We start from the raw sequence: 112,480 nt of genomic DNA, 5'->3' as shown, positions 1-112,480 counted from the left end.
GCCGCCACCTCGACATTGTCGAAGTTGAACACCTTGGAGAGGATCTTGAAGGCGAAGCGCGTGGAGAGCCCGTCCATGCCCTCGTCGACCCCGGCGGCGTCGCGGTACTCCTGGATCGACTTGGCCTTGGGATCGGTGTCCTTGAGGTTCTCGCCGTCATAGACGCGCATCTTGGAGTAGATGCTCGAGTTCTCCGGCTCCTTGAGGCGCGAGAGCACCGTGAACTGCGCCAGCATGCGCAGGGTATCCGGCGCACAGGGCGCCTCGTTGAGCGAGGAGTGCTCGAGGAGCTTCCTGTAGATGTGGATCTCCTCGGTGACCCGCAGGCAATACGGCACCTTGACGATATAGACCCGATCGAGGAAGGCCTCGTTGTTGCGGTTGTTGCGGAACGTCTGCCACTCGCTCTCGTTGGAGTGCGCCAGGACGATGCCGTCGAAGGGAATCGCCCCCATGCCCTCGGTGGGGTTGTAGTTGCCCTCCTGGGTGGCGGTCAGCAGCGGATGCAGCACCTTGATCGGTGCCTTGAACATCTCAACGAATTCCATCAGCCCCTGGTTGGCCCGGCACAGGCCGCCGGAGAAGCTGTAGGCGTCGGGATCGTCCTGGGAGTAGAGCTCGAGCTGGCGGATGTCCACCTTGCCGACCAGCGAGGAGATGTCCTGGTTGTTCTCGTCGCCGGGCTCGGTCTTGGAGATGGCGATCTGGTTGAGGCGCGAGGGGTAGAGGCGCACGACGCGGAACTGGGAGATGTCGCCGCCGTACTCCTTGAGCCGCTTGGCGGCCCAGGGCGACATCACGCTCTTCAGGCAGCGCGTGGGGATGCCGTACTCCTTCTCCAGCAACTCGCCGTCGTCTTCCGGCGAGAACAGCCCGAGCGGGGACTCCTGCACCGGCGAGCCCTTGATGGCGTAGAAGGGGATCCGCTCCATCAGCAGCTTCAGGCGCTCGGCCAGCGACGACTTGCCGCCGCCCACCGGCCCCAGCAGGTAGAGGATCTGCTTCCTCTCCTCGAGCCCCTGGGCCGCGTGCCGGAAGTAGGCGACGATCTGCTCGATGGCCTCCTCCATGCCGTAGAACTCGGAAAAGGCCGGATAGCGACGAATCACCTTGTTGGAAAAGATGCGCGACAGCCTGGGATCCTTGGCCGTATCGATGACCTCGGGTTCGCCGATCGCCTCTAGCATGCGCTCTGCCGAGCTGGCATAGGCCGAAGGGTCCTCGCGACAGAGCTCCAGATACTCCTGCAGACTCATTTCCTCCTGCCGGATACGTTCGAAGCGGTTCTGCACATGGTCGAAGATGCTCATCGATGCCTCCTTTAGACCCGGAACTCCGGTCATGCGCCGATCGGTGCGCGTGCCGGGGATCGGTAGCTACAGCGTAGCCAGCATTCGCGAACAAGGGTCCCGCCGGCTTCAACGCATGACGCTACTACTTCCTATGAACCCCGAAGGCGGGAAGCGTTTCGTTGAAACCTGTACAGATTTTCACGCCTCGCCGAGACGCGCCCCTACAGGGCGGCCGCCAGCCGGGTGCCCTGATCGATCGCCCGCTTGGCATCCAGCTCCGCGGGCTCCAGGGCGCCGCCGATGAGGTGCACCGACACGCCGGCCTCGCGCAGCGGTTCCAGCCAGTCGCGGACCGATTCCTGGCCGGCACAGACCACCACGGTGTCGACCTTGAGCAGGCGCGGCACGCCGTCGAGCCGGATATGCAGCCCCGCGTCGTCGATGCCCACGTACTCGCAGCCCGCCAGGGCCTCCACGCCGCGATGACGCAGCGAGGCGCGATGCACCCAGCCCGTGGTGACACCCAGCCCCTCGCCGGGCTTGGAGGACTTGCGCTGCAGCAGGGTGACCCGGCGCGGCACCGGCGGACGCTGCGGCTCGCGCAGCCCGCCCGGCGTGCTCACGGTGAGATCCACGCCCCATTCATCGCACCAGGCCTCGGTGTCGAGGGCCGGGTGGCCCGCATGAGTCAACAGCTCCGCCACGTCGAAGCCGATGCCGCCGGCGCCGATGATGGCCACGCGGGCGCCGATCCGCTCGGGATGCATGATGGCCATAGGATAGGAGAGCACCTTGGGGTGATCGATGCCCGGCAGGTCGAGCCGCCGGGGCCGCACCCCGGTGGCCAGGATCACCTCGTCGAAGGCCTGGAGATCGTGGAGGCTGGGCTCCACCCCCAGGCGCACGGTCACGCCATGCTTGTCGAGCATCACCCGGTAGTAGCGCAGGGTCTCGTCGAACTCCTCCTTGCCGGGAATCCGCCGGGCATAGTTGAACTGCCCGCCGAGCATCGACTGGCGCTCGAACAGGGTGACGGCATGCCCCCGCCCGGCGGCCGTGACCGCGGCGGCGAGCCCCGCCGGCCCGCCCCCGACCACGGCGATGACCCGCGGCTCGGCGGCCGGCGCGATGGTCAGCTCGGTCTCGTGGCAGGCCCGCGGATTGACCAGGCAGGAGGCCGGCTTGCCCTGGAAGGTGTGATCCAGGCAGGCCTGGTTGCAGGCGATGCAGGTGTTGATCTCGGCCACGCGGTCTTCCCGGGCCTTGGCGATCCAGGCCGGGTCGGCGAGGAAGGGACGCGCCATGGAGACCATGTCGGCATGCCCCTCGGCGAGCACCCGCTCCGCCACCTCGGGCATGTTGATGCGGTTGGTGGTGATCAGCGGCAGCTTGAGCTCGGCCTTCATCCGCCGGGTCACCTCGCTGAAGGCCGCCCGCGGCACGCTGGTGACGATGGTCGGCACCCGCGCCTCGTGCCAGCCGATACCGGTGTTGATGGTATCCGCACCGGCGGCCTCGATGGCGCGCCCCAGGGCCACCACCTCCTCGAAGGTGCTGCCCTCCTCCACCAGGTCGATCATCGACAGGCGGAAGATGATCAGGAAGTCCGGGCCCAGCGCCTCGCGGATGCGCCGCACGATCTCCACCGGGAAGCGGATGCGGTTGTCGAAGGCGCCGCCCCAGGCGTCCTGGCGATGGTTGGTCCGTCGACAGACGAACTGGTTGATCAGGTAACCCTCGGAACCCATCACCTCGACGCCGTCGTAGCCGGCCTCCCGGGCCAGGGAGGCGCAGCGCACATAGGCGTCGATCTGCTCCTCGACCTCCGCGGCGCCGAGCGCGTGGGGCTCATGGGGATTGATCGGCGCACGGATCGGCGAGGGGGCGACCAGCGCCGGGGAGTAGGCATAGCGGCCGGCATGCAGGATCTGCAGGCAGATCCTGCCGCCCTCGTCGTGCACGGCGCCGGTGATCCGCCGGTGGTCGCCCACCTGTTCGGCACGCTCCAGGGTCGCCGCCCCCTCGAAGACCGCCCCTTCCGGATTGGGCGCGATCCCTCCCGTGACGATCAGCCCGACCCCTTGCCGGGCACGCTCGGCGTAGAAGACGGCGAGGCGCGCGAAGCCCTCCGGCATCTCCTCGAGGTTGGTGTGCATCGAGCCCATCAACACGCGATTGGGCAGGGTCAGGCGCCCCAGCTCGAGGGGGCGAAACAGGTTGGGAAAGGCGTTCACGATCTGAATCCTCGCTGTCGGGCGACCAGAATTCAAACAACTGTATGATAGCTAGCCGACATGCGCAAAGGGCAACTACCCGCTCGTCGAGGATAGCCGATGGGGGCCCAACGCGAAAAAGCCCCGAGTCATGAGACTCGAGGCTTTCGAATTCGTTTGCAGATGGCGGACCGGACGGGACTCGAACCCGCGACCTCCGGCGTGACAGGCCGGCATTCTAACCAACTGAACTACCGGTCCGCGTGGTGGGCGATACTGGACTCGAACCAGTGACCCCCAGCATGTGAGGCTGGTGCTCTAACCAACTGAGCTAATCGCCCACGCGTTACTGCATCGGTTGTGTGCGTCATCGTGGCGGACCGGACGGGACTCGAACCCGCGACCTCCGGCGTGACAGGCCGGCATTCTAACCAACTGAACTACCGGTCCGCAAGATGATGCGGCGCAAAAACGTTGGCGGACCGGACGGGACTCGAACCCGCGACCTCCGGCGTGACAGGCCGGCATTCTAACCAACTGAACTACCGGTCCGCAGCGTCTCTGCAACATGATCGGGCATTGCCTGGGCAATGGTGGGTGGTACAGGGTTCGAACCTGTGACCCCCAGCTTGTAAGGCTGGTGCTCTCCCAGCTGAGCTAACCACCCCCGGTCACGTGGCGCTGCATTCTACAGGGACCGCGATCATTGTCAACGCGTTTTTTCGCCCGGGGCCACTCCGCCCGTGCCGGGGAATCCACAAGGCTTTCATCCACTTGGGCCCGCCCAGGGGCTCAGCGGTGGCGGCCCATGAAGGCGGCGATGCATTGCGCCCCCTCGCGCAACAGGCCGGCTTGATCGCGCCCCGAGGCGCGGCGGGGTTTCCAGTCGTGATCGCCGTCCTCGAGCCAGTGCACCTCGGCGCAGGACGGCAGGGCATAGCCGTTCACCTGCGCCCGGGTACCGAAGGGGTCGCGACTGCCCTGCACCACCAGGGTCGGACAGGCCAGGGAAGACCAATGGTCGAGACGCAGGGACTCGGGCCGGCGGGGAGGATGGAAGGGATAGCCGCAGAGCACCAGCCCCGCGGCGCCCTCGCGAGCCGCCAGCAGGCTGGCCACCCGGCCGCCCATCGACTTGCCGCCCAGCCAGAGGGGCGAGGGAGCGTGCTGCGACATGCGGTCGCACCAGCGGGCCAGCTCCTCGACCAGGCGATCGACGCGGGGTGGCGGACGCCGCCGCCCCGCCTCGCGCATGCCACGCAGGTAGTCGAACTCGATCGCCAGCGTCTGCACGCCGGCATCGGCCAGCTCCCGACGCAGGGCCACGAGGAAGGCACTGTCCTGTCCGGCGCCGGCGCCATGGGTCAATAGCAGCCGCCCCGCGCGACCATCGCCCTGGACGTCCAGGGCCCCGAGGCCGTCGATGGCCCAGCGAGCCTGGCGGCCATCCAGCAGGGATTCCCCCAGGCTTTCGGGGTCGATGCGGGGCAGAGAATGACAAGAAGAATCAGACACTCGGTGGCTCCTTTCGTTCACGATTCCATCCATTCGCTAGTTCAGCTTGACGCAGGCCTGCGCTAGAATCCGGGGTGGATATTGACCTGCATCATCCTGCGGGCGGTCGACTCGGGGCAGAATGCCGCGGGCTACCCCCAAACCGCGTTCGATGGGAACCTGACATGAGCACAGCACTTGAACACCCGACCTACAATTACAAGGTAGTTCGGCAGTTCGCGATCATGACAGTGGTGTGGGGCATCGTGGGCATGTCCCTCGGTGTCATCATTGCCGCACAGCTGGTATGGCCGGAACTCAACCTGGGACTGCCGTGGACGAGCTTCGGCCGCCTGCGCCCCCTCCACACCAACACCGTGATCTTCGCCTTCGGCGGATCGGCGCTGTTCGCCACCTCCTACTACGTGGTGCAGCGTACCTGCCAGACACGCCTCTTCTCGGACAAGCTCTCCGCCTTCACCTTCTGGGGCTGGCAGGCGGTGATCGTGTCCGCCGTGGTGACGCTGCCGCTGGGGTACACCGAGGTCAAGGAATACGCCGAGCTCGAATGGCCGATCGACATCCTGATCGCCCTGGTGTGGATCAGCTATGCCATCGTCTTCCTGGGGACCATCAAGCTGCGCAGGACCTCCCACATCTATGTCGCCAACTGGTTCTTCGCCGCCTTCATCCTGACCGTGGCGGTGCTGCATATCGTCAACAGTGCGGCCATTCCCGTCTCCGCCATGTACTCCATCTCGATCTACTCCGGTGCGATCGATGCCATGACCCAATGGTGGTATGGCCACAACGCGGTGGGCTTCTTCCTGACCGCCGGCTTCCTGGGGATGATGTACTACTTCGTGCCCAAGCAGGCCGAGCGCCCGGTCTATTCCTATCGCCTGTCCATCGTCCACTTCTGGGCGCTGATCATGGTCTACATGTGGGCCGGCCCCCACCACCTGCACTACACCGCCCTGCCCAACTGGGCCCAGTCGCTGGGCATGATCATGTCGATCATCCTGCTGGCTCCGAGCTGGGGTGGCATGATCAACGGCATGATGACCCTCTCCGGCGCCTGGCATAAGCTGCGCACCGACCCGACCCTGCGCTTCCTGGTGGTGGCCCTGTCCTTCTACGGCATGTCGACCTTCGAGGGGCCGATGATGGCGGTCAAGACGGTCAATGCCCTCTCCCACTACACCGACTGGACCATCGGCCATGTCCACGCCGGTGCCCTTGGCTGGGTGGCGATGATCACCATCGGCTCCCTGTACCACCTGATCCCGCGCCTGTTCGGCCGCACCGAGATGTACTCCGTGGGCCTGGTCGCCGTGCACTTCTGGCTGGCCACCATCGGCACCGTGCTCTACATCGCCGCGATGTGGGTCAACGGCATCCTGCAGGGCCTGATGTGGCGCGCCGTCAACCCCGACGGCACCCTGATGTACACCTTCGTCGAGTCCGTGGAAGCCAGCGGCCCGGGCTATATCGTGCGGATGATCGGGGGGCTGAGCTGGGTGACCGGCATGCTGATCATGGCCTTCAACGTCTTCATGACCGTGCGTCGTCAAGAAGGCCTCCGCCAGCCACTTCCGCAGTCCGCCTGAGCCAACAGGGAACGAAACGCCAATGAGACACGAGATTGTCGAAAAGAACGTCGGCCTGCTCTCCGTACTGGTCCTGGTGGTGATCAGCTTCGGCGGCCTCGCCGAGGTCGTGCCGCTGTTCTTCCAGAAGCAGACGACCGAACCCGTCGAGGGACTCAAGCCGCTCTCCGCCCTGGAGCTGGCCGGCCGCGACATCTACCGCCGGGAAGGCTGCGTCGGCTGCCACTCGCAGATGATCCGTCCCTTCCGCGCCGAGACCGAGCGCTACGGCCACTACAGCGTGGCCGGCGAATCGGTCTACGAGCACAACTTCCTGTGGGGCTCCAAGCGCACCGGCCCCGACCTGGCCCGGGTGGGGGGTCGCTACAGCGACGACTGGCACCGCGCGCACATGTACAACCCGCGCGACGTGGTACCGGAATCGGTGATGCCGGCCTATCCGTGGCTGTTCGAGAACACCCTCGACGGCGAGCATATCGCCGACAAGATGCGTGCCCTGCGCACCCTCGGGGTGCCCTACACCGACGAGCAGATCGCCGGTGCCGGGCAAGCGGTACGCGGCGAGCGTGAGATCACCGCCCTGGTGGCCTATCTGCAGCAGCTCGGCACCGTGCTCAAGGACACGCGCTGACCATGGATATCGGGACCGTCCGCGGCATCATCACCGGCCTGCTGATCATCGCCTTCGCGGGGCTCGTCTGGTGGGCCTACTCGAAGCGCCGCAAGCGGGACTTCGACGAAGCGGCCAACCTGCCCTTCGCCGACGAGGATGAGCAGCCGAACCGTGACACGCATGCCTCCCGTGAGGCCGATTCCCGACACGACAAGGGAGACAGGAACACATGAACAATCTTTGGGGTGACTCCCTTTCCGGCTTCTGGAGTGCCTGGATCATCGTCATCACGCTGGGCACCATCGCCATCAGCGCCTGGCTGCTCTTCGCCAACCGCAAGACCGACAAGACCCCGGATGCCGAAGGCAACGTGGAGACCACCGGTCATGCGGCCGACGAGATCGAGGAATACGACAACCCCCTGCCGCGCTGGTGGTTCCAGCTCTACGTGGGCACCGTGATCTTCGCGCTGGGCTATCTGGTGCTCTATCCCGGCCTCGGCAACTATGCCGGCGTGCTGGGCTGGACCCAGGAAGGCCAGTGGGAGCAGGAGGTGGCCCAGGCCGAGGAGCGCTACGCACCGATCTTCGAGCAGTACCAGCAGGTGCCCATCCCGGAGCTGGCCCAGGACGGCGAGGCGATGCAGGTGGCCGAACGCATCTTCCTCAACAACTGCGCGATCTGCCACGGTTCCAACGCCCAGGGTGGCTACGGCTTCCCCAACCTCACCGACGACGCCTGGCTGTACGGCGGCGCGCCGGAAAACATCGTCCAGACCATCACCAACGGCCGTAACGGCCTGATGCCCTCCTGGCAGCAGCTCGGCGAGGAGAACATCGAGAACGTCACCCAGCATGTGCTCTCGCTGTCCGGCCAGGCCGAGGATGCCGAGCGGGCCGAGCAGGGCGCGGCGGTCTTCGCCTCCGTCTGTGCCGCCTGCCACTCATCCGACGGCACCGGCAACCAGGCCCTGGGCGCGCCCAACCTGACCGACGACGCCTGGCTCTATCGCCAGCCCGGCCAGCCCCTGGACGAGGCCATCCGCCAGACCCTGCGCAACGGCCGCAACGGTCACATGCCGGCCCAGGCCGCCTATATCGGCGAGGACAAGGTCCACCTCGTGGCCGCCTATGTCTACAGCCTGAGCCACCAGGAGTAAGCCCGACCCGCGGGCGCCGAGAAAGGGAGTGACCAGGAGTCGCCCCCTTTCTCGTTGCACGGCCTTCTCGATACAATCGAGACCATGATCCGGGTCCCGGACCCGGCCTTCCTTGCCTGCCGTGAGCCAGCCATGAGCGAGAAGATCCCCACCCGTGACGTCACCCCGGGGCCCGTGCAGCATCACGAGCCCCGGGGCACCGTCACCCAGGAGATGTACGCCAGCCGGCGCCATATCTATGTCCGCGAGATCAAGGGCGTCTTCCAGCGGCTGCGCCGCAGCACCAACTGGGCCCTGATGCTGGCCTTCTTCCTGATCCCCTGGGTCCAGTGGGGCGATCGCCCGGCGGTGTGGTTCGACCTGCCCGGGCGGGAGTTTCATATCTTCGGCGCGACCTTCTACCCGCAGGAGTTCATGCTGCTGTCCTGGCTCTTGATCATCTGCGCCTTCGGCCTGTTCTTCATCACCGTCTTCGCCGGCCGGGTGTGGTGTGGTTATACCTGCCCGCAGAGCGTCTGGACCTTCCTGTTCATCTGGGTCGAGCATCGCGTCGAGGGCCCCCGCAACCGCCGTATCAAGCTCGACAAGCAGGCGATGAATGCCGACAAGGCCCGACGCAAGGCCGCCAAGCATGCCATCTGGCTGGTCATCGCCATCGCCACCGGGGTGACCTTCGTCGGCTACTTCACGCCGATCCGCGAACTGGTGGTGGCGCTGCCCACCCTCGAGGCCCACGGCTGGTCCTACTTCTGGGTGGGCTTCTTCACCGTCTTCACCTACCTCAACGCCGGCTGGCTGCGCGAGCAGGTGTGCATCTACATGTGCCCCTATGCGCGATTCCAGGGCGTGATGTTCGACCGCGACACCCTGATCGTCTCCTACGACGCCGCCCGCGGCGAGCCCCGCGGCCCGCGCAAGAAGCGCCTCAGCCACGCGGAGGCGCGGGCCGCCGGGCACGGCGACTGCATCGACTGCGACCTCTGCGTGCAGGTCTGCCCCACCGGCATCGACATCCGCGAGGGCCTGCAGTACGAGTGCATCACCTGCGCGGCCTGCATCGACGCCTGCGACAGCGTCATGGACAAGATGGGCTACCCCCGCGGGCTCATCCGCTACACCACCGAGAACGCCCTGGAGGGCAAGCCGACGCATATCCTGCGCCCGCGGCTGCTCGGCTACCTGGCGGCCCTGCTGGTGATGATCGGGCTGTTCGCCTGGGCCGTGGCCGACCGCACGGCGGTGGGCTTCGATGTGGAACGCGACCGCAGCCAGCTGTTCCGGGTGACCCGGGACGGGGAGATCAGCAACGTCTACACCCTGATCGTGCGCAACCTCGACCAACAGGACCATGTCTATCGCCTGGAGGCCTCCGGACTGCCCGGCCTGCGCCTGGACACCGACCGGATCAGCGTGCCCGCCGGCGAGTCCCGCCAACTGGTGGTCGAGGCCACGGTCCCGCGTGAGGCCATCGACCGGCCGAGCCACGATATCCTGCTGCGCCTCGAGGCCACCGATGCCGACATCGGCCTCGAACGCGACAGTCGCTTCATAGGAGAGAGCCGCTGATGACCGCGGAACACGATATTCCCCCCTGGTACAAGCAGTTCTGGCCGTGGTTCCTGATCGGCCTGCTGGGGTCGTCGGTGACCTTCAGCATGGTCTATCTGGTGCTGTCGATTCATTACTTCGACGGCACCGTGGCCCAGGACTATTACAAGGAGGGGCTGGCGATCAACGAGCAGATCGCCAAGCAGGAGCATGCCCAGCGACTCGGCCTGGCGGCGACGCTGCGGGCCGACCCGCGCACCGGCGACATCGTCGTCGACCTGGCGGGCGAGCGACGCCCCGAGGAGCTGGTGCTCAAGCTGATCTTCCCCACCGAGAGCGCCCGCGACCGCACCCTGACCCTCGAGCATGTCCACGACGGCCGCTACGTGACCATGGTCGACGAGCCCCTGCGCTACCGCTGGTACCTGCACCTGCAGCCCACCCCGGGCGCGGCGGCCGAATGGCGCCTGACCGGCGAGGCGCACTTCCCCAGCGAGGACGAGATCGCCCTGGTCCCGGGAATCTGACGCGCCGCCATGACCGCGACGACCCTGACGCCCCCGGCCGAGGCCACCGGCTGCTACCACTGCGGCAGCCGGGTGCCCGCCGACGCCCCCTGGTCGATCACCCTGGACGACGGCGTCCACCCGCTGTGCTGCCCCGGCTGCGAGGCCGTGGCCCATGCCATCGTCGGCGGCGGCCTGGCCAGCTACTATCGCTTCCGTACCGCGTTGCCGGAACGCCCGGACGACCGCCAGGCGGCCCGCGCCGAGACCTGGACAGTCTTCGATGACCCCGGCCTGCAGGCCCGCTTCGTGCACCCCGAGGCCGAAGGGGGCGGCGTGCACGCCACCCTGGCGGTGGACGGCATCAGCTGCGCGGCCTGCGCCTGGCTGATCGAGCATCGCCTGAATGCCCTGGCGGGCGTCTCGGCCAGCGCCGTCAACCTCTCCCACCATCGGGTGCGGGTCAGCTGGGACCCGGCGCGCCTCGCCTTCTCGCGGATCCTCGCCGAGATGGCGGCGATCGGCTATCAGGCCCAGCCCTACGAGCCCGACGCCGCCCAGAGCCGGCTGCAGCGCGAGGAGCGCATGAACGTGCGCCGGCTGATCGTCGCCGCGGTGGGGATGATGCAGGTGATGATGTTCTCCATCCCCCTCTACGTGGCGGGCCAGGACGGGATCAGCGCCGACTTCGACGCCCTCTTCCACTGGCTGGCCTTCGCCCTGACCACCCCGGTGGTGCTGTTCTCCGCCCAGCCGTTCTTCGCGGGGGCGATCCGCGACCTGCGCACCCGCACCCTGGGCATGGACGTGCCGGTGTCGCTGGCCATCGGCTCGGCCTACCTGGCCAGCGCCGGGGCGGTGCTCGCCGGCCGCGGCGAGGTCTACTTCGACTCGGTGGCCATGTTCACCTTCTTCCTGCTCTTCGGCCGCTACGTCGAGAGCCGGGCCCGGCGGCGCAGCGGGCGCAGCGGCAATGCCCTGGCCGACGCCCTGCCGGTGTCGGCCATCCGCCTCACCGGGGACGGCGAGGAGCGCATCCTGCCGGCCAGCGAGCTGGCCCGCGACGACCGCATCCTGGTCAAGCCCGGTCACGGCGTGCCCGCCGACGGCGTGATCGAGAGCGGTACCTCCAGCCTCGACGAGTCGATGCTCACCGGCGAGACCCTGCCGGTGACCCGCGGGGTCGGCGATACCGTCACCGGCGGCAGCCAGAACATCGAGAGTCCGCTGACGGTCCGCGTGACCCGGGCCGGCCGCGACGCCCGGGTGGCGAGCCTGATGGACCTCACCGACCGGGCCTTCGCCAGCCGCCCTCGGCTCGCCCGGATGACCGCTCGCCTGGCCCACCATTTCGTGGTGCAGGTGCTGCTGATCGCCCTGGCGGTGGCCGTGACCTGGTGGTTCATCGACCCCGCCCGGGCCTTCTGGGTCACCCTCTCGGTGCTGGTGGTGACCTGCCCCTGTGCCCTGGCGCTGGCCACGCCCACGGCGCTGACCGCCGGCCATGGCCGGCTGCACCGCCGCGGCGTGCTGATCACCCGAGCCGACGCCCTCGAGGCGCTCGCCGGGCTCGACCGCGTGGTGTTCGACAAGACCGGCACCCTGACCGCCGGCGAGATGACCCTGATGGAGACCCGCCCCCTCGCCGGCGACGCCCCCGACCACCTGGCGGCCCTGGCCGCGGCGCTGGAGGCCCACTCCGAGCATCCCATCGCCCGGGCCTTCCGTCCTCACCGGCGCGGCAGGCTGGTCGCTGAGGACGTGCTCAGCCGGCCCGGCCAGGGCCTCGAGGGCCGGCTCGCCGGCCGGCGCTGGCGGCTCGGCCGGCCCGACTTCGCCGCCCCCAACACGGCTCCGACGCCACCCGACGGCGGCCAGTGGCTGCTGCTCGCCGAGGAGGGCCGGCCGCGCGCCTGGTTCGCCCTGCGCGACCGGGTCCGCGAGGACGCCGCCGAGACCGTGGCCGCGCTCGAGGCCCGCGGCCTCGCGGTGGAGCTGCTCTCCGGGGACACCGAGGCGGCCACGGCTGCCATGGCCGAGCACCTGGGCATCGCCACCTGGCGGGCCGCGGCCGACCCGGAGGCCAAGCTGGCCCACCTTCAGGCCCTGCAGGCCCGGGGCGAGAGGGTCGCCATGGTCGGTGACGGCATCAACGACGTGCCGGTGCTGGCTGGCGCCGACCTCGCCTTCGCCATGAACGGCGCCACCGACCTGGCACGCACCCGGGCGGATGCCGTCTTGCTGGGACCGCGCCTGATGCGTATCGTCGAGGCCGTCGAGATCGGCCGTGCCACGTGCCGCATCATCCGCCAGAACCTGGGCTGGGCGCTGGTCTACAACCTGGCCGCCCTGCCGCTGGCCGCCATGGGCCTGGTGCCCCCCTGGCTCGCCGCCCTGGGCATGTCGGCGAGTTCCCTGGTGGTGGTGGGCAACGCCCTGCGCCTGGCCCGGCTCACGCCACCCCCCGGCACCCCCGTCCCGCGCCCGGTGAACGCATGAGTATCCTCTACCTGTTGATCCCGCTGTCGCTGATCCTGCTCGGGCTGGCCGTGTGGGCCTTCTTCTGGGCGGTCAAGCATGATCAGTTCGACGACCTGGAGGGGCCCGCCCACCGCATCCTCTTCGACGAGGACGACAACGCCCCGACCCCGGAGGAGAGGGAGCGACGGCGGGATGCCGCGGAGGGCGAGGCCTCGCGGCCCGCCAGCCGCGACGGGGAGTCGGGCCGCGACGGGGAGTCGGGCCGCGACTGATGGATCCCACCGGACTCGACCTGCCGCCCCTGGCCGCGGCCTTCGTCTTCGGCCTGCTCGGCGGCGCCCACTGCATCGGCATGTGCGGCGGCATCATGAGCGCCCTGACCTTCGCCGTGCCCCCCAGCATGCGCCATCCGGCGCGGCTCGGCGGCCTGCTGCTGGGCTACAACCTGGGACGCATCGCCAGCTACATGGCCACCGGCGCCCTGGTGGCCGGCCTCGGCACCCTGATCGGCGTGGCGCCCGGCGCCCGCCTGGCACTCCAGGTCCTCGCCGCGCTGATGCTGATCCTGATGGCCCTCTACATCGCCGACTGGTGGAAGGGGCTGCTGCGCATCGAGGCCCTCGGCCGGCGCCTGTGGCGCCACCTGGAACCGCTCGGCCGACACCTGATGCCGGTGGTGAAGCTGCCCCAGGCGGTGGCCCTGGGCGCGGTCTGGGGCTGGCTGCCCTGCGGGCTGGTCTACTCGATGCTGGCCTGGAGCCTGGCCATCGCCGAGCCGCTGCGCGGGGCGGCCCTGATGGGGGCCTTCGGCCTCGGCACCCTGCCGGCCCTGCTGGCCACCGGTCTCGCCGCCCGCCAGCTCGGCACCCTGATCCGTCACCCCGCCACCCGCACCCTGGCGGCGCTGGCGATCATCGCCTTCGCCCTCGCGCAGCTGTGGGCCCTGCTGCCCGCCGGCGGGCACCACTGAGGGGGCGGCAACCCCCACCCCCTTGATCCAGCTCAACGCGGCCCGGCCCGGCTGCCGCTAGCATGAGGACATCCCCCTTCCGGAGTGCCCTCATGTCCGCCAGCGCGCCTGCCGACCCTCACGCCCACGCCGACCCGCACGCTCCGGGGCCGACCGGGGGACCGGGCGATGCGGCGCCGGGCCCCGTTCCCCGCGACCATCCCGGCACCGAGGCCCTGTCGCCGGCCTTCACGGCGGCGGACTACCGCCGGGCACTGGAACACGGCAATGCCCGGGGCCGGCCGCTGTCCCTGGCGCTGCGCCTGCCCTTCTGCCAGCATGCCTGCTTCCACTGCATGCACCACCCGGTGGTCACCACCGATCGCCGACGCCCGGACGCCTACCTGGCGCGGCTCGACCGCGAGATGGTGCTGGTCGGCCGCCACCTCGACGCCAGCCGGGAGGTCCGCGGCCTGCACTGGGGCGGCGGGTCGCCGACCTTCCTGACGCTGAACCAGATGGGGGAGCTGATCGATCGCCTGGACGCACGCTTCCGACTGGCCCGGGGGCACGATCGGGACTTCGGCATCGAGATCGCCCCCCATGATGCCGATGTCCTCACCCTGCGCCACCTCGAGGCACTGGGCTTCAACCGGCTCACCCTGAACGTGCTCGACCTGGATGCCCGGGTGCTGCAGGCCATCAACCGTCCGCCGTCCCGGGGGCCCACCGAACAGTTGCTCGACGAGGCGGATCGCCTGGGCTTTCGCTCGCTGGACCTGGAACTGACCATTGGCCTGCCGCGCCAGAGCCGCGAGGGGTTCGCCGCCACCCTCGAGCAGACCCTCGCCATGGCGCCCGCCCGGCTCTCGCTCATTCCGTATGTCCACCGCCCGGCCCGCTTCCCGGCGCAGCGCCATATCCCTGCCGGGGGCCTGCCGGGCGCCGAGGCACAAGGGGCCATGCGTCGCGAGAGCCATGCCCGCCTGGTCGACGCCGGCTATGCCCACCTGGGCTGGGATCGCTATGCCCGGCGGGGCGGCGGCCTGAGGGATGCCCGGGTACAGGGGCGACGCCAGGCCGAGTGCGACCTCCTGGGCCTGGGCGTCGGGGCGGTCTCGCGCCTGGAGGGCGCCCTGGCCCGCAACGCCGTGGACCTGGCGGACTTCGAGGCCGCGCTGGACGACGGCGGCCTGGCGACCGCCAGCGGGCGCTGGCTGTCGCGGGATGACCACCTGCGGGAACGCGCCATCGAGACGTTGATGACCCGGCAGACCCTGGACCTCGCGGCCCTAGGCCAGGCCTTCGCCCTCGATGCCGAGGCCCGCCTGGCCAGCGCCCTGGATCGCCTGCTGGCCGCCGGGCTCGTCGCCCGCCGGGGGCAATGCCTCGACCTGGTCGCCCCCGGCACGCGCTGGACCCGGGAACTGACCCGGGCCTTCGGCGTCCCGGCCCCGTGAGCGCCGGCAGCATACCTCCGAAGGGGTGCTATGCCTGGCGGGCCTTCATCCGCCATAATGTCGGGCAGAGCCACTATCAAGGAGGACAGCATGCCTGATGTCGCAGCCGACAGGCGACGCTCCCTCTTGCAAGAGACCCGCTGTCAGACCTGCAGCCTGAGTTCGCTGTGTCTGCCACTGGCCCTCGAGCTCGAGGGCATGGACCAGTTCGATGCGATCATTCGCCGCCGCGCGCCCTTGAAGAAGGGCGAATCGCTGTTTCGCCAGGGCAGCCCCTTCACCAGTGTCTATGCCGTGCGTTCCGGGAGTCTCAAGCAGGTCACCACCGAGGGCAGCGGTGACGACCAGCTGACCAACTTCTACCTGCCCAGCGAGCTGGTAGGCCTCGACGGCATCGACGAGGAGACCTATCCGGGCTCGGTGGTGGCGCTCGAGACCACCACCGTCTGCGAGATCCCCTTCGACCGGCTCGACGCCCTCTCCGAGCGGCTGCCGGAGCTGCGCGCCCAGCTCTACCGCAGCATGAGCAAGGAGATGCGCGACGACCGACGCATGATGCGCCTGCTGTCGCGCAAGACCGCCGACCAGCGCCTGGCGACCTTCTTCACCAGCCTCTCCGACCGCTTCCGCCGGCGGGGCTACTCGCCCTACAGCTTCCGACTCTCCATGTCCCGGGCGGACATCGGCAACTACCTGGGCCTGGCCGTGGAGACCGTCAGCCGCATCCTCGGCCGCTTCCAGCAGCAGGGCCTGGTGGCCGCCTCCGGTCGCGAGGTCAACATCCTCGACCTGAACGCCCTGATCGAGGTGGCCGAGGAAGAAGGCTGCCGCTAGCACGCTTTCGCGTGAGCTGGAAGCTGGAAGCTGGAAGCTGGAAGCTGGAAGCTGGAAGCTGGAAGCTGGAAGCTGGAAGCTGGAAGCTGGAAGCTGGAAGCTGGAAGCTGGAAGCTGGAAGCTGGAAGGCAGCGTAAAACGAACCACCCCCATGGCCACTGCCTGGGGGTGGTTGTTCTTCCAGCTTCAAGCTTAAGCCCGCGAAGCGGGCGTTCTTCCAGCTTATGGCTCGTTGTGGAGCTCGATCCGATCGGCCTGCATCTTCGCCTGCCTGTCCTCGAGGCCGGCGAAGTCGAACAGCTCACGGTCGGCCAGCTGGGACGGCGCCACGTTGGTCACGGCCTTGAACATGCTCTCGAGCCGCCCCGGGTGCCTGGCCTCCCACTCGGCCAGCATCTCCTTGACCACCTGGCGCTGCAGGTTGGGCTGCGAGCCGCAGAGGTTGCAGGGGATGATCGGGAAGTCCATGCGGCGCGAGAACTCGGCGATATCCGCCTCGCGGCAGTAGGCCAGCGGACGGATGACGATGTTCTTGCCGTCGTCGGAGAGCAGCTTGGGTGGCATCGACTTGAGGCTGCCGCCGAAGAACAGGTTGAGGAACAGCGTCTCGAGGATGTCCTCGCGATGGTGGCCCAGGGCGATCTTGGTGGCGCCGATCTCCTCGGCATAGCCGTACAGGGAGCCGCGCCGCAGCCGCGAGCACAGCGCGCAGGTCGTCTTGCCTTCCGGGGTCTTCTCCTTGACCACCGAGTAGGTGTCGCGCTCGAGGATGTGGTAGTCGACCCCGATGCCGTCCAGGTAGGCCGGCAGGACATGCTCGGGAAAGCCCGGCTGCTTCTGGTCCAGGTTCACCGCCACCAGGGAGAAGTCGACGGGGGCATTGCGCTGCAGGCTGCGCAGGATCTCCAGCATGGTGTAGCTGTCCTTGCCACCGGACAGGCAGACCATCACCTTGTCCCCCTCGCGGATCATGTCGTAGTCGATGATGGCGTTGCCCACCTGGCGCCGCAGCCGCTTCTGCAGCTTGTTGAACTCGCGCCTGGCCTTGGCGGCACGGCGCTCGGCGCCGTCGGCGCTGGGCTCGGAGGTGGTGTCCTCGGCGGGACGAGGGTCGAACATCACGGCATCTTGCATGGTCACGGCGCTGCCAGGGCATCTGCGGGGGGACGGGCGCCTATCCTACCATCCTCCCCGGAGGCTGGCGAAGCGAAGCCCGCCAGCCGGACCCCTCAGGACGTCTGCCGCGGTGGCTGGCCCTCCCGGGCCAGGTGCAGATGCATCAGGGCGGTGGTCACCGCCACCCCCAGGGCGCTATGGCGCCCCATCAGGGGCACGCCGAGGCGTTCGGCGACCTCCTCGAAGCGCGGCCGGGTGTCGAGTTGGGGATGGTGGTGTCGCTGGCGACGCTGGTACACCTGCGCCACATCGATGCCGGCGTTGGGCAGGTCGAAGCCGAAGCGCGGCCGCAGGTAGCGATTGAGCAGGGCCAGCTCGAAATCCAGCCGCCAGCCCACCAGGGGCCGGTTGCCGACGAAGTCCAGCAACTGCGCCAGGACCTCGTCGATGCCCTGGCCATCGTCCAGGTCGATCCCCCGCAGCCCATGCAGGCGGATGGAGCCGCCATCCAGGCTGGCCGGACGCTCCAGGCGGAGGTCGAGGGACTCGCTGGTGAGTACCCGGTCGCCCCGCAGGCGCACGGCGGCGATGGCCACCAGCTCGGCGGTCCGGGCGTTGGTTCCGGTGGTCTGGCAGCCGAGGGCCACCAGCTCGTCGCCGGTATAGGGATGAAAGAGCCAGCCGTAGCGGCCATGGGCGTGTCGCCGGCGGTCGGTCACCCGTCGCCATGTCCTGAGCATGAATGCACTCCTGTGTTGTTGCTCCGGGCCTTACGCGTACTCGAGGTGGAAGTGGTGCGACAGGTGCTGCTTGAAGTCCTTGACGATGTGCAGCGCCTCGCGGAGCAGGTCGCGCTCCAGGGAGGACAGTTCCTGCACCACCACCCGGTCGGGCTCGTCGCCCTGCGTCCCCTCCCCGTCGAGCCGCGCCAGCTGCTGCTTGAGCCGCAGCTCGGTGAACAGCGACAGAGCCTCCCCCAGGTCCTCGGCGAAGCGCGCCTCCAGGCGCCCGTCCGCCACCAGGGCGTCCAGACGGTCCAGGGTCGAGGTCACGGCGATGCGCCGCTCGAGGGCCATGACGCGGACCCCGTGGACGATGGGGAAGATCCCGCCCTTCTTGATGTCGATGCCGTGCTGGGGCTTCTTGAGCGAGCCGAACAGGGTCAAGGGCGTGGCGAAGTGCAGCGCCGGCCGCGCGAAGTAGGACAACAGCAGCTGGTCGCCGGCACACAGGTGAAACAGGGTCTCGCGCAGGCGCTCCAGCAGCGACGGATTGCCGGCCACGGCATGGGCGTCGAGCACGATGGCCAGCTTCATCAGGCTGTCCCCGTCGCGCTGCTCCACCCACCGGGCGATGCGCCGCTTCCACTGGCTCTCGGTGCCCACCCAGTCGGGATTGGAGACCATGATGTTGCCCGGACAGGGCGGATAGCCCAGCTCGATGAGGGTCTCGGTGAGTCGCTGCATCCGTTCGGCACAGTCGGGCCAGTCCAGGGCATCGTCGAGGATCAGGCCATTGTCCTGATCGGTCTTGAGGATCTGCTCGCCGCGCCCCTCGCTGCCCATCACCATCAGGCAGCTGTCGCGGTGGTAACGCGCCTCGATCAGAAAGCCCCAGGCCTTGTTGACGATCCGGCCGTTGAGGGCCGCCAGCAGGCCCATGGCGAAGCGCAGCTTGACGCCCTGGGCCATCAGCGCGCGGACCAGCTCCGGGGTACGCCGGCTGGCGGCGGACAGCGCCGCCAGGCTGTCCGCCTGCTCGACCTGCAGGCTGACCACGTAACTGCGACTGGAGAAGTAGCTGAGCACATCGGTCAGTTCCACCACGCCCACCGCGGCCTGGCCCTCGGTGACCACCACCCGCTCCACCTGGTGCCGGGTCATCAGTACCAGCACCTGGAAGAGGTACTGGTCCGGCGTCACCGTGACCAGCACGAAGTGCGCCACCGACTGCACCGGGCTGTCCTGGGGCAGTCCCTCGAGGACCAGGGCGTTGAGCAGGTCGGTCTTGGTGATCATCCCCGGGCCCTGCTCGCCCTCGACCAGCAGGCTGTCGGCATGGCTGTCGTGCAGGGTAGTCACCGCCTCGGCGATGGTCGCCCGGGGGCCCACGCAGAGCGGCTCGCGCATGCACTCGTCGACCCTGGCGAGCATGAAGCCGGCCATGGTCACCCCGCCGGCGGCGCGCTGCTCGGTCAGCAGGCGGGTCTTGTGGGCCAGGGTCTGGCGGAAGAACTCGGCGAACGCCGGGTAGTCGTCGCAGAGTTTGAGGAACAGCGCCTTGGGCAGCAGGTAGCAGAGGCTCTCCTGCTCGGCCCGGAAGCGATAGCGGCTCGTGCCGTTGAGGATGCTGATGGCCCCGAAGAGGTCGCCGGCGGTGTAGTGGCCGATCCGCTCCCGGGCACCGGGCTGGGTAGTGTCGAGTTCCGCGACCTCGCCCTTGTGGATGAGGAAGACGTACTCGCCGGGCTGGCCGGTCTCGAGGATGATCTCGTCGCGATCGAAGTAGGCGAGGTCAATGCCGCCACGGACCCGCTCCCGCCCCGCCTCGTCGAGAAAGGTGAATGGCGGCTCGGAAAGATCGACATCGACCATAACGAGGTCCTCGTGTCGGGAAACGGGCATCGTCTGCCGGAAACTCCCGACCGCGGGCCAGGGGCACCGAGGGGTGAGCCGTTGCACGACAGGTGACACCGCGGCAGGAACACTGGGATCAGGGTAGCAAAGTCGGGATCGGGGCAAGTATCTAGACCATGGTTCTATGCGGCCCCCGGGCGTTACCATCTCATCTCGACAAGGCGTTATACCTTGGTACCATTCGACCCGCGTTTCGACTAAAGTCCAATTCGATAAGCTCCTAGACAATCGTCCTATGAACTGAAACGATACCGGAAACAAAGACCTCACAATCATCCGCAATGCAATGATTTAAAAGGGATACATAAAAACCTTTTAAATCGTTTTCTCCTCATGATACCAAAGTCTGGGATTTATTTTTCCGCTTTATTGACCAGCATTAGCGATGAGTCGTGCAGGGCAATCGCACGTCGACACCCCACCTCAACCAAAGCGTGAGCGACCCAGGTCCTGTCACAAGGTAAGGGAGGAAACCATGCCCTCATTGCCAACCTGCTCCAGGCCCGCTGCGTCTTCCGGCATCCCGGCCCGGATCACCGCTGGCTGATGGCTGTCCACGCGCGATTGCCCGGCTGAGTCATGTGAACGCTCGGGACAACTTCCCACCCCCCCAACAACAAGTGGAGAGCAACACCATGGCAGATGAGAAATCCAATGCCGAAGCCTACTGGGCGGCCAACCTCCGCCTCATTGCCGGCTGCCTGGTCGTCTGGGCGCTGGTGTCCTACGGCTTCGCCATCCTGCTGCGCCCGCTGCTCGCGAGCATTCCCGTCGGCGGCACCGACCTGGGCTTCTGGTTCGCGCAGCAGGGATCGATCCTGACCTTCATCGGCATCATCTTCTTCTACGCGTGGAAGATGAACCGGCTGGACAAAAAGTTCGGGCTTGGGGAGTAAGCCAGCATGAGTCAATTCGCGATCAACGTCCTCTTCGTGGGCGCTTCCTTCGCCCTCTATATCGGCATCGCCATCTGGGCGAAGGCCGGTTCGACGAAAGACTTCTACGTCGCCGGCGGCGGCGTGCATCCCATCACCAACGGCATGGCCATCGGCGCCGACTGGATGTCGGCGGCGTCCTTCATCTCCATGGCGGGCCTGATCGCCGCCGGCGGCTATGCCAACTCCACCTTCCTCATGGGCTGGACCGGCGGCTACGTCCTGCTGGCCACCCTGCTGGCCCCCTACCTGCGCAAGTTCGGCAAGTTCACGGTGCCTGAGTTCATCGGTGATCGCTTCTACAGCAAGAACGCTCGCCTGGTCGCCGTGATCTGCCTGATCGTCGCCTCGGTGACCTATGTCATCGGCCAGATGGCCGGCGCCGGCGTGGCCTTCTCGCGCTTCCTGGAAGTCGACGCCACCATGGGCCTGATCATCGCCGCCATCGTGGTGTTCTTCTACTCGGTACTGGGGGGCATGAAGGGCATCACCTACACCCAGGTCGCCCAATACTGCGTGCTGATCACCGCCTACACCATCCCGGCCGTGTTCATCTCGCTGGAGCTGACCGGCAACCCGGTGCCACCGCTCGGGCTGTTCTCGGAGCACAGTGACTCCGGCATGCCGCTGCTGGCCAAGCTCAACCAGGTCATCACCGAGCTCGGCTTCAACGAGTACACGGCGGACGTGGACAACAAGCTCAACATGGTGCTGTTCACCCTGTCGCTGATGATCGGTACCGCCGGCCTGCCCCACGTCATCATCCGCTTCTTCACCGTGCCGAAGGTCGCCGATGCACGCTGGTCCGCCGGCTGGGCCCTGGTCTTCATCGCCCTGCTGTACCTGACCGCCCCGGCCGTGGCCTCCATGGCACGCCTGAACCTGATGACCACCATCTACCCCGACGGCCCGACGGCCGAGCCCATCCAGTATGACGAGCGTCCGAACTGGGTGCGCGAGTGGGAGGTCACCGGGCTGATCCAGTACGAGGACAGGAACGACGACGGGCGCATCCAGCTCTACAACGACAGCGAGGCGTTCGCGCCGACCGCCGAGGCGCGTGGCTGGGCCGGCAACGAGCTGGAGGTCAACCGGGACATCCTGGTGCTGGCCAACCCGGAGATCGCCAACCTGCCCGGCTGGGTCATCGGCCTGATCGCCGCGGGGGGCCTGGCGGCGGCGCTGTCGACGGCAGCCGGGCTGTTGCTGGCGATTTCCTCGGCCATCAGTCATGACCTGATCAAGGGCTCGATCAATCCCAACATCTCCGAGAAGGGCGAACTGCTGGCGGCGCGGATCTCGATGTCCGTCGCCATCATCGTCGCCACCTACCTCGGCGCCAATCCCCCGGGCTTCGCGGCCCAGGTGGTGGCCCTGGCCTTCGGCATCGCCGCGGCCTCGCTGTTCCCGGCGCTGATGATGGGGATCTTCTCCAAGCGCGTGAACAACATGGGCGCGATCGCCGGCATGCTGTCGGGGCTGGCCTTCACCCTGGTCTACATCTTCGTCTACAAGGGCTGGCTCTTCATCCCGGGCACCAACAACCTGGAAGACATCCCGGCGAACTGGGTGCTGGGCATCTCGCCGCTGTCCATCGGCGCCGTGGGCGCGATCATCAACTTCGCCGTGGCCTTCTCGGTCTCCAAGGCGACCGCGGCACCGCCGCAGGAGATCCAGGACCTGGTGGAGAGCGTCCGCTATCCCAAGGGTGCTGGCATGGCGGTCGACCACTGAGCCATAATCCCGAACCGGCGCCGCCGCGGCGCCGGCCCCAACCCTTCGTCGGGCTTCCCTCGGGAAGCCCGACTGCTGTCAGGAAGCTGTCCTATGATATGGCACTTGATTGCGGCGGCCTTCGCCGGCCTCGGCGCCGCCGGCATCGGCCTGCTGCTGCGCATGCTCAGCCGCCAGCGCCTGCCTCGCTGGATCGTCCCGGTCTGTGCGGGGCTGGGCATGCTGGGCTACCAGATCAACCACGAGTACGCCTGGTTCGAGCACAAGCGCGCCCAGCTTCCCGCTTCCGCCCGGGTGGTGAGCACCGAGCAGACCCCAGTCTTCTGGCGTCCCTGGACCTACCTGGTGCCGCTGACCTCGGGCTTCACCGTGGTAGATCGGGACAACCTGGTGCGCTCCCGGACCGACGACCAGCGACTGGTCGAGTTCATCCTCTATCGCTTCGAGATGGCCAATGCGGACCGGGTACGGCACCAGGCCTACCTGTTGAACTGCAGCGCCCGGGAGCTGGTACCGCTGGCCGGTGAGCCGCGCCGGCCCCGCACCGAGGAGCTGCGCCACCTCGCAGCCGGTGACCCGCTGCTCCAGACGGTCTGTCGCGACGCCTGACCCACGCCGCCCCTGCCGTCGCCTCCCCTTGCCCCGGACTCGATCTGAAATCTCGGCGCGCGAAGGCTAGCGCTATGTCCGTTCCCGACGGACATTCGCACTTCCACCTCCCTGTGGGTCGCAAGGCAACAGACAGCGACAAATGGGCAGCTTTGCTGCTTGAAAAGCGAGCGACAGGGATGTCGCGAGTCAGAATGCGGAGTTTACGAAGGGGTAAATGAGCATTTCGAGCCGGCTGTTAACGCCGTATAGCCGAGCGTAGACAGATTTCAGACGAGGCTTAGAATGGGCGGGAACCCGAGGGAGAGTACCCATGTTCGCAGGCTGGCTGCTGATCGTCGTTTCGCTGCTCTACGTCGCGGTGCTGTTCGCCATCGCCTGGCGGGGAGACCGTCAGGCCCGCGAGCGAGGCGCCACCCGCCGGCGACCGGTGATCTACAGCCTGGCACTGGCCATCTACTGCACCTCCTGGACCTTCCACGGCGCCGTGGGCCAGGCCGCCACCTCGGGCTGGTCCTTCGCCAGCATCTTCGTCGGTCCCATCCTGACCCTGCTGCTGTTCTGGCCGGTGCTGGCCAAGATGATCCGCGTCGCCAAGCACCAGAACGTCACCTCGATCGCCGACTTCATCGCCTCGCGCTACGGCAAGACGCAGTCGCTGGCCGCCTTCGCCAGCCTGGTCGCGCTGATCGGCACCCTGCCCTACATCGCCTTGCAGCTGAAAGCGGTATCCGCTTCCTTCAGCGTGCTCACCGAGGCCAGCGACATTACCCGCACGCCACTGTTCGGCGATACCGCCTTCTATGTCGCCGCGGTGATGGCGCTGTTCGCGATCCTGTTCGGCACCCGCCATACCGACGCCACCGAGCACCATGAGGGCCTGATCCATGCGGTGGCCTTCGAGTCGCTGGTCAAGCTGCTGGCCTTCCTGATCCTCGGTGCCTATGTCACCTGGGGCATGTTCGACGGCCTCGGCGATCTGCTGGCCTTCGCCGACATCCAGCTGCAGCTGCAGCGCCAGCTCGCCCAGCAGGACTTCGGCCAGAGCTTCTGGGCCCAGACCCTGCTGGCCATGCTGGCCATCCTCTGCCTGCCCCGCCAGTTCCACGTGGCGGTGGTGGAGAACACCCATCGCGACGATGCCGCCAAGGCCCGCTGGCTGTTCCCGCTCTACCTGGTGGCCTTCGCCTTCTTCGTGCTGCCGCTGGCCGCCGCCGGCCTGACGCTGTTCGCCGACGGCAGCGTCGAGCCCGACAGCTATGTGCTGGCCCTGTCCATGGCGGCCGGCAGCGAGTGGCTGGCCCTGCTGACCTTCATCGGCGGCTTCTCGGCGGCCACCGGCATGGTCATCGTCGCCGCCGTGGCGGTGTCGATCATGATCTCCAACGAGATCGTCATCCCGGCGCTGTTCCGCCTGCGCTGGTTCGACACCAAGGCCCGGGACTACGGCCGCCTGGTGCTGCGCGCCCGGCGCATCACCATCGCGGTGATCCTGGCCATGGCCTATGGCTTCTATCAGCTGATCGGCGAGTTCAACTCCCTGGCCGCGACCGGTATGCTCTCCTTCGCCGCCGCGGCGCAGTTCGCCCCGGCGTTGATCGGCGGCCTCTACTGGAAGCGCGGCAACCGCCTGGGGGTCATCGTCGGCATGAACGCCGGCTTCGCCATCTGGGCCTACAGCCTGCTGATGCCGGCGATGATCGGCGCCGGGGTGCTGCCGGCCAGCTGGCTCTCGGGCGGCCCCCTGGGCATCGCCTGGCTGTCGCCCACCTCGCTGTTCGGCCTCAACGTCGGCGACAGCTTCACCCACGGGGTGATGCTGTCGCTGGGCGTGAACCTGGTGGCCTACATCTTCGTCTCCCAGATGACGCCCCAGCGCGTGGTGGAACGCATCCAGGCCTCGCTGTTCGTTGACAGCGTCGAGACGCGCCAGACGTCGGTGAACCGGCCCTGGACCGGGGCCACCACCGTCGGCGACCTCAAGGTGCTGTGCGAGCGCTTCCTGGGGGCCAGCCAGGTCAGCCGCGCCTTCGATGATTACGCCCGCCGCACCGGCAAGCCCCTGGAGGACAACACCCGGGCCTCCATCGACGTGATCCAGTTCACCGAGCGCTTCCTGGCCTCGGTGCTGGGCGCTTCCTCGGCGCGGATCGTCGTCAATTCGGCGCTGCAGGGCCGCGGCATCGGCATCTCCGACGTGATCTCCATCGTCGACGAGGCCTCCCAGGTCCTGGAGTTCAACCGCGCCCTGCTCCAGGCCACCATCGAGAACATCAACCAGGGCATCAGCGTGGTGGATCAGAACCTGCGCCTGGTGGTGTGGAACCAGCGTTACCTGGAGCTGTTCCGCTTCCCGGACCACCTGATCCGGGTCGGCGCCCCGGTCGACCGCATCTTTCGCTACAACGCCCACAACGGCGAGTACGGCCCCGGCGACCCGGAGGAGCACGTCCAGCTGCTGCTCGACAACATCCGCGAGGGCCAGCCCCATCGCTATGTCCGCTACCGTCAGGACGGCAGCGTGCTGGAGGTCCAGGGCAACCCCATGCCCGGCGGCGGCTTCGTCTACACCTACCAGGACATCACCCAGCAGAAGCGCATCGAGGAAGCGCTGATCCGCTCCGAGAACAACATCCGCATCTATACCGACAACGTGCCGGCGCTGATCGCCTACTTCGACAAGGAGTGCCGCTACCTCTTCACCAACCGCGCCTACGAGAAGGCCTTCGGCATCGATCGCAATGCGGTGATCGGCAAGCCGCTGCAGGAGGTGATCCCGGAGGAGCTGGCCCTGGAACGCGAGCCGTGGATCGAGCGCGCCCTGGTCGGCGAGCGGGTCCACTTCGAGGTCTCGCTGACCCTGCCCGAAGGCCTGCGCTACATGCTGGTCACCTACACGCCACACTTCGGCGACAGCGGGGCGATACTGGGCTTCTTCGCGCTCTATCAGGACATCACCGAGCGCCGCCGCGCGGAGATCGCCCTCAAGGAGACCAACGAGACCCTGGAGGAGCGTGTCCGCGAGCGCACCCAGGCGCTCTCCGAGGCCAACGCCGCGCTGCGCCAGGAGAACCGCGTGCGCGCCGAGGCCGAGCAGGCGTTGCGCCAGGCCAAGCAGGTCGCCGAGGACGCCAACGCCTCCAAGACACGCTTCCTGGCCGCCGCCAGCCACGACCTGCTGCAGCCGCTCAACGCCGCCCGGCTGTTCACCTCGGCACTGTCCCAGGAGATGGACGCCGTCGACATGAGGCGCACCATCGGCCATATCGACAACTCCCTGCAGGCCGCCGAGGAGCTGCTCGGCACCCTGCTGGACATCTCCAAGCTCGACGCCGGCGCGCTGACCCCGCGGCGCAGCCATTTCGCCCTCGCCGACATCTTCCGGCCGCTGCGCGCCGAGTTCGAGGTGATGGCCGAGGACCGCGGCCTGGACCTGGTGGTCGTGGCCACCCGCTGCTGGGTCGACAGCGATGCCCAGATGCTCAGGCGCATCGTGCAGAACTTCCTGTCGAACGCCATCCGCTACACCCAGGAAGGACGGGTATTGCTCGGTTGCCGACGCCATGGCGAGCGGCTGTCCATCGAGGTCTGGGACTCGGGCCCCGGCATCCCCGAGGCCAAGCAGGCCGAGATCTTCCAGGAGTTCCGCCGGCTCGACCAGGCCTCGCGGCACAAGGAAAGCGAGAAGGGCCTGGGCCTGGGGCTATCGATCGCCGACCGCATGAGCCGGGTGCTCGACCACCCCATCACCGTGCGTTCCTGGGAAGGCGTGGGCACCGTCTTCGCGGTCAGCGTGCCGGTGGTGGCCGCCCGCCGCCAGGAAGACGTCGAGGTGGCCACCCCGCGGCGCGCCGGCAACAAGCTGGCCGGCAAGCGCATCCTGTGCATCGACAACGAGTCGCTGATCCTCGAGGGCATGAAGGCCATGCTCTCCGGCTGGGGCTGCGAGGTCTTCACGGCCACCTCCATCGGCGGCGCCAAGTCGGTACTGCGTCACCTCGACGACGACCCGGACGCGATCCTGGCCGACTACCACCTGGACAACGAGGTCACCGGCCTGATGGCCATGGAGGCCCTGGGCGAGCGTCTCTATGGCGCCGTCCCCGGCATCGTGATCACCGCCGACCGCACCGAGGAAGTCGCCGAGGAGATCCGCCGCGCCGGCTACCAGTTGCTGCTCAAGCCGGTCCGCCCCGCCGCCCTGCGCGCCTTGCTGACCCGCACCCTGCAGGCCAGCCGGGCGGCCACCAGGCAAGAGGGGTAGCGCGCTGCGCGCGCGAGCTGGAAGCTGGAAGCTGGAAGCTGGAAGCTGGAAGCTGGAAGCTGGAAGCTGGAAGCTGGAAGCTGGAAGCCAGATGGTAGCGGAGACCTGCTGACGCAAGCGGCGCCGGGGACAGGTCGAAGTGGGGGTCCGATGCCATGGGCGAGGCGGAAGGAGAAGAACATCCAGTGAATGTTCTTCCCGCCGAGCGGGTTGGCCAGGATGGCCAACCCCGGCCCTGCAAGCGGAGCAGGATGCGAGAGCGCCGCAGGGCATCGGTAGCGCCCAGGGAGGGGTTCACAGCGCCCCCGCGGAGGCCTGTCGCCGGGAAAGCCGCGAATTCGATCCGGCGGGGTTTCTTCCAGCTTCAGGCTTCCAGGCGCGCAGCGCCGCTCTTCAAGCTACTGACCGGAGGTCAGGACTCGACCTTGGGCGGCTCCACCTCGAGCTTCTGGGCGGCGATCACCGCCTGGGTGCGGGAGTGCACGCCGAGCTTGCGCAGGATGGCGGTGACGTGGGCCTTGATGGTGGCCTCGGAGACGTTGAGCTCGTAGGCGATCTGCTTGTTGAGCAGCCCTTCGGTGAGCATGTTGAGCACCCGGAACTGCTGGGGGGTCAGCGAGGCGATGGCCTCGGCGAAGCGGGTCTCCTCCTCGTCGCCCTCGCCCAGGGCGTCGGCCATCTCCGCCGGCAGCCACACCTCGCCGTCGAGGATCTCGCCCACCGCCTCGGCGATCAGCGCCAGCGAGGACGACTTGGGGATGAACCCGGAGGCTCCGTAGTCGATGGCCCGGCGCACCACATGCAGCTCGTCGCTGCCGGAGACCACCGCCACCGGGATGTCGGGGGTCTGGCCACGCAGCTGGATCAGCCCGGAGAAGCCATGGGCGCCCGGCATGTGCAGGTCCAGCAGGATCAGGTCGGCATCCGGGTGGCGAGTGACCACCTCGGTGGTGGCCTCCATGGTGTCGGACTCGACGATCTCGGCCTGGGGTGCCAGCTGGCGCAGCGCCTGGGTCAAGGCTGCGCGGAACAGCGGATGGTCATCGGCAACGATGAATTTCTGGGCAAAGGCCATGGATTCTCCTCCGGTTCCGGGAGCAGCGGGACGGGCCGGCCGCCGTCTGCGGGACGCTTTCGTCTTTCACGGCATGTTACCCCATGGCCGAGGCGATGCCCAAGCGCTTGGCGGGTATTGTCGACATTTTTCGAGGCGCCATGAAGAAGCCGGCCACACGGGCCGGCTCGGATGACCAACCGATGGGCTGCCCCGGCCAGGCGGGGCGGCCGCTCGCGGTTACTTGATGACGCGATGCTCGATCAACTCCTCGACCACCGAGGGGTCCGCCAGGGTGCTGGTGTCGCCCAGGCCGTCGCACTCGTTGGCGGCGATCTTGCGCAGGATGCGGCGCATGATCTTGCCCGAGCGGGTCTTGGGCAACGCCGGTGCCCACTGGATGACGTCCGGCGAGGCGATCGGCCCGATGTCCTTGCGCACCCACTGGGTCAGTTCCTTCTTGAGCTCGTCGCTGGGCTCGTGTTCATCGTCCAGGGTGACGTAGATGTAGATGCCCTGGCCCTTGATGTCGTGGGGGAAGCCGACCACGGCGGCCTCGGCCACGGCCTCGTGGGCCACCAGGGAGGACTCGATCTCGGCGGTGCCCATGCGGTGGCCGGAGACGTTGAGCACGTCGTCGACCCGGCCGGTGATCCAGTAGTAGCCGTCCTCGTCGCGACGGCAACCGTCACCGGTGAAGTACATTCCCTTGTAGGTGGAGAAATAGGTCTGCAGGAAGCGCTCGTGGTTCTTCCAGATGGAGCGCGCCTGGCCCGGCCAGGAGTCGAGGATCACCAGGTTGCCCTCGGCGGCCCCCTCGAGCAGGTTGCCCTCGTTGTCGACCAGCGCCGGCTGCACGCCGAAGAACGGCAGGGTCGCGGAGCCCGGCTTGAGGTCCATGGCACCGGGCAGCGGGGCGATCATGATGCCGCCGGTCTCGGTCTGCCACCAGGTGTCGACGATGGGGCACTGCTTGTTGCCGATCACCCGGTAGAACCACTCCCAGGCCTCGGGGTTGATCGGCTCGCCCACCGAGCCCAGCAGTCGCAGGCTGTCCCGGGTACTGGAATCCATGACGTTGTCGCCGTGGGCCATCAGGGCGCGGACCGCGGTGGGCGCGGTGTAGAGGATGTTGACCTTGTGCTTGTCGACCACCTCGCCCATGCGGCCGTTGGTCGGGTAGCTGGGCACGCCCTCGAACATCAGCGAGATGGCGCCGTTGGCCAGCGGTCCGTAGACGATGTAGCTGTGGCCCGTGACCCAGCCCACATCGGCGGTGCACCAGTAGATCTCGCCGTCCTGGTAGTCGAAGACGTACTGGTGGGTCATGGCGGCGTGCAGCAGGTAGCCGCCGGTGGTGTGCTTGAGGCCCTTGGGCGCGCCGGTGGAACCGGAGGTGTAGAGGATGAACAGCGGGTCCTCGGCGCCCATCGGCTCGGCGGGGCAGTCGGTGGACTGCTGGTCGACGAGGTCGTGGTACCAGACGTCGCGGCCGTCCTTCCACTCGATCTCGCCGCCGGTGCGCTGGACCACCAGCACCTTCTCGGCCACGTCGGTGCCCTCGCGGGTCAGGGCCGCATCGACGTTGTCCTTGAGGGGCACTTGCTTGCCGCCGCGCACGGACTCGTCGGCGGTGATCACCACCTTGGAGCCGGCGTCCTTGACCCGTTGGGCCAGGGCGTCCGGAGAGAAGCCACCGAACACCACCGAGTGGATGGCGCCGATCCGGGCACAGGCCAGCATGGCCATGGCGGCCTCGGGGATCATCGGCATGTAGAGCGTCACGGTGTCGCCCTTGGCGACGCCCAGCGACTTCAGGGCATTGGCCAGCTGGCAGGTCCGATCAAAGAGCTGGCGATAGGTCAGGGTCTTGGAGTCCTTGGGATCGTCGCCTTCCCAGATGATCGCCGGCTGGTCGCCGCGGGTCTCGAGGTGACGGTCCAGGCAGTTGACGCTGGCGTTGAGGGTGCCGTCCTCGAACCAGCGGATGTCGACGTCGTGGGTATCGAAGACGGTGTGCTTGATCCTGGTCGGTGACGTGAACCAGTCGAGGCGCTTCGCCTGCTCGGCCCAGAAGCCTTCCGGATCATCCAGGGAGCGTTGGTACATGGCCTGGTAGGTCGCCTTGTCGGCCCATGCCTTGGCGGCGAAGTCCTCACGTACCGGATAGACGTGCTGCTGATCACTCATGGAAATGCCTCTGTCCTCGGGGTGGCCCCTTCAGGTTGATGAAGCCGGCGGCATTGTGGCTGGTGCCGCCGACGCCATGAAGGTAGTTCCAGCATAAACCGCCCGCGCCGCCACTTCCCCCTAGACATTGGTATGAACAATTTCCTTTTTTATAACAATAGATTAAGACAGCTTTTCAAACGCCGCCCGACCAACATAGACCAAGGTCTCGGCGCACTGCCGGCAGCGATAGGCACGTCCCGACCGGACCAGTGCATGACGCCGCGCGGTGAAGGCATGTTCCCGGCAGCCACAGCGGTAGCGATGGGGCGCGGGACTGGCGCGGCCGGTATCGAAGCGGTGGGTGACCCGTGGCGCCAGGCCGAATAGCCGGCGCATCACCGCCTGCCACTCATGGCCATGGGGGCGCGCGAGGTGGCCGTCGTCCAGGTGGTGAACCAGCCAGTGGGCCATCTCGTGGGGTACCACCTCGACCAGGAAGGCCTGGCGATTCTCGTCGAAGAGCACCGGATTGAAGCGCAGGCCGCCCCGCCCGAAATGCGCCTGGCCGGCGCCCTTGCCGCGCAGGTCGAGCCACACCTCGGGGCGCGGCAACCCGGGATGCACCTCGCGACACAGCCGCCAGGCGGCCTCGACCCGGTCATGCAGGGCGCGCTGGCTTGCCGCCCGGTCGAGGGCGGCAAGCCATGGGCGGTCGGGTGTCGGCAGGGCGGGCATGGTCATGGGATGCTAGAATGGCGTCCCGTGCCCGCCGCGTAAAGGGAGCCCGGCGCGACGAGTGAGCCAGCACCGCGCCGGGAGCCACCGGCACGCCGATCGCCCCGATCCCCCATGCCCGACGCCCGAGACAGCCGACGAGAGATCCCATGTCCGACACCGACAAGCCCCAGCCCCTGCCCCTGCTCGATGACGAGGCCCTGGACCGGCTCGACGACTTCCTCGAATCCGACCGGGTCGATGCCGATGCCCTGGACCTGATCGGGGCCCACGGTTTCCTGGTCGCCCTGGCGGTGGCCCCCCGCGACGTGCCTGCCGCCACCTGGGTGGCGGAGCTGTTCCACGGCGAGCCGAGCTTCGCCGACGAGGCGGAGCGCGAGGCCATGCTCGGACGGCTCGAGGCGCTACGCCGCAACGCCATCGAGGTGCTGGAGGGCGGCGGCCTGCCCGAGCTGCCCTTCGACCTGGAACTGGGCGGCCTGGCCCCGGAGGAGACGCCCATCGGCGACTGGTGCGCCGGCTTCATGGAAGGGGTCTTCCTCGACGAGACGGCCTGGTTCGCCGAGGACGAGGAGGCCGCCGCCACCCTGCTGCTGCCCTTCATGCTGCTCTCGGGACTGTTCGCCGAGGAGCCGGACATGGCCGAGCTGGCCAACGACGGCGAGCGACTGGAGACCCTGGTGGCCCAACTGCCGGAACTGGTGCTCGACCTCTACCTGCACTACCGGGTGCCGCCCGAGACGCCCAAGCCCCGGCGCAAGGCGCCGGCCGGACGGGGCAAGCGCAAGAAGTAAGAGGGAAGATAACCTGATGCCCCATCCCCCTGATTCAAGGGTGTTCTTCCTTCTTCCAGGCGCGAAGCGCCGCTCTTCCGGCCTCAAGCTTGGACCGGCGAAGCCGGGTCATCTCAGCCGGGTCAGCAGACCGTCCAGGGTGCCGAACAGCCACTCCTTGAGGCGCTGCCAGCGGGGACGGCGCAGCCACATCGCGTGGTGGATCTCGTGGCTGGCGGCGAAGTTGCGCCGGAACAGCGCGGCCACCTCCTCGGCGAAGCGGGCATCCTCCACCTCCTGGTTGGCCTCCAGGTTCCACTGCAGGCTCCAGTGATCGAAGTTGCAGGACCCCAGGCTGACCCAGTCGTCGGCGAGGGTGAACTTGGCGTGGATGAACGACGGCTGGAACTCGAAGATGCGCACCCCGGCCCGCAGCAGGCGCCCGTAGAAGCGCTGACCGGCATAGCGCACTCCCGGGTGGTCATGGCTCTCGCCGGGCAGCAGCAGGCAGACCTCGACGCCACGGCGGGCGGCTCTCGCCAGACGCAGGCGCAGGCTCAGGGTCGGCACGAAGTAGGGGGTGCAGATCCAGATGCGCCGCCTCGCCCCGCTCACCTGGCGCTGCAGCGAATGGCGGATGGCCTGGTAGCGATAGCCCTGGCCCCACACCACTCGCCCACGCATGCCGCCGTAACCGTCGTCGGTGCCCGTGGAGACGCCCAGGCCGCGCACCAGTTCGGGGGCACCGGCGCCCCGGGTCATCGGCGAGTCCCAGAGCGCGCAGAAGAGTCGTGTCCAGTCGGCCACCACCGGCCCCTCGATGCGCATCGCCACCTCGTACCAGGCATCGAGGAACTCGTCGACGACGCCGAAGCCGCCGGTGAAGGCCACCTCGCCGTCCACCACCACCAGCTTGCGATGGTCGCGGGTCAGGTTGCGCGCCAGGGAATGCAAGCCCAGGGGATTGAACCAGCGCAGCGCCACGCCGCCCGCCTCCAGCCGGCGGCGATCCGCCGCCTCGAGCCCCATGGCGCCATAGCCGTCGAGCAGCAGCAGCACGGTCACGCCCCGCTCCACGGCCCGCTGCAGGACCTCGATCAGGGCCGTGGCCAGCCGCCCGGATTCCATCAGGTAGAGCTCGATGAGGATCGAGTGGCGGGCGCCGTCCACCGCCTCGAACATGGCCGGCAGGAAGCGTGCCGCCTCCGGCAGCAGCTGGAAGTGATTGCCGTCTCGCCACATGCCGTGCATGGCCCGCATCCCTGTCCGCCGTGACTGCCGGTATTGACGCACGTTTGCGGCGGCGGGAAAAGCCGCGGCGCCTGACCCGCCCGACCCGCCCCGCTATACTGGCCTCTCATTTCCTCGCAGGGGCATCCGGATGGCCTCCCCGATCAGCGCACTGCACGTCCCCCTACGGCGACTGCTCACGGCCTGGGTCCAGGTGCGCCGGATCGAGCCGGCCCCGGAGGCGCTGGGGCTCGACCCCGCACTGCCCACCGTCTACGTGCTGCCCCGCTCGTCCCTCTCGGATGCGCTGCTGCTGGAGTCCCTGGCCCACCGCCATGGCCTGCCACCGGCGGACGCCCGACAGCGCCTGGGCGAGCACGAGGTGCGGACGCGGCTTGCCCTGCCGTCCCTGCGGCGGCGACTCTGGCCCCGCCGTCCCCATGGCGGGGCGCCCTTCGAGGCGCTGATCGCCGCCGGCCGCGCCCTGCCCCAGGATATCCAGCTGGTGCCGGTGAGCGTCTTCTGGGGGCGCGCCCCGGGCAAGCGCTTCGGCCTCTGGCACCTGCTGGCCGCCGACAGCTGGCGGCTCACCGGCCGGCTGCGCCGCCTGCTCTCGGTGGCGGTCAACGGCCGCGACGTGGAAGTCTACTTCGGCGCCCCGCTGCGGCTCTCCGAACTCGATGATGGCCGCGAACCGGCGCTCACCAACCGCAAGGCGGCCCGCCTGCTGCGGGTCCACTTCCGCCGCGTCCGCATCCAGGTGCTGGGCCCGGACCTCTCCCACCACCGCACCCTGGTCGAGGGCGTGGTGGGGAGCCCCGAGGTCCGCCGGGTCATCGAGGAGCTCGCCGGCGACGACCCGCGGGCCCGAGCCCGGCTGCGGCGGCGCGCCCGTCGCTACGGCCGCGAGATCGCCTCGAACATGAGCTACCCGGTGATGCGCTTCCTGCACGGCGCGCTGCGCCGGCTGTGGAACCGCCTCTACGACGGCGTCGATGTCCAGGGGCTGGAGGCGATCAAGGCCCTGGCCGGCAACCACACCCTGGTCTATGTGCCCTGCCACCGCAGCCATATCGACTACCTGCTGCTGTCCTACGTGCTCTATGACCATGGCCTGATGCCGCCGCACATCGCCGCGGGCCGCAACCTGGACATGCCGCTGGTCGGCCCCCTGCTGCGACGCGGCGGGGCCTTCTTCATGCGTCGCAGCTTCCGCGGCCAGCCGCTCTATGCCGGGGTGTTCAGCGAGTACCTGCATCGCCTGCTGGCCGCGGGCCACCCCCTGGAGTACTTCATCGAGGGGGGCCGCTCGCGCAGTGGCCGGATGCTGCCGGCGCAGCCGGGCATGCTGGCCATGACCCTCGGCTCCTTCCTGCGCAGCCGCCGCCACGGCGCCCAGCCACTGGCCTTCGTGCCGGTCTATATCGGCTACGAGCGGGTCCTGGAAGACGTCACCTACCAGCGTGAACTCGCCGGCAGTCGCAAGCGCAAGGAGACCCCGCTGGGCCTGCTACGGGTCCTGGGGCGGCTGCGCCAGCCCCATGGGCGCGTCGCCGTGAACATCGGCGAGCCGCTGGAACTGGCGGCCTTCCTCGACCGCCAGCGCCCGGACTGGCGGGACGCCGCCGGCGAGGGGCGCCCGGGCTGGTGCGACGAGGTGGTCCCGCGACTCGGCGAGGCCCTGACCCGGCGCATCAATGCCGCGGCGGCGCTCAACCCGGTCAACCTGGTGGCGCTGGGCCTGCTGGCGACGCCCCACCATGCCATCGAGGCCGATCTCCTGGAGCGCCAGCTGGCGCTGCTCGTCGACCTGCGTCGCCCGCGGCCCGGCGGCCCCCAGCGGGGCCTGCCGGCGGGCAGTCCCCGGGACTGGCTCGACGAGGCCCGCGCCCTGGGGCTGATCACCTACCGCCCTCACCCGCTGGGCGACATCGTCACCGCGGATGAGCGCCAGGCCAGCCTGCTGGGCTGGTACCGCAACAACGTGCTGCACCTCTTCGCCCTCCCCGGGATCACGGCCTTCGCCTTCCGCCACCATGCCTACCATGCCTCCGGTGACCTCGAGGCCCTGCTCGCGCCGATCTGGCCGGTGCTGGCCCGGGAACTGTCCCTCGAGTCGCCGCCCTCGCTGCGCATCGCCCTGGACGAGATCCTGGCCCAGCTCGGCGCGGCGGGACTGCTCGAGCGTGACGGCGACGGCTGGCGCCGGCCGGCCTCGCTGACCGGCGACGAGCAGCTGCGGATGCTGGGCCGGTTGATGCAGCCCTCCCTGGAGCGGGGCTACCTGCTGCTCTCGGCGCTGCTCGGCGAGCCCCCCGGCCACTTCACCGCCAGGAGCCTGGGCGACCATGCCCGCCAGCTGGCCGAGCGCCTGGCCCAGCTCACCGGGCGGGCGGCACCCGAGTTCTTCGATGCCCGGCTGTTCGCCGGGCTGGTGGCGAGCCTGGAGGCCGAAGGCTGGCTGTGGCTCGACGAGGGACGACTGCACTACGCCCGGGCACTGCGCGAGACCGCCAGCCGCAGCCGGGCGCTGTTCGCCCCGGCGCTGCGCCATCGCCTGCAGCGGGTCGCCCGCCAGAGTGAGGCCTGAGCTGCGCTCAGGGCAGGGTCAGGGCGGGGTCAGGGCACGATGGACATAGAGATCGTAGCGGCTGGTCTTGCCCTCCAGCACATGGCGCGGGGCGGGGCCGGGAATGGGCGGGGCCTTGCGCGGTCGCTTGACCACCACCCGGTGGGTGGCCACGTCCAGCGCCGCCTCGAGCAGCCGGGGCGCATCGGCATCGTCCCCGGCCAGCGTCCGGAACAGCCGCATCTCCTTCTTGACCAGCGCCGACTTCTCGCGGTGGGGAAACATCGGGTCCAGGTGGATAACCTGGGGCGCGACGCCCGCCCCGGCCACCAGCGCGGCCAGCTCCCGGCCGGCATCACCATGGGCCAGCTGCATGCGCGCGGCGATCTCGGCGGTCTCGGCCGCGCCCCGGGCGCGGGCCAGGCCGTCCTCGAGCAGTGCGGCGATGGCCGCGACCCGCTCGATCATCAGCACCTCGGCGCCCAGCGCGGCCAGCACGAAGGCATCGCGGCCGAGCCCCGCCGTGGCATCCACCACCGAGGGCGTCACGCCCCTGGCAAGCCCGCAGGCCCGGGCGATGAGCTGACCCCGGCCGCCCCCGAAGCGGCGACGATGGGCCGCGCGACCGGCGACGAAGTCCACCGCCAGGGGCTTGCCATAGGCGCGGGGATCGCCGGCCAGGACCAGCCGGCCGTCCTCGCGGCGCAGCACCAGCGGCGCCTCGGCCCCGTCCGGGCTCTCGCGGCCCGGCAGCCCCCAGCGATCGGCCAGGGCGGCATCGCCCGCGACCGCCACGCCGCTCATCGGCTCTTCTGCCAGGCGACCCGGTCGCGCAGGTAGACCGGCTGCACCTCATGGGCGGGTCGTCCCTCCCCCGCGGCGAAGGCCTCGGCGGCCAGCAACACCATGTCCTCGGCGGCGGGGTCCATCTCGGGCAGGCACTGGCTCAGGCCGGCCTGGACCCGGGACGGCATCTGCTCCCACAGGGCCCAGCCGGAGCCGACGCCCACCCAGTCATGGTCGACATGGCCGGGGGGCAAGCACAGCCGCGACGGCGGCAGCACCGCCTCCGCCGCCAGGGCCTCGACCCGGCCCTCCCGGCAGCGCCAGGCCGCGGCATAGACCTCCCCCATGCGGGCATCCAGGGCGGTGAACAGGTAGCGGAAATGGTGGCGACGGTGGGCGCCCAGGGCCAGCGCCGCCAGGGTCGAGACGCCGAGCAGGGGGCGATCCAGGCCGAACGCCAGGCCCTGGGCGGTGCCGGCGGCGATGCGCAGTCCGGTGAAGGAGCCCGGCCCCCGGCCATAGGCCACCGCATCCAGGTCGGCGGGCGCCACGCCGGCCTCGCCGAGGACCTCGTCGACCATCGGCAACAGCCGACGGGTATGCGCGCGGGGGGTGAGTTCGAAGCGGGAGATCAGCTCATCGTCGGCGCCCTCGCGACGCCGCAGCAGGGCGGCGGAACAGGCGCTCGAGGAGGCATCCAGGGCCAGCAGGATCGGCATGGGGAGTCACGCAGTGGCGAAAATGTCGGGACATTATACGACAACGGCCCGCGGATGCGGGCCGTCGTGAGCGGGGACGGGGCGGGATCAGCCCTCGAGGGCGTCGATCACCTGCCTGGTGATGTCATCCACGCTGCCGACGCCCTCGACCCGATGATAGGCCGGTGCGGCGTCCGGATCCTGCCGGGCCCACTCCTGGTAGTACTCGACCAGCGGCGCGGTCTGCTCATGGTAGACCGCCAGGCGGTTGCGCACGGTGGCCTCGCTGTCGTCGTCGCGCTGGATCAACGCCTCGCCGGTGACATCGTCCTTGCCCTCTTCCTTCGGCGGGTTGTGGTCGACGTGATAGACCCGGCCCGAGGCCGGATGGACGCGGCGACCCGCCAGACGATTGACGATCTCCTCGTCGGGCACGGCGATCTCCAGGACATGGTCGATCTTCACGCCGGCATCCTTCATGGCATCCGCCTGGGGGATGGTGCGCGGAAAGCCGTCGAACAGGAAGCCGTTGGCGCAGTCCGGCTGGGCGATGCGCTCCTTGACCAGGGAGATGATCAGGTCGTCGGACACCAGGCCACCGGTGGTCATGATCTCCTTGACCTTGAGACCCAGCTCGCTACCTTCCTTGACCGCCGCCCGCAGCATGTCGCCGGTGGAGATCTGCGGAATGCCGAAGCGCTCGCAGATGAACTGGGCCTGGGTACCCTTGCCGGCACCCGGGGCGCCCAAGAGGATCAAACGCATGGAAATTGCTCCTTGAGGTGATGAAAAACGCACAGACGAAGAATGGGATGAAGCGCACGATACCCGGGGCATCTTCTCCAGACAAGCGACGGACTGCCGCAGCGACTGCCAGGAAGACAAAAAGCCCCTCTGCCTCAAGGCATTAAGGGGCAAATAGGACTTTGGTCGGCTCACCGTGGCGAGAGCCGCAGAAACGCCGACGGCGCCTCGTGGCGCCGTCGGTCGTGGCTCAGCCGTTCCCGATCAGAGCAGCAGGCGACGGATGTCCGTCAGTACCTGGCCGAGGAAGGCGGTGAAACGGGCCGCATCGGCGCCGTTGACCGCCCGGTGGTCGTAGGAGAGCGACAGCGGCATAGTGAGTCGCGGCTGGAAGGCCGCGCCGTCCCACACCGGCTTCATGGACGCCTTGGAAACGCCGAGGATGGCGACTTCCGGGGCGTTGACGATGGGCGTGAAGGCCGTGCCGCCGATGGAGCCCAGGCTGGAGATGGTGAAGCAGCCACCGGTCATCTCCTCGCGCTTGAGCTTCTTCGACTGGGCCTTGCCCGCCAGCTCCACGGACTCCTTGGCCAGCTCGATCAGCGACTTCTTGTCGGCGTCGCGGATCACCGGGACCATCAGGCCGTCCGGGGTGTCCACGGCGATGCCGATATGCACGTACTTCTTGTGCACCACGGTCTCGCCGTCGCTCTTCAGGCTGACGTTGAACTGCGGGTACTTGCGCAGCGCGAAGGCACAGGCCTTGATCAGGAAGGGCAGCGGCGTGAGCTTGGCGCCCTGGGCCTCGGCCTCGGCCTTCATCGACTTGCGGAAGGCTTCCAGCTCGGTGATGTCGGCCTCGTCGAACTGGGTCACGTGGGGCAGGTTGACCCAGCTGCGATGCAGGTTGGTGGCGCCCATCTTCATCAGGCGCCCCATGGCCTTCTCCTCGACCTCGCCGAACTGGCTGAAGTCCTGGTCGGGGATCGGCGGGATGCCACCGCCCGCGGCGGCCGCCGGAGCGGCGGCCGGCGCCTGGGCCTGGCCGGCCATGACCTGCTTGACGTAGGCGTGCACGTCCTCCTTGAGCACCCGCTCCTTGGGACCGCTGGGCTTGACCAGGCCGAGGTCGACGCCGAGCTCGCGCGCCAGCATGCGCACCGCCGGACCGGCATGCACCAGCTTGCCGTCGCGGGGCTTGTGGGCCGCCATCTGGGCCTCGGGGCTGGGCCGTCCCACCGCGGCGGCGGCCGTCGGCTTCTCGGCCAGGGCCGTGGACGTCCCGGCCGTCGCCTCGGCTTGCTTGGCGGCCTGCTTGGCGGCCGGCTGGGGCGCAGGCTTGGCGCCGGCGGTCTCGATGTAGCCGATCAGGTCACCCTCGGAGACGGTATCGCCCTCCTTGACGGTGAGCTCGACCAGCGTGCCCTTGAAGGGGCTCGGCACGTCCATGGAGGCCTTGTCGGATTCCAGGGTGATCAGCGGGTCTTCCTCGTCGACCTGGTCGCCGACGCTGGCGGCGATCTCGATCACCGGCACGTCGCTGGAGCCGGACAGGTCCGGCACCCGCACCTCGCGACGCTCGGGCTCGCCACTCGCCGCCGGCTCGGACGCCGCTTCCGCCTGGGGCGCGGAAGCCGGGGTCTCGGCCGCGGGGGCCTCGGCGGGGGCCTCGGCCTCGCCGCCGGCGGCGCCGACCTGCATGGTACCGATGACGTCGCCCTCGGAGACGGTGTCGCCCTCCTTGACGGTCAGGCTGACGATCTTGCCGGCATGGGGACTCGGCACGTCCATGGAGGCCTTGTCGGACTCCAGGGTGATCAAGGTGTCTTCCTCGGCGACCTCGTCGCCTTCGGCCACCGCCACCTCGATGATCTCCACATCGCTGGAGCCACCCAGGTCCGGGACGGTGATGTCGACGGTGCGGCTGCCGCCGCCGGCGCTCTTGGCCGCCGGCGCCTCGGGCTCGGGAGCCGACTCGGCCGCGGCGGCCGGGGCCTCGGCCGTCTCACCGGCCTCGCCACCGGCATCACCGCCACCCTCGGCCTCGATCTCGACGATATCGTCCCCCTCGGAGACGGTGTCGCCCTCCGCGACCAGCACCTTCAGCACCTTGCCCCCCTTGGGGGCGGGCACGTCCATGGAGGCCTTGTCGGATTCCAGGGTGATCAGGGTGTCCTCGGGCTCGATGACGTCGCCTTCCGACACCGCGATCTCGATGATTTCCACATCGGTATCGCCACCGATGTCGGGCACTTTGATGATTTCGCTACTCAAGGTCGCGCTCCTTCAAACTCTTGACGGGGGCGGGCCCCACGGGCCCGCCATGCCACCGGTGGTCGACGCCTCACACCTCAAGCGGGTTGGGCTTGTTGGGGTCGATGCCATACTTCTCGATGGCCTCGCCGACGACCTTGCGATCGATCTCGCCACGCTGAGCCAGCGCCTTGAGTGCGGCCACGGTGACGAAGTAGCGGTTGACCTCGAAGAAGTGACGCAGCTTCTCGCGGGTATCGGAGCGGCCGTAGCCGTCGGTGCCGAGGACATGGTAGTCGGTCGGCACCCAGGCGCGGACCTGGTCGGCGAACAGCTTCATGTAGTCGGTGGAGGCGATGGCCGGGCCCTGACGCCCCTCCAGGCACGCCGTGAGATGCGGCTTGCCGGGCTCGTCGGCCGGCTTGAGGAAGGCCTGACGGTCGATCTCGAGGGCCTCGCGACGCAGCTCGTTGAAGCTGGTCACGCTCCAGATGTCGGCACCCACGCCCCACTCCTCGGCGAGCAGCTCGGCGGCGGCCTCGACCTCGCGCAGGATGGTGCCCGAGCCCAGCAGTTGGACGCGTCCCTTGTCGCCCTGGGTCTCGCGCAGCAGGTACATGCCCTTGATGATGTCCTCGGCAGGCACCTCCTCCAGGGCCGGCTGCTCATAGTTCTCGTTCATCACCGTCAGGTAGTAGAAGCAGTTCTCCTTGTCGGTGAACATGCGCTTCAGGCCGTCCTGGACGATGACCGCCACCTCGTGGGCATAGGTCGGGTCGTAGCTGCGGCAGTTGGGGATCATCGACGCCTGGAGGAGGCTGTGGCCGTCCTGGTGCTGCAGCCCCTCGCCGTTGAGGGTGGTGCGACCGGCGGTACCGCCGACCAGGAAGCCCCGCGCCTGCATGTCGCCGGCGGCCCAGGCCAGGTCACCGATGCGCTGGAAGCCGAACATCGAGTAGTAGACGTAGAACGGCAGCAGGGTGGTGGCGTTGTTCGAGTAGGAGGTCGCCGCGGCGATCCAGGCCGACATGGCCCCGGCCTCGCTGATGCCCTCCTCGAGGATCTGGCCCTTCTGATCCTCGCGATAGAACATGATCTGGCCCTTGTCGACCGGCTCGTACTTCTGGCCCTCGGAGGTGTAGATGCCGAGCTGGCGGAACATGCCCTCCATGCCGAAGGTGCGCGCCTCGTCGGGGATGATCGGCACCACGCGGTCGCCGATCTTCTTGTCCTTGACCAGGCCGTTCAGGATGCGCACGAAGGCCATGGTGGTGGAGATCTCGCGCCCCTTGGACCCGCCGGTCTGGGAGGCGAAGGTCTTGTCCTCCAGGGACGGGATCGGCAGCGACTCGAAGTCGCTGCGGCGGCTCGGCAGGTAACCGCCCAGGCGCTCGCGCTGGAGGTGCATGTACTTGAGTTCCGGGGAGTCATCCTCGGGCTTGTAGTACGGGACCTCCTTGAGCTGCTCGTCGGACAGCGGGATGCCGAAGCGATCGCGAAACTTCCTGAGCGCCTCGTATTCCATGGTCTTGACCTGGTGGGCCTCCATGGCGGCTTCACCCTCGCCGCCGCCCATGCCGTAGCCCTTGACGGTATGCGCCAGGATCACGGTGGGCCGGCCGTTGGCGTTCTGGGTCGCCTCGTGGTAGGCCGCATAGACCTTGAACGGGTCGTGGCCGCCGCGGTTGAGCTTCCAGATGTCCTCGTCGGACATGTCCTTGACCATCTCGGCGGTTTCCGGGTACTTGCCGAAGAAGTGCTCCCGGGTGTAGGCGCCGCCGAGGGCCTTGTAATTCTGGTACTCGCCGTCGACCGCCTCGTCCATGCGCTTCTGCAGGATGCCCTTCTTGTCCTTCTCGAACAGCGGGTCCCACAGGCGCCCCCAGACGACCTTCTGGACGTTCCAGCCGGCCCCGCGGAACACGCCCTCGAGCTCGTCCATGATCCGCGAGTTGCCACGCACCGGGCCGTCGAGACGCTGCAGGTTGCAGTTGATGACGAAGATCAGGTTGTCGAGCTTCTCGCGGCTGGCCAGGTGGATGGCCCCCAGGGACTCCGGCTCGTCGCACTCGCCGTCGCCCAGGAAGCACCAGATCTTGCGATCGTGCATATCCTTGAGCTCACGCGAGTGCAGGTACTTCATCACGTGAGCCTGGTAGATCGCCTGAATCGGCCCCAGCCCCATGGACACGGTGGGGAACTGCCAGAAGTTCGGCATCAGCCAGGGGTGCGGGTAGGAGGACAGGCCGTCGCCGTCCACCTCCTGGCGGTACTTGTCCATCTGCTCTTCGGTCAGGCGTCCTTCCAGGTAGGCGCGAGCATAGACGCCCGGCGCCACGTGGCCCTGGATGTACACGAGGTCGCCCTCGAAGTCGCCGTTGGGAGCCCGGAAGAAGTGGTTGAAGCCCACGTCGTAGAGGGTCGCCGCCGACATGAAACTGGCGATGTGGCCGCCGAGGCCCGGGTTCGCACGGTTGTTGCGGATCACCTGGGCGATGGCGTTGTAACGGATCAACGACCGGATGCGACGCTCCATGAAGAGATCGCCCGGCATCGGCGCCTCGCGGTGCACCGGGATGGTGTTGCGATGCGGCGTCGTCACCGAGAAAGGTACCTGCATGCCGTCGCGGCGCACGCGGTCGGCCAAGCGGGTCATCAGGTACCGGGCGCGTTCCTCGCCCTCGCGATCCAGTACCGATTCCAGGGAATCCAGCCATTCCGTGGTTTCGACCGGATCGAGATCTTCTCGTGTCTCAAGACTCATAGACGTCTCTCCGAATGACGTGGGGGCAACAGCCCCGCAACAAGGGGGTGTAGCGCTTTGCGTGATGGCAAGGCAGGATCTCCACCCTAGCCCGCCCGTGTTGTAGTCGTTTTACAAGGCAACGCAATCGTTGGTGGTAAGTGCGCTGAAGATACCGCAAACACTGACGGCTGCCAATTGAAACAGAATTGGAAATTTTTTTCAAAAACCACGAGACCTTGATTGAGCGGGGCTTTTCGCCCCATCCGACGCGAATCAACCGTCCCCGGGAGCCTTGTAATTCAACCAAGTACGTCCTCGCCACTAGGGCATTTCCGGCCTGAAAAGTGCTTTTGCTACGTAATATTGCTACTCGCCGCCAGCTGCTGCCGAAAGTAGGCCCAGTCGAAGGCCGGCCCGGGGTCGCTCTTGCGTAATGGTGCGACATGGGCATGGCTGGTGATGCGCTCGGGTGTGAGCGCCGGATAACTCGCCTGCAATGCCCGGGCGGCCGCCGCCAGGGCCCGGTACTGGGCCTGGGTGTAGGGGGACACCTCGTCCCCCTCCAACTCGATGCCCACCGCGAAGTCGTTCAGCGCCCGGCGCTCGACCCCGCCATCCCGCCAGCGCGAGCGACCGGCGTGCCAGGCCCGCGCCTGGAAGGGCACGAATTGCACGCACTCGCCGTCGCGGCGGATCAACAGGTGCGCCGAGACCCGCAGGCCTTCGATCGCGGCGAAGAAGGGATGACCGGCCGGGTCGAGGCGATTGGTGAACAGTCGCTCGATCGCATCGCCGCCGAACCGGCCCGGCGGCAGGCTGATCGAGTGCAGCACCAGCAGCGAGACCTCGCCGTCCGGGCGCCCATCCTGATTGGGTGATGGCACCCGGCGGGCCCCCTCGAGCCAGCCATCGTGAATCGGCATCTTTCCCCCTGACGTCTGTCCTTGCGTTTCCCCTATAATGGACGTCCCCAGCTTCACAGCACAGAGACAGGCCCACCATGCACTATCAGGATGCCCTTGCCGAAGAGATCCGTGACAGCGCCGCCCGGCTGCTGGCCGAGGACGTCGGCCCCGGCGACATCACCGCCGAGCTGATCCCCGAGAAACACTGGGCCCGGGCCCGGGTGATCACCCGGGAGGACACCGTGCTGTGCGGGGTGGCCTGGGTCGACGAGCTGTTCCGGCGTCTCGACGCCCGGGTCGCGCTGCGCTGGCAGGCCGCCGACGGCGACCGGGTGGCCGCCGGTGACGCCTTCCTCGAGCTCGAGGGACCGGCTCGTTCCCTGCTGACCGGTGAACGGGCGGCCCTCAACCTGCTGCAGACCCTCTCGGCCACCGCCACCCGCACCCGCCACTGCGTGGACCTGCTCGCGGGCACCGGGGTCCGGGTGCTGGACACCCGCAAGACACTGCCCGGCATGCGCCTGGCCCAGAAGTATGCGGTGACCTGCGGCGGCGGGCATAACCACCGCATCGGGCTCTATGACGCCTTCCTGATCAAGGAGAATCACATCGCCGCCTGCGGGGGAATCGAAGCCGCCGTTGACGAGGCCCGACGCATCGCCCGGGACCTGCCGGTGGAGGTGGAAGTGGAGACCTTCGCGGAGCTGGACCAGGCGCTGGCCGCCGGTGCCGACGTGATCATGCTCGACAACTTCTCGCTGGAGGACATGCGCGAGGCGGTCCGTCGCACCGGCGGCCGGGCCACCCTGGAGGCCTCGGGCAATGTCGACGAGACCACCCTCAGGGCCATCGCCGAAACGGGGGTGGACTGCATCTCCAGCGGCGCCCTGACCAAGGACGTCAAGGCCATCGACCTGTCGATGCGGATCATCGAGCAGGACGCCTGAGCCTCAGCACGCCGTCAGCGACTTCTCCAGGTGCCGGCGGCACAGCCGCTGGCCACCCCGCTCGACCCACTCCTCGCGCACCCGCCGCCAGCCGCGGCGCTCCAGCCCGTCGGCCATCACCAGGCTGGCGTCGATGCCCAGGCGCGTCGCCCCCTGCTCCCGCAGCAGCCGCTCGGCGTGCTCCAGCAGGGTCGAGCCGATGCCTCGGCGGGCCAGGGAGGGCCAGACATAGAGGGACTCGACGTAGTGACGGCGCGGGTCGATCTCGATGAAGCCCACGCAGCGGCCGTCACAGGTCGCCACCAGGGTGGTATAGAGGACCTGGCGCGCCGCCCAGGCACAGCCCTCGCGGGGCAGGACCGCGGCCCAGGCCTCCCGCGCCGCCAGCGCGTAGTGCGCCATGGCGCCCTGCATGACCGCGTGGTGGAAGACCTCGGCCTGGTCGGTGCCGTCCTGGACTCGTGCCTGGCGATAGAGGATGCGCGGCGCCTTGGTGCCGGCGGCCGGACCGTCCGGGGGCGCCGTGGAAACGGGGTCGGCATGACGCATGAGGGGCTTCCTGCAAAAATGGAGACGCCCAGAGATTACCGAAGCCAGGCGCCCGGGCCAATGCCCGACGGCCACCGCCATCAGGACCCGCCATGCATGCCCCGACCGCCTTGCCCATGACGCCCATCGGACATATCGCCAGCGACTTTCCCGACAAGTTCGGCATCCCCCGCCAGCCCGGCCTGGCCGAGGCCGCCCGCGCCCGCCTGGTGCTGGCGCCGCCCTTCGACGACCCACTCGCGGTGCGGGGCCTGGAGGCCTTCAGCCACCTCTGGCTGACCTTCGTCTTCCACCTGAGTCCCGAGCGCTGGACGCCCCTGGTACGCCCACCGCGCCTGGGGGGCAATGCCCGGGTGGGGGTTTTCGCCAGCCGCAGCACCCATCGCCCCAATCGCCTGGGCCTGTCGCTGGTGGAGCTCGTCGCCATCGACACAAGCGCCGGGGTGAGCCTGACGCTGCGCGGGGCCGACCTGGTGGACGGCACCCCGGTACTCGACATCAAGCCCTACCTGCCCTGGGCCGAGGCTCGCCCCGAGGCCCGGGCCGGCTTCGCCCCCGAGGCACCCGCGGCTCGTCCGGTACACTTCACCCGCGACGCCGAGGCCGCCCTCGCCGCCCGGACGGACCGCGACACCCTGCGCCCGCTGATCACCCAGGTGCTGGCCCAGGACCCGCGCCCCGCCTATCGCCGCGGCGCCGAGGCCCGAGTCTACGGGGTGCGCCTGCGCGACCTGGACGTGCGCTTCCGCGCCCTGACCGGCGCCGACGGCGACACTGCCCTGGAGGTCGTCGAGATCGTGGCGGTATAGGCATTTCTACGTGACCTGACGAACGTGATGAGCGTGTCCGGCGCCAAGCCTTGGCGAGGGCGCTGTGAACCCCTCCCTGGGCGCTACTTTTGCCCTGCGGCGCTCTCGCATCCTGCGCCGCTTGCAGGGCCTGGGTTGGCCATCCATGGCCAACCCGCTCGGTGGGAAGAACATTCACTGGATGTTCTCCATGTTCCGCCTCGCCCATGGCAAAAGACCCTCGCTTCGCCTTGTCCCCGGCGCTCATCATCACCGTGGAGCGAAACGGGCTGGATACGACGAAGGGCCCCGCAGGGCCCTTCGCACGTTACGGCCTGGCGGCTGGCTCAGCCGAAATCGACGCCGATGCGGCGTCCCACTTCCTCGTAGGCCTCGATCACCCCGCCCAGCCCCTGGCGGAAGCGGTCCTTGTCGAGCTTCTCGCGGGTCTCGGCGTCCCACAGGCGGCAGCCGTCCGGGGAGAACTCGTCGCCCAGCACGATCCTGCCCTGGAAGAGCCCGAACTCGAGCTTGTAGTCCACCAGCAGCAGGCCGCCGTCGGCGAACAGCTGCTTGAGCACCTCGTTGACGCGGAAGGTCAGGGCCTTCATCTCGGCGAGCTGCTCGGGGGTCGCCCAGCCGAAGGTCTCGGCCAGGGACTCGTTGATCATCGGGTCATGGAGCTCGTCGTTCTTGAGGAACAGCTGGAAGGTCGGCGGGTTGAGCTCGCTGCCCTCCTCCACGCCGAGGGTCTTGACCAGGCTGCCCGCGGCGATGTTGCGCACCACACACTCCACCGGCAGCATGTCGAGGTTCTTGACCACGCACTCGGTGTCGGAGAGCAGGCCCTCGAAATGGGTGGGGATGCCGGCTTCCTGAAGCTTGCCCATGATGAAGGCATTGAAGCGGTTGTTGACCTTGCCCTTGCGCTCGAGGGACTCCATGCGCCGGCCGTCGAAGGCGCTGGTGTCGTCACGGAAGTGCAGGATCAGGCGATCCGGGTCGTCGGTGGCGAAGACCGACTTGGCCTTGCCGGCATAGAGTTCTTGGCGCTTTTCCATGGGAAGCCTCCACAGGCGGTAGGTATAAGAGGATACGGGGATCAGGTGATCGCCTGCCAGTCCAGCCCCTGGTCCTGGGCGGCCACCGTCAGGCGCGAATCGTCGCCGTCGAGCAGCGGCACCAGGGCCTCCAGGGCCAGCTCGGGGCGGTTGTTGTGTTCCGACAGGTGCGAGCAGACGATGCGCTGCAGCCGGTCCAGCCCCAGCCGCCGGAGCAGCCAGGCGGCCTGGGCATTGGCCAGGTGGCCCCACTGGCCGCCGACCCGGCGCTTGAGGCTCGGCGGGTAGGGGCCGGTCTCCAGCAGGTGCACATCATGGTTGCACTCCAGCACCAGGGCATCGCAGCCACGGAAGGCCTCGACGACGTGCTCGCTGGGATGGCCCAGGTCGGTGAGCAGGCCGAGGCGCCGGTCGGCGGCGGCGAGGCGGAACTGCACCGGCTCCCGGGCATCGTGGGGCACGGTCACCGGGTCGATCTCGAAGCCCTGCACGCGGAAGGGCGCCTGGGGGGTGATCCAGTGGCGATGCGGCACCTCGCCGAGCTTGCCCGACAACCAGGTGCCCGGCGTCAGGTAGACCGGGACCCGGTAACGTCGCGCCAGGGGGCCGACGCCGCGCACGTGATCACCGTGCTCGTGGGTCACCAGCACGGCATCGAGCTGGCGGGGGTGCAGGCCGAAGCGGGCCAGGCGACGCTCGGTCTCCCGGAGGCCGAAGCCGCAGTCGACCAGCAGGCGCGTCTCGCCATCGCTGACCAGGGTCGCGTTGCCCTTGCTGCCGCTGCCCAGCGAGGCGAAGTGCAGCCGTCCGCCCCCCCGACCCAGGCTCGGCGACCCCGTCATCAGCCCAGCAGGCCCGCCACCCGCTCGAGGAGTTCACGGCGATCCTCCGCGGAGAGCTCGCGCTCGTCGGCGGGCTCGGCGCGCAGCACGGTGCGCTCTGGCCCGCTCGCCTCCAGCACCAGGCGAATGCGCTGGGGCGACGCCTGGCCCAGGCTCGTCAGGGTGCCGAGCAGCCCCTCGCTGCGCTCGCTGAGAGTCAGGTAGTCCACCAGGAAGCGGTGACCGTCGGCGTCCTGCTCCAGCAGCTCGCGGCGCTCGGCCACCGAGAAGTCGGCCTCGAGCTGGTAGCTGAGCTCGGCCCAGGTCCGCTCCAGGTCGAAGGGGATCACCAGGCGCCACTCGCCGGCGCGCTGCTCGAGCAGCGGACGCATGCGCTCCTCGGGGGCACGCTGCACCGCCAGCGACGAGGCGCTGGCGGTGGCACCACGCGCCTCGAAGCGCCGCTCCAGGGCGCGCAGGCAGCCCTCCAGCGGTGTGCCGGCCTGTTCGCAGCGCACCTCGCTGGCCCCGGGCTGCAGGCCCGGGCGCACGCTGAGGCGTCCCTCGGCCGTCTCCAACACGCCCCGGCTGGAGTCGCGACTCACCACCTGCAGGCCGCGCTCGTCGGCGAAGCGCTCCAGCTCGGACCACACCGCACTGGGCTCGGCACCGACCACCAGCCAGCGTTGCCCGGCCGCCTCGCGGCGAGCCACGTCACCGGCCTCGACGCCACTGCCGGCGCCCAGCGCACGGGGGGGTGGGGCATCGAAGTCGTCGCCCTGGGACGCGAAGCTGCCGGCGGCCTCGGGCACCGGCATGGCATCCCGGTAGCGGCGGGTGTCCCGGCCGTCGGGCAGCACCAGGGGCGCACTCGCCTCGGCCTCGGCATAGTCGACGCGACGGTCGTCGTAATAGCCGTCGCGGGCACAGCCGGCCAGGGCCAGGGCGGCCACCAGGGGCATCCATTTCAGCGCAGCGCTCATGCATCCACCTTGCATCGGGTTGTCCAGGTTGCGGCGCGGGGCGCCGCTCAGTCGTCGATCACACCGGCCAGCTGCAGGGCCTCGCTGACGGTGGAATGGTACTTCTCGGAGAGCCAGGTCAGCGGCAGACGGATGCCCGGCTCGATCAGCCCCATGCGGTGCAGGGCCCACTTCACGGGAATCGGGTTGGCCTCGATGCCCAGGTTGGTGTGCAACGGCATCAGGCGGGTGTTGATCTGGTGGGCCTTGTCGACCTCGCCGGCCACGGCGGCGACGCACAGCTCGTGCATGGCCCGCGGCGCGACGTTGGCGGTCACCGAGATGTCGCCATGGCCGCCCATCAGCATGAAGTCGCAGGCCGTGCCGTCGTCGCCGGAATAGAGCATGAAGTCGCTGCCCTCGAGGCGGGCGATGAGGTCCTCGGCGCGCTCCAGGTTACCGGTGGCATCCTTGAGGCCGACGATGTTGTCCACCTCGGCCAGGCGCAGCACGGTCTCGTTGTAGAGGTCCGAGCAGGTGCGGCCGGGCACGTTGTAGAGGATCACCGGCAGGTTGCTGCCCTCGGCCACGGCCTTGAAGTGCTGGTAGAGGCCTTCCTGGGTCGGCTTGTTGTAGTAGGGGCACACCGACAGGCAGTAGTCGGCCCCCACCTCGCTGGCGTAGCGGGCCAGCTCGACCGCCTCGGAGGTGGCGTTGGCGCCGGTGCCGGCGATCACCGGGATGCGCCCGCCGACTTCCTCCACCACGGTGCGGATCACGTCGAAGTGCTCGGCGAATGACATGGTGGTCGGCTCGCCGGTGGTGCCCGCCGCGACGATCGCATCGGTGCCGTGGTCGAGATGGAAGTTGACCAGGGCCCGCAGGGCCTCCCAGTCGATATCGCCGTTGACCTTCATCGGTGTCGCCAGCGCGACGATGCTGCCCGTGATCATGCTCTGCTTGTCCTCTCAACTGCCTGCCGGGGTGACCGCTGCGGCCACGGTCACCGTTCAAGGATCCCGCCCCCGCCCGGGGTCTCGATATCAGGGGACAAATGGTACTCAGGGCTCGTGAGCCTGTACAGCGGCGACTTTACACTTCGCCGCGGGTTGCGTGTAATCGGAGCCTTCGCCCCCGATCCAAGGAGTCCTCCATGACCGTCAGCATCGGCCAGCCCGTGCCCGACTTCACCGCCACCGCCACCGGCGACACCACCCTGAGCCTGTCGGCGCTGCGCGGCCGGCAGGTGGTGGTGTACTTCTACCCCAAGGCCAGCACGCCGGGCTGCACCACCGAGGGCGGCGACTTCCGCGACCGCAAGGACGCCTTCGAGGCCGCCAACACCGTGGTCGTCGGCGTCTCCCGGGACGGCATCCGCGCCCAGGAGAACTTCAAGGCCAAGCAGGGGTTCAACTTCCCGCTGCTCTCCGACAAGGACGAGGCGGTGTGCCGGCTGTTCGACGTCATCAAGCTCAAGAAGCTCTACGGCAAGGAGCACCTCGGCATCGAGCGCAGCACCTTCCTGATCGATGCCCACGGCACGCTCGCCCGGGAATGGCGAGGCGTCAAGGTCAAGGGGCACGCCGACGAGGTGCTGGAGGCCGCCCGGGCGCTGCACGCCGGGCAGTGAGGAGCGCGCGTCCGCCCTCGGGCGGACGCGCTCAGGACTCGACGGCCTCCTCTTCCTGGGAGACTTCCTGGCGGCGCTGCTGGATGCCCCGCGGCCAGGCATAGACCAGGGCCTTGAGCAGGGTCGCCAGGGGAATGGCGAAGAAGATGCCCCAGAAGCCCCAGACGCCGCCGAAGAACAGCACCGCCAGGATGATCGACACCGGGTGCAGGTTGACCGCCTCGGAGAACAGCACCGGGACCAGGACGTTGCCGTCCAGGGCCTGGATCACCCCGTAGGCGATGATCACGTAGAGGAACTGGTCGCCGAGGCCGAAATGGAAGCCCGCCACCGCCGCCACCGGCAGGGTCGCCACGGCGGCGCCGATGTAGGGCACCAGCACCGACAGGCCCACCAGCACCGCCAGCAGGGCCGAATAGGGCAGGCCGAAGAACATGAAGGTGAAGAAGGCCACGCTGCCGACGATGATGATCTCGGTGAACTTGCCCCGCACGTAGTTGGCGATCTGATCGTCCATCTCCTGCCACACCCGCGTCATCAGGCCGCGGTTCTTGGGCAGCAGCGAGACGGTGAAGCCCACCAGCCGATCGCGGTCCTTGAGCATGAAGAACACCAGGATCGGCACCAGCACCAGGTAGACGATCAACGCCACCACGTTGCCCAGCGAGGCCAGCGACAGGGTCAGGGCGCGCTGGCCGAGCTGGGTGACCTCGCGGCCGGCCATGCCGATCCAGGCCTGGATCTGGTCGGGAGTCACCAGCTGAGGGTAGCGTGCCTGGAGGTCGTCGAGCAGCTGCTGGACGCTGGCGAGCATGCGCGGCGTCTCCTGGACCAGGTTGACCAGCTGGTTCCAGATCAGCGGCATCAGGATCAGCGCCATCGCCAGCAGCACGCCGATGAAGGCCAGGTAGACCAGCATCACCGCCAGGAAATGCGGCACGCGTCGCCGGGTCAGTCCGTTCACCGCTCCCTGCAGCAGGAAGGCGATCACCAGGGCGGTGAGGAAGGGCGCCAGCATCTTGCCCAGCCAGATCACCACGGCGAAGCCGAGCACCAGCACGATCAGCAGGATGACCGCCTCCTCGTCGGAGAGGTAGTGGTCGACCCAGCTACGGAACACCGACCTCAGGGTCATGGAGCCTGCTCCCCACCCTTGCGGATCCAGTAATGATAGACCTCGCCGCGCTCCTCGCGGGCCGGCATCTCGTGATCGCTCTGGGCGATGAAGGTCTCGAAGTCCCGCCAGGACCCGGCGTCGGTGGCCATCACTTCCAGCAGCTGCCCCGGAGCCAGCCGGGACAGGGCCTGCTTGGCCTTGAGCAGGGGTAGCGGACAGGGAAGACCCCGTGCGTCGAGCACGTCATCAGGTTGCACAGCCATATTGTCTCCCGGGAGAATGCCAGAGGCATGCCGGGCCCGAGCGGGGCAGGTTGCCGACATGAACTCTTGGGATTTAAAGGCACTTTTCCGGACGAATCAATGTCGGAGGGGGGCCGTCCCGCCCCGTTCCGCTCTCTGACGAGGAAGGCCATGCTGCGTCGCCCCCTGTCCTGTCTCACCGCCATCGCCCTCAGCCTCGCCGTCGCCGTGCCGGCCCTCGGCCAGTACGGCGACGATGCCGGCCTGCCCAGCCTGATCAGCGGCGACACCCAGGCCGTCAACGGCAAGGAGGTGCGCCTGGGCCGCGCCTGGCTGCGCCAGTTTCGTGCCAAGGCCCCGCAGTGGCAGGATCCCATCGCCCAGCACTACGTGGAATCCCTGGTGGACCGCCTGCTGCCCTACAGCCACGTCGGCGGCATCGACCCGGTGATCACCCTGGTCGCCAGCGAGCGGCTCAACGCCTTCGCCGTACCCGGCGGCGTGATCGGCATCAATGCCGGGCTGTTCGCCTTCGCCGAGCGCGAGGCCCCCCTGGCCTCGGTGCTCGCCCATGAGCTCGGCCACCTCTCCCAACGCCACTATGCCCGGGGCCAGGCTCGCGCCGAACAGACCCAGATCCCGGCCATGGCCGCCATGCTCGCCGGGATGCTGATCGCCGCCGGCGGCGGCGGCGATGCCGGCATCGCCGCCGCCATGGGCTCCCAGGCCGCGCTGTTCCAGGATCAGTTGGCCTACTCGCGGCGCTTCGAGCGGGAGGCCGACCGGGTCGGCCTGCAGGCCATGGCCGATGCCGGCTACGACCCCCAGGCGATGGTCGAGATGTTCCGCACCATGCAGCGCAAGATCTCCCTGCAGGGCGGCAATCCGCCGGAATTCCTGCTCACTCACCCGGTCACGGAATCACGCATCAGCGATGCCCAGGCCAGGGCCGACCAACTCATCAGCGCGGGCGCGGGCACGCCCCGCGACGAGGATATCGAGTACCACCTGATCCGCGCCCGCGCCCTGCTGGCGATCCACGACCAGGATCCGCGCCAGGCCGCCACCCGCCTGGCCCGCGGCCAGGCCCCGGAGATGGCCCGTCGCTACCTGGCGGCCCTGGCGGATGCCGAGGCCGGACGCAGCGAGGCCGCGCTGCAGGCCCTGGATGACCTGGCCCGCCGCCTGCCGGACCTGGCGATGCTCCCCGCCTCGGCCGCCGAGGTGGCCCTCGACGCCGGCCGCATCGATGACGCCATCGCCCGCAGCCGCCATCAATTGCGCCTGATGCCCGACTACGTGCCCGCCAGCCTGCTGCTCGGCGAGGCCCTGCTGCAGCGCGATCCCGACGCCGCCTACCGGCAGCTCAGCGAGCTGGCCGCCCGACGCCCCGAGGATCCCCAGGTCTTCAACCTGCTCGCCGAGGCCGCCGGTCGCAGCGGTCGCCCGGCCTGGGGGCACCTGGCCCGGGCCGAGCACCTGCAGCTCACCGGCCACATCGATCGCGCGATCCGCCAGCTCGAGGTGGCCAAGGACGTGGCGGAAGCGGAACACGACGAGAACGCCGCCGGGCGTATCGCCCAGCGGCGTGAGGCCTTTATCGAGTACCGGGAGGCCATGGAGGAGTTTCAGTAACAGCTGTGGGCAACGGGCAGGCCAATGTTTGTGGAGGACAAAAAGCCCGTGACATCCGTCACGGGCTTTTTCTCGTAGCTCGTAGCTCGTAGCTCGTAGCTCGTAGCTCGTAGCTCGTAGCTCGTAGCTCAGGAATTGAAGTTGAGCATCCGCTCCAAGGGCTTCAAGGCGGCAAGACGCAGGGCATCATCGACGAAGATCTCGCCGCTGCCCTCGCGCAGCGCACCGGCCAGGTTGTCCAGGGCGTTCATCGCCATCCACGGGCAGTGGGCGCAGCTCTTGCAGGTCGCGCCGTTACCGGCGGTGGGGGCCTCGAAGAGGGTCTTCTCCGGCACCGCCTGCTGCATCTTGAAGAAGATGCCACGGTCGGTGGCCACGATCAGCTTGTCATGGGGCAGCGCCTTGGCCGCCTTGATCAGCTGGGAGGTGGAGCCCGCCACGTCGGCCAGCTCGACCACCGAGGCCGGGGACTCGGGGTGCACCAGCACCGCGGCCTCGGGGTAGAGGCCCTTGAGGTCCTCGACCCCCCTGGCCTTGAACTCCTCGTGGACGATGCAGGCGCCGTCCCAGAGCAGCATGTCGGCGCCGGTCTGCTTCTGGATATAGCCGCCCAGGTGCTTGTCCGGGGCCCACAGGATCTTCTCGCCGCGGGCCTTGAGGTGCTCGATCACGTCCACGGCGATGGAGGAGGTCACCACCCAGTCGGCACGCGCCTTCACCGCCGCCGAGGTGTTGGCATAGACCACCACGGTGCGGTCGGGATGAGCGTCGCAGAAGGCACTGAACTCGTCGGCCGGGCAGCCCACGTCCAGCGAGCAGGTCGCCTCCAGGGTCGGCATCAGCACGCGTTTCTCCGGGGAGAGGATCTTGGCCGTCTCGCCCATGAAGCGTACGCCGGCCACCACCAGGGTATCGGCCTCGTGGCGGGCACCGAAGCGCGCCATCTCCAGGGAGTCGGCCACGCAGCCGCCGGTCTCCTCGGCGAGTTGCTGGATGGCGTCGTCGGTGTAGTAATGGGCCACCAGGACGGCATTGTGGGCCTCGAGCAGACGCTTGATCTCCTCGATGCGGGCCTCGTCCTCGGCGGGAATGCGCGTGGGGCAATAGGTACGTGCCAGCTGGTCGCGCAGCTCGGCACGGGAAGTCATGATCGTCATCGTGTCTACCACTGTGACCGGCAGGGGCTCCCCCTGCATTGCACCAGGTGCCGACACGCGTGCACTCCGCACGCCGCGACACGCCAGAGGGTCAACCGTTACGTCTTTCGCGATGGTCGACCCAAGACTGTATTCTAGACCAGAATGCTGGGGTATTGACCAGTCTTGGACAAAAAAGCGTCATGCACATGCTATGAGAGCTCCTCCCCGCAGGATCAAGGGCACTCGAGGCGCTTGGCGATATCGGTGGCGATGGTGTGTTAGCGTACGGACGGCGGCCTGCCGTTCCGCCAGAATCGTACTACCGATGCTTCACGATGTCGTGAAGGCCGGACAGTACCCGAGGTCACCATGCCATCCCCCATCCAGCCCCCTCCCACGACTGCATTCAAGAAATTCACGCGCCTGCCCGACCGCGAGCCAGGTAAACGGCAGCACGGCTATCCCTTCAAGCCGCAGCGCTTGCCCGAAGCATAATGCCAGTCAGTTAAGCCCATCCTCAAACAGCTGATGATAGATCTTCCCGTGTCAGATGTACTGACACGGGAGACTCCATACACTTCCTAGGACGCTGATTGGAGGTTGCACTCAGCAACGAGGCCCCCGCCTGCATATTATCCGCAGCGATGTTTCTGCTGTTCGATCATGACGTTGAGTAGTCATTTGGTTTTCTTCTTGGCGTCGTCATTGATACCCGCCAACACGGCTCCATCCTTGCCGCCATGCTTTTCGACGTCGGCATTGATATCTCCTGACTCAGCTCCATCCTTGCTGCCAAGCTTCTTGGCGTCGTCATTGATATCTGCTAACACGGCTCCATCCTTGCCGCCATGCTTCTCGTCTTTATCCTTGTGCTCCGAGCTTTTTCCGCCGGCTACCGCCTTTCCCTTCGCCTCGTTCGCATGTCCTTCGACCTGATTCTTGTTCATGAGCTTATCTCCAGGAAATTGTTACGCTTGGGTTGCGCCTCTCACCATGAACTCATGGAGGCAGGGTGAGGATCCCAAGATAGTTGTAGGTCGAGGTCCGGTCTGTGCGTTGCCTAACGTATGCGAAGTCATTTGTGCATATCGCGCCCCCTCTCGGACGTCTTGATGCTCTGAAATGACACCAGCATCAGACTGGTGGCCAGAAAAGTAATACCGGTAACTCAAGCATCATTTTTCTGCTACCAGTCAATGATAACCCAGCCGGGAAAAGGCAAACAGCTCGGCCAATGGATGCGGGCGGCGTTCGATCTGCGCGCGCAGCAATCCAGCGCCGAGTATGCTGTAGGTGATGCCGTTACCACCTTAGGCCAGCGCGAACAGCACGCGCGCGCCGTACTCCGGGTGGTGACCGAACAGCGGCAGACCGTCGCTGGTTTCAGCGAACGTACCGGCCCAGGCAAAGGCCGGTTGTGCATGAAGGTGAGGAAACAAGGGGGAGATCTTGCGCTGCAGAGTTGCTGCCTTGCGGTCGACCAACCGATCCCGGCGCGCAGGGATATCGTGATCGTCGTCTTCACCACCGACCAACAGCCGTCCATCGCCGGTAGAGCGCAGATAGATATACGGCCGAGAGGACTCCCACAGTATCGTATCTGCCAACCAGCGCAGCTCGGCAGGATCGACAGGGTCACTGATGTAGGCGTAGCTGCTCAGGTTCTTCGCGACGCGCTGGCGCAACCAATGTTGAGACTCGCAACCGCTGGCAATCACGGCGTACTTCGCCATGATCGACATGCCACTAGTCGGTGGTCAGCTGAACCGAACGCGCGGTCGCCGTGATGGAGGTCACCTCGGTTCTATCGAAAACGCGCGCGCCCTGTCGCTGCATCCTGTGCATCAGTCGTGAGGCAAGCCGATAAGGATCAACCCGAGCGGCCACCGAGCTGAGGATGGCAGACGGCGCCGTCAGACCGTACTCGTCCTTGAGCGCGGTGCGGCTCAGCCAGCGAACCGGAAAGCCGTGTTGTTTCCGCCAGGAAAATTCGTCGACCAAGCGTGGATGATCGGCGCGATTACTGGTGTAGTACAAGCTTTGGCAGCGGGCGAAATCGACATCTCCGGTCGCTTCGGCGAGTGCGCCGATCTCACGGACCGCGCGCAAGCAGGATTGATAGGCGAGGAGCGCTGAGGCTTGGTCGTAGCGCCTGGCAAGATTGGTCGCGTGGGTATCGATTTCATACTGCAGCAAGGCGGTGCTGGCCGATGTGCTGCCCCAGCAGACGTCGCGCTGATCGAGCACGACGACATCGTGACCATGGCCAGCCAATTCATCAGCGATCAGCGTGCCGGTGATGCCAGCGCCCACCACCGCCACGTCACAGCTCAGGTCGGCATCAAGCTGCGGAAATGCATACATCAGGCCATTCTTGACCGCTCAGAACGGGGATCCACTTTTCAAGTCCACCGGCGACTCCTGACGAATCATGAATGGCGTATGTGACCGGTAGAGTGACCCGGCGGCAACCGCGCCGTCGGTGCGTTGCAACACTGAGCGCAAAACGGGACCGGATGACCGAGGCAGGTCCGGCTCGATGCGAGTGTTCGTTATCGAACAGACAACTCTCGCCTGCGGCATGAAAATCCATAAAGGCTAGTGGTTAAAGCGGCATAACGCTTGTCCTCATCTCCTACCTCGCCGGAGAAGCACCATGGCTACGAATAAGAAACCCGCTCGGTCGTCACGAGTTAACAGTAAAGGCGATAAACCCGTCACAGCAGCGCAGAGCCATGACGGCGTGCTCAGAACTAACGACATAGTCGCGGAGCAAGCCAGCGCAAGCGACGACTTGGTCGCCGCGATGCCCTACAACCGCATCAAGGAGCAGGAGCACGGTCACGACAACGCCGTGGCGCCGCCGCCCGGAGTGGCGGTAGAACCGGGCTCCAGTGCGTTGACCGCGAGTACAGCCACGGAGGATACCGGGACCGCGAAGACCGGCGGGGCAGCGCCGCTCGGAACCAACGCGACCGTCACTTCGCTCGACCGGGTCCGAGTCGACGCAAGCGATCGTCCGTTGACGACCAATCAAGGCGTTCCCATTGGCGATAATCAGAACACCTTGAAAGCCGGATTGCGTGGGCCATCCTTACTCGAAGATTTTATTCTGCGGGAAAAAATCACGCATTTCGATCACGAACGCATCCCGGAACGAATCGTCCATGCACGCGGCTCAGGTGCGCACGGCTTCTTCGAAGCCTATGACGCGCTCACCAAGTACACTCGCGCGGCGCCGTTCGCCGAGAAAGGCAAGATCACTCCCGTGTTCGTACGCTTTTCCACAGTGGCCGGCGAACGTGGCTCGAAAGACACCGCGCGCGACGTGCGAGGCTTCGCGGTAAAGTTCTATACCGACGAAGGCAACTGGGATCTGGTCGGAAACAACATACCGGTATTCTTCATCCAGGATGCGATGAAGTTTCCCGACTTGGTCCATGCCGTCAAGCCGGAACCGCATCACGGCATGCCTCAAGCGGCGTCGGCGCATGACACCTTCTGGGACTTCGTCTCATTGATGCCGGAGTCCACTCACATGCTGATGTGGGTGATGTCGGATCGCGCGATACCACGCAGTTTTCGGATGATGCAGGGCTTTGGCGTGCATACCTTTCGTCTGGTCAACGAGCAAGGTCAATCGGTGTTCTGCAAGTTTCACTGGAAGCCGCTGCAGGGAACCCACTCACTCGTCTGGGACGAAGCCGTGAAAATCTCGGGCGCGGACCCCGATTTTCATCGGCGTGATTTGTGGGAAGCTATCGAATCGGGCGAATTCCCGGAATGGGAACTGGGGCTGCAAATATTTAGTGAGGAACAAGCCGAAGGCTTCAGCTTCGATGTGCTCGACTCAACCAAGATCGTGCCGGAGGAACTCGTTCCACTCACGCCCGTCGGCCGCATGGTTCTCAACCGAAACCCCGACAACTTCTTCGCGGAAACCGAGCAGGTCGCGTTCTGCACGGCGCACATCATACCGGGCATCGACTTCTCCAATGATCCGTTGCTCGCCGGTCGTATCCATTCCTATGCCGATACGCAGATCACCCGACTCGGCGGCCCCAACTTTCACGAGATCCCGATCAATTCACCACTCGCCTCGGTACAGAACAACCAACGCGATGGCATGCACCGCCAAGCGCTCAATCGCGGTCGCGTTGCGTACGAGCCAAATTCCTTGGCGGGTGGTTGCCCCTTTCAAGCCGGAACAACCGGATTCGTGTCCTTCCCCGAGTCCATTGCCGACGACAAAGTCCGTGGAAAGCCGGAGAAGTTCGCCGAGCACTATGCCCAAGCCACGTTGTTCTTCGATAGTCAGACGGCTGTCGAGAAAGCCCATATTGCAGCCGCATTCCGCTTCGAGCTAAGTAAGGTGGGCGTCCCCGCCATACGTGTGCGAATGCTGTCCTCACTGGTGAACGTTTCACGGGAACTGGCGGCAGAGGTCGCGGGCGGACTGGGCATGGAAGTTCCCGATGCCATGCCGAAGGCCATCACCGAGCCGGAGCCGGCGGAGGTGACCGTTTCTCCGGCGTTGTCGCTGATGGCACTGCCGGGCGAATGCGGTGTCCGCACACGACAGATTGCCGTGCTAGTCGAGGATGGTGTCCACCATGCCTCGCTCGTTGCCCTTCATGAGGCCTTGACCGACGCGGGTGCCGTCGTTCATTTCGTGGGGCCACGGGTGGGCATGTTCGTTGGTGATTCCGGCGAGAAGATAGAAGCGGACAAGTCGATGGAGAATGCTCCAGGATTCCTGTTCGATGCGCTGGTGGTGCCCGATGGCAACGAGGCGATCCAGGCGCTCGCAGGTAACGGGCATACGATGGCGTTTGTCAAAGATCAGTTCAGGCACTGCAAGACGATTCTGGTTTTGGGCGCCGGACGGGAGCTGCTGGAAATGGCCGGCATCGGACCCGTCATGGATGAAGACGAGGGTATCCTGCTGGCGGAGGGCGTCGACGTGGCCGAGGTCGCACCGGCATTCATCGCTGCAGTCGCCGCTCATCGTCATCCATCCCGCGACAGTGATCCACCAACCAAATGACGCAGCCCGACTGTCGGCAGGAGCAAACAGATGCTCTTTAGTGGATGGGATAGCCTGCTCCGCACCCTGATTGTCGGGGTGCTGGCCTACGTTGTGCTCATCGTGTTCCTTCGCGTCTCGGGGAAGCGGACACTCTCCAAGATGAACGCCTTCGACCTGGTTGTGACCGTCGCCCTGGGTTCAACCCTGGCGACGGTCCTGCTGGCCAAGGATGTCGCCCTCGCTGAAGGGCTGTTGGCCTTCGCCCTGCTCATCGGCCTGCGATTCGCCGTCACCTGGTCCAGCGTTCGAGCCCGGTGGGTGCGGCGGCTGGCAACGGGGGAGCCCCTGATGCTCTTTACTGCGGCGAGTTCCTGCCAGCGGCCCTGCGGCAGGCTCGGGTAACCGAAGACGAAGTACGGGTGGCGGTCCGCTCGGCCGGGGTCGACTCGTTGGAAAAGATGCGCGCGTTCGTCCTGGAGACCGACGGCTCGTTCAGCGTCGTCCGGCAGGGCGAGGGCGGGAACGGTTCCAGTCTCGTCGGCGTCGACGGACCCAGGAGTTCCGGGAGCCCGTCGACGGTAATCCTCCCGACCGGTTAATGAAACGCTGATTTATCAGCGTTTCCTGCTGCGTTGGAACAAGCTCAGGATGGCGAGCAGTATTACCGCACCGATCAGCGACACGATGAAGCTCATGATGGTAATGCCGTCGTTGATGGAGCCGGCGCCGAGTAGCGGCCCGATCAGCCATCCGCCGATCAGTGCGCCGACGATGCCGACCACGATGTTGAGAATGATGCCCTGCTGGGCGTTGGTGCCCATGATCATGCTTGCGATCCAGCCGACCAGGCCGCCCATGACGAGCCATACGATGATGCCCATGATTCCTGCCTCCAGACAAACTCGACGCACCGGGCGCCAGTGGATTAAGCCTACGGCGGCCGTTCCGCGGTCACCGTACGCTACCGCACTCTGGAATCAGGGGAAGTGAACGATGGCCGGACGACTCATGCCCGGGGCGCCGAACGGCTATGTTCGCTACTGCACCGACCCGGCAGCGCCTCGTAACCTATCTTTGGACATTCAACTGGCCGGCATCTGCCGCATTGTTGAACCCAACCAAATGACGCAGCCCGCCTGTCGGCGCGCCGCCTACCGGTATTCAGGAGGCCTCCGTGAAGGATAAACCGTATATCAAGAAGCAGTTGCACGAGTTGTTGTATCAGGCTCTCGAGACGGAACGCGGTGGTATAAAGATCTACGAAGCCGCGCTGTCATGTGCGCAGAACGAGGACCTGAAAGGTGAATGGGAGGAGTACCTTGAGCAGACCCGCACCCATGAGCAGGTGCTGCTGAAGGTGTTCGAGGAACTGGGACTCAACCCGGACACCGTAACGCCCGGCCGGGAAGTGGTAGCACACCTAGGGGATTCGCTGGTCACCGCAATGGAAATGGCGAAGGCGCACGCCGGTGCTGCGGCCGCTCAACTTGTGGCCGGTGAGTGCGTGGTTCTGGCGGAAACCAAGGACCTCCAGAACTGGGAACTGATCGGGCACTTGGCAGAGAACGGCCAGGGAGAGGACACTGGCGCACTCAGAACCGCGTTCGAAGCGGTGGGGCAGGAAGAGGAACATCACCTCCACCACACGAAGGGTTTCGTCCGCGAATTATGGATCGAGTCGCTCGGATTGCCAGCGGTCCTTCCGCCCCCCGAGGAAGTGAAAAAGGTTGAAACCGCGATCGGCGCCGCGCGGGCGGACAACCTGCGCGACGACATGCTGAAATCGAAGCACTGACGGATGCCGCGTGGTGGCATCTGGTATAGTCTTTGTATTGGCCGAGTGTGGAATGTCGCACGGAGCCTTCGGGCCTGACGGGTCAAGAGGCGATGTCTCTCGACCCGTTCGCGAGTGGCCACGCGCGGCGCCCGAACGGGATCCCATCGCCCCCAGGAGCATAGCCATTGGACCTGTTACGCATCATCATAGCGATCTTCCTGCCGCCGCTCGGCGTCTTCCTGCAGGAAGGCGTCGGCAAGCATTTCTGGATCAACATTCTGCTCACGCTGCTCGGCTATATTCCCGGCATCATTCACGCCGTGTGGATCATCGTCAGGCGATGAACGCGGCGTTTGCGCCAGCCCGCGGCAATGTCACCAGCTGACGCACCGCAGCGCCGGCCCGCCGACGCTCGCACGCGCGTGCACCGGCTCGCGCGGCTGATGGACAGTTCGATCCGTCTGCCCGGCGGTATCCGCATCGGGGTCGACGGGCTTATCGGGCTGGTACCAGTGGTCGGCGATCTCGCGGCGGCCGGGGCATCGTTCTACATCGTCGCGCAGGCGGCGCACGCCGGCGTGCCGGCCAGGGTGCTTGCGCGCATGGTACTGAACGTCGCGCTGGATACCCTGGTCGGCGCGATCCCGGTACTCGGGGACGTGTTCGATGTCGCGTTCAAGGCCAATCTACGCAACGCCAGGCTGATGGATGCGTATCTGGATCGAAGCGCACCGCACTGATCGCTCTCGCCGTTGCGGACCACCGGATCTTGACACGACCGTATCCACCGTCTTAGAGACGGAAGGGCTTATCAGGCTATGGTTCTTTGCGTTCGTGTGGGAACCGACACCTCTATCGAACCGATGTCGGTGTGTATCCATTTGCGGCTTGTAGCGTTGCGGTGGTTGCCGGATGCCCGATCCGGACAGTCTCATTCGTCCGTTTGCTGCTTACCATCTTCAATCTTCTCTGCTACCTGCTCCTCTTCCGACCGATTCGTATCCGGTTCTTCCTGCTGGACTTCAGCGCCGGCCTCCAGGCTGAGTTCGATGAAGATAGGAAAATGATCCGATCCCCAGGCGGGCCCTCTCTCCATACGGACGAGCTTGAAATGATCGGTGTGGAAGACGTGATCGAGCGGCCAGCGCAGGAGCAGGTTCTTGGCGTTGTAGGTGTTGTACATCCCCCGCCCGACGCGCGGGTCGAGCAAACCACTCGCTTTCTGAAACAGGCTCGTGGTGTAGGACCAGGCGACATCGTTGAAATCGCCTGCAACAATTGTTGGCTTATCGCGTTTCTCCACTTCCCGGCCCACGATAAGCAGTTCCGCATCTCGTTCCGTCGTCTCGCTCGCATACTTCGGGTTGGGCGGATCGGGATGCACGAAATGCATGAATATCCGGTCACCTGACGGCAACACCACCTGCATGTGCATCGACGGGATGCTATCCTTGAGAATAAACCGGATCTCGGGATCGGTCATCTCCAGTCGACTATACACGAGCATGCCATAGGTGTTGTCGAGTGGGCTCTTGAGCGTGTGCAGATATTCTTCTTCCAGAGTCCTGAGCGCCTTCTCCCACCACTCATCTGTCTCCACGGTCAAGACCACGTCCGGATCATACTCGCGCACGATATCCAGGAAGGCCTCCGACTCACGGTTTTCCATCAGCACGTTGGCAACCAGCAATCTGAGATTGGCGTTATCCGAGCGCGACTCAGTCGCCTGTACCTGCTTGGGCATCAGCACGGTGTACGGAAGCATCTTCACTACCTGATATCCCACGGCCAGCACCAATAGCCCGAGAACGACAGATTCGTAGACGCGATGCATTTCCCAGAAATAGAGATAGAGGGCAAGAAGCACGATGCCGGCGATGGTGATCTGCGCTCTCGGAAAATCGAAGACGCGAACCCACCATTGGTCGACATGCAGTAGCGGAAGGGCTGTAGAAATCACCAGCAGCAGGGCCAGGACGACCAGAATAATTTTCATAGGATGTGAAAGATCCTCTGGGAAGTACATAAATCATCCTACGATATTATCAATACGAGAAGCGCTACCATTCGACATCCCTTAATGATTAACAAGCTTCCTTCTCGTGCCGAGCTTCGAACGATCCTCGCGGGCCCATAAAGTCACTGCGGGTCACTACCCGCGGTTGCAAGCCAATTCTCTTTCGTGAGGCCCCGGAGCACGCGTACTACGTATTACCTGAACTGAAGCAGCAGTATCGCAAGCATCGACACGCAGATTGTATTGATATTTACTTCCCTAAATCCACCAGTAAATTTTGATAAATCATGACAGCATTTCGCGGAGTAATCTGTGCGCCGTCGCACACAACGTTCTAACTTGACTTCCCTCAGCTTCCTGATCACTCGGCACTTTCGGATCGACTAGGTGAGTTTGTCAATGATAGCGGCAAATTAGCATCTCTGTTCGTTCACCGCAACCTGAACTCCCGTGTTTTCAAGTAATAGAAAATAGTTATCACCTGATAGCATCTCACCTTTCCCCCGGACAAGATCTCAAGAAAGAACTTCTGAAATTACGCAACGGACTTTAGACACAAAGCCAGATTAAATCTGGTACAACCAGGCTCTAATACCCTATCACTTTAGGCCTTTAAATAAAAAATGTGCGCATCCCGAAGGGATCCTAAATTTCCATACCAACCACTTTCGCGATAAGCTACTAAGTGCTTGATAGTAAATTTTCGCGCACCATTTTCGTCAGAGTTTCTGACCCGGATAGAACCATAAAAAGGCGTTTCGTTACCCCTCTCAAAGAGTCTGATTAGCAGGCGTCAACCTAATCCCATCACCACGACGAGAATCCAGCCTTACGCCGGCGTGCGCACGGCATTTTGCGGGGGTCATCAATATAATCAGTGAGATCCTTCAGGTAAGGCGCGATACCGTCACAAGATAGATCAACCATTGGGAAGTCTCGGGCCTCGCCGGGCTCACCGACAAGCTACGCAGTGGGAAGACGCCGATCCTGGACGAACACAATCATTCCAGAAGCTAGAGCTGGTCTTCAGCAACATTAAATTCCAGGACGGGGAGCAGGTAGCCGATCAACCAGACAGGAATGCAGCCTGACCGCCATCCGCCAGATTTGACGATAACTTGGGATCGCCAAGGAGCTTCCCGTGTCCGCCGACAACTCATCCTCCCCGACAACTGATAACCTGCAAGCGGCAGCCGACCAAGTGTTACTGCAGATTTATTCCCCCGCCGCGGTGTTGGTCAACAATGAGGGTGATGTCGTCTATATCAGCGGGCGCACGGGAAAGTACCTGGAACCAGCCGCCGGCAAGGCTAACTGGAATTTTCACGCCATGGTGCGGGAGGGCCTGCGGCCCCCCATCGACGGCGCCCTGGCCAGACCGTGGACCAGAGCAAACCGCTACACTTGCAAGACCTGCAGGTGCAACTGCCCGGCGGGGCCATGCAGAGCGTCGATATCACCGTACAGGCGCTGCGAGAGCCCAATACCCTGCGCGGCATGAAGATGATCGTGTTCCGCGATATCACCCCGGCTCATGCCAGCCCGGCCAGCAAGAACAAGTCGAAAACAGCCACGTAAAAGGCTCATGCCACGGGCCTGCAACAGTAGCAGGATGAAATTCAGACGCTGCGCGAGAAAAACCATGCGCCGTGGGAGGAATTGCAGTCAGCCAACGAGGAACTGCAAACCATCAGTGCGGAAATGCAGACCAAGCTCGACGATCTCGACCTGGCTCAGAGCGATATGAACAACCTGCTCAACAGCATCGGGATCGCCATTCTGTTTCTCGAACAGAACCTGAATCTTCGTCGCATCACCGACAGAGCATCAAAGATTATCAACATCGCTAAGGCAATATCGGCCGCCCCCTAAGTGATCTCACCACCACCCTGCAATATTCGGAACTCAACGATGACGCTCCTACCACATTGAGCACCCTGATATTTTACGAGAAGGAGATCTCCGTCACCGACGATCGCCAGTCTACGGTACGAATCATCCCGTATCGCTGACTGGACAATGTGATTGACGGTGTGGTGATAATCCTTGTCGATATCACCGCTACCAAGGAGTTGGAACAGGCCCTGCGCAAGGATCTGACATTATGAAGGAAAGACCATAATCCGATGCACAGAAATCGACCGCCGTCCGTGTCTTTGGAAAGATCCAATTCCGTTATTCCCCGGCATCCCGGTTGCTCAGTGTGTGTTTCAGGCTGATCTTTATCTCGCTCCAAATGGCTACGAAGAACGCTGTCAGGGGAACCGCGAGTATCATGCCGATAATACCACCCAAGGCCGTGCCCCAGAAGAACAGGGAAATAATCACGAGTGCAGGGTGAAGGCCCGAGCGGTTGGCCATGATTTTCGGTGTCAGCAGCCAGCTTTCCATCAGTTGAACCGCGGCGAACACCAGTGCGGCCAGGACCAGTAATTCAACACCACCACCCGGCTGGAAATAGCCCATGGGCAAGACCACCAGCAGGCCGATCAAGGTCCCCAGGAAGGGGACGATATTCAGCAACCCCAGCACCAGCCCGGCAAGCACACCGAACTCAAGGCCAATCAGCGTAAAGCCCATGACATACAAGGCACCCATGCACACGGCGATGATCAACTGGCCCTGAAAGAAGGCGGTGACGTATCCCACGAACACATCCATGAAATACAGCGCTTTTTGCTGGGTGGGCTTGTGGAAAACGGATAACAGCTCGGATACCTGTCCCCGGAGCAAGTCACCGGAAAGCAAGGTGAAGAACAGGAACAGGGGCACGAAACTGATACCCGCCAACAGCCCCAGATAGGACATGATGGCCGTGCCCGGGTTTTCCGTGACTGCCAAGGCTGACTGGGTCTCCTCCCCACTGCTGCTCTCCATTCCGGTGGAAATCATGGAGCTGAGTCCCGGGAAGTGAGTGGAGAAATGTTCCTGCCAGCTTGCCAGTGTGTCGGGCAAAACGGTCATCAACTGAATGACCTGGCTGACCAGAATGGGAACGAGAAGGTAAATCAAGCCGCCGATACCCACAAAGAAAACCACCAGCAGAAGAATGATGGCCAGCAAGCGCGGTAAGTGAAGCCGTCTCTCGAGAAGCTCAGCCACAGGATGAAGCACCAACGCCAGAACACCGGCAACGGCGAGCGGCAGGAGCAAGTTGTAGAACGCATTTAGCATCCAGCCAAATACCCACACGATGATGCCGATAAGAGCGGTCAGTACAACCAGGGACAACAGAACCGCCGTGTAGCGAAACAAGCGAAGCTCAGCCGGGTTAAACAGTCGCTTGTCATGACGTAACGCCGGCGGGTGTTGGCTGGCTATTCTCGCCCCACCAGTCAGGGGATCCTGCCTGTTGTCGGGCATTGCGAATTCCTGAGTTAGCTTCTTGCAGATTTACCGAACATCAACAGTCCAACACCGGCCACCGTAGAAGCCGCCCTCAGCCTCTTGAGCAATCCGTTCGCCGGGTGTAGTGGGATCGATGATCGAACTCTCGCCGGTAATGGTGGCGGAACTCAGCAACGCGGACCCGGGCGGCACCGCATCTGGTCTTCTAGTGTGTCATTGAATCGTTCATTTCGTTGCCTTCTTGGCAGCCCTCTTGAGATCTCCGTACCTGGCTTCAGCCTTGCCGCCATGCTTTTCGGCTTTACCCTTGTACTCCATGCGTTTGTCGCCGGTCACCTTGCCGGCAACCTCCTTGACCCTCCCCTTCGCCTCGTTCGCATGTCCTTCTACCTGATTCTTGTTCATTAACTGATCTCCAGATGATGATTCCGTTTGGCTATGCCTCTCACCATGAACTCATGTAGAGGCATGGTTAAGGCTCCCAATACCTATATAGTTGAAGCTCGATGTCTGGTCTGTACGGTATCTAACATATGCTGATCCGTTTTTTCAGACAACTCTCCGACAAGAACACTCCCGCACATCGTCTCTGGAGTGAATCTTCTCCTCATCGAGACTAACGCGCGCACGAAAAGGCATGCACGCGTGACTGATCGTACCGCCATTCCCTAACATAACCACTTGAAAATCCTGAAACCAACCCTGCAAGAGCGCCTTGAAGTCGCATGGTAGCTGCGTCACCGTACGACGACCATGTGTTCACTACCGCACCGACAAACCGTTCGCTTATGCCCAGGCTGAAATGGCATTCCTGCGATTAGGGAACTGCGCTCTAGACCCCAAATGGTACGGCAGACTGCCGTCGAGCAGAGGAGAAGAATGATGAAGAAGCTGACCACGTTGATCCTTTCCGCCGCCATTGTCCCGGCATTGGCACTCAGCACGACGGCAATGGCGGAGAAGCATGACGCCATGAAGGCAGACACCGAGCAACGTACCGGCGAGCAGAGTTCCGGTGAGCAGCGTACCGGCGAGAAGAATACCGGCGAGGGCGAGCAGATTGCCGATGAGCGGCGTGTCGGCGAGCATCAGATGAGCGGTAAGCCCGCTGGTGCGTTCTACGCCGACAACGTCATCGGCAAGACCGTCAAGCACCGCGGATCAGATGAGGACGTGGGCGAGATCCAGGATCTGATCATCGGCGAAGACGGCCGCATCGTCGGCGTTGTGGTGAAGACGGATAGCTTCCTGGGGCTCGGCGGACAGGACATTGGACTGCGCTGGGATCACATAGAGCACACCATGGAAGATGACGAACTCGTGTTATACACGGATTTGGACGAGGAAACGCTGCGGAGCTCGCCCAAGTACGAGCGCGATTGATCCAACCTGAGGTCAGCGGGGGCGCATCGTGCCTCCGCTGACTGAACACCGACCGAAAACTGCGATCAAGAGCACTAAACCCCAATCACCACCATGATTATCCACCGCGTTACTCTTGGTAAAGAGGTGGGTCTTCCCCCCTCAGCTGTGCAATTCTGTGCAAGGTGCGTTACAAGAAGCTGGCCAAGGACCAGGCGCCGCTGTTCAGCCATTTTGTCCAGCCAACCTGGCTCTGGCGCAACGATGCGAGGGCCGCATTGGCGGGGTCAGTGCGTCTTGAATCTGGCCTGGTCCTCGGGTTATCCGACTGCCAGGGAAAAAGACTACCCGAAGTGGTCAGATAATGACCGCTGGGACGTTGATTTGGCCGCGCTAAGTGCATCGGCCGACCAGAATTGAATCGTTCCAGCAATTCCCTAACTGACTGGCATTATGTCCGAAGCACCACTTGCGATACTTCCCGACGAGGTCATGGTGTCTTCCCTTCGATGATGACCTGACGGTAGAGTCGTCGATCGGCGACATAGCAGCCACAAGAGGCCTCGATCAGCCCCGCCCGGTCCAGCACCGTGATGTCCCCACGGTGGTAGCGGATCAATCGGCGCGCCTGAAGCGCCATGGCGGCCAGGGTGATGCCGGCACGACGAACCCCCAGCATCATGGCCAGGAACTCATGGGTGAGATGCAGCTGATCCGAGTGCGCACGATCCTGGGTCATCAACAGCCAGCGCGCCAGACGGGCCTCGACCTGATGAAAGTGGGTACATGCCGCCACCCCGGACAGCTGGTGCATCAGCACATAGAGATAGCGCCTCATCAGCGCCTGAAGCGCGGGGCTCTGCTCCAGATGACGGCCGAAGACGACCGCCGGCATGCGCAGTGCCGGCCCGGCCCCCTGCACCAGGGCGCGCAAGGGCGACTCATCGAGCCCCAGGATCAAGGACATCCCCAGCATGCCTTCACTGCCGACCATCGCCACTTCCAGCCGCTCGCTGTCACTCAGATTGGCAATCAGGGAAATGAAACTGTCGAGGGGAAAATAGACATGCGAGATCCGCCCGCCGGGATCGGTGATCACCTCACCGAACACCAGGTCGATGGCCTCGCAGTCGGCAAGGAAAGATGCCCTGTCCTGATGCGGCAAGCTGTCGATAAGGTGGTTGGTCATCGGACCGAGAGTCGAGGGCTTCATGTGCACGCTCCTGGTGGAAAACCGGCAATCGGCACAAGGCAAGCAATCACTAGGCTCCGACGGCGACGGCGGCCAGGGAGTGATCCGGCGATCACCGACAGGCCGCTAAGCGAATACTGGCATGTCCATCATCGTCCCGTCGGTGCGCCAGGATACACACGCAGGACACGCCCTGCTCGAGAACCCTATCGGTCCGCGAGGGAAATAGTCCCTTCACCCGGGGCGATGATAGCTCAGCAGGCGATCATACTCCTTCTTGACGACCGCATAACATTCACAGACCCGCGCTTCCAGGCCAGGCCTGTCCAGGATGCTGATGTGCCCGCGATGGTAGGAAATCAGGCCGGCCCTCTGCAGCTTGCCGGCCGACGCGGTGACGCCCTCTCGACGGACGCCGAGCATGTTGGCGATCAACTCCTGGGTCATGACCAGCTCATTGGTCGGCAAGCGATCCAGGCTCAGCAACAGCCAGCGACACAGCTGCTGATCAAGGCTGTGATGCCGGTTGCATACCGCCGTCTGCGCCATCTGGGTGATCAGGGCCTGGGTGTAACGCAGTAACAAATGCTGAAGCGTCGTCGCGCGATCGAACTCGTCCTTCAGCAGCTGCCCCTTGAGGCGATAGGCGCTGCCGGCACTCTGCACGATGGCACGGCTCGGTGTGGTTTCGCCGCCCATGAACAGCGAGATGCCGATGATACCCTCGGCACCGACGACGGCAATTTCTGTCGAATCCCCATCCTCCATGACGCACAGGAGCGATACGATGGAATCCGTCGGGAAATAGACATGGCGCATCACCTTTCCCGACTCGACCAGCGACTCCCCCAGCGACAGCTCGACCCGCTCGAGGTGGGGCGCCAGGCGCTGGTATTCATCCCTCGACAGGGCCGCCAGCAGGTGATTCTGACGAGGGTCATGTTGCAGGGCCATGACGGACACTCCCGTATCGAGCAAGTCCGCCGGCCACTGGGTACGGAGAGCGGACTCGTCCGATGGTGGTTGACGATCCAAGGTAGCCGCTGGATAGCCTTGCCGGACTCGCCCCTGGTCATGTCAAGGGACAGGAAACAGACTGCCCTGTAGCACCAGCTAGCCAACAACCCGTTGAATTAGAATGAGAAACGCCGACTCATGCGAGCCTCGCGGCACTATCCCACTCGCCGGCACACCTGCAGGAACCGAAGCACATACTGTGTACGCTAGCGCACGGAAGCGACTCCGTCACGCCACTACGCTCGCTGGATACCGGCCAAGCCCCAGGGCTCATGCCCGACAATGCCGTCCCACCGGGGCTCACACGCAGGCGGAACAGGAAACCGGCTCATGGTCGTGCCAACGCTTCTGATGATCACGTCTCCTGCCTCACGAACGCAAGCGCCGCAGCGGGCCACGCCGCTCTTGGCCGTACCGCATCCATGGTCATGAACTCCTCATCACGCTAAGCATCGGCATCAGCCTCTACCCGGATGATGCCGACGATGCCGATACCCTCATGCACAACGCCGACACGGCCATGTACCACACCAAGCGAAATGGCCGAAATGGGCATCACTGCTTCACGGATGGGATGAATCTCCTGCCCATTCAACGAAGACGGATCGAACCAGGTCTGCATCGGCCCCTACAGCCGTCGCAATTCTTTTTCGACTTCTAGCTGTGTAAACCCACCAGCCTGTCCCCGGAGGTCATATCCCGTGCCTGGGCCCTGGTTCCCGGGAAGCATCCGATCCTCGCCACCGCTCAGCCCACAAGGTTCACTCCCGTGGCACAGTCCAGTGGGCCGACGTTCCACCAGGCCTCAGGATGTGAGGCGCCATGTACGCCAGCGCACAGATGGGAGGCCACCCATGACATACCCTCAACATGGGTGTGGCAAGGGAACAGCCGGTACAGGGAGTTGCGCCACGCGTCGCACGGACTGCGACGCCATCATGACACGAACCACCCCGCAGCATCCTGAAACAGGAAAATGCGCCACAGAGGAAAGCCTCATGAACAACATCGTCTATATCGTCGGCGCAATCGTCATCGTGCTGGTGGTTCTCTCCGTCCTCGGTTTTCGTTGAGACAAGCGACGAGAGAAGTTGATTGGCAAGACAGCACGGTGAAGCCGGGAGGCCGCAGGCCGAAGACTCCGTTCACTGGAGGCGCCCCCGTGACCATCCTCAAGGGATTCGTGTTCCTGCTCTTCCTGTTCGGTCACATCGCACTGACCAGTGCCGATGACACCTACACCGACGCCCTGCGGAGCTACGAGCGGCAGGAGTACCGCCAGGCCTTGCAGATGTTCGATCAGCTTGCCACCACCGGCGATGCCGACGCCCAGTACATGCTGGGGCAAATGCACGAGGCCGGCCAAGGGACGCTCCAGGACTTCGTGGAGGCGCACAAGTGGTACAACCTGGCCGCGGCTCGCGGCCACCGACATGCCACCGCTGCGCGGGATGCAGTGGCGGCGCGGATGACCGCGCAACAGATCAGCGAGGCCCAACAGGCAGCCCGTGCCTGGCAGCCGCGGGCGTCACAGTCAGGGATCGCGCCCGAACCATCGCCTCCCTCCGAGGGTCTGTCCGGCCGACAGCTGGTGGCCGAAGTCCAGCGTGAACTCAACCGGCTCGGCTACGAGGCCGGCCCGGTGGACGGCCTGATGGGAACTCGCAGCCGCAATGCGATTCGCGATTACCAGGGCACGGTGGGCCTGGCCCAGGATGGTCAACCGACGACGGCACTGCTGGCTCGATTACGGCAGACGGGCCGGGAGCCGGCGGCCACGGTGCCACCCGACCCGGAACCGACACCGGCAAGCCGGGTCGCCCTGGACGACGCCTTCGGTGACGGCGATTTCCGGCGCGATCCTCCCTGGACCGTGCTCAGCGGACGCTTCGACATCGATGATGGCGGGTTACGCAGCATCGTGGAGAAACCGCAGGTGACCACCCCCGCCTCACCGACGCTCCGCCCGGAACGACCGGAGGAGATCGGCCTGGCGATGCTCCAGTTGATCCTCGAGCAGGCGGGCGGGCTGACGCCAGACGCGGCATCGTCGGAGGCGGTGGAGGTCGAGTTCGGGGACGCGGCCCGGATTTTCGTCCATGCACCGGTCGACAATGCCTTCAAACTGGAGCTGGAACTGGCCTCCTACCAGCGGCCGGGCAGCCTGGAACTGGGGCTGTTCCAGGGTAACCAGCCCGGCGGCGGCTACCGCCTGGTCTACAATCCCGGCTCACGACCCGGGCTCAGCCTGGTACGGATGACGGCCGAGGGGGGCGAGGTGATCGCCAGCAGTGAGGGCACGCTCGACCTCGAGGATGGCCGTTTCCATAGGCTGAGCTGGACCCGCCACGAGAGCGGGAACATGCAAGTCTTGGTGGATGGCCAGCGTGTGCTTCAGGCACACGACCGACGCCTGCGCCAAGGCTTCCAGGGCTTCACGCTGGTGAATCATGGAGGCGACTACAACCTCCGCCGGGTACGGCTGGAGCATTAGGGAAGCGCTGAACAAATCGGCGAGCGGTGAAATGGCCCCCCTATAAACAAAGCGCCCTCACCTTCAAGAAGGGAGGGCGCTTCATTGGCGATCTGGTGGGTCGTGTATCCACCGGAAATCTGCCAACCATGCCTTACCGTTACCGGATTCTCCGGTATCAGCGCCAGCAACATGCCCCCAGATATGCCCCCATAAAGACGAGATCACCCACTCGGCCGAAATCTGGGCTCAGTACCAGGGCGCGCGGGGCCCAAGGCATCCCCAATTTGGGGCCCCCTTGCCCACACGTCGTGTCACGCGCACACGGGCGCCAGCCTCCCGAGGCAGTCAATCTGACCGCCTCGGCCCCCGGTCACCCGGGCACGCGCGGTCACCAGCCCCAGACCCCCGATTTGATGTTCTCGAGGCGCCAGCACCGGGCCAGACGAAAAAGCCCGCCGGTGCGCTCCCCGGCGGGGCTGGGACGGCGCCGATCTCTGATTCGATCTTATCCAGGCGTCGAGACAAGCGCTCAACGGCGCCCAGCTACCGACGTCTTGCCCTCTCCATGCGCCGACGCATCCACTCCTCGATCTCGTGCTCAACCCAGTAGTTGGGCGCCTGGCGGCTGTCACTGTCCTTGAACGGCTTCGGGAAGTCCTCATCTTCGATCAGCAGCTCGTAGAGCCGAGAACGCGACACCGCGATCTTGTCGCACACGTCGCGTACCTTCAGGAAGCGCAGTGGCGGCTGCTCAGTGGTAGTGTTGCCTGCTTCTTTCATCCCGACCTCCCGTATACCTGCCGATTCGCCCGTGACCGCGGCTTAGTCGATCCTCCGTTCCCCATTCAGCACGGCATCGGCCAAGGGATTCCCTGTCTGTCGCGCTTCAGCATCCAGATCGATGAACCAGCTACCCCCGATCTTCTTCGAAGGCACGTGGCCTTCCCGACACCACTTGCGAATGGTCGACATGGCTGGCGGCTCGCCTGCAAACCGAGCCTTCCGCCACTCCTCCAGGGACATCAGTTTCCCGGTGGACATACCTCCCCCTCCTAGAGGTCTACCTGTTAGCGAGCGCTCGGCACCCGTACTGCCAGTACCACCTACGGCCATGGTGTTGGCGTGACCATCTGGAAAGCGTAGCGGGAGTCTGGAGGAGGTGCGGCGGGTTGTCATGATTGATGTGTTGAAGCACGGCACTAGGGGGCAACGATGGCACAGAACAAATGGGTTCTTCGGAACAAGCTGGCGGAGCTCTACGGCTACTCGCGCTCAGCGATCGACCACAAGCGGAAGGACGGCACATGGCCTGAGGGGCGCATCTGGCGGAAGGCCCCCGATGGCAGGATCTTCTACAACGTCGCGGCCATAGACCGCTGAATTGAGTCGGGTCCTGATCCCAGCTGAACACATCAACAAACAGCGCCAGCAGCTACCTCCGGCCATAGCGACGGCGAGGACCACCTGGAAAGCGTACCCGAAACGGGTACCCCTCCCCGCGGCTCCTGGGCACCAGTACGGGCAGACCTCACCTCCCTTTGCCAAACTACCTTGCGGGCCCACGGCCCGCAGGGAACCATAACAAGGGAGAGTCCCATGCCTATCCAACTCGACCACCACGGCCAGCCGGTCACGCGCCGGCTCAGCATGGCCAGGAACACCACCCGGGATGCCAATGAGCTGTGCGGGCTGGCCCGCGGGATGCTCGCCGATGGCTCGGTCAACCAGGCCGAGGCCGAATACCTGCTCCAGTGGCTTGGAGAGCGTCCCGAGGCCCTGGCCGTCTGGCCTTTCAACGTGCTCTTCCCTCGCCTCGAGGAAATGCTCGGCGATGGCGTTCTGGATGCCGAGGAAGAGGGCGAACTGATCGGACTGCTGCTCGACTATACTGGCGGTGGCTCCACCCAAGGCGGCTCCAGCTCCAGCCGGCAATCCACTGCCCTACCCCTTTGCGACCCGGTGCCGGATGTCGTATTCGAAGGTTCTAACTTCGTGCTGACCGGGCGCTTCGTCACTGGTACGCGCCGCGAGTGCGAGGCCGAGATCGTGCAGCGCGGCGGACAGCCCCAGAAAAGCCCCAGCCGCGCCACCCACTTCGTTGTTATCGGCAACTTGGGCAGCGATGACTGGGCCCAGTCGAACTACGGACGCAAGATCCAGCACGCCGTGGAGTTGCGCCGCGATGGCCGCGACATTCATCTGATCAGCGAGCGCCACTGGGCTAACTGGCTATAACTCCGGCACCCAGCGCCAGCCCCGCATCCGGTCATGACGGCGGCGGGGCCTCCAGAAGGACCCGCGAATTCATCGAGCCTCGCTAGGCTAGACTGAAAGCCACTCAGCGCAGGGAGCGAGACATGGCAGAGAACAAACTCGATCAGCAGAAGAACGCGGCGGCAGGCTGGTGCCTCACAGCGGCGGTGATCATCCCCATCGCCTTCGGGCTGTGGCGCGACTGGCCCGGCCCTTGGTGGGCCTACCTGGTGGCCAGCATCATCATCTTCATCGGCGTCCTGGGTGGGTGGGTCCAAGCCACACAAGAGGATGACGTCCACCGGGCTGTCACCGAGATGAACGAGCGCGACAAGGCCACGAACAAGGCTCAGGAGTAGGCCCTGGCCCTCATGCCCTCGGCGACTGACTCCACCTCCAGCCCCAGGGGCTCGCACAGCCGCGCCAGCATCTCCAGCCGCCCATCAGGTCGTGAAGGGCCGCTACCGCCTCCCTGTGTTCGCTCCCCTTGGCCGCGGCGATCGCGTCGCGCAGGTACATCTCCAGGGCGGCGATCCACAGCGCGCGGCAGTCTGCCGGGTCCCAGAGGTCATCAGGCACCGGGGCGCCGCGCAGGAGGAGGGAGCTCGGGGCCTCGGCAGTCATCAGTGCCACCCAAGGGCGTCACACAACTCCGCGCCGTACTGCCGGCGAAGCGATGTCGCCCGGCCCCGCCCCTCCAGGTCCTCGGGTGGCCGCTCCAGTTCCCGATCGATCTCGGCCAGCTGCCGGGTCAGGCGCTCGACCTGCCTGGCCTCCTTGCGATTCACTGCCCAGGTCAGGCGCCGCTCCAGACGGTCTCGCTCCTCCTCGAGGCGCTCACGGCGGTACTCCACAGGGTGGCGGGTGATCTCTTCATTGATCATCGGCATGGCACGGCCTCCGATGGTGGTTGCCCATTACGCAGGCTGGCGCGGTAGCGTTCGGCGGCGCCCTACAGCGGGGCAGCGGTCGACGGTGAAAAAAGGGGCCACCGATATGGTGACCCCAAGCCCGGGCTGACGAGACCCGGGCACCCTGGAACCAGCCACGGTCAGGATTCTGGCCAGCGCTGCTCGAGGCTGGGCGAGATATGCGCGCGCCAGCGATCGGCACGCGCCTGGAGGGCTTCGCGGTCTTCGCCGAACAACCGGGCAAAGCGGCGGCCGCCGCGGGTATAGAGTTCCACCTGGTGCTGCCGGCACCGGTCCAGCGGTGCCGCGTAGCGGAGGTTTGGCTGGTCCAGCTCGGCCGCGGTGCGCCGAGCGGGGTTGGTAACGATGGCTCCGCGGGGTCGGGTGACGATCATGCCCGCTCCCCCTTCCGGCCATTCTGCCGGGCATAGATGCGATTGATGTCTAGCCGGGCCTCCACTGGCTCCTCATCTTTGTGCTTGGCGTCTGCCAGCTCCCGCTCCAGCTCCTCGACTCTCTGGCGAGCGGCGGCCAGATCTTCCTCGATGCGCTCCGGCGTGCGCTCTTCCTCCGCCTTGATGCGGCTGAAGGCCGCGGCGCGCGCTGCCTTGCGATAGGCGGCACTGCGATATGGGCTTGAATTGGGCATGGGTCACTCCTCCCGCCCATAGGCGGTGATCGTCAGGCCGTGGCCGTTGAGCATGTCGGCCTCCCGGTGGTGGTGGAGGTGGGGCAGTTTCACCTCGAGGCGAGCGGGGCCGTATGAGTTGCCCGGCTCGGCCTCCTCCAGGTCGGCATAGATCGCGGCCAGGGCCTGGAGGCGTTGCTGGGCGATGCGCTCGATCTCCTCGACAATCTCGCCTTCGAGCGCCGCCAGGTCGGCATGCCGCACACGCCCCAGCGCCTGGCGATAGGCCCGGCTCAGGGTTTCCAGGCGACTGTCGACCTGCTCCAGCTTGCGCGACATGCCGCGCCGGGCGGCATCCTGGCTGCGGTGGTCGGCCTGACGCGCCTCCAGCGCCTTGTGGGCCTTGTCCGCCTCGCTCTTCGCGGCCTTCACGTCCTCGTCATTGGCCTCACCCATGGCCAGCAGTGCCTCCGCTTCATCGAGGCGTTCCTGGGCGGTTTGCTCGGCTTCCCGCGCCAGCGCCAGCGGGCTGTCATCCGCTGTCATGTTGCCCAGCGACTTGGCGATCCGGTCACGCTCGGCGGTGGCGGCGTCGCGCTCCTTGCGCAGGGCGGCCAGGCTGGTTGCCGAGGCCTTCGGCGCCTTGGCCTCCAGATCCTCGAGACGCTGATCGACTTCCCCGCGGGCATGCTCCAGCTCTGCGGCTTCTTCGGCCGCCTTCTGCAAGTTGGCGGCGGCCCGCTTCGCTCGGGCGTCCAGATCCTTGATGTAGGCCTGGCGCTCCGCCGATTGGTCGTGCCAGTTCGTCGCCTGAAGGGCGCGACTTGTATCGGCGCGGATATGCCTCATCAGTTCCAGCAGAACCTCGGTGTCGTCTTCGGCACTGGAATGCTTGAAGCGGCCCGGGTAGTGGTAGTGATCGGCCAGGCGGATGACATACTGGACGCCCATCTTGGCGCGCTCCAGCATCTTGCGGGCCTCGCCCAGGCCTGTGATCTCGGCGCGCTCCTCCTGGAGTTGGTCGAGCTGCTCGAGCCAGGTGCTCCAGCTTTCCGCCGCGGCCGGCGCCTTACTTTTCGTCGCAGTGGTCATGGTGCTGCTCTCCTTCTCGTTGGCCGGCGGCGCCGGCGGTGGCCGTCACGCTTCCGCGGCGGCGTCTTCGTCGTCGTTTTCGATGATCGCGCGGTACATCTGCTCGCGAATGGCGTCGGTCACACGCTCGACCATCTCAATCGCCTCCGGCGGCAGCCCGGCATCCCGCTCGAGCATGTCGGCCAGGCTGTCGAGGCTGGAGGCCATGGCCTTGGCCAGGGCGGCCATCTCTCGCTGGACATCGTCCACCGGCACCAGGTGGCGCAGCTCGCGCTCCAGCTTCACCCGCTCGTTCTCCGACTGGTACCAGGCCTTGCGGTCCTGCGGCATCAGGTCGTTTATGTCGATACCACTGGCGGCGGGGCGGCGGTCGGTGCTTATCGCGTCGACCACATCACCCAGCCGGTACACGGGATTCCCGCGACGGGTACCGGCCGGCGGGATCCCGGCATCCTTGATCAGCGTCGCCACCGTGCGCCGGTCGCGACCGATCGCTTCGGCGATGCGGCTGATCGACCAGTGGTAGGCCTGTTCGCGTCCGATCACCTCGCCCATCGTCTGCCTGTCAGCGCCAGCGGCGCTCCTCCTTCACCTGTACATCGAGGCGGCCGATCCTCGTGCCGCCATGCTCAGCTCGTACAGCTCAGATCCCGCGCCATGCCTGGGCTTGCTGCCACCTGCGGTGGAGCACCCAGGGGCACCGAAATTTTGTCGAACTCCGGGACTCTGCGTCCCCGTGGACGGGGTAGGGGCCGCCAGAAGGACCCGCGATTTTCTGCCGGCTGAAGCCTGGCGAGCGCGCGAGGACGCTGCCGGAGCGCCCAGCGCCAGCTCGGCGCTCTGCCGCTGACACGCACCAGCCGCCGCCGTCAGGGATTGGGGCGCGGTGGCGCTCATGCCCCCGCCCCTCGCGGCTGGGACGCCTCACCCAGCTGCTGGCGCGCCTGCTCATGCAAGTGCGCGAATAACTGGAGCTCTCGCTGCGCCGTGACCTCATGGTCAACGTGGTGTGCCAGTTCGCGCATATGGCCCATGGCCCGGCTGGCCAGACGCGTCACCCCCTCCCCCTGGTCTTTTTCAGGTTCGGTGCGGGCGTACTCGAGCAGCGCGTCAGCGAAGGCCATGAAGGGTTTTTGCACCTCGCCACGGGAGGCCTTCGACAGCGCCAGGCCGGCGGCCTGGACTTTCGGACAGGACACGCCCGGGGATCGGGCGCCCAGCGCCTTGAGGTTGTCCAGCACCCGGTCGAAGCGCTGGTGGTGATAGTCGCGGCGGGCGCGGGCGGCGGCCTCGCGTTCGCCCAGTTCGATGATCATGCTGGTCGGCATCAATACCCCCTCCCCCTTGCTTTCGTTCGAGGGCGCGGCTGGCCCAGGAGGCCGGGGCGTTCAGGCGCCAGCAGAGCGGCGGGTGGCACATGTACCATGCCCCCGGCTAGTAGCGAGATGCTCGCAGCCGCGCTCAATGAAGCACCCCCGGCCCCTTCTTCTGCTCTTCCATCAAGCGAAGCGCCTGAGCCCGAATAAGGGCCGCTTCATTGCTGGCCGCCAGCTGCGCATCAATGGCCTCACTCAAGGCGGTCATCTCCTCCATCACGCGCGTGGACAGGTGACTCAGTGCCTGCCCCTCCCCCAGGTCTGTTGTTTCGCGGGCCCGAGCCGCCACCGCAGCAGAAAAGGCATTGAATGGCTCCAGAATCGCCACCTCCGGCGCCTCAGCCAGCGCCCGCCCAGCGGCCTCGATTTCAGGGCAGTCCACTCCCCTCGGGTCCTTCACCAGGGCGCGCAGGGCTTCCAGGTGCGCCAGCCGCTGGCGGCGATGCTTCTTCTCGGCCAGGTTCGCGACGGCCAGCTTCGTCACCAGCTGCCAATACCCGGCCGGCTTGTCTTCAGCGCCAGAGTCACCCAGCCCCCCCTGGAGGGGCGTTTTCTTGCTCATACGCTCGATCCTGAGTTGAGGCCGAGCAGGAACTCCTGGCCCTCGGCGTTGGCGCGTAGCTGGATCTTCTCGAGGATCTCCCAGAGGATCATCTCCAGCGCCGGCTCCAGGCCGGTGGAGTCGATCTTGACCAGCCCGTCGCCATTCCGGAGGGCCTCCGTCCTGGCCTTCAGGTTGTCGGTCATGGCATCCAGGTGCTTGGTTTGCGAGTTGATCAGCTTGTCGCGGCGCTTCGCTTCGTCCTGGACGATGTCCTCCAGCTCCCGGAAACCGCTGGAGGTGCGTGAGTCGAACTGACCCAAGGTGCCGAACATCGACGACAGGGTTTCCCCCGTCGACTCGACGGCGGTCCCTATGCTGTTGAATACTGCCTCGACCTTGCGCGCCTCGGCCTCGGCCTCGGCCACCTTGATCTCGGCGGTGAACTCCATGGCCTTGATGTTCTCGTTGCTGGCCATCTCCTCGAGCGCCTGTTCGGTCGCCAGGACCGCCTTGCGCTCCTCGAGGATCGCCTTTTCGGTTTTCAGCGCAGCATCGGCGAGGTCCTTGTTGCCTTCTACACCGGCGTCAGCCCCGGATTTGAGGGTCTCGTAGTAGTCCGTCAGGTTCTTGAACTGCTCTTCGGAGATCAGCCCCTCATCGAAGGCGTCTGCTACCTTCTGGTAGGCATTTTCAAGCTCTGCGGTGTTGATGACGTTCTCGTAGACACCATCAGCCACCCGTTTCCAGCCATCCTCGAGGGGGCCGATGGCCTCGAGCACATCGCGAAGAATATCGGCGTTTTTTTCCTGCGCCAGGTTGAACGACTCGCTGCTCTTCGAGGCTTCCTCGACTACACGATCCCAGTTGGTGTACTGGGCGGCAGCTGATCGTAGAGCCCGCTCATTCCGCTCGGTCTCCGTCGAGGTCTCCCCCAGGCTGCGCACCCAGTCGGCCAGGGATTCCTGGCTGGCGTTGACCCGGTCCTGCAGGGTCACCTGGGCTTCACCAGCGGCCACGTAGTCGCCGATGGCGTAGTCCCATACCTGCCTGCCCTCGCGGACCGCCTCCGCCAGATCGGAGTGGGCGCGGCGGCTTTCCTTCAGGTCGCGATTGAGGTCGACGAACTGCTCGCCGGCCTTGTAAACAGCGGTGCCCACCGCGGCGGCGGCCGCCGCCAGGCCGAGGGGGCCGGTGAGAACGCTGACCATGCCCTTGAGGATTGGCGTGCCCTTGGCGATCACGCCCCCCGACCCGGCGAGCCCGCGAACGGCGCCGGTCGTGGTCAACGCCGCGGTCGCCAGGGTGTTGATAGCGATCGATAACCCGCCGATGGTACCGGCCGCCGCGAACACCGCCGGGTCCAGCTCCAGGAAAAACTGCGTCAGGTCGGCCAGCTGGCGGAGGAAGGGGCCAATGCCCTCGATAGCGCCAGCCACGTACTGGGAAAGCGCCTCGAACCCCAGGCCCAGCGTCTCGATCACCGAGACCAGTCCGTCGGTACTGCTCAGGTCGGCGCCATCGAAGAGGTTGCTGACCGCATCTTGTAGGGCCTCGATGCCATCGAAGAAGCTGGAGAAGTCGGCCTGCTCGAGAGCATCCGGGAGATTCTGCGCCACCTCCTGGAAGGTTTTTTCGAGACCCTGGAACTCCTTCTCGAGGAGATCCACGAAGCCGGACAGCTGGCCCGACTCGATCGAGGCGCCGATGGCATTGAAGATGGCGGCGATGGCGTCCTGAACGCTGCCGAACTCGTCCAGCAGCGGCGTCCCGAACCCGACGAAGGCGGCCTTGATAGCGTTCTGGATCCGCTGGCTGCCGTTGTCGATGGCTTCGGTCATCTCCCCGTAGGCATCGGCCGTAGCGCCAGCACTGCCCGCCATATCGAGGATGGTCTCCGCAAACTTCTCGGCCCCCAAGCCGGTCAGCGTCAGGGCCCCGTTCAAGGCGTTCACGTCACCGAACAGCAGTGACATCTTCTCCGTGCTGCCCCCGGTGGCCTCGCCTACGTCTTCCATGAAGCCGGCGAAGCCCTTCGACTCCAGGGCAGTGGCATTGAACTCGAGGCCGAGATCCGCCGCCAGATCCTTTGCCTGGCTGGTCGGCTTGAGGATGTTGGAGATGGCCCCGCGAACCTGCGTGATGGCCTCGCTGGTGCTGGAGCCGGTGGCGGTGAGCGTGGCCACGGCCGAGAGCAGCTCATCGAAGCTGACGCCGGCGGTGGCCGCCAGGCCTGTCACATTGGCCAGCGAGCTCCCCAGCTCGGGGAGCGTAGTCTGGCCGCTGCGCACAGTCTGGAACAGCAGGTCGGAGAAGCGCTCGGCCTCCTCCATGCCCACGCCATAGGCGTTGAGCGAGGACACCAGCACCGTCAGGGATTCCCCGAGGTTGGCCTTACCGGCAATGGCCAGCTGCTCGGCCTGTCGCACCGCCTCGAGGGAGTCGGTGTAATCGATGCCCGCCGAGATGGCGCTGTAGACCGCCGAGTTGACCTGGTCGAGTGATTGGCTGGACTCGCGCCCATAGGCCAGCAGTTCCTCGCGAAAGTCGCCCAGCGCCTCGCTTGGCTGGCCAATCAGCGTGGCGATCTCGCGGAACTGCGTGTCGAAGTCACCGGCCAACTTCACGGCGAAGGCTGTGGCGGCGGCGCCACCGGCGATCAGGGCGCCCTCGAACTTGGCGAGGCCGATCGTGGCATCCGCCAGCGGCTGGGTAGCGCTCTGAACACTGCCGGCGAGGCCATCGATCTTGCGGGTGGCGGAGTTCACCCCGTCCCCCATCCGGTCCACGCCCTCGAAGATGATTGCGACGGTTTTCTCGAGATCGGCCATTGACCCTCCTGTTTCAGTTCGCGCCAGCACCGGATGCGATGAAAGCGATGGATAGCGTGTTCCAGTATTACTTCGCTGCAGATCTCGGTACCGGCTCACTGAGGAACAGGAGCCAGCCAACGGCGTGGGGATCACCTTCGTTGGCCATCCGTTCGAGCATGTCGTACAGCTCACGCCGTCGGTGGCGGGTTGGCTTCATCTGCTTGCCACGAGGTGGAAGGTTTAGCGGATGCCCCATACGTTACCTGTCCATATATACAGCCTCCCTTGTTTATAGCACATATGCGCATATCTTCCACAAATGGCACAAAATATTGTGAACTTCGCCATAGTTATCCACAGGGCGCAGGAATGATAAGGCTCCCCGCCGAGAGCGTGAGTGAGCGAAGCCGAGTGTTGTTCAGCGCCGGGACCAGCGGGCCCAAGGTGTCGAGTCAATTCCTCATGGTGTGGCTCGGGGTGGTCAGTGGGGCGGGTGTCAGCCGATCCCGTTGGGTTCGTGACGCGTGATGATCAGCCCCATCGTCTTCACATGGTCGGTGGCCCTGGGGCAGCCAGTGGTAGCCCAAGGCGTGAGCAATTTGCGTACCCCTTGCCCACACCTCGCCGTCCCGGGTGATCAGATCGATGTCGGGCAGCTCGTCGAGATCCCACGGTAGGCCGTTGCCATCGCCCAGTTCAGGCAAGGAAACGGCCGCTGGCAGGGCCGCCTCCTTGCGACTGATCTGCACGAGCTCGGAGTCCAGCCAGTCGTTGATGCGCGGTGTGTCCATGCACACACCGCCAGGTCGATCGGGTCAGCGGTAGGCAACGGCAGGCGTGATAGGGGTATGGATTATGGTTCAGACTCCTGGTTGCTCACGGCCTACGGTGCTCTTGCTTCCAGCGCCAGCACTTCGGCTGGATCAAGGCCAGGAGGGTGTGGTTCGCGGCACGTCGCCCGGCGTTCTCCTTCCGGTGGGGCTTCGGCTCGGCCGCAGCGGCCTCGGCCCAGGTCTGGACGTATCGTTTGGCCGCCCGCTCCATGGCATGGGGCGGCAGTGTGGCCAGGCGGGACCAAACGTATTCCCGATCCTCACGCACCAGCGGTACCCGGGCCGTGACCCACTCCAACCAGTCCATCCGGCTCACGGTCTCGGGTCCTGCCTCGGGTGCAACTTCAGGGGTCGCCGAGTCGGCCGAAAGTTGCACGCTTTCAGGCCCCTCGGTTGCAGGCGAGTTGCACGCCCGGTTGCTTTCTATCTCCCGCAACCGCTTGTCAGCCAAGGCTTTCAGGCTGCCGGTTGCATGACCGGTTGCATCGGACGGGGGAAAAGTTGCCCCCTCTTCTTGGGAAAGTTGCGGGTTGCATCCCCTAGGGGGTGCAACGTGCAACTCTGGGCGATCGCTCATGACTCACCCCCTGACTTCTTGGCCAGCAGGCCATCGCGGTCGGCGCGCTTTCGGTACCGGGTGGCGGTGCTCTTGTGGATGTCCAGCTCCCGGGCCGCCTCGGTCGGGCTCAGCCCTTCATTGAGCAGGTCGACGACTCGCTGATAGGTGCTCTCCTGCAGCGGGAGCCAGGACCAGGTGGTGGCCCCGCTGGGAGCGCTCACCAGCTCGATCTCGCGCCCCTTGGCGTCCTCGCCATAGAAGCCGCGGTTCTTCTCGAAATGCAGCTCGAACTTGGCGCCCTGGGCATCCTCGTCCTCACCCTTCGGATAGCGGAGCGCGATGACGGTATCCAGCACGTCCTCGCGGCGGCTGGTGCCCCGCTGCTGGCCGCCCTTGCCGGCGTGGTGGACGAAGAGCACGGTCTTGCCCTGGGCCCGCATGCGCAGCGCCCACTCCTGCACCATCAACCAGCTCTCCCCCTCGTTCTCTTTGCCGGTCCGGCAGAGAGTGGAGATGTTGTCCACCACGATCAGGCGGGCGGGATCGGTGAAGGGCTCCAGCGCCAGCTGCCCCTCGAGGGTCGAGAGATCCGGCATCCCCTTGGGCTGGAGGTCAGGGGTCAGCAGCTGCAGGGCCTCGGGCGCCGCCTCGTACTCCGTGCTCTGGATGATGCTCGCGAACCGCTCCTGAAGCGCGATAGCCGGCATCTCGCCGTCCAGGTAGAGCACGGGCGCCGGTGCTGGCGCCTCCCAGCCGAGGAACGATCCCCCCGCGGCCACGGCATAGCCCGCATACATCGCAAACCAGGTCTTGCCGATGCCTCGAGGCGCATAGACCATGGCCAGGCCGCTGGTAGGCAGCCAGGGCGCCAGCAGCATGGTTCGCGGTGGAATGTCCAGGCTCAGGAAGTCACCCAGGCTGATGGGGTTCAGCTGGAGCTCGGCGGCGGTCGCCTCGTAGGCGGTGGCTGGGGGCGTGGGTGGCCCATCGCTGGGAGCTGGCCGCAGCCGCGTCGCCGTGGCCGCCTGCCTATCGAGCCAGCTGATTCCCGCATCGTGTTCAGACATGGCAACCCACCTCCTCAGCAGCTCCACGCAGCCGGCCGGACGCCTTGGCCAGACGAGCCAGGTCGACACGCTCCAGGGGCCGGCCGGCGTGGACCGCCTCAGCTGCCAGCATGACCACCAACGCCTCGCGGGCGATGGCGGCCAGCACGTCCCGGGGCACCCATCGCTCCCCGGGGCGCTTGCTGGCGCGGAAGGCATCGTTGTCGCGCCTGGGGAATAGCTCGTACATCTCCATGCCCACGGCGGCCAACACATCAGCGGTCGGGCAGCCGGTGAAGCACTTCACCAGGATCGTGCCGTCCTCGGTCTCACGGATGGCCAGGCTCGGTGAGCGGTCGTCGTGCGCAGGGCAGCAGGCCAGCCAGCGCTCCGGGCCGTTGGTCTTCACCTTGTCCAGTCGCGCCAGCAGCCGGTGCACGTCGGCGCCGAGCGCGCTAGACTGCTGTGGAGCCCTTCCAAAACTCGCTTTAGGTGCCCCGCCCTGCCGGCGGGGCGCTGTCGATTGCGGGGTCGTCATAGCTGCGCCTCCAGGATCCCCATCCGGCGACGGAGCATCTCGTCGAGGAATATCCGCAGGTCGGCTTGTTCGTGGGCAGTGAGCACCAGCGGGCCATAGTTGGTGGCCAGCTCATCCGCAACACTCGGTACCTGCTTGGCCATGGCATAGCGGGTGCGATCGATGGCATCCACCAGGCCGGTGGCGCCGATGTCCATGGTGATGTCGGTCGGGGTCATGACTTGCCCTCCCCAATGTCCTCGGCAATGCCCTCGGCATAGGAGCACAGGTGCTCGACGGCGAGCATCAAGTCACCGAGCTCGGTTTCGCCGAGGAAGGGCTGGGTGTTCGCAGAGGGCTTGCGCGCCAGGTCCTCGTTGACCAGGCGGGCGATGCCGTGGATGGCCGAGACAATCTCCTCGATGTCCTCGGCCTTGCTGTTGTCACGGGTCAGGTGGCTCATGATTGCCCCCTTTTGCCGGCCGGCTGGTAGGTGCCCGGTTCGACGCCGTCGGCAAATTCGGCCAGGGCGCGGCGGGCGGCTTCCCTCTGGGCTACCTGGTGGGCGACGCTCGCAAGCGTCCAGCGAAGCGCCTCCGCATCGGACGCGCACCGGGCACGGCAGCCGATGGTTGTGGGGGCGTCAGGATTGAAGATCGCCTCGAACTTCCCGGGGCCAAGTCGCGCAACAATGCACGCATCAGGCCGCCCCGCACGGTAGAGGGCCTCGCGCCAGCTTGGGGCGTGGATCTCGATCTCAGTGGTAGTTCGGGCCAGGTAGACGTTGAAGGCGCTCATGATGCCTCCCCTTGGCCGGCAGGGGCTTCCAGGGCGCGGGCCTTGGTGATGTGGTGGTTGTAACGCTTCAGGCGGGTGCTGGCGCTGGTGTCGCTGAACAGGGCGGCTCTCGCCATGGCCCGGTGGGCAGCGGCGCGCGCAGACGGATTGCGGGTGGGGTTGTTCATGGGTAGGGCTCCTTGGATGATGGAACCGTCCCCGACTGTCGCCAAACAGTGATTGGGGGCGGCTGTACGCAGGTTGGCGAACCGGCATCCAAGGGAACCGGCAGACCCGAGGGTCTCCCACGCACAGCCGCCATATTCGCGAAGTGCAGGCATGAAAAAAGCGCCTGTTTCGCGGAGGGCGCTGGTGCGCCTTGGATATTTCCGGTCGCCAAACCGGGTCACGGATTTTGCCGTGACGGTTGGAGCATAGCCGGGGGTAGGGTCAGCGGTCAACATCAGGCCACCCCCTCGCGGTCTACCAGGCGGCTCTCGATCCAGGCATCTACCTCGGACTCGAGCCAGGCGACCGCTCTGCCGTTCGGGGTCAGGCGAATGGCGCGTGGGAAGGTCCCGGCCGCCATCTGCCGATACAGTTCGCTGTCACTGAGGGAGGTCTTCTCACGAACCTCGGGGCGCTTGATCAGGCGCTTGGTGGGGGTATCGTTGCCAGCCATGCCAGGGTGCTCCTTGGTTGCTTATGGGCATGGCTAAGGATGGTGGGGGCGGTGCGCTCAGTCTTTCCGGGGGATTTCGGATTTTCCTGGAAGAAGGTGGGCAACACTCGGGTCATCGCGCAATTCGTAATACCACTCGCGAGCGCGCGAAAATGAGATGTCGTTTTGCTCAGCGACAACCCCAAGCGCCTTTTCCACCGTATTACCGGAATTGAGCATACGCCTCACTTCACTGGCGACTTTCACGGAGAGAAGGAAGCGTTCTCTAGCCCTCGCAAGGTTAATGCCCTTCATGTCGTAATCGAATGCCTCATCCAGTGTGCGGCACTCATACTGAGAGGCCTTGCGCCAGGACTTTAGGTACGCCTCTCTACACCAGGTTGGAAAGGGCAGGCCTATCACGGCGCAGCGTTCCACCGCCTTTAGTAGCGCCAGCGAATCCCCTCGCTCATATCGTTCTCGAAGACACGGCAGATCTTCGTGCCATACATGCCACTGGATAACAGGGTTGGAGACGGCCTCAAAGCTTCCTCCATCCTCGAGCCACTCGTGATAGGCGTGTATGGCATCCTCCGAGGTCCAGCTCTCCAGCTTGGCGATAACAGGCGCCAGCAGTCCGTACTCTTTCTTCACGCTCCCCCCCGGATCGGCACCACATTGCCGGCGCCATCGCGCATGGCGTCCAGGTAGTCGGCCCAGCTCTGCAGCATCTCCCGGCGCTGCTCCAGGTACTTGGTCCGGTTGTAGGCTCGGCCGTTGGCGTCACGGACCTTGTGCGCCAGCTGCTGCTCGATGTACTGCTCGGGGTAGCCGAGGCGCTCAGCGAGCACGGTCCTGGCCATGGCCCGGAAGCCGTGGGCGGTCATCCGGTTCTTGTAGCCGATGGTGTCCAGGGCGGCGCCGATGGTGCTGTCACTCATCGGGCGCTTGCTGTCGCGGATGTTGGGGAACACGTAGTCGCCGCGGCCGGTGAGGCCCTGCAGGTCGCGCAGGATCTCCACCGCCTGGCTGGGCAACGGCACTATCAGGGGGTCGGCCTTCTTGCTGGGCTGGAAGGACCAGGTCGCCGCCTCCAGGTCGAAGTCGGCCCACTTGGCGTGGCGCAGCTCACCCGGACGGACGAAGACCAGGGGCGACAGGTTGAGGGCGGCCACCACCACCGGCGTGCCCCCATAGCCGTCGATGGCCCGCAGCAAGGCGGGAATCTCCTTGGGATCGGTGACGGCGGCGAAGTGCCGGGTCCTGGCGCGCCGCAGGGTGCCACGCAGGTCGGCCGCGGGGTCGCGCCGGGCCTTGCCGGTCGAGATGGCGTAGCGGAACACCTGGCCGCAGACGGTCTTGATCCTCGAGGCGGTCTCCAGGTGCCCCCGCTTCTCGACCTTACGCAGGCAGTCCAGCAGCTCGGGAGGAGAGATCTCGCCGACCGGCCGGTGGCCCAGGGTGGGGAAGATGTCGCGCTCGAGGCGGCGCTTGTTGCGGTCGTAGTGGGCGGGCACCACCTCATGCTTGTGGATGTGCTCCAGCCACTCGGTGGCCACGGCCTTGAAGGTGTTATCGGCGTCCGCCCTGCCCTGCTCCTTGGCGAGCCGCTTGGCGGTGCTGGGGTCCAGTCCCTGCGCCAGCATCTCCTTGGCCTCGTCGCGGGCATTGCGGGCCTGGGCGAGCGACACCTTGCCGGCACCCTCGCCATAGACGCCGATCGCCAGGCGCTTCTCCTTGCCATGGTGGCGGTACTTCAGCCGCCAGTACATGCCCCCAGCTGGCGTGATTTCCAGGTACATGCCCCCACCGTCAGCCAGGCGGTACGTCTTCTCGCGGGGCTTGGCGTTGCGGACGGCGGTGGCGGTCAGCTTGTTGAGCTGGCGCAGGGTCGACATGGTGGGGGCACCTCCCGGGCCGGGCAGGGTTCTGCCCCCAGATATGCCCCCGTAGCATGCAGGATGTCAAGGGCAGGCACGGGAACGGCAGGCAACAAAAAAGGGCCCGAAGGCCCTTTCTTGCTGGGTTTCTGGTGCTTCTTGGGAAGTCCAGAAACCTATGTCTGGTGGGTCGTGTAGGATTCGAACCTACGACCAATTGGTTAAAAGCCAACTGCTCTACCAACTGAGCTAACGACCCAGTGCTTGCAGGCAAGCATACAGGCTCGGATGGTGGGTCGTGTAGGATTCGAACCTACGACCAATTGGTTAAAAGCCAACTGCTCTACCAACTGAGCTAACGACCCGTCCGAACGGGTGCAGATAATACGGATATGCCCCCGGCCTGGCAAGGACTTTTTTGCCTTCCGGCACCCGCCTCCCCCGGCCGGGGCGCAACAGCCCCCTAACGACGTGCCTTGGGCTTGCGCATCGCCTGCACCGGCCGGCGCTTGTGCTTGTCGCGACTCCAGCGGTTCTTCTCGTCGGGCGTCAGCTCCGGCACCTTGCGCGGCGGCAGCCCGGCCATCTCGGCCAGGTCGTCGATCTCGTCCTGGCTAAGCTCCACCCACTCGCTGGCCTTGGCGCGCTTGTCGAGGAAGATATTACCGTAGCGCACCCGCTTGAGGCGGCTGACCGTCAGCCCCTGGGACTCCCACAGCCGGCGCACCTCGCGGTTGCGGCCTTCCATGATCACCACGTGGAACCAGGTATTGATGCCCTCGCCGCCGAACTCCTGGACATCGGTGAAGCGGGCCGGGCCATCGTCGAGCATCACCCCCTCGACCATGGCCTTGACCTGATCCGGCTTGACCGCGCCCATCACCCGGACGGCGTACTCGCGCTCGATCTGGGTGGAGGGGTGCATCAGGCGGTTGGCCAGCTCGCCGTCGGTGGTGAACAGCAGCAGGCCGCTGGTGTTGATGTCCAGCCGGCCGATGGCGATCCAGCGCTCGCCCTTGAGGCGTGGCAGCCGGTCGAAGACGGTGCGGCGCCCCTCGGGATCCTTGCGGGTGCACAGCTCGCCTTCGGGCTTGTTGTACATGATCACCCGGCGCGGCACCTCGTCGGCGGCCCGCAGGGTCACCGGCCGGTCATCGAGGGCCACCCGGTCGCGGCTCTCGATGCGATCGCCCAGGGTCGCCACCTGGCCATTGACCTTGACCCGCCCATCGGCGATGGCGGCTTCCATCTCGCGGCGCGACCCCAGGCCCGCCCGGGCCAGGACCTTCTGCAGTTTCTCGGTGGTGGTGCTCATCAGTCGTCTGTCTCGCTGGTAGTGGATTCCGTCCCCGCGGCAGCGTCATCGTCGACGCGGCCCCGGGCACGTTCGGACAGGCGAGCCTCGAGGTCGGCAAAGCTCAGGCCCGTCCGTGCTGACGCCGTCCCGGCGTGGGAATCGTCGGCCGTCCCGGCCGTCGTCTCGCTGGCCGCGGCGGCCTCCTGGGCCTCCGTGGCCACGGCGTCGCCGCTCTCGGGCGACGCCGTGTCGTCTGGTGGATCGTCCGCCGCCGGCGTCTCGCCCGGTTCCTCCGGCGCGTCCGGCGGGGCATCCGCCTGGGACAGCAGCTCGTGCTGGGGCGGCGGCGGCGCATCCTCGAGGCCCTCCTCGGGGGCATCGAAGCCCTTGAGTTCGTGCATCGGCGGCAGCTCGTCGAGGGTCTTGAGGCCGAAGTCGTCGAGAAAGGCCCGGGTGGTGGCATAGACCGCCGGGCGGCCCGGCACGTCCCGATGCCCCACCACCCGCACCCAGCCGCGGTCGACCAGGGTGCGCATGATCGAGCCACTCACCGTGACGCCGCGCACCTCCTCGATGTCGCCGCGGGTCACCGGCTGGCGATAGGCGATCAGCGCCAGGGTCTCGAGCAGCGCCCGGGAGTAGCGCTGCGGGCGCTCATCCCACAGCCGCGACACCCAGGGCGAGAGCCGCGGCCGGATGCGCAGCTGGTAGCCCGAGGCGGTCTCGAGCAGCTCCATGGCGCCGCGCTCGTGGCGCACCTCGACCCGTCCCAGGGCCTCCCGCAGCGCCCGCCGCGGCGGGCGCTCGTGGTCGTCGAAGAGCGCCTCGAGGCGCTCCAGCGAGAGCGGTTCGCCGGACGCCAGCAGGGCGGCCTCGAGGATCTCGTCCAGGGCATCGGGGAATTCCATGGCGGTCATGGCGGCTCGCTCCCATCGTCGTCCTGCGGCGCGAAGGCGCTCTCGCCCTCCTCGCCGGTGTCGTCGAACGCCGCCCCCTCGTCGCCCTCCTCCTCCGCGGCCACCCGGGCCCGCACATGGATCGGCGAGAGCGGCGCGTTCTGCACGATCTCGATCATCGCCTCCTTGGCCAGCTCGAGGATCGCCATGAAGGTGACGACCACCCCGGAGCGGCCTTCCTCGAGGCGGAACAGCGCCTCGAAGGGGGTGTAGTGCTCGTGATGCAGGCGCTCCATGATCGCCAGCATACGCTCCCGGGTCGACAGCACCTCGCGGCTGACCTGGTGGGCCTGGTTGAGCTCGGCGCGGCGCAGGATGCCGGCCAGCGCCCCCAGCAGCTCGTCGAGTTCCACGTCCGGGTGCACCACCCGCGACTCCAGGGGCGGCAGCGCCGCCCGGGCCGGGAACCAGTCGCGGCCCAGCCGCGGCAGCTCGGCCAGCGCCTCCGCGGCATTCTTGAGCCGCTCGTACTCCTGCAGGCGCCGGATCAGCTCGGCCCGCGGGTCCTCCTCCTCGTCGTCGCCGCCCTCCTTGGGCGGCTTGGGCAGCAGGGTCCGCGACTTGATCTCGGCGAGCATCGCCGCCATCAGCAGGTACTCGCCGGCCAGCTCGATCTCCATGGCCTTCATCAGCTCCACGTACTCGATGTACTGGCGGGTGATGGCGGCCACGTCGATGGCCAGGATATCCAGGTTCTGCCGCCGGATCAGGTAGAGCAACAGGTCCAGCGGCCCCTCGAAGGCCTCGAGGAAGACCCGCAGGGCCTCCGGCGGGATGTAGAGATCCTCGGGCAGCTGGGTGATCGGCTCGTCGAACAGCCGGCCGAGCACCGCCGCGCTCTGCTCCGCCGCACTGGGCTCGGCCGCGGCGCCGCCGCTCCCCGGCGGGGCATCGGGCGCTTCGATGGACGATGGCGTCTCGCTCACGCGGGGCCTGGCCTCCGGGCTGGTTGGGCGGCGAATGATCGACCGCACAGTCTACCAAGGGGCGCGCCCCAGGGTAAGCCGCGACTCACCCGGCCTCGGCGGCGAGCCGATGGCGCCCGGTGTAGTCGAAGAGCTTGCGCCGCACTTGCCAGTGCCGACCGACCTTGCGGCCGATCACGAAGTCCGGCGCCCGCAGCCGGCGCTGTTCGCGGATGACCTCCTCGGGGCTGGTGGGCGACCAGCGGCTGCCCGGCGCCCGCAGGTGATCGCGCAGGAAGACCGCGGCGAAGGCGCCGCGCTGGGCCGGGGTCTCCAGGGCGAACCACTCGCTGAGGGTGGCGCCGTCCTCGTCATGGTAGACGACCTTGAGCCGTGGCAGGCCGCGGCCGTTGACCGTGGCCGCAAGCGCCATGCCCGAGACGCGCAGCACCCGGGCGTCGCGCAGCTTGAGCGCCTCGCGCAGCTTGTCGTCGGCATCCACCAGCAGCGCCTCGCAGCCGTGGCAGCGCCGCGCGGCGGTGTCGTTCTCGGCGCCGCACTGATCGCAGACCTTGAAGCGATAGCGAAAGTCGCACTGGCGCTTCTTGCAGGCGCCCGAAGCCGCGCCGCGTTGCTCGTGCTCGGGCAGGGCACTCGATGCACCGTCAACGAGTCCCTGGCAGCGACGCCCGAAGTGCTCGATGACCAGCTCGCCGTCGCGCCGCCCCCAGAAGAGGTTGGCATGGCCGCACTGGGGGCACTCGACCTGCACCGGCTCGGTGTCCGCCGCGGGCCTGGGGCTGCCCACCTCGGGGGCATAGAGATCCCAGGGGTTGCCGGCATAGTCGAGGATCAGGCAATCGACCTTGCCGGGGGCGAGGCGCAGGCCGCGACCGACGATCTGCTGGTAGAGCCCCACCGACTCGGTGGGCCGCAGGATGGCGATCAGGTCGACATGGGGCGCATCGAAGCCGGTGGTGAGCACCGCCACGTTGACCAGGTACTTGAGTTCGCGGGCCTTGAAGGCGGCGATGATCGCCTCGCGCTCGGCGGTAGGCGTGGCGCCGGTGATCAGCGCCGCCTCGCCGGCCGGCAGGTAGCCGAGGACCTCCTCGGCATGGGCCACGGTGGCGGCGAACAGCATCACCCCGGCCCGCTCGGCGCCATGGGCGACCACCTCCTCGATGATCGCCGGCGTCGCGCGATGGCCGGCCGCCACCCGGTTCAGCTCCGCCTCCTGGAACAGGCCGCCGCTGCCCGGCGCGAGCGCCGAGAAGTCGTAGCGTTCCACGGCGGCGTCTACCAGGCGGGGGGCGGCGAGATAGCCCTGCTTGACCATCAGCCGCAGCGGCTGCTCGAAGACGCAGTCGCGGAAGAAGCAGTCCTCGGCGCCACGCACCATGCCGTGGTAATGGCGGTGATAGAGGAAGCCCTGCCCCAGGCGATAGGGCGTGGCGGTCAGGCCCAGCACCTTGAGCCGCGGGTTGCGCTCGCGCAGGTGGGCGATGACCCGACGGTAGCTGGAGTCCTCGTCCAGCGAGACCCGATGACACTCGTCGATCACCAGCAGGGTAAAGGCCCCCGCCCCGTTCGCCGGGGACTCGAAGGCCGCCAGGTTGCGCACCACCGACTGCACCGAGCCGAACACCACCTGCCGCCCGGCCTCCTTGCGGCCCAGGCCGGCACTGAAGATGTCCGCCTCGAGCCCGTAGGCCAGGTACTTGGCATGATTCTGCTCGACCAGCTCACGCACATGGGCCAGCACCAGCACCCGGCCACGCGCCAGGCGCGCCAGCTCGGCGATCACCAGCGACTTGCCGCTGCCGGTGGGCAGTACCACCACCGCGGGGTCGTCGGTGATGCGGAAGTGCTCGACCACGCGGGTCACCGCCTGGCGCTGGTAGGGGCGCAGGCTGGGCGGTGCGGATTCGGTCATGACGGGCCTCTCAGCGACGGTGGCGCCATCTTACCGGCCGCGGCCGGCCGCGTCAGGGGCGCTGCCGCCTGGTCCAGCAGGCTCAGCCCTTCATGCATCCGTCTCACACGCCGTCACGGGCTTCCGGACCCCATGCCGACGCCCGAGACGCTCTCATAGACCGCACACCGGGACAGCGCAAGCCTTGATGGAAGGGTTTTCCAGAAACTGGCATTCAACGGCCGTCACTTGACCAAAGCGCGGCCAGCCATGATACCTAGGAGTATGTCCGGGCGACTGGATCGCCCATCGTCGAGACAGGAGAGGCGCATATGAAAGCGAAGACCCGCCCCGAATGCCCCAAGTGCGGCAGCCGAGTGAAGCGGTTCCCGCCGGGGCGCCATGATCAGTATCACGTCTATTGCGATGGCTGCGGTCACGACTTCGGTCGTCACGACTACTTCCAGGCCCAGTTCCGCCACCTCCTCGACGATCTGGAGGCCCAACTGAAGGCGGTCGACAACCCCTCGGAGAACGGCGCCACCTGACCCCCGACACGCCGACGCCCGGGCCATGGCCCGGGCGTCGGCGTGTCGGCAGGCGCGGAGAATCAGCCCAGCCAGCGCCGGGCGTTGCGGAACAGACGCATCCAGGCCCCGTCGCGGGTCCAGTCGGCAGGCCGCCAGGAGTTGGTCACCGCCCGCACCACGCGCTCCGGGTGCGGCATCATGATGGTCACCCGGCCGTCCGGGGTGGTCAGGCCGGTGATTCCCGACGGCGAGCCGTTGGGATTGGCCGGATAGCGGGTGGTGACCTGGCCATAGTTGTCCACGTAACGCAGCGCCACCTGGCTTGAGCCCTGCATGCCGCGCAGGTGGGCGCTGTCGCGGAACTCGGCGCGTCCCTCCCCATGGGCCACGGCGATCGGCAGCCGCGAGCCCTCCATGCCGGCGAGCAGGATCGACGGGCTCTCCTCCACCCGTACCATAGCCACCCGGGCCTCGAACTGCTCCGACTCGTTGCGCACGAAGCGCGGCCAGTCCTCGGCACCGGGGATCAGCTCCTTGAGCTGGGCGAGCATCTGGCAGCCGTTGCAGACCCCCAGGGAGAAGCTGTCGTCGCGGGTGAAGAAGCCGGCGAACTGCTCCCGGGCACGCGCATTGAACAGCACCGACTTGGCCCAGCCACCGCCGGCGCCCAGGACGTCGCCGTAGGAGAAGCCGCCGCAGGCCACCAGGCCCTGGAAGTCCTCCAGGGACACCCGCCCCTCGAGGATGTCGCTCATGTGCACGTCCACCGCCTCGAAGCCGGCATGGTCGAAGGCCCAGGCCATCTCCAGGTGGCCGTTGACGCCCTGCTCGCGCAGCACCGCCACCGCCGGCTTGGCGGTGTTGATGAAGGGCGCGGCGATGTCCTCGTCGACGTCGAAGGTCGGTACCGCCGAGAGGCCGGGGTCGCGGCCGTCGAGCAGGCCGTCGAACTCGCTCTTGGCGCAGTCGGCGTTGTCGCGCAGCGCCTGCATGCGGTAGCTGGTCTCCGTCCAGGTGCGCTGGGCCAGCAGGCGGGTGGTCTCGAGCAGCGGCTCCTCGAACAGGGTCACCCGCACCTGGTCGTCGTAGCGCGGCCGGGCGATCACGCCGCAGGTCTCGAGGCCCGCCGCGGCGAACTGCGCCAGCACCTCCTCGGTGTACTGCCGCGAGACCTGGATGACCGCCCCCAATTCCTCGGCGAACAGGGCGTTGAAGGCCTCGATGGGCTCGTCGATCAGCCAGTCGAGCTTGACCTCGAGGCCGGCATGGGCGGCGAAGGCCATCTCCAGCAGGGTGACCAGCAGACCGCCGTCGCTGCGGTCGTGGTAGGCCAGCAGCTTGCCGTCGGCATTGAGGCCCTGGATCACCGAGAAGAAGGCCTTGAGGTCCTCCGGGTCATCCAGGTCCGGGCAGGCGTCGCCCACCTGGCCATACACCTGGGCCAGCGCCGAGCCGCCGAGGCGATTGCGGCCGCCGCCCAGGTCGATCAGGATCAGGTCGGACTCGTCCTGCTCCAGGTTGATCTGCGGGGTCAGGGTGCGCATGGCATCGGTGACCGGGGCGAAGCCGGTGGTCACCAGCGATAGCGGCGCGGTGACGCTCTTCTCCTCGCGCTCCCCCCTGTCGTTCTCTTCCTCCCAGGCGGTGCGCATGGACATGGAGTCCTTCCCCACCGGCACCGCGATGCCCAGTGCCGGGCACAGCTCCATGCCCACGGCATGCACGGCGTCATACAGCGCCTGGTTCTCGCCGGGATGGCTGGCCGCGCTCATCCAGTTGGCGGAGAGCTTGATGTCGCCGAGCCTGGCGATCGGCGCGGCGGCCAGGTTGGTGATGGTCTCGGCCACCGCCAGCCTGGCGCTGGCCGCCGGATCGATCAGCGCCACCGGCGGGCGCTCGCCCATGGCCATGGCCTCGCCGGCATGAGTATCGAAGGTCGCCGTGGTCACGGCCACGTCGGCCACCGGCACCTGCCAGGGGCCGACCATCTGGTCGCGAGCCACCTGGCCGGTGATGGAGCGGTCGCCGATGGTGATCAGGAAGTTCTTGGAGGCCACGGTGGGCAGGCGCAGCACCCGGTCCATGGCCTCGCGCAGGTCCAGGTTGTCGAGCATCACGCCGGGCATCTCGCGGCGCTCGCGGGTGAACTCGCGCTGCATCTTCGGCGGCTTGCCGAACAGCACGCTCATCGGCAGGTCCACCGGCTTGGTCGAGAAGTGGCCGTCGCGGACCTCCAGATGGTGAGCCTCGATGGCCTCGCCGACCACCGCGTAGGGGCAGCGCTCGCGCCGGCAGAAGGCATCGAACGTCGCCAGGTCCTCCGGGGCCACGGCCAGCACGTAGCGCTCCTGGGCCTCGTTGCACCAGATCTCCAGCGGGCTCATGCCCGGCTCGGCGTTGGGCACCTCGCGCAGCTCGAAGCGACCGCCCCGCCCGCCGTCCTTGACCAGCTCCGGCAGGGCGTTGGAGAGGCCGCCGGCACCCACGTCGTGGATGAAGCGGATCGGGTTGTCGCCGCCCAGTGCCCAGCAGCGGTCGATGACCTCCTGGACACGGCGCTCGATCTCGGGGTTGTCGCGCTGCACCGAGGCGAAGTCGAGGTCGGCGCTGGACGTGCCGGAGGCCATGGAGGAGGCCGCCCCGCCGCCCAGGCCGATCAGCATGGCCGGGCCGCCCATCACGATCAGCTTGCCGCCGACGGGAATCTCGCCCTTCTCGACGTGCTCCTCGCGGATGTTGCCGTAGCCGCCGGCCAGCATGATCGGCTTGTGGTAGCCGCGACGCTCGATGCCCTCACCGCCCAGGGCCTCCTGCTCGTAGCTGCGGAAGTAACCGGCCAGGTTGGGACGACCGAACTCGTTGTTGAAGGCGGCGCCGCCGATGGGCCCCTCCAGCATGATGTCCAGGGCGCTGACGATGCGCTCGGGCTTGCCGTAGTCGAAGGCTTCCCAGGGCTGGACGAATTCGGGGATGCGCAGGTTGGAGACGGTGAAGCCGGTCAGGCCCGCCTTGGGCTTGCCGCCGATGCCGGTGGCGCCCTCGTCGCGGATCTCGCCGCCGGCCCCGGTGGCCGCCCCCGGATGCGGGGCGATGGCCGTGGGGTGGTTGTGGGTCTCCACCTTCATCAGGATGTTCACCGGCTCCTGATGGGCGGCGTAGACGGCACGCTCGGCGGCGGCACCGGTCAGCGGCGCGGCGAAGAAGCGCCCGGCCTGGCTGCCGCGGATCACCGCAGCGTTGTCGCTGTAGGCGGAGAGGATGTCGTCCGGCGAGGCCTCATAGGTGTTCTTGATCATCTTGAACAGCGAGCGCGGCTGGGCCTCGCCGTCCACCACCCAGTCGGCGTTGAAGATCTTGTGGCGGCAGTGCTCGGAGTTGGCCTGGGCGAACATCATCAGCTCGACATCCGAGGGATTGCGCTCGAGCCCCTGGAAGGCCTCGCACAGGTAGTCGATCTCATCCTCGGCAAGCGCCAGGCCCAGCTCGACGTTGGCGGTCGCCAGGGCGGCGCGACCGCCGGCGAGGATATCCACCTGGCCGAGCGGCGCCGGCTCATGATGGGCGAACAGCCGGGCGGCATCCGAGGCGTCGAACAGCACCGTCTCGGTCATGCGGTCGTGGAGCAGCGCGGTGACGGTCTCGAAGGCCTCCTCGGAGAGGGTGCCGGCGAAGCTCACCCGGTAGGCGATGCCCCGCTCCAGGCGCTGGATCCGTGTCAGGCCGCAGTTGTGCGCGATATCGGTGGCCTTGGAGGACCAGGGCGACTGGGTGCCGATGCGCGGTACCACCAGGAACAGCCGGCCCTCGCCGGCAGCGGCGTCCTCGTCCCGGCTCGGGCCATAGTCCAGCAGCCGCTCGAGCAGGCGCCGGTCCTCGCCGGCCAGGTCGCCCTCATGATCGACGAAGTGCAGATAGTCGGCGGTGAGTGCCTCGACCTCGGGAACGGCGGCACGCAGGGCGGCCAGCAGCTTGGCATGACGGAAAGCGGATAAGGCGGGCGCACCACGCAGTTCGAGCATATCCTGGGGCCTCTGAAACAAGCGGAATGACGGGGCCGCGGCCGGCGGCAACGAGCGCACATGATACTGGAAAGCACCGGTCGCGAGAAATCGGCATGGATGACAGCCGACCGGCGGCTGGGTAAGGTGGAGCCTTCCGTCGCTGCCCATCGCGCCCATGCCCGCACCCCTGTTCGCCCACCTCCGCCGCCACCGGCGAGGCTACCTGACCCTGTGCGCCCTGCTGCTGCTCGGCCTGGTTTCCGACCCGCCGGACCGCTCGCCGGGGCCGCACCTGGAGGCCGTGCGCGAGCGGGACTTCCTCAGCATCCAGACCCGCAACACCCCCACCACCTACTACGAGGGGCGCGAGGGCCCCACCGGCTTCGAGTACGAGCTGATGCGCCGCTTCGCCGACCACCTGGGCGTCAGCCTGACCCTCGACGCCGACCACAACATCGCCGGCGTCCTGGAGGCGGTCCGCGAGGAGGGGGATCTGGGTGCCGCCGCCCTGCCCCTGGACCCGACCCAACCGGGTCTGCTGTTCAGCCGGCCGATCATGCCGCTGCAGCCGCTGCTGGTCTATCGCCGCGGGCTGCCGCCGCCGCAGGGCATCGACGACCTGGCGGGACTGGAGATCGGCACCCTCAGCGACACCGGGACCGACCGGGTGATGCGTGAGCTGCAGGCCGAATACCCGCAGCTGAGCTGGAAGGAGTCCGACGACATGGAAGTGGCGGCACTGCTGGGCCAGGTGGCCAACGGCCGCCTGGACGCCGCCGTGGTCTTCGAGCACCAGTTCCGCCTCAACCGCCTGTTCTTTCCCGAGGTGGAGGACGGCTTCCGGCTCGGCAAGCCGCTCTCCCTGGCCTGGGCCTTTCCCGCCGGGCAGGGGCTCGGGCTGGTCCGCGAGGCCAACCGCTTCCTCGACCAGCTCCAGGGCAGCGGCCTGCTCGAGCGCCTCGAGACCCGCTACTTCGGCCGCGACAACTACCTGGAGTACGTCGGCGCCCGCACCTTCATCGGCCATGTCCACGCCCGCCTGCCGGACTACACCGAGCTGTTCCGCGAGGCGGCGCGGGGCTCCGGCTTCGACTGGAAGCTGCTCGCCGCGGTGGGCTACCAGGAATCCCACTGGCGCCCCCGCGCCACCTCACCGACCGGCGTGCGCGGCCTGATGATGCTGACCAACGCCACCGCCGCGGAGATGGACGTCGACGACCGGCTCGACCCGGCCCAGAGCATCGACGGCGGGGCGCGCTACCTTCGCGAACTGAAGGACCGCCTGCCCGAGTCGATCACCGGCGAGGACCGGCTGTTCATGGCGCTGGCCGCCTACAACGTCGGCCTCGGCCACCTCTACGATGCCCGCCGCCTCGCCGAGCGGCGCGGCGGCGATCCCGACGCCTGGGCGGACGTGCGCGACGCCCTGCCGCTGCTTCAGGAGCGCGAATGGTTCAGCAAGACGCGCCACGGCTATGCGCGGGGCGGCGAACCGGTCATCTATGTCCGCAACATCCGCCGCTATTACGAGATCCTCGCCTACGTGGACCGCAGCCAGCAGCAGTTCCACCAGCTCAATGCCCGGCTCCCCGAAGCGGCCGAGAGCGGCCTCTTCGATCTGGTGCCCCCGAGCAGTTGAGCCGGCGGGGGCTCGCCTCCCGCATGACCGGCCGCCATCAGCCGTCCCCCGCGCCGGCGGCCCCGCCGTCACGTCGCGCGGCGAAGAAGCCCTTGAGCTGACGGGCCACCCGGCCGGCCAGCACCCCGCCGACCACCTCGACCCGATGGTTGTACCAGGGCTGGGCGAAGAGATTGGCCTTCGACTCGACCATGCCGCTGCGGGGCTCGGCGGCCCCGTAGACGACCCGGGCCAGGCGGGCGTGGATGATCGCCCCGGTGCACATCAGGCAGGGTTCCAGGGTCACGAAGAGCGTGCAGCCGTCGAGGCGGTAGTTGCCGAGACGGGCCCCGGCATCGCGCAGCGCGCAGACCTCGGCATGGGCGCTGGGGTCATGGCCGGACACCGGGGCGTTGTACCCCGCGCCCACGATGCTCCCGTCGGCGTCCACCACCACCGCCCCCACCGGCACCTCCCCGGCCTCCTCGGCCAGGCGTGCCTGCTCCAGGGCCCGGTGCATGTAGTACTCGTCGCTGCGCATCGCCTTGGACTCCAGTAGACTGATGGACATGAAACGTACGTATGACGCCGCGGCCTCGCCCCGGTGTCATGGCCCCTGGAGGATACCCGGAATGCCCGACGCCCTGAACGCCCTGGTGGACCTGCTCGGTCTCGAACCCCTGGAGGAGAACCTGTTCCGTGGTCGCAGCCAGGACCTCGGCCTGCCCCAGCTGTTCGGCGGCCAGGTGCTGGGCCAGGCCCTCTCCGCCGCGACCCACACCGTGGACGCCTCGCGGCGGGTGCACTCCCTGCACGGCTACTTCCTGCGTCCCGGCGACGCCAGCCGCCCGGTGGTCTACCAGGTCGATGCCGTGCGCGACGGCGCCAGCTTCACCACCCGTCGGGTCACCGCCATCCAGAAGGGCCGACCGATCTTCTTCTGCAGCGCCTCCTTCCACGGCGAGGAGACGAGCCTCGCCCACCAGCCGCGGATGCCCGAGGTGACACCCCCCGAGCACGTGGACCCGGAGGCCGGCCGGGTGACCCGCTTCCCGGGCCACCCCATCGAGTTCCTGCCCCTGGACGACGCGGCCGAGGCCGGCCAGCCGGCGCGCAAGCGGCTGTGGTTCCGGCTGGCCGGCAAGCTGCCCGACGATCCGGCGCTGCACCGCTACCTGCTCGCCTACAGCTCCGACTTCAACCTGCTGACCACCGCCCTGGTGCCCCACGGCATCCGCTTCGGCGACCCCTCGCTGCAGATCGCCAGCCTCGATCACGCCCTTTGGTTCCACCACGACGTCAAGGTCAACGACTGGCTGCTCTACGACATGGACAGCCCCTGGGCCGGCGGCGCCCGGGCCCTCAGCCGGGGCAGCATCTACGACCGGCACGGCCGGCTCGTCGCCTCCAGCGCCCAGGAGGGCCTGACCCGGCTACGCGGCTGAGGCCCGGTGCCGGCCGCGTGTCGTGCTGGGGAATCCCGGCGTCGCCGCGGGAACGCTGCCCCCTAAGGGCCTACCTACCTTGAGAGTAGCGGCGACCTCCAGGGCGCGGTCGTCGCCTCGCGGGCGTCTCCGGGCGTCCGCCCGCGCGGGTCAGAGTCGTGGGTGACTCGGCGACGGTCTCGGCATGACCGCTCACTCGCCGCCCACGACTCCGCCCTCAGGCATATGAACGGGCGAGGAGTGCCGAGCCATGTCCAAGCAAGCCAACGTGAACTTCCAGCAGTCCATCGATCAGGGCGACCGCCTGGTACCGGTCAACCTGCGCCAGAGCGGCGACCCCGGCATCCAGATGCTGATCTCCAACCGCGTGCGCAAGTCCCCCTACTGGCACCTCTCGGTCGAGGCCGGCTGCTGGAAGGCCACCGTCTACAACCGCATGTACCACCCGCGCGCCTATGTGCGACCCGAGGACGGCGGCGCCATGGAGGAATACCGCGCCCTGGTCAACGACGTGACCCTGTGGAACGTCGCCGTCGAGCGGCCGATCCGCGTCAAGGGTCCCGGCGCCGAGGCCTTCTGCAACTACGTCTGCACCCGCGACGTGACCCGGGTGCCGACGATGATGGGCCGCTATGTGGTGCTCTGCGACGAGCAGGGCCATGTGCTCAACGACCCGGTGATGCTGCGCGTCGCGGATGACGAGTTCTGGTTCACCATCAGCGACTCGGACCTGGCCTACTGGTTCAAGGGCATCAACCACGGCCTGCGCTACGACGTCACCATCGACGAGATCGATGTCTCGCCGCTGCAGGTCCAGGGCCCCAAGTCCGAGGACCTGATCGCCGACCTGGTCGGCGAAGGGGTGCGCGAGGTGCCCTACTACGGCCTGATGGCGGCCACCATCGAAGGGGTCGACGTGCTCATCTCCCAGACCGGCTTCTCCGGCGAGAAGGGCTACGAGGTCTACGCCTACGACTCCACGCTGCACGCCGAGACCATCTGGAACGCCATCCTCGACAAGGGGGAGAAGTACGCCCTCAAGGTGATCGCCCCGGCCCACCACCGCCGCATCGCCGCCGGCATCCTCTCCTACGGCCAGGATCTGGACCACGAGATCAACCCCTTCCAGTGCTACCTCGGCCATATGGTGCCCAAGGCCAAGGAGGCCGACTACATCGGCCGCGACGCCCTGGAGCGGACCCGCGAGCTGGTCAACCAGGGCAAGCCGCCCTTCACCCACCAGCTGGTGGGGCTCAAGCTCGGCGGCCGACCCATCGAGGACTATGCCCCGGACTTCTGGCTGGTCGGCCACGACGCCGATGGCGACCCCTGCGGCTGGATCACCTCGCCCTGGTACTCGCCGGAGCTCGGTACCAACATCGCCATGGCCTATGTGCCGGTGGCCGCGGCGGCGATCGGCACCGTACTGGTGGCCTGGCTGCCCGATGAGTTCCTCGACATCCCCGGGCAACCGGTCGATGCCGTGGTCTGCGAGATGCCCTTCCGCGCCTCGGTGAACCCCAGCTCCCGGGAGCGGGCCAAGGCCGCGGGACGCGACCACGCCTTCTGAACCCCGCGCCCGGGGCCAGGCCCCGGGCGCGCTTGGCAGGCCGGCGTGGTGATCGTATGATGCACGGCACGCCGGTGTAGCTCAGTCGGTAGAGCAACGCACTCGTAATGCGTAGGTCGGGGGTTCAACTCCTCTCACCGGCACCAGACCACCGCAAAAACCGCCATCCGGCTCGCCCCGGATGGCGGTTTTTCCATGTGCCCTCATGGCGATCGCGACATGATCCCGCCCATCCGTCCACCCGCGCCTGTCGCGTTCGACCGGCGCGCCTCAGCGCACCTTGACCCGCATCAGCTCGTTCCAGCGGGTGGTATAGCGCGGAGTGCGCCGCTCGCAGCGCAGCGCCCAGGCGGTGTCCTGGCGCGGCAGCCCGAAGCGCACGGTATCGCGGCCCATCTCGCGGTTGAGCCGATCCACCGCCGTCATCAGGCGCCGATCGCGCCCCCGGGCGGCCTCGTCCCGGAACGCCAGCAGGGAGAGCTGGTGGCACTCGGCGTCCACCAGGTCCATCAGCATCACGCCGCACTTCTGGTAACGCACGTCCGCGAGGAAGATCGCCGCCAGCCCCCGGCCGGCGGCCTCGAGCAGCGCGCGGCTGTCGTCGCTGGGCCCGGCCAGCGGCACCACCACGCTGTTGTGGTACTGGCGGTCACCGAGCCGGTGCGGGTCACTGCGCAGGAACACCAGCACGGCCCGGGCCAGGCTGCCCTGATGGCGCAGCTTCTCGGCGGCCCGGGCGCCGTGCTGGCGCACCGCCTCCTGGAGATCCCGCCAGTCGCCGGTCAGGCGGCCGAAGGAGCGTGAGACCATGATCCGCTGGCGTGGCTCGGCCAAGTCGTCCGGCAGGATGGCCGGCCGGCCACGCAGCTCCCAGACGATGCGTTCGAGCACCACCGAGAAGGCGCGACGAATGCGCTTGGGATCGGCCTCGCGGAGCTGCCAGGCGGTATGGATGTCCATCAGCGCCAGGCGCTCGGCGCTGCGCCGGGCCACGCCCCACAGCGCATGCACCGGCAGCCCCTCCAGCACCCGGCGGGTCGCCGCGGCCTCGGCGTCGAGACGGCAGACCCCGCCCAGCGCGGGCGACGTCTTGGCGACGCGGTTGGCCGCCTTGGCCAGCACCCGGGTCGGCGCCAGCCCCACGCAGACCGGGATCCCCGTGTCCCGTCCCACGGTCTCGCGCAGCCGCCGCCCCTGGGACTCGAGCCGCGCAGGCGCGAGACCCGTGAAGCCGACGAAGCTCTCGTCGATGGAGTACAGCTCCACGTCCGGGGAGAATTCGCCGAGCACCCGGTTGACCCGCCGGCTCATGTCGCCATAGAGGGCATAGTTGCTGGAGAGCAGCGTGGCCCGGCGACGGATCGCCGGCGGCAGCAGGTGCATCGGCGCGCCCATGGCCACGCCCAGCGCCTTGAGCTCCGCCGAGCGGGCCACCACGCAGCCGTCGTTGTTGGAGAGCACGCCCACCGGCCGTCCTTCCAGGCGCGGGTCGAAGACCCGCTCGCAGCTGACGTAGAAGTCGTTGCTGTCGACCAGGGCGATCACGGCGCCGCCCCGGGCAGGGCATGCAGCACATGGGTCACCACCCCCCAGACCTGGCACTCGCGCCCCTCCAGCGGCATCGGCGCGAAGCGCGGGTTGCTGGCCTCCAGGAAGGTCCGCCCGGCGTGACGGGTCAGCCGCTTGACGGTGGGCTCGCCATCCACGGCGATGATCACCACCCGCCCCGGCAGGGGCTCCAGGCTGCGGTCCACCACCAGCAGGTCACCGTCGTGGATGCCGTCGCCGAGCATCGAGTCGCCCTCGGCGCGCACGAAGTAGGTGGCCGCCGGGCGGCGCACCACATGGGCGTGCAGGTCGAGCTCCACGTCCAGGTGGTCATCGGCGGGACTGGGAAAGCCGGCCCGCACCCGGCAGCCCAGCAGCGGCTGGCCCGACCCGGCGGGCCTCGGCCCGGCAACGGCCGACAGGCGAGCGAGAGACGGCCTCGGCAATGACATGGCGCCCCCTGATAGCTGTATTTATAAACAGTATCCAACAGCCTCACCGGAGTGGCAAGTCGCAGGCTGCACCACGGGGCATCACTTGACGCCTGCGCCGCGAGCTTCCTATACCCAGATAGTCCCGTCGCACGCCCGCGCAGCGCCGTGGAGGCCGCGCACGGCCTGCGGCAACCCCCCGGCCCCGAGCCGGCCATGGACGATGCCTCACCGGACCGCGGATGAGGCCTTCAAGGAACAAGGCATGGCCAAGACCCAAGTTCCCTCCACCGAGCCGCGCCGTGACCGCATCAACCCCGTGGTGTTCTACGGCTCGGCCATCGGCATCGTCGCCTTCGCGCTGTGGACCATGTTCTTCACCCAGGCGGCCGGCAACGTCATCAACACCGTGCTGGCCTGGATTTCCGACACCTTCGGCTGGTTCTACTTCCTCGCCGTGGTGGCCTACCTGGTGTTCGTCGTCTGCATCGGCCTGTCCCGCCACGGCAAGCTGCGCCTGGGACCGGCGCACTCGACCCCGGACTTCAACGTGATCACCTGGGCGGCCATGCTGTTCTCCGCCGGCATCGGCATCGACCTGCTGTTCTTCTGCATCGCCGAGCCGGTCACCCAGTTCCTGGCCCCGCCGGTCGGTGAGGGCGGCACCCCCGAGGCGGCCCGCCACGCCATGGAGCTGACCTTCCTGCACTGGGGGCTGTCCGGCTGGGGAATCTACACCCTGGTGGGCATGTCGCTGGCCTTCTTCAGCTATCGTCACGGCCTGCCGCTGACCATCCGCTCCGCCCTCTATCCGCTGTTCGGGCGGCGCATCCACGGGCCCATCGGCCACACCGTGGACATCGCCGCCGTGCTGGGCACCGTGTTCGGCATCGCCACCAGCCTGGGCATCGGCATCATCCAGCTCAACTTCGGCCTGCACTACATGTTCGGCCTGCCGGAGAACACCGCCACCCAGGCGGCGCTGGCGGTGCTGATCGTGGTCTTCTCGGCGATCTCGGCGGTCACCGGGGTCGACAAGGGCATCCGCCGGCTGTCCGAGTTCAACATGCTGCTGGCCGTGCTGCTGATGCTGTTCGTGCTGTTCAGCGGCAAGACGATATTCCTGCTCAACGCCCTGGTGATGAACGTCGGCGACTACCTCGCCCACTTCGCCAGGCTGTCGTTCGACACCTACGCCTTCGATCCGCCAACGGACTGGCTCAACGCCTGGACGGTGTTCTTCTGGGCCTGGTGGATCGCCTGGGGCCCCTTCGTCGGGCTGTTCCTGGCGCGCATCTCTCGCGGCCGCACCATCCGCCAGTTCGTCGCCGGCACCCTGATCCTGCCGCTGACCTTCATGATGGCCTGGATGTCGATCATGGGGAACAGCGCCATCGACCTGGTGATGACCGGCACCGCCAGCGTCGCCGACTTCGGCGAGCAGGCCATCAACAATCCCGGCTCGTCCATCTACCTCTTCCTGCAGAGCTTCCCCTGGGTGGGGCTGACCACGGTGGTGGCCACCATCCTGGCCATCGTGTTCTTCGTCACCTCCGGCGATTCCGGCTCGCTGGTGCTCTCCAATCTCACCTCGGTGCTCACCGATCCCAACCATGACGCCCCCTCCTGGATGCGCATCCTGTGGGCGGCGATCATCGGCGTGCTGACCCTGGCCTTGCTGATGGCCGGCGGGCTCGGCGCCCTGCAGAGCACGGTGGTGGTCATGGGGCTGCCCTTCGCCTTCGTGCTCTTCCTGATGATGCTCGGGCTGTTCAAGGCACTGAAGGTGGAAGGGCTCAAGGAAGACAGCCTGCGCGGCAGCATGGCCGGCCACCTCTCGGGGCGCCTGCCCGGCGAGGGCGTGAGCCATCACTGGCGCCAGCGGCTGTCCCGGGCCATGCACTTCCCCAACCACGAACAGGCGCAACGCTGCCTCGGCGAGGCGGTCCGGCCGGCCATGGAGGAGATCCGCGATGTGCTCGGCGAGCAGGGCGTCACCGCCGAACTCGTCGAGGGCGAGGCGGAACACCTCGAGCTCAACGTCGACCTCGGCGACGAGCCGAACTTCACCTACCAGGTGTGGCCGCACCGCAGTGCCATGCCGGCCTTCTCGATCCGCGCCACCCGCGCCGGCACCCACTACTACCGGTTGCAGGTGCATATCGGCGAAGGCGGCCAGGGCTACGACATCTACGGCTACACCAAGGAGCAGGTGATCGCCGACATCCTCGACCAGTACGAACGCCACCTGTTCTTCCTGCATACCCAGCGGGAACTGCCCGGCGGCGAGACGATCATGCCGGACACGTCCTCCGCGACCACCGGCCGCTCGACATGACCCCGACCAGGCGAGGAGGAACGCTACGATGAACGCTGCCACCTTCGACCGGGTCGTCGACTACGTGATCGTCGGCTCGGGCTCGGCCGGCTCGGTGCTGGCCGACCGACTCAGCGCCGACGGCCAGCATCGGGTGCTGGTGCTGGAATTCGGCGGCAAGGACGATTCGATCTACATCCAGATGCCCATCGCCTTCTCGATCCCGCTCAACAAGCCACGCTTCGACTGGGAGCTCTACACCGAGCCGGAGCCCGGCCTCGGCGGGCGGCGTATCCACCAGGCCCGCGGCAAGGTGATCGGCGGCTCCTCCTCGATCAACGGCATGGCCTATGTGCGCGGCTGCGCCGGCGACTTCGACGAGTGGGTCGAACGCGGCGCCGAGGGCTGGAGCTATGCCGAGGTGCTGCCCTACTTCAAGCGCGCCGAGGACTGTCTCTACGGCGCCGACGACTACCGCGCCACCGGCGGCCCGCTGGGGGTGTGCAACGGCAACGACATGGCGAACCCCCTCTATCGCGCCTTCATCGAGGCCGGTCGCCAGGCCGGCTACGGCGAGACGGCGGACTACAACGGCTATCGCCAGGAAGGCTTCTGTCGCATGGACATGACGGTGCGCGACGGGGTGCGCTGTTCCACCGCCAACGCCTACCTCAAGCCGGCGCTGGCGCGCGACAACCTGACGCTCGAGATGCATGCCCTGACCACCCGGGTGCTGATGGACGGCAAGCGCGCCGTGGGCGTCGAGTACCGCCAGGGCGGCAAGTCCGTGCGGGTACGGGCCCGCCGCGAGGTGATCCTCTCGGCCAGCGCCTTCAACTCGCCCAAGCTGCTGATGCTGTCCGGCATCGGGCCGGCCGAGCACCTCCGCGAGCACGGCATCGAGGTGGTCCACGACCTGCCCGGCGTGGGCGAGAACCTCCACGACCATCTGGAGGTCTGGGTCCAGCAGAGCTGCACCCAGAAGATCACCCTCAACGGCTGGCTCAACCCCCTGGCGCGGCTGTGGATCGGCGCCCGCTGGTTCTTCTTCAAGCAGGGGCTGGGCGCCAGCAACCAGTTCGAGTCCAACGGCTACATCCGCAGCCGCGCGGGGCTGCGCTACCCCGACCTGCAATACCACTTCCTGGCCGGCGCCATCGCCTACGACGGCTCCAGCGCCGCCGAGGGCCATGGCTTCCAGGTCCACCTGGGCGCCAACAAGCCCCGGAGCCGCGGGCGCGTGCGCCTGACCTCCGCCGACCCCGAGGCCCCGCCGTCGATGATCTTCAACTACCTGCAGGACGAGGAAGACAAGGACGACTATCGCCGTGCCCTGCGCCTGACCCGGGAGATCTTCGCTCAGCCCGCCTTCGATCCCTACCGCGGCGAGGAGCTCTCCCCCGGCCCCGGCGTGCAGAGTGACGACGAGATCGATGCCTGGGTCGCCGAAACCGCCGAGACCGCCTACCACCCCTGCGGCTCCTGCCGCATGGGCACCGACGCTCTGGCGGTGGTCGATCCGCAGTGCCGGGTCCACGGCATCGAGAGGCTCCGGGTGATCGACTCCTCGATCATGCCCAGCGTCACCAACGGCAACATCAATGCGCCGACCATCATGATCGGCGAGAAGGGCGCCGATCACGTTCTCGGCCGTGACCCGCTGCCGCCGTCCACGGCGCCGGCCTTCTCACTGGAGGCCTGGCAGGTCAAGCAGCGCGAGGCCACGCCCCAGCGCCCGACGGAATGAGGCGTCACCTCTCGGCCCGCGAACGGGCGGCTACATCGCCACTTCCGCCGGTTTCACCAGGCGGTCGAAGGCACTGTAGGACAGCTGCATGACTTCCCGGTGGCTACCGGCATTGAAGGCGATCATGTCGGCCTCGGCCAGGTGTGGCGAGACGAACACCTCCAGGTCGAACAGGTTGCCGAACGGCGGCATGGCGCCGGGTTCACCGTCGGGGAAGCAGCGCCGAAAATCGGCCTCTTCCGCCAGCTCGACGGCCTGGGCACCGACGGACTGAGCCAGCCGCCGCAGGTCGACCCGGTCGGTGGCCGGCAGGACCGCCAGGGCGAAGCGGCCATCGATGGTGACCAGCACGCTCTTGGCGAAGTGCCGGCCGGGCACATGGACCGCCTCGGCGATCTCCTGGGCGGTATAGGCGGGGGAATGCTGCAGGATCACATACTTGACGTCGTTCTCGTCGAGAAAGCGCGTCACTCGCTCCATGGACATGGGGACCACCCTCTGAAGTGTGTCGTGGAAGGGGGATGCCGCTTCCCTAAGGATAGTCGCCGACTGCCGATGGCGAAGGTGTCGTCACAACTCCGCCGGCATGGCCCACTCGATCCTCAGGCCTCCTGGCGTGCCTCCCGATGGGCCTGGACCAGGGCCTGCTGTACCGCCTCCGGGGCCGGCTCGTAGTGGCTGAAGCGCAGCGTGTAGCGGCCACTGCCGCCGGTCAGGGCATTGAGACGCATGGGATAGTCGGCGACTTCCGCCAGGGGGACCAGCGCCTGGATGCTGACCTGGTCGCCCAGGGTCCGGGTGTCCTGGATCCGGCCACGACTCGCAGCGAGATCCGCGGTCAGATCGCCCATCGCCGTCCCCGGGCCCTCGACCTCCAGTTCGACCAGGGGCTCCAGCACCTGCAGGCCGGCCTTGTGCACCGCGTCCAGGAAGGCCTTGCGGCCGGCGATGACGAAGGCGATCTCCTTGGAGTCCACGGGATGGGTCTTGCCATCCTGCACCACCACCCGAAGGTCCTGCAGCGGATAACCGGCGATGGCGCCCTCCTCCATGGCCTGGCGCACGCCCTTCTCCACCGCCGGCAGCAGCGACGACGGGATGGCCCCGCCACGGATGGAGTCGGCGAACTCGAACCCGGCCCCGCGGGGCAGCGGCTCGACGCTCAGGAACACCTCGCCGAACTGGCCGGCACCGCCGCTCTGCTTCTTGTGCCGGCAATGCCCCTCGGCCGGGGCACGGATGGTCTCGCGGTAGGCGATGGAGGGCGGCCGGGTGTCCACCTCGACCCGGTAGCGCTCGCCCAGGCGCGCCAGGGCCATGCGCAGGTGCAGCTCACCCTGGCCGCGCAGCACGGTCTCCCGGGTGGCGGCGTCCTGCTCCACCCGCAGGCCGGGATCCTCCTCGACCAGGCGGCTCAGGGCCTCCGTTAGCCGCTGCTCGTCGCCGTGGCGTCGCGCGCGGATCGCCAGGCCGAACACCGGGGCCGGCACGGCCACCGGACGCAGGTGGATGTGGTCCTCGTCGTGGGAGTCGTGCAGCACGGTGTCGAGACTCGCCTCCTCGACCTTGGCCAGGGCGCCGATCTCGCCGGGCCCGAGGCGCTCCACCTCGAGGTGTTCCCATCCCTGGAGGCGAAACAGCGGGCCGACCCGGAAGGGCTTGCGGGCCTCCCCGGCCAGCAGCCGGGTATCCCGGGAGACGGTGCCCTGGTGCATGCGGAACACCGCCAGCTTGCCGAGGAAGGGATCGTGCTCGACCTTGACCACGTGGGCCAGCACGTGGGCCTCGGGGTCCGGGCGGGCCTGGTAGGGGTGGGTGCCCGTCTCGTCCTGGCGCAGGAAGGGCGGCGGATTGCCCTCCAGTGGGCTGGGCATCAGCCGGGCGAAGATCTCCAGCAGCTCGGGGATCCCGGCCCCGGTGGCCGCCGAGGTGAAGCACACCGGCACCAGGTGGGCGTCGCGCAGTGCCGCCTCGAAGGGGGCATGGAGCTGCTCGGGGCTGAGTGCCTCGCCCTGCTCCAGGTAGAGCGCCATCAGCGCCTCGTCCACCTCCACCACCTGGTCGACCAGCTGCTCGTGGGCGGCCTCGACCGACGAGAAGTCCGCTGTCCCCTGGGGCGCAAAGAAGCAGTCCACTACCTGGCGGGCCCCATCCGCCGGCAGGTCGAGGGGCAGGCACTCGTTGCCGAAGGTGTCGCGGAGGTCGTCGAGCAGCGCCTCGAGCCGGGCCGCGGCGACATCGATGCGGTTGATGATGATCAGCCGACACAGGCCGCGCTCTCCGGCCCACTGCATCATCCGCCGCGCCGTGGCATCCACGCCGCCGTCGGCATCGATCACCACCGCCACCGTTTCCACGGCGGGCAGGATGGACAGGGCGGCGCCCTGGAAGTCCACGTAGCCGGGGGTGTCGATGAGGTTGATCCAGGCGTCTCCCCAGGCCAGCCCCATCACCGAGGCGGCGATGGAATGCTGCAGCGCCTGCTCCTGAAGGCCGGTATCGCTGACCGTCGAGCCCTTGTTCACGCTGCCGGCGGCGCCGATGGCCCCGGCCGCCGCCAGCAGGGCCTCGGCGAGGGTCGTCTTGCCCCCACCCGCCGCGCCGGTCAAGGCGATGTTGCGAATCTCCTCGGGAGAATGCCCGCTCATGATCCCTGCCCCCTCTATGGCCCCATCGCTCACCGTTACCCTTCCAAGTTAGCAGTCTGCCGCCCGGTGCACGTGGCGTGGCGTCGGCGCGCCATCGACCCAGACGCGGTACCGACTCGACCGGCTCCCCGGGCACGCCGGGCGCTGCCGATCGCCGATGGCGGCAGCCGGCCGGCGGAGGCCGACGCGGCCCCTGGGAATCAAGGCCCGGCGTCGGGCGACGCGCCGGCGCACCGCGTCCCGGAAGGCACCGGCCGATGGCCGGCGTCGCGGCGCAGCCACTGCACGACCCGCCACCGCTCGGCCTCGTCCAGCGGTGTCAGCGTCTCGACCTCGCCGTGCTTCAGCACCGCCTCGGGCACGCCGTCGCGGTACAGCAGGCGGTTGCCCGGCACCGCCGGCACGCGGCCTCCGGGGGTGAGGATGCCGATCAGGTTG

General features: G+C 66.9%; 106 protein-coding genes, 8 tRNA genes and 1 pseudogene (2 of these 115 cut by a window edge). 44 read left to right on the top strand and 71 right to left on the bottom strand.

The annotated features are described in order from the left end of the window. The 8 genes from OCT48_RS03730 to OCT48_RS03695 form a co-directional block, all read right to left on the bottom strand. Positions 1-1,310, bottom strand: the 5' portion of a protein-coding gene (locus OCT48_RS03730) for a PrkA family serine protein kinase (RefSeq protein ID WP_263591397.1). The gene continues 613 nt to the left of window position 1, outside the view; only the first 1,310 of its 1,923 coding nucleotides appear in the window; it begins with the start codon at positions 1,308-1,310; the stop codon falls past the left edge of the window. Between the two features lie 203 nt (positions 1,311-1,513). Then, positions 1,514-3,448 carry an FAD-dependent oxidoreductase gene (locus OCT48_RS03725; RefSeq protein ID WP_412031037.1) on the bottom strand — a complete coding sequence of 645 codons (1,935 nt, stop codon included), beginning with the start codon at positions 3,446-3,448 and terminating at the stop codon, positions 1,514-1,516. A gap of 241 nt (positions 3,449-3,689) precedes the next feature. Beyond that, positions 3,690-3,766, bottom strand: a tRNA-Asp gene (locus tag OCT48_RS03720). A gap of 3 nt (positions 3,767-3,769) precedes the next feature. Further along, positions 3,770-3,846: transfer RNA gene (locus OCT48_RS03715), tRNA-Val, on the bottom strand. 32 nt (positions 3,847-3,878) lie between these two features. Next, positions 3,879-3,955: transfer RNA gene (locus OCT48_RS03710), tRNA-Asp, on the bottom strand. A gap of 25 nt (positions 3,956-3,980) precedes the next feature. Then, positions 3,981-4,057 (bottom strand) — tRNA-Asp (locus tag OCT48_RS03705). Positions 4,058-4,096: 39 nt separating this feature from the next. After that, positions 4,097-4,172 (bottom strand) — tRNA-Val (locus OCT48_RS03700). A gap of 125 nt (positions 4,173-4,297) precedes the next feature. Next, entirely contained in the window at positions 4,298-5,020 is a 723-nt protein-coding gene (locus OCT48_RS03695) for an alpha/beta family hydrolase (RefSeq protein ID WP_318152559.1), read from the bottom strand. 164 nt (positions 5,021-5,184) lie between these two features. On the opposite strand from OCT48_RS03695, the gene ccoN reads away from it, so the two are divergent. The 11 genes from ccoN to fnr all read left to right on the top strand — a co-directional run bounded on the left by ccoN (position 5,185) and on the right by fnr (position 16,159). Beyond that, positions 5,185-6,609: a cytochrome-c oxidase, cbb3-type subunit I gene (gene ccoN / locus OCT48_RS03690; RefSeq protein WP_263591396.1), complete on the top strand. Its 1,425-nt coding sequence runs from the start codon at positions 5,185-5,187 to the stop codon at positions 6,607-6,609. A 22-nt stretch (positions 6,610-6,631) separates the two neighbouring features. Further along, the gene (gene ccoO, locus OCT48_RS03685; RefSeq protein ID WP_263591395.1) at positions 6,632-7,240 is read left to right on the top strand and encodes a cytochrome-c oxidase, cbb3-type subunit II; all 609 of its coding nucleotides are present in this window, start codon (positions 6,632-6,634) and stop codon (positions 7,238-7,240) included. Between the two features lie 2 nt (positions 7,241-7,242). Continuing rightward, a complete protein-coding gene (locus tag OCT48_RS03680) occupies positions 7,243-7,455 on the top strand; it encodes a cbb3-type cytochrome oxidase subunit 3 (RefSeq protein ID WP_263591394.1) in 213 nt (70 codons plus the stop codon). Beyond that, complete coding sequence (gene ccoP / locus OCT48_RS03675; protein WP_263591393.1) at positions 7,452-8,381, top strand: cytochrome-c oxidase, cbb3-type subunit III; 930 nt, start codon at positions 7,452-7,454, stop codon at positions 8,379-8,381. Before OCT48_RS03680 ends, ccoP begins: the two co-directional genes overlap by 4 nt. A gap of 132 nt (positions 8,382-8,513) precedes the next feature. Further along, entirely contained in the window at positions 8,514-9,947 is a 1,434-nt protein-coding gene (ccoG, locus tag OCT48_RS03670; RefSeq protein ID WP_263591392.1) for a cytochrome c oxidase accessory protein CcoG, read from the top strand. After that, the gene (locus OCT48_RS03665; protein WP_263591391.1) at positions 9,947-10,456 is read left to right on the top strand and encodes a FixH family protein; all 510 of its coding nucleotides are present in this window, start codon (positions 9,947-9,949) and stop codon (positions 10,454-10,456) included. The genes ccoG and OCT48_RS03665 overlap by 1 nt, the downstream gene beginning before the upstream one ends. Positions 10,457-10,465: 9 nt before the next feature. Next, positions 10,466-12,934, top strand: a complete 2,469-nt coding sequence (locus tag OCT48_RS03660; protein WP_263591390.1) for a heavy metal translocating P-type ATPase — start codon at positions 10,466-10,468, stop codon at positions 12,932-12,934. Then, the gene (gene ccoS, locus OCT48_RS03655; RefSeq protein ID WP_263591389.1) at positions 12,931-13,188 is read left to right on the top strand and encodes a cbb3-type cytochrome oxidase assembly protein CcoS; all 258 of its coding nucleotides are present in this window, start codon (positions 12,931-12,933) and stop codon (positions 13,186-13,188) included. The genes OCT48_RS03660 and ccoS overlap by 4 nt, the downstream gene beginning before the upstream one ends. Continuing rightward, a complete protein-coding gene (locus OCT48_RS03650; protein ID WP_263591388.1) occupies positions 13,188-13,886 on the top strand; it encodes a sulfite exporter TauE/SafE family protein in 699 nt (232 codons plus the stop codon). Before ccoS ends, OCT48_RS03650 begins: the two co-directional genes overlap by 1 nt. A gap of 92 nt (positions 13,887-13,978) precedes the next feature. Beyond that, a complete protein-coding gene (locus tag OCT48_RS03645) occupies positions 13,979-15,325 on the top strand; it encodes a radical SAM protein (protein ID WP_263591387.1) in 1,347 nt (448 codons plus the stop codon). Between the two features lie 90 nt (positions 15,326-15,415). Further along, positions 15,416-16,159 carry a fumarate/nitrate reduction transcriptional regulator Fnr gene (gene fnr / locus OCT48_RS03640; RefSeq protein WP_263591386.1) on the top strand — a complete coding sequence of 248 codons (744 nt, stop codon included), beginning with the start codon at positions 15,416-15,418 and terminating at the stop codon, positions 16,157-16,159. Between the two features lie 222 nt (positions 16,160-16,381). On the opposite strand, the gene ttcA is transcribed toward fnr, so the two are convergent. The 3 genes from ttcA to OCT48_RS03625 all read right to left on the bottom strand — a co-directional run bounded on the left by ttcA (position 16,382) and on the right by OCT48_RS03625 (position 19,869). Then, positions 16,382-17,293: a tRNA 2-thiocytidine(32) synthetase TtcA gene (gene ttcA / locus OCT48_RS03635; RefSeq protein ID WP_263592570.1), complete on the bottom strand. Its 912-nt coding sequence runs from the start codon at positions 17,291-17,293 to the stop codon at positions 16,382-16,384. 95 nt (positions 17,294-17,388) lie between these two features. After that, positions 17,389-18,015 carry a 3'-5' exonuclease gene (locus OCT48_RS03630; RefSeq protein ID WP_263591385.1) on the bottom strand — a complete coding sequence of 209 codons (627 nt, stop codon included), beginning with the start codon at positions 18,013-18,015 and terminating at the stop codon, positions 17,389-17,391. Positions 18,016-18,045: 30 nt separating this feature from the next. Next, on the bottom strand, positions 18,046-19,869 hold the full coding sequence (locus OCT48_RS03625; protein ID WP_263591384.1) for a DUF294 nucleotidyltransferase-like domain-containing protein: 1,824 nt from the start codon (positions 19,867-19,869) through the stop codon (positions 18,046-18,048). Positions 19,870-20,546: 677 nt separating this feature from the next. Here OCT48_RS03625 and OCT48_RS03620 point away from each other — a divergent pair. The 4 genes from OCT48_RS03620 to OCT48_RS03605 all read left to right on the top strand — a co-directional run bounded on the left by OCT48_RS03620 (position 20,547) and on the right by OCT48_RS03605 (position 27,453). Then, positions 20,547-20,807, top strand: a complete 261-nt coding sequence (locus OCT48_RS03620; protein WP_183382765.1) for a DUF4212 domain-containing protein — start codon at positions 20,547-20,549, stop codon at positions 20,805-20,807. A gap of 6 nt (positions 20,808-20,813) precedes the next feature. Further along, a complete protein-coding gene (locus OCT48_RS03615; RefSeq protein ID WP_263591383.1) occupies positions 20,814-22,580 on the top strand; it encodes a sodium:solute symporter family protein in 1,767 nt (588 codons plus the stop codon). A gap of 93 nt (positions 22,581-22,673) precedes the next feature. Next, positions 22,674-23,189, top strand: coding sequence for a hypothetical protein (locus tag OCT48_RS03610; RefSeq protein WP_263591382.1), 516 nt, complete (start codon positions 22,674-22,676; stop codon positions 23,187-23,189). Positions 23,190-23,502: 313 nt separating this feature from the next. Next, positions 23,503-27,453, top strand: coding sequence for a NahK/ErcS family hybrid sensor histidine kinase/response regulator (locus OCT48_RS03605; protein WP_263591381.1), 3,951 nt, complete (start codon positions 23,503-23,505; stop codon positions 27,451-27,453). Between the two features lie 412 nt (positions 27,454-27,865). Here OCT48_RS03605 and OCT48_RS03600 read toward each other — a convergent pair whose 3' ends face one another. From OCT48_RS03600 to OCT48_RS03590, 3 genes are all read right to left on the bottom strand, one after another. Continuing rightward, positions 27,866-28,528, bottom strand: a complete 663-nt coding sequence (locus OCT48_RS03600) for a LuxR C-terminal-related transcriptional regulator (RefSeq protein ID WP_126485493.1) — start codon at positions 28,526-28,528, stop codon at positions 27,866-27,868. A gap of 219 nt (positions 28,529-28,747) precedes the next feature. Then, the gene (acs, locus tag OCT48_RS03595; RefSeq protein ID WP_263591380.1) at positions 28,748-30,697 is read right to left on the bottom strand and encodes an acetate--CoA ligase; all 1,950 of its coding nucleotides are present in this window, start codon (positions 30,695-30,697) and stop codon (positions 28,748-28,750) included. Positions 30,698-30,859: 162 nt separating this feature from the next. Continuing rightward, positions 30,860-31,420 carry a SprT-like domain-containing protein gene (locus OCT48_RS03590; protein ID WP_263591379.1) on the bottom strand — a complete coding sequence of 187 codons (561 nt, stop codon included), beginning with the start codon at positions 31,418-31,420 and terminating at the stop codon, positions 30,860-30,862. A 143-nt stretch (positions 31,421-31,563) separates the two neighbouring features. Here OCT48_RS03590 and OCT48_RS03585 point away from each other — a divergent pair, with 143 nt between their 5' ends. Beyond that, positions 31,564-32,208, top strand: a complete 645-nt coding sequence (locus tag OCT48_RS03585) for a YecA family protein (RefSeq protein ID WP_263591378.1) — start codon at positions 31,564-31,566, stop codon at positions 32,206-32,208. Positions 32,209-32,316: 108 nt separating this feature from the next. Here the strand turns inward: OCT48_RS03585 and OCT48_RS03580 are convergent, their stop codons facing one another. After that, complete coding sequence (locus OCT48_RS03580; protein WP_263591377.1) at positions 32,317-33,438, bottom strand: phospholipase D-like domain-containing protein; 1,122 nt, start codon at positions 33,436-33,438, stop codon at positions 32,317-32,319. A 130-nt stretch (positions 33,439-33,568) separates the two neighbouring features. Here OCT48_RS03580 and plsB point away from each other — a divergent pair, with 130 nt between their 5' ends. After that, entirely contained in the window at positions 33,569-36,007 is a 2,439-nt protein-coding gene (gene plsB / locus OCT48_RS03575; protein ID WP_263591376.1) for a glycerol-3-phosphate 1-O-acyltransferase PlsB, read from the top strand. An 18-nt stretch (positions 36,008-36,025) separates the two neighbouring features. Here the strand turns inward: plsB and OCT48_RS03570 are convergent, their stop codons facing one another. The 6 genes from OCT48_RS03570 to ampD all read right to left on the bottom strand — a co-directional run bounded on the left by OCT48_RS03570 (position 36,026) and on the right by ampD (position 44,136). Beyond that, the gene (locus tag OCT48_RS03570; protein ID WP_263591375.1) at positions 36,026-36,790 is read right to left on the bottom strand and encodes a class I SAM-dependent methyltransferase; all 765 of its coding nucleotides are present in this window, start codon (positions 36,788-36,790) and stop codon (positions 36,026-36,028) included. Beyond that, a complete protein-coding gene (gene tsaB, locus OCT48_RS03565) occupies positions 36,787-37,491 on the bottom strand; it encodes a tRNA (adenosine(37)-N6)-threonylcarbamoyltransferase complex dimerization subunit type 1 TsaB (protein WP_263591374.1) in 705 nt (234 codons plus the stop codon). Before tsaB ends, OCT48_RS03570 begins: the two co-directional genes overlap by 4 nt. A gap of 87 nt (positions 37,492-37,578) precedes the next feature. Beyond that, positions 37,579-38,235, bottom strand: coding sequence for an adenylate kinase (gene adk / locus OCT48_RS03560; protein WP_263591373.1), 657 nt, complete (start codon positions 38,233-38,235; stop codon positions 37,579-37,581). 243 nt (positions 38,236-38,478) lie between these two features. After that, positions 38,479-40,488 (bottom strand): pyruvate dehydrogenase complex dihydrolipoyllysine-residue acetyltransferase, encoded by a 2,010-nt coding sequence (aceF, locus tag OCT48_RS03555; protein WP_263591372.1) that lies wholly within the window; start codon positions 40,486-40,488, stop codon positions 38,479-38,481. A gap of 70 nt (positions 40,489-40,558) precedes the next feature. Next, positions 40,559-43,231, bottom strand: a complete 2,673-nt coding sequence (aceE, locus tag OCT48_RS03550) for a pyruvate dehydrogenase (acetyl-transferring), homodimeric type (protein ID WP_263591371.1) — start codon at positions 43,229-43,231, stop codon at positions 40,559-40,561. 335 nt (positions 43,232-43,566) lie between these two features. Then, a complete protein-coding gene (gene ampD / locus OCT48_RS03545; RefSeq protein WP_263591370.1) occupies positions 43,567-44,136 on the bottom strand; it encodes a 1,6-anhydro-N-acetylmuramyl-L-alanine amidase AmpD in 570 nt (189 codons plus the stop codon). A gap of 77 nt (positions 44,137-44,213) precedes the next feature. On the opposite strand from ampD, the gene nadC reads away from it, so the two are divergent. Further along, positions 44,214-45,065, top strand: a complete 852-nt coding sequence (nadC, locus tag OCT48_RS03540; protein ID WP_263591369.1) for a carboxylating nicotinate-nucleotide diphosphorylase — start codon at positions 44,214-44,216, stop codon at positions 45,063-45,065. A 3-nt stretch (positions 45,066-45,068) separates the two neighbouring features. Here the strand turns inward: nadC and OCT48_RS03535 are convergent, their stop codons facing one another. Next, a complete protein-coding gene (locus OCT48_RS03535) occupies positions 45,069-45,614 on the bottom strand; it encodes a GNAT family N-acetyltransferase (protein ID WP_263591368.1) in 546 nt (181 codons plus the stop codon). A 92-nt stretch (positions 45,615-45,706) separates the two neighbouring features. Between OCT48_RS03535 and tsaA the strand changes: the two genes are divergently transcribed. After that, positions 45,707-46,423, top strand: coding sequence for a tRNA (N6-threonylcarbamoyladenosine(37)-N6)-methyltransferase TrmO (gene tsaA, locus OCT48_RS03530; RefSeq protein WP_263591367.1), 717 nt, complete (start codon positions 45,707-45,709; stop codon positions 46,421-46,423). A gap of 326 nt (positions 46,424-46,749) precedes the next feature. Here the strand turns inward: tsaA and purC are convergent, their stop codons facing one another. Genes purC through dapA form a run of 4 tightly spaced genes read right to left on the bottom strand, consistent with a single transcriptional unit; the run spans position 46,750 to position 50,199 of the window. After that, a complete protein-coding gene (gene purC, locus OCT48_RS03525) occupies positions 46,750-47,463 on the bottom strand; it encodes a phosphoribosylaminoimidazolesuccinocarboxamide synthase (protein ID WP_263591366.1) in 714 nt (237 codons plus the stop codon). 41 nt (positions 47,464-47,504) lie between these two features. After that, positions 47,505-48,305, bottom strand: a complete 801-nt coding sequence (locus OCT48_RS03520) for an MBL fold metallo-hydrolase (protein WP_263591365.1) — start codon at positions 48,303-48,305, stop codon at positions 47,505-47,507. Then, positions 48,305-49,267: an outer membrane protein assembly factor BamC gene (locus OCT48_RS03515; RefSeq protein ID WP_263591364.1), complete on the bottom strand. Its 963-nt coding sequence runs from the start codon at positions 49,265-49,267 to the stop codon at positions 48,305-48,307. Before OCT48_RS03515 ends, OCT48_RS03520 begins: the two co-directional genes overlap by 1 nt. 47 nt (positions 49,268-49,314) lie before the next feature. After that, positions 49,315-50,199 (bottom strand): 4-hydroxy-tetrahydrodipicolinate synthase, encoded by an 885-nt coding sequence (gene dapA / locus OCT48_RS03510; protein ID WP_263591363.1) that lies wholly within the window; start codon positions 50,197-50,199, stop codon positions 49,315-49,317. Positions 50,200-50,399: 200 nt separating this feature from the next. Between dapA and OCT48_RS03505 the strand changes: the two genes are divergently transcribed. Beyond that, on the top strand, positions 50,400-50,876 hold the full coding sequence (locus OCT48_RS03505) for a peroxiredoxin (RefSeq protein ID WP_263591362.1): 477 nt from the start codon (positions 50,400-50,402) through the stop codon (positions 50,874-50,876). Between the two features lie 31 nt (positions 50,877-50,907). Here OCT48_RS03505 and OCT48_RS03500 read toward each other — a convergent pair whose 3' ends face one another. Both OCT48_RS03500 and OCT48_RS03495 read right to left on the bottom strand, forming a co-directional pair. Continuing rightward, positions 50,908-52,011 (bottom strand): AI-2E family transporter, encoded by a 1,104-nt coding sequence (locus tag OCT48_RS03500; protein WP_263591361.1) that lies wholly within the window; start codon positions 52,009-52,011, stop codon positions 50,908-50,910. After that, positions 52,008-52,256 (bottom strand): sulfurtransferase TusA family protein, encoded by a 249-nt coding sequence (locus OCT48_RS03495; RefSeq protein ID WP_183382743.1) that lies wholly within the window; start codon positions 52,254-52,256, stop codon positions 52,008-52,010. Before OCT48_RS03495 ends, OCT48_RS03500 begins: the two co-directional genes overlap by 4 nt. A gap of 150 nt (positions 52,257-52,406) precedes the next feature. Here OCT48_RS03495 and OCT48_RS03490 point away from each other — a divergent pair, with 150 nt between their 5' ends. Further along, the gene (locus OCT48_RS03490) at positions 52,407-53,870 is read left to right on the top strand and encodes a M48 family metalloprotease (protein WP_263591360.1); all 1,464 of its coding nucleotides are present in this window, start codon (positions 52,407-52,409) and stop codon (positions 53,868-53,870) included. A gap of 128 nt (positions 53,871-53,998) precedes the next feature. Here OCT48_RS03490 and nadA read toward each other — a convergent pair whose 3' ends face one another. The 4 genes from nadA to OCT48_RS03470 form a co-directional block, all read right to left on the bottom strand. Beyond that, on the bottom strand, positions 53,999-55,027 hold the full coding sequence (nadA, locus tag OCT48_RS03485) for a quinolinate synthase NadA (protein WP_263591359.1): 1,029 nt from the start codon (positions 55,025-55,027) through the stop codon (positions 53,999-54,001). A 659-nt stretch (positions 55,028-55,686) separates the two neighbouring features. Continuing rightward, positions 55,687-55,956 carry a hypothetical protein gene (locus OCT48_RS03480; protein ID WP_263591358.1) on the bottom strand — a complete coding sequence of 90 codons (270 nt, stop codon included), beginning with the start codon at positions 55,954-55,956 and terminating at the stop codon, positions 55,687-55,689. Positions 55,957-56,319: 363 nt separating this feature from the next. Then, positions 56,320-56,751: an FAD-dependent oxidoreductase gene (locus tag OCT48_RS03475; RefSeq protein ID WP_263591357.1), complete on the bottom strand. Its 432-nt coding sequence runs from the start codon at positions 56,749-56,751 to the stop codon at positions 56,320-56,322. Between the two features lie 4 nt (positions 56,752-56,755). After that, positions 56,756-57,373: an NAD(P)/FAD-dependent oxidoreductase gene (locus OCT48_RS03470; protein ID WP_263591356.1), complete on the bottom strand. Its 618-nt coding sequence runs from the start codon at positions 57,371-57,373 to the stop codon at positions 56,756-56,758. 292 nt (positions 57,374-57,665) lie between these two features. Here OCT48_RS03470 and OCT48_RS03465 point away from each other — a divergent pair, with 292 nt between their 5' ends. The 3 genes from OCT48_RS03465 to OCT48_RS19570 are packed head-to-tail and all read left to right on the top strand — an operon-like array spanning position 57,666 to position 60,637. After that, a complete protein-coding gene (locus OCT48_RS03465; RefSeq protein WP_263591355.1) occupies positions 57,666-60,056 on the top strand; it encodes a catalase in 2,391 nt (796 codons plus the stop codon). Positions 60,057-60,086: 30 nt separating this feature from the next. Beyond that, a complete protein-coding gene (locus tag OCT48_RS03460; protein ID WP_263591354.1) occupies positions 60,087-60,440 on the top strand; it encodes a DUF421 domain-containing protein in 354 nt (117 codons plus the stop codon). After that, complete coding sequence (locus OCT48_RS19570) at positions 60,353-60,637, top strand: YetF domain-containing protein (protein WP_412031025.1); 285 nt, start codon at positions 60,353-60,355, stop codon at positions 60,635-60,637. Before OCT48_RS03460 ends, OCT48_RS19570 begins: the two co-directional genes overlap by 88 nt. 15 nt (positions 60,638-60,652) lie before the next feature. Here OCT48_RS19570 and OCT48_RS03455 read toward each other — a convergent pair whose 3' ends face one another. Further along, entirely contained in the window at positions 60,653-60,919 is a 267-nt protein-coding gene (locus tag OCT48_RS03455) for a GlsB/YeaQ/YmgE family stress response membrane protein (RefSeq protein ID WP_263591353.1), read from the bottom strand. A gap of 293 nt (positions 60,920-61,212) precedes the next feature. Between OCT48_RS03455 and OCT48_RS03450 the strand changes: the two genes are divergently transcribed. The 3 genes from OCT48_RS03450 to OCT48_RS03440 all read left to right on the top strand — a co-directional run bounded on the left by OCT48_RS03450 (position 61,213) and on the right by OCT48_RS03440 (position 62,555). Next, entirely contained in the window at positions 61,213-61,833 is a 621-nt protein-coding gene (locus tag OCT48_RS03450; RefSeq protein ID WP_263591352.1) for a DUF892 family protein, read from the top strand. Positions 61,834-62,000: 167 nt separating this feature from the next. Further along, complete coding sequence (locus OCT48_RS03445; protein ID WP_263591351.1) at positions 62,001-62,159, top strand: YqaE/Pmp3 family membrane protein; 159 nt, start codon at positions 62,001-62,003, stop codon at positions 62,157-62,159. 27 nt (positions 62,160-62,186) lie between these two features. Next, entirely contained in the window at positions 62,187-62,555 is a 369-nt protein-coding gene (locus OCT48_RS03440) for a DUF4112 domain-containing protein (RefSeq protein WP_263592569.1), read from the top strand. 191 nt (positions 62,556-62,746) lie between these two features. On the opposite strand, the gene OCT48_RS03435 is transcribed toward OCT48_RS03440, so the two are convergent. After that, positions 62,747-63,811, bottom strand: coding sequence for an endonuclease/exonuclease/phosphatase family protein (locus OCT48_RS03435; RefSeq protein WP_263591350.1), 1,065 nt, complete (start codon positions 63,809-63,811; stop codon positions 62,747-62,749). Positions 63,812-64,634: 823 nt separating this feature from the next. Between OCT48_RS03435 and OCT48_RS19565 the strand changes: the two are divergent. From OCT48_RS19565 to OCT48_RS03425, 3 genes and pseudogenes are all read left to right on the top strand, one after another. Next, positions 64,635-64,843: pseudogene (locus tag OCT48_RS19565) on the top strand (IS630 family transposase); the annotation flags it as partial. 393 nt (positions 64,844-65,236) lie between these two features. Beyond that, positions 65,237-65,410, top strand: a complete 174-nt coding sequence (locus tag OCT48_RS03430; protein WP_263591349.1) for a hypothetical protein — start codon at positions 65,237-65,239, stop codon at positions 65,408-65,410. An 81-nt stretch (positions 65,411-65,491) separates the two neighbouring features. Further along, on the top strand, positions 65,492-65,704 hold the full coding sequence (locus OCT48_RS03425; protein WP_263591348.1) for a PAS domain-containing protein: 213 nt from the start codon (positions 65,492-65,494) through the stop codon (positions 65,702-65,704). 303 nt (positions 65,705-66,007) lie between these two features. On the opposite strand, the gene OCT48_RS03420 is transcribed toward OCT48_RS03425, so the two are convergent. Together OCT48_RS03420 and OCT48_RS03415 are read right to left on the bottom strand one after the other, a co-directional pair. After that, the gene (locus tag OCT48_RS03420; RefSeq protein ID WP_263591347.1) at positions 66,008-67,195 is read right to left on the bottom strand and encodes an AI-2E family transporter; all 1,188 of its coding nucleotides are present in this window, start codon (positions 67,193-67,195) and stop codon (positions 66,008-66,010) included. Positions 67,196-67,405: 210 nt separating this feature from the next. After that, the gene (locus tag OCT48_RS03415) at positions 67,406-67,585 is read right to left on the bottom strand and encodes a CsbD family protein (protein ID WP_263591346.1); all 180 of its coding nucleotides are present in this window, start codon (positions 67,583-67,585) and stop codon (positions 67,406-67,408) included. Positions 67,586-68,062: 477 nt separating this feature from the next. On the opposite strand from OCT48_RS03415, the gene OCT48_RS03410 reads away from it, so the two are divergent. Next, on the top strand, positions 68,063-68,563 hold the full coding sequence (locus tag OCT48_RS03410) for a PRC-barrel domain-containing protein (protein WP_263591345.1): 501 nt from the start codon (positions 68,063-68,065) through the stop codon (positions 68,561-68,563). Positions 68,564-69,032: 469 nt separating this feature from the next. Here OCT48_RS03410 and OCT48_RS03405 read toward each other — a convergent pair whose 3' ends face one another. Together OCT48_RS03405 and OCT48_RS03400 are read right to left on the bottom strand one after the other, a co-directional pair. Beyond that, a complete protein-coding gene (locus tag OCT48_RS03405; protein ID WP_263591344.1) occupies positions 69,033-69,755 on the bottom strand; it encodes a Crp/Fnr family transcriptional regulator in 723 nt (240 codons plus the stop codon). A 213-nt stretch (positions 69,756-69,968) separates the two neighbouring features. Next, positions 69,969-70,688: a Crp/Fnr family transcriptional regulator gene (locus tag OCT48_RS03400; protein ID WP_263591343.1), complete on the bottom strand. Its 720-nt coding sequence runs from the start codon at positions 70,686-70,688 to the stop codon at positions 69,969-69,971. 427 nt (positions 70,689-71,115) lie between these two features. Here OCT48_RS03400 and OCT48_RS19560 point away from each other — a divergent pair, with 427 nt between their 5' ends. From OCT48_RS19560 to OCT48_RS03385, 3 genes are all read left to right on the top strand, one after another. Next, entirely contained in the window at positions 71,116-71,412 is a 297-nt protein-coding gene (locus OCT48_RS19560; protein WP_412031036.1) for a diguanylate cyclase domain-containing protein, read from the top strand. A gap of 277 nt (positions 71,413-71,689) precedes the next feature. Further along, positions 71,690-71,824: a hypothetical protein gene (locus OCT48_RS03390; RefSeq protein ID WP_263591341.1), complete on the top strand. Its 135-nt coding sequence runs from the start codon at positions 71,690-71,692 to the stop codon at positions 71,822-71,824. 89 nt (positions 71,825-71,913) lie between these two features. Continuing rightward, the gene (locus OCT48_RS03385; RefSeq protein ID WP_263591340.1) at positions 71,914-73,245 is read left to right on the top strand and encodes a peptidoglycan-binding protein; all 1,332 of its coding nucleotides are present in this window, start codon (positions 71,914-71,916) and stop codon (positions 73,243-73,245) included. Positions 73,246-73,770: 525 nt separating this feature from the next. Here OCT48_RS03385 and OCT48_RS03380 read toward each other — a convergent pair. Next, the gene (locus tag OCT48_RS03380; RefSeq protein WP_263591339.1) at positions 73,771-74,007 is read right to left on the bottom strand and encodes a helix-turn-helix transcriptional regulator; all 237 of its coding nucleotides are present in this window, start codon (positions 74,005-74,007) and stop codon (positions 73,771-73,773) included. Positions 74,008-74,049: 42 nt separating this feature from the next. Then, the gene (locus OCT48_RS03375) at positions 74,050-74,268 is read right to left on the bottom strand and encodes an excisionase (RefSeq protein ID WP_263591338.1); all 219 of its coding nucleotides are present in this window, start codon (positions 74,266-74,268) and stop codon (positions 74,050-74,052) included. Positions 74,269-74,439: 171 nt separating this feature from the next. Here OCT48_RS03375 and xisR point away from each other — a divergent pair, with 171 nt between their 5' ends. From xisR to OCT48_RS03360, 3 genes are all read left to right on the top strand, one after another. Next, positions 74,440-74,607, top strand: coding sequence for an excisionase family protein (gene xisR, locus OCT48_RS03370; RefSeq protein WP_263591337.1), 168 nt, complete (start codon positions 74,440-74,442; stop codon positions 74,605-74,607). A gap of 216 nt (positions 74,608-74,823) precedes the next feature. Next, the gene (locus OCT48_RS03365) at positions 74,824-75,462 is read left to right on the top strand and encodes a BRCT domain-containing protein (RefSeq protein ID WP_263591336.1); all 639 of its coding nucleotides are present in this window, start codon (positions 74,824-74,826) and stop codon (positions 75,460-75,462) included. A 122-nt stretch (positions 75,463-75,584) separates the two neighbouring features. Then, positions 75,585-75,839 (top strand): hypothetical protein, encoded by a 255-nt coding sequence (locus tag OCT48_RS03360; RefSeq protein ID WP_263591335.1) that lies wholly within the window; start codon positions 75,585-75,587, stop codon positions 75,837-75,839. 264 nt (positions 75,840-76,103) lie between these two features. Here the strand turns inward: OCT48_RS03360 and OCT48_RS03355 are convergent, their stop codons facing one another. From OCT48_RS03355 to OCT48_RS03240, 24 genes are all read right to left on the bottom strand, one after another. After that, positions 76,104-76,370 (bottom strand): hypothetical protein, encoded by a 267-nt coding sequence (locus OCT48_RS03355; protein WP_263591334.1) that lies wholly within the window; start codon positions 76,368-76,370, stop codon positions 76,104-76,106. A gap of 161 nt (positions 76,371-76,531) precedes the next feature. Further along, on the bottom strand, positions 76,532-76,786 hold the full coding sequence (locus OCT48_RS03350) for a hypothetical protein (RefSeq protein WP_263591333.1): 255 nt from the start codon (positions 76,784-76,786) through the stop codon (positions 76,532-76,534). Further along, positions 76,783-77,040, bottom strand: coding sequence for a hypothetical protein (locus OCT48_RS03345; RefSeq protein WP_263591332.1), 258 nt, complete (start codon positions 77,038-77,040; stop codon positions 76,783-76,785). Before OCT48_RS03345 ends, OCT48_RS03350 begins: the two co-directional genes overlap by 4 nt. A gap of 3 nt (positions 77,041-77,043) precedes the next feature. After that, positions 77,044-78,111, bottom strand: a complete 1,068-nt coding sequence (locus OCT48_RS03340; RefSeq protein ID WP_263591331.1) for a hypothetical protein — start codon at positions 78,109-78,111, stop codon at positions 77,044-77,046. A 45-nt stretch (positions 78,112-78,156) separates the two neighbouring features. Next, positions 78,157-78,666, bottom strand: a complete 510-nt coding sequence (locus tag OCT48_RS03335; RefSeq protein ID WP_263591330.1) for a DUF1441 family protein — start codon at positions 78,664-78,666, stop codon at positions 78,157-78,159. Positions 78,667-79,004: 338 nt separating this feature from the next. After that, entirely contained in the window at positions 79,005-79,439 is a 435-nt protein-coding gene (locus tag OCT48_RS03330; protein WP_263591329.1) for a hypothetical protein, read from the bottom strand. A 133-nt stretch (positions 79,440-79,572) separates the two neighbouring features. Beyond that, positions 79,573-80,049: a hypothetical protein gene (locus OCT48_RS03325; protein ID WP_263591328.1), complete on the bottom strand. Its 477-nt coding sequence runs from the start codon at positions 80,047-80,049 to the stop codon at positions 79,573-79,575. Further along, entirely contained in the window at positions 80,046-82,859 is a 2,814-nt protein-coding gene (locus OCT48_RS03320; protein WP_263591327.1) for a phage tail tape measure protein, read from the bottom strand. Before OCT48_RS03320 ends, OCT48_RS03325 begins: the two co-directional genes overlap by 4 nt. 434 nt (positions 82,860-83,293) lie before the next feature. Next, positions 83,294-83,632, bottom strand: a complete 339-nt coding sequence (locus OCT48_RS03315; RefSeq protein ID WP_263591326.1) for a hypothetical protein — start codon at positions 83,630-83,632, stop codon at positions 83,294-83,296. A gap of 615 nt (positions 83,633-84,247) precedes the next feature. Beyond that, complete coding sequence (locus OCT48_RS03310; protein ID WP_263591325.1) at positions 84,248-85,300, bottom strand: AAA family ATPase; 1,053 nt, start codon at positions 85,298-85,300, stop codon at positions 84,248-84,250. Beyond that, on the bottom strand, positions 85,293-85,688 hold the full coding sequence (locus tag OCT48_RS03305; RefSeq protein ID WP_263591324.1) for a hypothetical protein: 396 nt from the start codon (positions 85,686-85,688) through the stop codon (positions 85,293-85,295). The genes OCT48_RS03310 and OCT48_RS03305 overlap by 8 nt, the downstream gene beginning before the upstream one ends. 125 nt (positions 85,689-85,813) lie before the next feature. Then, positions 85,814-86,035, bottom strand: coding sequence for a hypothetical protein (locus tag OCT48_RS03300; protein ID WP_263591323.1), 222 nt, complete (start codon positions 86,033-86,035; stop codon positions 85,814-85,816). Then, on the bottom strand, positions 86,032-86,259 hold the full coding sequence (locus tag OCT48_RS03295) for a hypothetical protein (RefSeq protein WP_263591322.1): 228 nt from the start codon (positions 86,257-86,259) through the stop codon (positions 86,032-86,034). The genes OCT48_RS03300 and OCT48_RS03295 overlap by 4 nt, the downstream gene beginning before the upstream one ends. Next, the gene (locus tag OCT48_RS03290; protein ID WP_263591321.1) at positions 86,256-86,594 is read right to left on the bottom strand and encodes a hypothetical protein; all 339 of its coding nucleotides are present in this window, start codon (positions 86,592-86,594) and stop codon (positions 86,256-86,258) included. Before OCT48_RS03290 ends, OCT48_RS03295 begins: the two co-directional genes overlap by 4 nt. Then, a complete protein-coding gene (locus OCT48_RS03285) occupies positions 86,591-86,761 on the bottom strand; it encodes a hypothetical protein (RefSeq protein ID WP_263591320.1) in 171 nt (56 codons plus the stop codon). The genes OCT48_RS03290 and OCT48_RS03285 overlap by 4 nt, the downstream gene beginning before the upstream one ends. Before the next feature lie 275 nt (positions 86,762-87,036). Then, positions 87,037-87,255, bottom strand: coding sequence for a helix-turn-helix transcriptional regulator (locus OCT48_RS03280; protein ID WP_263591319.1), 219 nt, complete (start codon positions 87,253-87,255; stop codon positions 87,037-87,039). Between the two features lie 57 nt (positions 87,256-87,312). Then, positions 87,313-87,888: a hypothetical protein gene (locus OCT48_RS03275; RefSeq protein ID WP_263591318.1), complete on the bottom strand. Its 576-nt coding sequence runs from the start codon at positions 87,886-87,888 to the stop codon at positions 87,313-87,315. After that, entirely contained in the window at positions 87,885-89,132 is a 1,248-nt protein-coding gene (locus OCT48_RS03270; protein WP_263591317.1) for a tyrosine-type recombinase/integrase, read from the bottom strand. Before OCT48_RS03270 ends, OCT48_RS03275 begins: the two co-directional genes overlap by 4 nt. A gap of 165 nt (positions 89,133-89,297) precedes the next feature. Further along, positions 89,298-89,373 (bottom strand) — tRNA-Lys (locus tag OCT48_RS03265). Between the two features lie 30 nt (positions 89,374-89,403). Then, a tRNA-Lys gene (locus OCT48_RS03260) sits at positions 89,404-89,479 on the bottom strand. A 98-nt stretch (positions 89,480-89,577) separates the two neighbouring features. Continuing rightward, positions 89,578-90,429 carry a 23S rRNA pseudouridine(2605) synthase RluB gene (gene rluB, locus OCT48_RS03255; protein ID WP_263591316.1) on the bottom strand — a complete coding sequence of 284 codons (852 nt, stop codon included), beginning with the start codon at positions 90,427-90,429 and terminating at the stop codon, positions 89,578-89,580. Then, positions 90,429-91,328 (bottom strand): SMC-Scp complex subunit ScpB, encoded by a 900-nt coding sequence (scpB, locus tag OCT48_RS03250; protein WP_263591315.1) that lies wholly within the window; start codon positions 91,326-91,328, stop codon positions 90,429-90,431. Before scpB ends, rluB begins: the two co-directional genes overlap by 1 nt. Continuing rightward, complete coding sequence (locus tag OCT48_RS03245; protein WP_263591314.1) at positions 91,325-92,293, bottom strand: segregation and condensation protein A; 969 nt, start codon at positions 92,291-92,293, stop codon at positions 91,325-91,327. Before OCT48_RS03245 ends, scpB begins: the two co-directional genes overlap by 4 nt. 85 nt (positions 92,294-92,378) lie before the next feature. Next, positions 92,379-94,208 carry a DEAD/DEAH box helicase gene (locus OCT48_RS03240; protein ID WP_263591313.1) on the bottom strand — a complete coding sequence of 610 codons (1,830 nt, stop codon included), beginning with the start codon at positions 94,206-94,208 and terminating at the stop codon, positions 92,379-92,381. A 311-nt stretch (positions 94,209-94,519) separates the two neighbouring features. On the opposite strand from OCT48_RS03240, the gene OCT48_RS03235 reads away from it, so the two are divergent. Next, positions 94,520-94,735, top strand: a complete 216-nt coding sequence (locus OCT48_RS03235) for a transposase (protein WP_263591312.1) — start codon at positions 94,520-94,522, stop codon at positions 94,733-94,735. A gap of 62 nt (positions 94,736-94,797) precedes the next feature. On the opposite strand, the gene purL is transcribed toward OCT48_RS03235, so the two are convergent. Beyond that, complete coding sequence (purL, locus tag OCT48_RS03230; RefSeq protein WP_263591311.1) at positions 94,798-98,736, bottom strand: phosphoribosylformylglycinamidine synthase; 3,939 nt, start codon at positions 98,734-98,736, stop codon at positions 94,798-94,800. A gap of 157 nt (positions 98,737-98,893) precedes the next feature. On the opposite strand from purL, the gene mltF reads away from it, so the two are divergent. Beyond that, positions 98,894-100,357, top strand: coding sequence for a membrane-bound lytic murein transglycosylase MltF (gene mltF / locus OCT48_RS03225; RefSeq protein WP_263591310.1), 1,464 nt, complete (start codon positions 98,894-98,896; stop codon positions 100,355-100,357). A gap of 37 nt (positions 100,358-100,394) precedes the next feature. Here the strand turns inward: mltF and tadA are convergent, their stop codons facing one another. Beyond that, on the bottom strand, positions 100,395-100,877 hold the full coding sequence (gene tadA / locus OCT48_RS03220) for a tRNA adenosine(34) deaminase TadA (RefSeq protein WP_263592568.1): 483 nt from the start codon (positions 100,875-100,877) through the stop codon (positions 100,395-100,397). A 91-nt stretch (positions 100,878-100,968) separates the two neighbouring features. On the opposite strand from tadA, the gene OCT48_RS03215 reads away from it, so the two are divergent. The 3 genes from OCT48_RS03215 (at position 100,969) to OCT48_RS03205 (ending at position 103,497) form a co-directional block, all read left to right on the top strand. Continuing rightward, positions 100,969-101,781, top strand: a complete 813-nt coding sequence (locus OCT48_RS03215; protein WP_263591309.1) for an acyl-CoA thioesterase — start codon at positions 100,969-100,971, stop codon at positions 101,779-101,781. Positions 101,782-102,031: 250 nt separating this feature from the next. Then, positions 102,032-103,351 (top strand): glycine cleavage T C-terminal barrel domain-containing protein, encoded by a 1,320-nt coding sequence (locus OCT48_RS03210; protein WP_263591308.1) that lies wholly within the window; start codon positions 102,032-102,034, stop codon positions 103,349-103,351. A 70-nt stretch (positions 103,352-103,421) separates the two neighbouring features. Next, positions 103,422-103,497 (top strand) — tRNA-Thr (locus tag OCT48_RS03205). A 124-nt stretch (positions 103,498-103,621) separates the two neighbouring features. Here OCT48_RS03205 and OCT48_RS03200 read toward each other — a convergent pair. Both OCT48_RS03200 and OCT48_RS03195 read right to left on the bottom strand, forming a co-directional pair. Continuing rightward, positions 103,622-104,896, bottom strand: coding sequence for a Y-family DNA polymerase (locus tag OCT48_RS03200; RefSeq protein WP_263591307.1), 1,275 nt, complete (start codon positions 104,894-104,896; stop codon positions 103,622-103,624). Continuing rightward, a complete protein-coding gene (locus OCT48_RS03195; protein ID WP_263591306.1) occupies positions 104,893-105,351 on the bottom strand; it encodes a LexA family protein in 459 nt (152 codons plus the stop codon). The genes OCT48_RS03200 and OCT48_RS03195 overlap by 4 nt, the downstream gene beginning before the upstream one ends. Before the next feature lie 244 nt (positions 105,352-105,595). Between OCT48_RS03195 and betT the strand changes: the two genes are divergently transcribed. Beyond that, positions 105,596-107,668 carry a choline BCCT transporter BetT gene (gene betT / locus OCT48_RS03190; RefSeq protein ID WP_263591305.1) on the top strand — a complete coding sequence of 691 codons (2,073 nt, stop codon included), beginning with the start codon at positions 105,596-105,598 and terminating at the stop codon, positions 107,666-107,668. A 28-nt stretch (positions 107,669-107,696) separates the two neighbouring features. Continuing rightward, positions 107,697-109,394: a choline dehydrogenase gene (betA, locus tag OCT48_RS03185; protein ID WP_263591304.1), complete on the top strand. Its 1,698-nt coding sequence runs from the start codon at positions 107,697-107,699 to the stop codon at positions 109,392-109,394. Between the two features lie 30 nt (positions 109,395-109,424). Here the strand turns inward: betA and OCT48_RS03180 are convergent, their stop codons facing one another. The 3 genes from OCT48_RS03180 to OCT48_RS03170 all read right to left on the bottom strand — a co-directional run. Further along, positions 109,425-109,880, bottom strand: coding sequence for an aminoacyl-tRNA deacylase (locus OCT48_RS03180; RefSeq protein ID WP_263591303.1), 456 nt, complete (start codon positions 109,878-109,880; stop codon positions 109,425-109,427). A gap of 116 nt (positions 109,881-109,996) precedes the next feature. Then, entirely contained in the window at positions 109,997-112,042 is a 2,046-nt protein-coding gene (gene fusA / locus OCT48_RS03175; RefSeq protein WP_263591302.1) for an elongation factor G, read from the bottom strand. A 200-nt stretch (positions 112,043-112,242) separates the two neighbouring features. Beyond that, positions 112,243-112,480 carry the 3' end of a DEAD/DEAH box helicase gene (locus OCT48_RS03170; RefSeq protein ID WP_263591301.1) on the bottom strand. 4,109 nt of this gene lie beyond the right edge of the window, so only the last 238 of its 4,347 coding nucleotides appear in the window; the start codon falls outside the window, past its right edge; it ends in the stop codon at positions 112,243-112,245.

Origin of the sequence: Halomonas sp. M4R1S46, assembly GCF_025725685.1 — a bacterium.
Lineage (GTDB): Bacteria > Pseudomonadota > Gammaproteobacteria > Pseudomonadales > Halomonadaceae > Halomonas.
The sequence above is the reverse complement of the archived record's forward strand: the minus strand, read 5'-3'. Positions and strand labels throughout refer to the sequence as shown.

Coding starts and splice junctions, on each gene's coding strand:
- OCT48_RS03725 (WP_412031037.1), bottom strand. CDS start 3,448: ATGCACACCAACCTCGAGGAGATGCCGGAGGGCTTCGCGCGCCTCGCC.
- ccoN (WP_263591396.1), top strand. CDS start 5,185: ATGAGCACAGCACTTGAACACCCGACCTACAATTACAAGGTAGTTCGG.
- ccoO (WP_263591395.1), top strand. CDS start 6,632: ATGAGACACGAGATTGTCGAAAAGAACGTCGGCCTGCTCTCCGTACTG.
- OCT48_RS03680 (WP_263591394.1), top strand. CDS start 7,243: ATGGATATCGGGACCGTCCGCGGCATCATCACCGGCCTGCTGATCATC.
- ccoP (WP_263591393.1), top strand. CDS start 7,452: ATGAACAATCTTTGGGGTGACTCCCTTTCCGGCTTCTGGAGTGCCTGG.
- ccoG (WP_263591392.1), top strand. CDS start 8,514: ATGAGCGAGAAGATCCCCACCCGTGACGTCACCCCGGGGCCCGTGCAG.
- OCT48_RS03665 (WP_263591391.1), top strand. CDS start 9,947: ATGACCGCGGAACACGATATTCCCCCCTGGTACAAGCAGTTCTGGCCG.
- OCT48_RS03660 (WP_263591390.1), top strand. CDS start 10,466: ATGACCGCGACGACCCTGACGCCCCCGGCCGAGGCCACCGGCTGCTAC.
- ccoS (WP_263591389.1), top strand. CDS start 12,931: ATGAGTATCCTCTACCTGTTGATCCCGCTGTCGCTGATCCTGCTCGGG.
- OCT48_RS03650 (WP_263591388.1), top strand. CDS start 13,188: ATGGATCCCACCGGACTCGACCTGCCGCCCCTGGCCGCGGCCTTCGTC.
- OCT48_RS03645 (WP_263591387.1), top strand. CDS start 13,979: ATGTCCGCCAGCGCGCCTGCCGACCCTCACGCCCACGCCGACCCGCAC.
- fnr (WP_263591386.1), top strand. CDS start 15,416: ATGCCTGATGTCGCAGCCGACAGGCGACGCTCCCTCTTGCAAGAGACC.
- ttcA (WP_263592570.1), bottom strand. CDS start 17,293: ATGCAAGATGCCGTGATGTTCGACCCTCGTCCCGCCGAGGACACCACC.
- OCT48_RS03630 (WP_263591385.1), bottom strand. CDS start 18,015: ATGCTCAGGACATGGCGACGGGTGACCGACCGCCGGCGACACGCCCAT.
- OCT48_RS03625 (WP_263591384.1), bottom strand. CDS start 19,869: ATGGTCGATGTCGATCTTTCCGAGCCGCCATTCACCTTTCTCGACGAG.
- OCT48_RS03620 (WP_183382765.1), top strand. CDS start 20,547: ATGGCAGATGAGAAATCCAATGCCGAAGCCTACTGGGCGGCCAACCTC.
- OCT48_RS03615 (WP_263591383.1), top strand. CDS start 20,814: ATGAGTCAATTCGCGATCAACGTCCTCTTCGTGGGCGCTTCCTTCGCC.
- OCT48_RS03610 (WP_263591382.1), top strand. CDS start 22,674: ATGATATGGCACTTGATTGCGGCGGCCTTCGCCGGCCTCGGCGCCGCC.
- OCT48_RS03605 (WP_263591381.1), top strand. CDS start 23,503: ATGTTCGCAGGCTGGCTGCTGATCGTCGTTTCGCTGCTCTACGTCGCG.
- OCT48_RS03600 (WP_126485493.1), bottom strand. CDS start 28,528: ATGGCCTTTGCCCAGAAATTCATCGTTGCCGATGACCATCCGCTGTTC.
- acs (WP_263591380.1), bottom strand. CDS start 30,697: ATGAGTGATCAGCAGCACGTCTATCCGGTACGTGAGGACTTCGCCGCC.
- OCT48_RS03590 (WP_263591379.1), bottom strand. CDS start 31,420: ATGACCATGCCCGCCCTGCCGACACCCGACCGCCCATGGCTTGCCGCC.
- OCT48_RS03585 (WP_263591378.1), top strand. CDS start 31,564: ATGTCCGACACCGACAAGCCCCAGCCCCTGCCCCTGCTCGATGACGAG.
- OCT48_RS03580 (WP_263591377.1), bottom strand. CDS start 33,438: ATGCACGGCATGTGGCGAGACGGCAATCACTTCCAGCTGCTGCCGGAG.
- plsB (WP_263591376.1), top strand. CDS start 33,569: ATGGCCTCCCCGATCAGCGCACTGCACGTCCCCCTACGGCGACTGCTC.
- OCT48_RS03570 (WP_263591375.1), bottom strand. CDS start 36,790: ATGAGCGGCGTGGCGGTCGCGGGCGATGCCGCCCTGGCCGATCGCTGG.
- tsaB (WP_263591374.1), bottom strand. CDS start 37,491: ATGCCGATCCTGCTGGCCCTGGATGCCTCCTCGAGCGCCTGTTCCGCC.
- adk (WP_263591373.1), bottom strand. CDS start 38,235: ATGCGTTTGATCCTCTTGGGCGCCCCGGGTGCCGGCAAGGGTACCCAG.
- aceE (WP_263591371.1), bottom strand. CDS start 43,231: ATGAGTCTTGAGACACGAGAAGATCTCGATCCGGTCGAAACCACGGAA.
- ampD (WP_263591370.1), bottom strand. CDS start 44,136: ATGCCGATTCACGATGGCTGGCTCGAGGGGGCCCGCCGGGTGCCATCA.
- nadC (WP_263591369.1), top strand. CDS start 44,214: ATGCACTATCAGGATGCCCTTGCCGAAGAGATCCGTGACAGCGCCGCC.
- OCT48_RS03535 (WP_263591368.1), bottom strand. CDS start 45,614: ATGCGTCATGCCGACCCCGTTTCCACGGCGCCCCCGGACGGTCCGGCC.
- tsaA (WP_263591367.1), top strand. CDS start 45,707: ATGCATGCCCCGACCGCCTTGCCCATGACGCCCATCGGACATATCGCC.
- purC (WP_263591366.1), bottom strand. CDS start 47,463: ATGGAAAAGCGCCAAGAACTCTATGCCGGCAAGGCCAAGTCGGTCTTC.
- OCT48_RS03520 (WP_263591365.1), bottom strand. CDS start 48,305: ATGACGGGGTCGCCGAGCCTGGGTCGGGGGGGCGGACGGCTGCACTTC.
- OCT48_RS03515 (WP_263591364.1), bottom strand. CDS start 49,267: ATGAGCGCTGCGCTGAAATGGATGCCCCTGGTGGCCGCCCTGGCCCTG.
- dapA (WP_263591363.1), bottom strand. CDS start 50,199: ATGATCACGGGCAGCATCGTCGCGCTGGCGACACCGATGAAGGTCAAC.
- OCT48_RS03505 (WP_263591362.1), top strand. CDS start 50,400: ATGACCGTCAGCATCGGCCAGCCCGTGCCCGACTTCACCGCCACCGCC.
- OCT48_RS03500 (WP_263591361.1), bottom strand. CDS start 52,011: ATGACCCTGAGGTCGGTGTTCCGTAGCTGGGTCGACCACTACCTCTCC.
- OCT48_RS03495 (WP_183382743.1), bottom strand. CDS start 52,256: ATGGCTGTGCAACCTGATGACGTGCTCGACGCACGGGGTCTTCCCTGT.
- OCT48_RS03490 (WP_263591360.1), top strand. CDS start 52,407: ATGCTGCGTCGCCCCCTGTCCTGTCTCACCGCCATCGCCCTCAGCCTC.
- nadA (WP_263591359.1), bottom strand. CDS start 55,027: ATGACGATCATGACTTCCCGTGCCGAGCTGCGCGACCAGCTGGCACGT.
- OCT48_RS03480 (WP_263591358.1), bottom strand. CDS start 55,956: ATGAACAAGAATCAGGTCGAAGGACATGCGAACGAGGCGAAGGGAAAG.
- OCT48_RS03475 (WP_263591357.1), bottom strand. CDS start 56,751: ATGTCGATCATGGCGAAGTACGCCGTGATTGCCAGCGGTTGCGAGTCT.
- OCT48_RS03470 (WP_263591356.1), bottom strand. CDS start 57,373: ATGTATGCATTTCCGCAGCTTGATGCCGACCTGAGCTGTGACGTGGCG.
- OCT48_RS03465 (WP_263591355.1), top strand. CDS start 57,666: ATGGCTACGAATAAGAAACCCGCTCGGTCGTCACGAGTTAACAGTAAA.
- OCT48_RS03460 (WP_263591354.1), top strand. CDS start 60,087: ATGCTCTTTAGTGGATGGGATAGCCTGCTCCGCACCCTGATTGTCGGG.
- OCT48_RS03455 (WP_263591353.1), bottom strand. CDS start 60,919: ATGGGCATCATCGTATGGCTCGTCATGGGCGGCCTGGTCGGCTGGATC.
- OCT48_RS03440 (WP_263592569.1), top strand. CDS start 62,187: ATGTCACCAGCTGACGCACCGCAGCGCCGGCCCGCCGACGCTCGCACG.
- OCT48_RS03435 (WP_263591350.1), bottom strand. CDS start 63,811: ATGAAAATTATTCTGGTCGTCCTGGCCCTGCTGCTGGTGATTTCTACA.
- OCT48_RS03420 (WP_263591347.1), bottom strand. CDS start 67,195: ATGCCCGACAACAGGCAGGATCCCCTGACTGGTGGGGCGAGAATAGCC.
- OCT48_RS03415 (WP_263591346.1), bottom strand. CDS start 67,585: ATGAACAAGAATCAGGTAGAAGGACATGCGAACGAGGCGAAGGGGAGG.
- OCT48_RS03410 (WP_263591345.1), top strand. CDS start 68,063: ATGAAGAAGCTGACCACGTTGATCCTTTCCGCCGCCATTGTCCCGGCA.
- OCT48_RS03405 (WP_263591344.1), bottom strand. CDS start 69,755: ATGAAGCCCTCGACTCTCGGTCCGATGACCAACCACCTTATCGACAGC.
- OCT48_RS03400 (WP_263591343.1), bottom strand. CDS start 70,688: ATGGCCCTGCAACATGACCCTCGTCAGAATCACCTGCTGGCGGCCCTG.
- OCT48_RS03390 (WP_263591341.1), top strand. CDS start 71,690: ATGACACGAACCACCCCGCAGCATCCTGAAACAGGAAAATGCGCCACA.
- OCT48_RS03380 (WP_263591339.1), bottom strand. CDS start 74,007: ATGAAAGAAGCAGGCAACACTACCACTGAGCAGCCGCCACTGCGCTTC.
- OCT48_RS03375 (WP_263591338.1), bottom strand. CDS start 74,268: ATGTCCACCGGGAAACTGATGTCCCTGGAGGAGTGGCGGAAGGCTCGG.
- xisR (WP_263591337.1), top strand. CDS start 74,440: ATGGCACAGAACAAATGGGTTCTTCGGAACAAGCTGGCGGAGCTCTAC.
- OCT48_RS03365 (WP_263591336.1), top strand. CDS start 74,824: ATGCCTATCCAACTCGACCACCACGGCCAGCCGGTCACGCGCCGGCTC.
- OCT48_RS03360 (WP_263591335.1), top strand. CDS start 75,585: ATGGCAGAGAACAAACTCGATCAGCAGAAGAACGCGGCGGCAGGCTGG.
- OCT48_RS03355 (WP_263591334.1), bottom strand. CDS start 76,370: ATGCCGATGATCAATGAAGAGATCACCCGCCACCCTGTGGAGTACCGC.
- OCT48_RS03350 (WP_263591333.1), bottom strand. CDS start 76,786: ATGATCGTCACCCGACCCCGCGGAGCCATCGTTACCAACCCCGCTCGG.
- OCT48_RS03345 (WP_263591332.1), bottom strand. CDS start 77,040: ATGCCCAATTCAAGCCCATATCGCAGTGCCGCCTATCGCAAGGCAGCG.
- OCT48_RS03340 (WP_263591331.1), bottom strand. CDS start 78,111: ATGACCACTGCGACGAAAAGTAAGGCGCCGGCCGCGGCGGAAAGCTGG.
- OCT48_RS03335 (WP_263591330.1), bottom strand. CDS start 78,666: ATGGGCGAGGTGATCGGACGCGAACAGGCCTACCACTGGTCGATCAGC.
- OCT48_RS03330 (WP_263591329.1), bottom strand. CDS start 79,439: ATGCCGACCAGCATGATCATCGAACTGGGCGAACGCGAGGCCGCCGCC.
- OCT48_RS03325 (WP_263591328.1), bottom strand. CDS start 80,049: ATGAGCAAGAAAACGCCCCTCCAGGGGGGGCTGGGTGACTCTGGCGCT.
- OCT48_RS03320 (WP_263591327.1), bottom strand. CDS start 82,859: ATGGCCGATCTCGAGAAAACCGTCGCAATCATCTTCGAGGGCGTGGAC.
- OCT48_RS03315 (WP_263591326.1), bottom strand. CDS start 83,632: ATGGACACACCGCGCATCAACGACTGGCTGGACTCCGAGCTCGTGCAG.
- OCT48_RS03310 (WP_263591325.1), bottom strand. CDS start 85,300: ATGTCTGAACACGATGCGGGAATCAGCTGGCTCGATAGGCAGGCGGCC.
- OCT48_RS03300 (WP_263591323.1), bottom strand. CDS start 86,035: ATGACCCCGACCGACATCACCATGGACATCGGCGCCACCGGCCTGGTG.
- OCT48_RS03295 (WP_263591322.1), bottom strand. CDS start 86,259: ATGAGCCACCTGACCCGTGACAACAGCAAGGCCGAGGACATCGAGGAG.
- OCT48_RS03290 (WP_263591321.1), bottom strand. CDS start 86,594: ATGAGCGCCTTCAACGTCTACCTGGCCCGAACTACCACTGAGATCGAG.
- OCT48_RS03285 (WP_263591320.1), bottom strand. CDS start 86,761: ATGAACAACCCCACCCGCAATCCGTCTGCGCGCGCCGCTGCCCACCGG.
- OCT48_RS03280 (WP_263591319.1), bottom strand. CDS start 87,255: ATGGCTGGCAACGATACCCCCACCAAGCGCCTGATCAAGCGCCCCGAG.
- OCT48_RS03270 (WP_263591317.1), bottom strand. CDS start 89,132: ATGTCGACCCTGCGCCAGCTCAACAAGCTGACCGCCACCGCCGTCCGC.
- rluB (WP_263591316.1), bottom strand. CDS start 90,429: ATGAGCACCACCACCGAGAAACTGCAGAAGGTCCTGGCCCGGGCGGGC.
- scpB (WP_263591315.1), bottom strand. CDS start 91,328: ATGACCGCCATGGAATTCCCCGATGCCCTGGACGAGATCCTCGAGGCC.
- OCT48_RS03240 (WP_263591313.1), bottom strand. CDS start 94,208: ATGACCGAATCCGCACCGCCCAGCCTGCGCCCCTACCAGCGCCAGGCG.
- OCT48_RS03235 (WP_263591312.1), top strand. CDS start 94,520: ATGAAAGCGAAGACCCGCCCCGAATGCCCCAAGTGCGGCAGCCGAGTG.
- purL (WP_263591311.1), bottom strand. CDS start 98,736: ATGCTCGAACTGCGTGGTGCGCCCGCCTTATCCGCTTTCCGTCATGCC.
- mltF (WP_263591310.1), top strand. CDS start 98,894: ATGCCCGCACCCCTGTTCGCCCACCTCCGCCGCCACCGGCGAGGCTAC.
- tadA (WP_263592568.1), bottom strand. CDS start 100,877: ATGCGCAGCGACGAGTACTACATGCACCGGGCCCTGGAGCAGGCACGC.
- OCT48_RS03215 (WP_263591309.1), top strand. CDS start 100,969: ATGCCCGACGCCCTGAACGCCCTGGTGGACCTGCTCGGTCTCGAACCC.
- OCT48_RS03210 (WP_263591308.1), top strand. CDS start 102,032: ATGTCCAAGCAAGCCAACGTGAACTTCCAGCAGTCCATCGATCAGGGC.
- OCT48_RS03195 (WP_263591306.1), bottom strand. CDS start 105,351: ATGTCATTGCCGAGGCCGTCTCTCGCTCGCCTGTCGGCCGTTGCCGGG.
- betT (WP_263591305.1), top strand. CDS start 105,596: ATGGCCAAGACCCAAGTTCCCTCCACCGAGCCGCGCCGTGACCGCATC.
- betA (WP_263591304.1), top strand. CDS start 107,697: ATGAACGCTGCCACCTTCGACCGGGTCGTCGACTACGTGATCGTCGGC.
- OCT48_RS03180 (WP_263591303.1), bottom strand. CDS start 109,880: ATGTCCATGGAGCGAGTGACGCGCTTTCTCGACGAGAACGACGTCAAG.
- fusA (WP_263591302.1), bottom strand. CDS start 112,042: ATGAGCGGGCATTCTCCCGAGGAGATTCGCAACATCGCCTTGACCGGC.